Genomic DNA, 114,711 nt, shown 5'->3' with positions numbered 1-114,711 from the left:
CGGCGGCGTCCGGCTCACCGTCCGCGCCCAACTCCTGCTCTCCGGCGTGGAACTGCTGCTCCTCGTCGTCTTCCTGCTCGCCGCCTTCGCGCACCACGGGCACGCGACCGCCTTCGACTGGTCGTGGTTCGGCCTCGACCAGTTCCGCGGGCCGTCCGGCTTCGCGGCGGGCGCGCTGATCGCCGCCTTCTACTACTGGGGCTGGGACGTCACCAGCAACCTCAGCGAGGAGACCCGGAACAGCCGGCGCACCGCCGGGCTCACCGCCCTCGTCGGCGTCGGGGTCGTCTTCCTGCTCTTCGAGGCCTTCACCGTCGCCGTCAACGTGCTGCTGAGCGCCGACCGCATCGAGCGCGGCGGCGCCAACGTCCTCGCCGTCCTCGGGCAGGAGATCTGGCCCGGCGTCGGCGGCAAGCTGCTGATCCTCGCGGTGCTCCTGTCGACCGTCGCCACCCTGGAGACCACCCTCATCCAGGTCACCCGCTCGCTGTTCGCGATGGGCCGCGACCGCACCCTGCCCGCCGCCCTCGGCACCGTCCACCGCCGCTGGAACACCCCGTGGGTGGCGATCGCCGTCGTCGGCGCCGCCGCGCTCGTGATGTTCGCGGCCGCGGCCGCCGCCGGCTCGGTCGGCCAGGTCCTCGGCGACGCGGTGCGCGCGATCGGCCTGCTGATCGCCTTCTACTACGCGCTCGCCGGCATCGCCGCCGTCGTCGCGTACAAGGGTCTGCTGCTGCGCTCCGTGAAGGAGTTCCTGCTCGGCGGGGCGTGGCCGCTGCTCGGCTCGGCGTTCATGCTGTGGGCCTTCGTCGAGTCGCTCGGCGAACTCTCCACCACCTCGCTGACCATCGGCCTCGGCGGCCTCGCCCTCGGTGTCGTCCCGATGCTCGTGTACTGGCGGAAGGGCAGCGCCTACTACCGGCCGGCCCGCCTCGACGCGGCCCGCGTGCTCGCCGCGGCCGAACCCTTCGCCGCGCCGGACTCGCCGCGGGCGCGCCGGGAGGACAAGTCGCTGGCGACGGACTTCTGACCGCCTGTCGCCCATACGGGGTACCGGGCAGTGGCACCGAAACCGATGCCGCCCGAACGCCCTCTTCGGATACGCCGGAACCGAACCCGAACCCGTATCCGTACGCCCCCAGTTGTAGCCGTAGCCGAAGCCGAAGTCCTCGCGAGGGAGGTACCCGATGGCCGCACTGCGCCGCCGTTCGGACAGACAGGGCCGGTTCGTACCCGACTTCGACCCCGACTTCGGCGATCGGGCGCTCACCGAGGCCCGGCAGGACATGGTGATCGGCCGCTGGCAGGGCGTTCGGGATCTGCTGCGGGCCACCGGGGACGACTGGCCGCGCCGTACGCACCGGCTGCGGCTGCTCTCGCACGCCGCGGCCGGCAGCTCGACCGTCGAGGCCTGGCGGGGCGCCGAGCCCGGCAACCCGGACGCGGCGGTGCTGCGGGCGGCCACCGAGGTGGTACGGGTCTTCGACGCGGCCATCGCCGCCGGGCGGGGCAGCATCGTCGACCGGGGCCGGATCGACGCCTCCGTCGACGCCTGTCTGACGGCGGCGGACGCGGCCCCGGCCGATCCGATGCCGTGGGTGTCGCTGCTCTCGGTGGCCCGGCTCTACGAGGGCGGGGTGCCGCGGCGCCAACTGCGGCACTGGTTCGACGAGTTGCGGCGCCGCGACCCGTACAACGTCGAGGGCCACGCGCAGGTGATGCGCTACTGGTCGGCGCGCTGGCACGGGACGCACGGCGCGATGTACGACTTCGCACGGGACGCGGCGGGCGTCGCGCCGCCCGGTTCGCCGCTGCCGATCCTGGTGCAGATCGCGCGGGTCGAGGAGTACCGGTACGTGGTGGACGGGGCGCTCGGCCGGGGGCCGGTGCGCGGCTTCGACCAGCACTGGAAGCACGAGCTGGCGGTGACCGAGCTGCGCCGCACGTACGCCCGCTGGATCGGCGGGCGCGAGCTGGGCATGCCGGTGGCGCCGGAGGAGGTGGCCGACCTCAACTACCTGGCGCACGCGGCCTGTTACGCGGGCCAGGTGGACATGGCGCGGGCGCTGCTCACGCTGCTCGGGGCGCGGGCGGCGTGGGTGCCGTGGGTGTACACGGGGGAGCCGGAGGAGCAGTTCGTGCGGTTCCGGGAGGGCGTCGGGATCGGTCCCGGCGGCGGGAACGGCAGCGGCGGCGGCGCGGAGCAGGGGACGGGCTGACGCCCGCCCCCCTCACACCGGTCGGGTCTCGTCAGACGCCGATGTCGCGGCCGTCGGTGCGCCAGACGGCGACGACCGACGGACGGACGATCTTTCCGGGGCCGTCGGGCCAGACGGAGGCCGGCTTCTCGACGGACGCGCCGTCGAGCTCGCCCGGGTGCTGCACGGAGACCAGCACCCGGCGGTCCTGGACCAGCGGGCCACAGGTCTCGGCGCCGGTCGGCACGGTCAGGAACTGCTTGAGCTCACCGCGCCGCTCGCCCTGCGTGGCGACGCCGAACAGGCCGTCGTGGGAGCCGAGCTGGTTGCCGTCGGTGGAGATCCACAGGTTGCCGTGCGGGTCGAAGGCCACGTTGTCCGGGCAGGAGATGGGGCTGACCCTCTCCTTCGGGAAGCCGGAGAAGTAGGTGGCCGGGTCGTTCGGGTCGCCGGCGACCAGGAAGAGGCGCCAGGCGAAGCCGTCGGAGGCCGGGTCGTCCCAGTGCTCGGCGAGCTCCAGGATCTGGCCGTGCTTGTTGAGGTTGCGCGGGTTCGCCTCGTCGGCCGCCGCCTTGCCGGCCTTGCCGCGGTCGGAGTTGTTGGTGAGCGCGACGTACACGCGGCCGGTGCGCGGGGACGGCTCGACGTCCTCGGGGCGGTCCATCTTGGTGGCGCCGACCTTGTCACCGGCGAGGCGGGTGAAGACGTACACCTCCTCGGCGGTCATGCCGGGCACGTGCGACACGGCGCCGTCCGGGCCGGCCGTGGCCAGCGGGATCCACGTGCCGGAACCGTCGAACTCGCCGTCGGCGGGCAGCTTGCCGGTGCCGTCGATCTCGGCGGCCGGGGAGTCGCCGGTCAGCTTGGCGACGTAGAGGGTGCCCTCGTCGAGCAGGGTGAGGTTGTGCGCGTGGGCGGCGCGCGAGCCGCCCTTCTTCATCCGCTTCGAGGAGACGAACTTGTAGAAGTAGTCGAAGCGCTCGTCGTCGCCCATGTAGACCACCGGGCGCCCGTCGGCGGTCAGGCGCGGCTGGGCGGCCTCGTGCTTGAAGCGGCCGAGCGCGGTGCGCTTGCGGGGCGTGGACTCCGGGTCGTACGGGTCGAGCTCGACGACCCAGCCGAAGCGGTGTGCCTCGTTGGGCTCCTGCGCGAGGTCGAAGCGCCGGTCGAAGCGCTCCCACTTGCGCTCGGAGGCCCCGGTGCCGATGCCGTACCGCTTGTCGGTGGCGGAGGAGGCGTGGGCGAAGTACTGGTTGAAGTTCTCCTCGCCGTGGAGGGTGGTGCCCCACGGGGTGGTGCCGCCGGCGCAGTTGTTGAGCGTGCCGAGGACGGTGCGGCCGGCCGGGTCCGCCGAGGTCTTCACCAGGGCGCCGCCCGCCGCCGGGCCGGTGAGCTCGAACCGGCTGGTGGCGGTGAGCCGCCGGTTGAGGTGGTGGCGGGTGACCGGGGTCAGCCGGCCGGTGCGGTGCTCCTCCTGCACGACGACCACGGACAGGCCGTGTGCCGCCCAGGCGATCTCGACCTGCTCGCGGGTCGGGTTCGCGGGGTCGTAGCCGCGGAACATCAGGTTCTCGTCGGTGTACTCGTGGTTGGCCACGAGGACCTGACGGTGGTGCTCGCCGCGCAGCGGGAGCAGGGAGAGGAAGTCGTTGTTGTAGCCGAACTGGCCGGCCTGCGCCTTGGCCGTCTGCTTCTCGGAGTCGAAGGCCGGGGCGCCGCGGAGGATGGGCTCGCCCCAGCGGATGACCACGTTCTGGGAGTAGCCGGCGGGGACGGAGACCTGGTCGGCGGTGTTGGGCGCGACGGGCGCGAAGCGCAGGCCGCGGGCGCCGTCGGCCTTGGCGGCGCCGTGGCCCTTCGCCGGCTCGTGCGCCTCGGCGGCGGGCGCGTCGCCCAGCGCGACGGCGGAGCCGGCGGCGGTGGCGACGGTCACGACGGCCGCGGCGCGCATGAGCGAACGGCGCGAAAGCGCACCGGCTATGACATCACCGACGTACTCGTTGTCGCTGGTGTTGGGGACCTCCTGGAAACAGGCGTCACCACAGCGGTAGCGGCAGGTCAGGGCGGAACGGCCGCCTCCGTGGGCGTGGTTGCTCAGCAGCGGCAGCAGTTTGCGCACGTCGTCCTCCATGATTGAGCGCGGTCCGCCGTGACGTTAGGTGCGCCCGCCTGCACGATGACGGCGACAGAGTGAACGCGCGATGAATCTGCGGCAACCGCGGGCGCCCGGGTCGTAGGGACCGGGGAGGGCGGCCGCTAACCTTACGTGTCCGCCCTGGCCAGGAATCGCCGTTCCGCCGGGGACATAGGACGCATACCGCACCCAACTCATGTGAAGGGGTTCGCCCATGGGTATTCGGAGCTTGCTGCGCAAGGTGTTCGGCCGCGACCGCGCGAACGGCGCCGAATCCGAGGTCCCGGAAACGGCGGCCTCCGTCGTCCCCGCCCAGGCGACGTCCCCCGAGGCGGAGCCGGTGAAGGTCGACGCGGAGCCGGCGGCGGAGGCCGTGGCGGAGACCGTGGCGGAGGCGGCCCCGGTGCCGGCCCCGGTGGTGGCCGAGGCTCCGGCGGAGCCGGAGCTCGCCCCTGAGCCGGAGGCGAAGCCCGAGACGCCCGCGCAGCGGGCGGCGGCGGACCTGGTGGCGGCCGCCTTCGACAACCCGCAGATCCCGCAGGCGCGGCGAGCGGGGGACGAGGTCGCGGAGGCCGTCGCGGAGGCGGCCGAGCCGGAGGTCGTGGCGGAGGCGGAGCCTGAGGCGGCCGAGCAGGAGGCGGAGGCGGAGCCTGAGGTGGAGCCTGAGGCGGCTGAGCCCGTGGCGGAGGTCGCGCCCGAGTCCGAGCCCGTACAGGAGGAGCCCGAGGCGGAGGTCGCGCCCGAGCCCGCCCCCGTACAGGAAGAGCCCGAGGCGGAGGTCGCGCCCGAGCCCGCCCCCGTACAGGAGCAGGAGGAGGAGCCCGCCCCGGCCGAGGAGCCGGTCCCGGCTGTCGCCGGCAAGCCCGCGCTCTCCCTCGCCAAGGTGAAGGCCGCCGCGCCGCACCTCTCCGACGCGTACAAGGCGGCCGGCACCGTCCTGAAGAAGCAGGGGCTCACCGGGGCGCGGGCGGCGGTGTACCTGGTGGTGGACCGGTCGGGTTCGATGCGCCCGTACTTCAAGGACGGCTCGGTCCAGCGCCTCGCGGAGCAGACGGTGGCGCTCGCCGCGCACCTCTCCGAGGACGCGGCCGTGACGACCGTCTTCTTCTCGACGGACATCGACGGCACGGCCGAGCTGACCCCCGCCGAGCTCACCCCCACCCGCCTGGAGGAGATCAACGCGACCCTCGGCCGCCTCGGCCGGACGAACTACCACCGCGCCGTCGAGGAGGTCCTCGCCCTTCACGACAAGTCCGCGGACCCGACCCGCCCGGCCCTGGTGATCTTCCAGACGGACGGCGCGCCGGAGTCGAAGACGGCCGCGACCCAGGCCCTGACGGACGCGGCGGAGCGCCCGGACCGGGAGATCCACTGGCGCTTCACGGTGTGGGGCGAGGAGGACGGCAAGGCCTTCGACTACCTGCGCAAGCTGGCCACACCCCGTACGGGTGTCCACTTCGCGGGCGCGACGCCGGTCGAGACGGCGCACACGGCGTTCTACCGCGGCGTGCTGGCGGACTGGTCGCTCTGACCGAGCCGTGACCGAGCTCTGATCATGGACCGGCCCGGGGCCGGGGGGCGACCGCCCTCCGGCCCCGGGCCGGTCCCGGCTTTATCCGTGTGAGGGCAGGTCCTCCCGACCGTTAAAATTCGGACCATGGCGGCCACTGGATCCGAGAAGCAGGGCTCGAAGGCGTTCTACGTCACGACCCCCATCTACTACGTCAACGACGCTCCTCACCTGGGCCACGCCTATACGACCGTCGCAGGCGACGTGCTCACCCGCTGGCACCGCCAGCGCGGTGAGAAGGTGTGGTACCTCACCGGCACGGACGAGCACGGTCAGAAGATCATGCGCACCGCGGAGGCGAACGGCGTCAGCCCGCAGGAGTGGTGCGACAAGCTCGTCGAGGAGGCCTGGAAGCCCCTCTGGGAGCACCTGAACATCGCGAACGACGACTTCATCCGCACCACCCAGAAGCGTCACACCGACCGCGTCCAGGAGTTCGTGCAGGACCTGTACGACAAGCGCGAGATCTACAAGGGCGGCTACGAGGGCCCGTACTGCGTGGGCTGCGAGGAGTTCAAGCTCCCCGGCGACCTCATCGAGGCGGAGGACGGCACGAAGCTGTGCGCCGTCCACAAGAAGCCGGTGGAGATCCTCAAGGAGGAGAACTACTTCTTCAAGCTGAGCGAGTACGGTCCGAAGCTGCTCGAGTTCTACGAGGCGAACCCGGGCTTCGTGCAGCCGGAGTCGGCCCGCAACGAGGTGCTGAACTTCGTCAAGCAGGGCCTTGAGGACCTCTCCATCTCGCGCTCGACCTTCGACTGGGGCATCCCGGTGCCGTGGGACAAGGAGCACGTGATCTATGTCTGGATCGACGCGCTCCTGAACTACGCGACGGCGGTCGGCTACAACGAGAACCCGGAGAAGTTCGACGCGACCTTCCCGGCCGACGTCCACCTCATCGGCAAGGACATCCTCCGCTTCCACGCGATCATCTGGCCGGCCATGCTGATGGCGCAGGGCCTGCCGGTCCCGGGCCGGGTCGCGGCGAACGGCTGGCTGATGGTCGGCGGCGAGAAGATGTCGAAGTCGAACCTGACCGGCATCAAGCCGCAGGACCTGACCTCGCACTTCGGCGTGGACGCGTACCGCTGGTACTTCCTGCGGGCGATCGCGTTCGGGCAGGACGGCTCGTTCTCGTGGGAGGACTTCTCCGCCCGCTACACGTCCGAGCTCGCGAACGACTACGGCAACCTCGCCTCGCGCGTGGCGGCGATGGTCGGCAAGTACTTCGGCGGCGAGCTGCCGGCGGCGACGGCCGAGGGCGACGCGGAGAAGGCGCTGCACGAGGGCCTGGCGAAGGCGGTCGAGACGGCGGACCGGAAGATCGGCGAGGAACTGGACTTCCAGGCCGGCATCCTGGCGATCTTCGACTTCGTGAAGCAGGTCAACGGCTACATCACGGAGCAGGAGCCCTGGAAGGTCGCGAAGGACGAGTCGGAGGAGGGCCGGGCCCGCCTGGCGACCATCCTCTACACGGCCGCCGAGTCCCTGCGCGCGGTCGCGGTCCTGCTGAACCCGATCATGCCGGAGACCTCCCAGGCCCTCTGGGACTCCCTGGGCGCCGAGCCCTCCCTGGGCGCCCTGGGCACCCAGCCGGTCCAGTCCGCCGCCACCTGGGGCCAGCTCCCGGCCGGCGCGACGATCACGAAGGGCGCGGTGCTGTTCCCGCGCCTGGAGGACCCGAAGAAGGCCTGAGCCTTCCGTATGCGGTGAAGGCCGCCGTCCTGGGACACCGGGGCGGCGGCCTTCGCCGTATGGCCGAAAACCGCGCTGCGCCCCCTGGCCCCCGCCCTACGGTCTCGCCCCATGTCGACACCACCACCACCGCCCCACCCCGCGTACGGCCACCCCACGTACGGCCACCCGCCGCAGGGCCCGTACCAGCAGCCGGGCCCGTACCAGCAGCCGGGCCCGTACCAGCAGCCGGGCCCGTACCCCGGCTGGGGACCGCCGCCCCCGCCGCCCAAGCCGAAGAACCGGACCGGCATGATCCTCGGCATCGTCGCCGCGGGCATCGCCGGGGTGCTGCTCCTGTCCTGGATCGGCAACGGCGGCCTGCGCGGCGGCGCCGACTCCGCATTTCCGGCCGCGACACACCGGCTGGTCCTGCCGAAGACGCTGCTCGACGGCCGCTACACGCTGGGCAAGGACGAGTCCCAGCGCGCCGAAGCCGGCCTCGCGGGCACCGACGGGACCACGATCCGGAATCCGAAGGGCGTGGCGGGCCAGTACGCGGGCTCCGGCGAGGACGGCGCGGGGATCCTCGTCATCACGGGTCTCTACGGCCGGATCAAGGACCCCGACACCGCTCGCCGGAACATCCTCAAAGGCGCGGCGGAGGGCAAGGGCACCACGGTCCTGGTCCCGCCGAAGGACGTGACGCCACCCGGCTCGGACACCGAGATCACCTGCCAGGTCCTCGCCACGGAGCAGTCCGACGGCGGCGGCCGGCTCACCTACCCCGTGTGCGCCTGGGCGGACGCCAACACCAACGCGGCCGTCGCGGAGATGTCCGCCGGAACGGTGTCCGCCGCCCCGGAGTCCCTCGACCTCACGAAGGCCGCCCGCACGACCCTCACGATCCGCACCGAGACCCGCCGCCCCCTGAGCTGACGAACGAGCCGTCCTCTTTCGGCCATCAGCTGCGGTCCTGCGCCGTCACCCGTGGGGGTGACCGGGCCCCGAACCCACCCCGCCGGGTCAGTGGCATATGCCAGCCTTCGTGCACACGGCACCGCCTCGGGAGGAGTCCGTCATGGAGACAGCCGGACGTCGGGCGCGTGCCATGACTCAGGAGTTCTTCGAGGAGTTCGCCCGGACAGGCGACAGACTGAGTGATGCCCTACGTCTGGAGTTCATCGCCGGAAGGATCGAGGAGAAGGCCCGCCCTGACGGCAACCACGGGCGAATCATTCAGTGGCTGACGCGGCTGTGCATCGAGGCCCATCCGCAGCGATGGCTGTACGTCGACCAAGGCCTGCACGTCGAGACGTACCGCAAGGGCAACGCCCGCCCGGACGGTTGCCTCGCGCCCAGCGGGACATTCGTCGGCCAGGGCGAGTGGGCCTCCCCCGACGGCGTGCTCATGGCGGTCGAGGTGACCTCCCACGACTCCGACACCGACCGCCGCGACCGCGTCGAGAAGCCCCGCGCCTACGCGGAGAGCGGCATCCCGGTCTACCTCCTGATCGACCGCGCGGCCGGCGAAGTGCTTGTCCACTCCCAGCCGGGCGAGGGGCGCTACGACATGGTGGTCACGGTCACGCTCGGCAAGACCGTGACTCTGCCGGATCCGGTGGGCATGGAGCTGGACACCGAGCCCCTGACGGCCTGGGTCGACTGAACCGGCCACTTCCAGCCGCCATCGGCCGTATGTTCGTTGCTCGTGGAAATATCCGCATGACACCATGCGTGAGTGAGTGACAACGGGGACGACATAGCGAAGCCTCAACGGGTTTCGAAATTGGTCGAGTTGGCGGCTTCTTCCGTCCCGGCGACTCCGGAAATAGCCGTCCACATCGCTCCCACGGCAGCGCCGACCGACGAAGAGGCGTCGGCCAGGCGGGAGTTCGCGCGTTTGCTCGGCGAATTCCGACGTACCGCGGTGCTGGTGCCGTTCGACGAGTTCGGGAGTCCGTGGACGTCCGACTTCGGCGGGGTGCGGTGGATCTGTGCGTTCTCCGACGAGGAGGCGCTGGCCCGGTTCGCGGTGGCGCGGGGGGACGCAGGGCGGGAGTGGGCGTACCGGACGGTTCTGGGTGCGCGGCTGCTTGACGTGATGGTGCCGATGCTGCCCGGCCCGGGCGGAGTCGCGCTGGATGCCGGCAGTGCGGACGGGGTGGTGTTTCCGCCGGTGGCGGGGGTCGTCCCGGACGAGGTGGCGGTGGATCTCGGGGGAACAGGGACGGGGACGCAGTGAGTGGGAACGAGCCTGAGCTGGTGGCGCCGGCGGCGGCGCTGGCGGAGATCGCGAAGGGCATCAACCTGGCGCATTCCGAGCTGAAGGATCTCGGAATGATCGGCCAGGCGTCGGTGGGTCGGGGGTTCTCCGGGCTGGCGCTGTCCGGACTGGAGCTGGGGCACGGTGGGCTGGCGTCGGAGTTCGAGACGTTCTGCAACCGGTGGGAGTGGGGTGTGCGCGCGCTGACCCTGCGGGGGAACGGGTTCGCGCAGGGGGTCGGCCTGTCGGCGGGCTCGTTCGCGGAGCAGGAGCAGTACGTCAAGGACTCGTTCAAGATCGGTTTGAACTCCCTGAACGGAAACCCGCATCTGTCGGAGGACGAGGTCAAGCAGATGCGCTGGGAGACCATTCGCGACCAGCATGCGTGGGACAACGCGGACTGGAGCGAGGAGTCGTTCGCGGAGGCCGACAAGGAGATCAAGCAGACCTGGAAGAACACCGGTTACGACGTCCTGGACGCGCAGATGGACTCGATGGAGCGGTCAGGATTGATCGACCCAGAGGACCGGAAGGTTCTGGACGAGCAGTTCAAGGACGTCTACGACCCTGACCAGGCGACGATCGACCAGGCCGAGCAGCCGCGGTAGGGGGAGAGCAGCTGATGGTCAACTGGCGGGAGTGGGGCGACCGGATCGTCGACGGGGTCGACCGGCGCATCGACAGAGGCAAGGAACTCGTCGGCGAGGGCGTCGACTACGTGACCGACAAGACCGGTGAGGTCTTGGACAAGGCGGGCGCCCATGGCTGGGCGGACGCGGTCGAGGACTGGGGTGACGAGACCGCCTCCTCGCTGGGCGCCGAGGTCGGGGAGCAGCAGCTCGGGCAGACCGAGCAGGCGGACGAGCTGATCCACGGCAAGCCGGAGGCGATCGCCGCCACCGTGAAGAACCTGCGGGACTTCCAGAAGGCGTTCGACCTGGTCGGCGGCGGTATGCGGAAGCTGGACTCCAGCCATTGGAAGGGGGCGGCGGCCAACACCTTCCGGGAGAAGTTCCAGACCCTGCCGACGGACTGGCTGCACGCGGCGGACGCGATGGAGAACGCGGCCAAGGCGCTGGAGGCGTACTCCCACGCGGTCGTCAGCGCTCAGGGCAAGGCCCGTGAGGCGATCGCGCTCTACAAGGAGGGCGAGAAGGACACCAAGGCGGCGGACGACGCGCACAAGGAGAAGGTCGCCGCCTACGAGGCGGCCCGCACCGGAGACCACCCGCTGCCGGACCCCGGGGACTTCTCCGACCCCGGCGAGACCAAGCGGCAGCGCGCACGGGAGATCCTGCAGAACGCCCGGAACGCCCGCAACGAGGCGGGCGAGAGAACGAAGACAGCGGTCCGTGCCGCGCTCGCGCACGCGCCCAAGGAACCGACGGGCCTGGAGAAGGCCAAGCTTGAGCTGGTGGACTACAGCCTGGAAGAGGGCTTCGAGCTGGCCCACGTCGGAGGCGGTGTCGTCAAGGGCACAGCCGGGCTGATCAACTTCGTCCGCTCGCTCAACCCGCAGGACCCGTACAACCTGACCCACCCGGCGGAGTACCAGAAGGGCGTCAACATGACGCTCGCCGGCCTGGTCTCCACGGCGGCCAACCCGGACCGGGCGCTGAAGAACGCCTGGGAAGCGTTGAAGGACGACCCGGATGAGTTCTTCGGCCGACTCATACCGGAAGCGCTCGGCACGAAGGGCGCGGGCGGGCTGAAGACCCTCAACCGCCTCAAGCACCTCGACGACGTGCCGACGAAGAAGCCGGGCGGCGCCAAGGGCCCGGCCCGTGACGCCCAGGCGGAGGACCCGCACGGCGCCGGCCGGAAGCCGGACGAGATGTGCGAGTGCGGCGACCCCGTGGACATGGCCACGGGCCGGGTCACCCTGCCGCAGACGGACCTCGCCCTGGCGGGCGCCCTGCCGGTGGTTCTCACCCGACGCTACGAGTCCTCGTACCGCGCGGGCCGCTGGTTCGGACCGTCATGGGCGAGCACGATCGACCAGCGGCTGGAAATCGACGCGGAGGGGGTGCTGCTGCTCTGCGGGGACGGCAGCCTGCTCGCCTATCCGCATCCGGCACCCGGCGTCCCCGTGCTGCCGACCCACGGCACCCGCCGCTGGGCGCTGGACCGGGACCCCTCGGACGGCACGTACACGGTGACGGACCCGGAGACGGGTGTCGTACGCCACTTCGCCACGATTGGGGACGGAGACGAGGCCGTCCTCGTCCAGATCGACGACCGCAACGGCAACTGGATCACCTTCGGTCACGACGCGGAGGGCGCGCCTACAGAGGTCGTCCACCACGGCGGATACCGGCTCCGGCTGACCACGGACGGATCCCGGATCACCGCGCTGCACCTGGGCGACCAGGAGATCCGCCGCTACGGCTACACCGACGGCCACCTGACCTCCGTCGCCGACTCCGCAGGCCACCCGCTGTGCTTCGGCTACGACGACCGGGGCCGGATGACGTCCTGGACCGACAGCAACGGCCACCGTTACGAGTACGTCTACGACGACCGCGACCGCTGTGTGTCCCAGTCGGGCCGCGACGGCGTCATGGCCGGACGCTTCACCTGGGGCGACGGCGAGTCGACCTACACGGACGCCCTCGGCCGGACGACCCGCTTCGAGGTGAACGACCAGGCCCGGATCACCGCCCAGGCAGCGCCCGACGGTGGGGTCACCCGGTCCACGTACGACGGTCGGGGCCGTCTGCTGTCCCGTACGGATCCCCTGGGCCACACGACCCTCTTCTCCTACGACGGGGAGGGTCGGCTCACGACCGTCACCCGCCCGGACGGGCGGACGACGACGGCCGAGTACGACGCCCGTGGGCTGCCGGTCAAGGTGCGGCGCCCGAACGGCACGACGGTCCGGCAGACGTACGACGAGCGCGGCAATCGCACGTCGGTCACGAGCGCCTCCGGCGCGCGCACGGAGTTCGGGTACGACGACCGGGGACGGCTCACGACCGTCACGGACCCGCTCGGTGCAGTCGCCCGGGTCCGCACCGACGACGTGGGGCTTCCGGTCGCGGTCACCGACCCGCTCGGTGCGACGACCTCGTACGGCTACGACGTCTTCGGCCGTACGGTCCGGGTCACCGACCCGCTGGGCGCGGAGACCCGGCTGGAATGGACGCCCGAGGGCCGACTCAGCAGCCGGGTGAACCCGGACGGTGCCGTCGAGTCCTGGACCTACGACGGCGAGGGCAACTGTCTGACGCACACGGACGCCGTCGGCGGCACCACGGTCTTCACCTACGGAGACTTCGACGTCCTCGCGACCCGCACCACCCCGGACGGGACGCGCTACTCCTTCGCCCACGACGCGGCACTCCAGCTGACGGGTGTCACCAACCCGCAGGGCCTGACCTGGACATACGCCTACGACGCGGCGGGCCGAACGACGTCCGAGACGGACTTCGACGGCCGGACCCTGACGTACGCGTACGACGCGGCGGGACGCTTGGAATCCCGGACCAACGGCACCGGTGAAACGATCCGCTTCGAGCGGAACCCTCTCGGCCAGGTGCTCCGCAAGGACGCGGGCGGTGCCGTCACCACGTACGAGTACGACATCTTCGACGAGCTGGCGATGGCGGTGAGCCCGGACGCGACGCTGACGCGCCTGCGGGACCGGTACGGCCGCCTCATGTCGGAGACGATCAACGGACGGACGCTCGCGTTCTCCTACGACGAGGTGGGCCGGCGAACGGGCCGCACGACGCCGGGCGGGGCGGTGAGCGCGTGGTTCTACGACGCGGCGGGCCGCCGCACGGAGCTGACCACGTCGGGCCGGACGATGTCCTTCACGCACGACGCCTTGGGCCGCGAACTGACTCGCACGATCGGCGACTTCGCGTCCATGACCTCGGCCTTCGACGAGGCCGGCCGACTGACCGCGCACGAGGTGACGAGCCGGGGCCGGCGCCTCCAGCAACGCGCCTACCACTACCGCCCGGACGGAAACCTGGTCGGCATCGACGACCACCTCGCCGGCCCGCGCCGTTTCGACCTGGACGCGGCGGGCCGGGTGACGGCGGTCCGCGCCGACCAGTGGACGGAGCGGTACGCCTACGACGAGGCCGGCAACCAGACCGAGGCCGGCTGGCCGGGCAGTCCGGAGGCGACAGGCCCGCGCACCTACACCGGCACCCGCATCACCCGCGCGGGCGGCGTCCGCTACGAGCACGACGCGCAGGGCCGGACGATCCTGCGCCAGAAGACCCGCCTGTCGCGGAAGCCGGACACCTGGCGCTACACCTGGGACGCCGAGGACCGCCTGACCTCCGTCATCACCCCCGACGGCACGGAGTGGCGCTACGTCTACGACCCGCTCGGCCGCCGCATATCCAAACAATCCCCGCTGGAGACAGTCCACTTCACCTGGGATGGCACCACCCTCTGCGAGCAGTCCACCGAAGCCGTCACCCTGACCTGGGACCACGCCGGCCTGCGCCCCCTCGCCCAGACGGAACGCCGCCGCGACACCGACGAGACCCGCTTCTTCGCCATCGTCACCGACCTGATCGGCACCCCGACCGAGTTGGTCGACGAGTCCGGCGCCCTGGCCTGGCGCTCCCGCACCACCCTCTGGGGCACCACCTCCTGGACGAAGTCGGCCACGGCCTACACCCCACTCCGCTTCCCGGGCCAGTACTTCGACCCGGAGACAGGCCTCCACTACAACCACTTCCGCTACTACGACCCGGAACCCGGCCGCTACCTCACCCAGGACCCCCTGGGCCTGGCCCCCGCCCCGAACCCGGCGACCTACGTCCACAACCCGCACACGTGGAGCGACCCCCTCGGTCTGGCGCCCGATGGATGCCCGATCGGCGGCCCCGAGAAGCACCTCGCTCTGGATACGGCGCGTGGCGACGTCCATTTCCCCGATCACGAGTCAGCATGGCAGGAAATTCTGCGCAGATACGATATCGAGGACTCTTCGTACACGGTGAGGACTGAACAGTACGGAAAGAACCCCAACCTGAAGGGCCCGAAGGGCGAAGCCTGGGAGGTGGTGGAGGCCATCGACCGGAACGGCAATCCCGTGGAATTTCATCACCATGCCAATGGTCACTACTTCCAGAACAAGGAGAATCCGGATCTGGAAACCTGGTCGCTTCCCCATTACCACGGCCCCAAGGGGGAGCACGTATACTACGGTGACATGAACTCAGGATGGGGACTAAGAGGAGTTCCTCGCAATGCAGGATAAGGAATACACAGCAGCGGGCCTTCGGTACTGGGCACCCGAGGAGATCGGCTCTCGCATCTCGCCTCTCGAAGGCACCCTGCCGGACCTGAGCGCCATTTGGGTGTTTTGCCCCCCTGAGAAAGAAGGGGGTGCATGGTCCGAGCTCCTGCCAAGGCTTGGCCAAGAAGAGATGTTCCTCTGGACCGCGGCCATGCACACCCAGCACACGGACACCTTCGACTCGGGTAGTGGGCATCACGGGATCATCGCCCAGCGAACCCTGAAGCGCCTCGACGATCGCCGCTTCCCGATGTTCCCCCACATTGAATCCACATTCAGCAGGCGAGAAACTTCGCAGAACACCGCCAGAGACTTCATCAGTGGACTTTCTGCTCGCGGGTCCGGGTACGCCGTGGCCCTCGGCTTCAGTTCCGCACAGTCAACCGACTGGCTACAGGCAAGCGTGGCAATGGAGTCGCACTTCTCGCTTCATCGGGACTTCGACAACACGTTGGAATCCGAGTCCATTCGTCGCGGAATCGTGTCGCTCTACGTCCGGTCGTCCGTCGCCCTCGGATTCCTTCCGCTGATCCCCTTGAACAAGCATCCCGAAGCAGGGTTCACGATCTTCTGCCACCCCGACCAGTACGACGAGATCCTGACGAACCTGGCCGACGCGTGCGAGAAGCTGGAAGGAGATGCCGCAGTGGAACGAATCAGCCGGTTCATCGGCCTCGCAGGTGACCTGGCATACCTCTGAGAGAACACGGATATGCGCCAGGGCACAGTCGGCTGCCGTCAATTCCACGGGATCGTCAGCCACGGGCTGCCCAGGTCTGTCGTCAGGACGCGGTGGGTGCGGAGGATCGTCTCGTACCACTCGACGAACTCCTCATCGTCGAAGTGGAGGCAGCGGCCGAGGGAGTAGGGCGCGGAGAAGTCTGCCCACGAGCGGTAGTTGACGTGGACGAGCGGCCGGCGCGGGTGATGGCGGACTCGGCCTCGTCAAGGGTGCAGAGGCGGGCAGCCAGGCCCCAGCGGGCCATCGCCGATGCGCGGCCGTAGTCCCAGGCTTCGACGGTTTGGATGTACGCGCCGTCCGGCAGAAGGCCGTCGGCACGGAAATGAGCCTCGTAGCGGGTGATGCGGCCGATGAGGCGATGCACTCCCGCGACCTGTGATTCGAGCGTGGCAGACGACGTGACGCGACCCTGCGTCACGCCGTCGGGCGCCAGGCCGGGCTGGGCGGCCCCCAAGCGAACGGCGCGAGAGCGAGGCGGGCGGCCGTCGGTCCACTTGGAGTCGCGGACGTGCACCGTGCCGGAGGTGGTCGCGACCTCGACGCAGGAGTCGCACTGCAACACCTGCGACCGGGCCTTCCGGGGCCCCGCGCCCGGCCGCTGCGCGGCCTGCCACCACACCGGACCGGGAGCCGATCACTCACTCGAGTGAATATGCCAAATGCATGGGCAGCGAGGTGGGTTGTCCTCCCTACGCTCGTCGCGACCGAAGACCACCGGAATCCGGAAGAAGGACCTTCCCGTGCGCGACGACGACCTCGACGTCGACTCCGTCCTCACCCACCAGAACGTCGACCTGACCGGCGGCTTCGTCCTGCTCGACAACGAGCTCATCCACGACCGGACGCTGTCCTCGCTCGCTCTGGGCCTGGCGGCGCACATCCTGTCGCTGCCCGCCGGCACGCCCTACGACGCCGAAAGTCTTGCCGAGCGATTCCCCGAGGACGGTGGCGTCACCAACATCGCCGCCGCCCTGGGCGAGCTGGAGGCGCGCGGGGTCCTCCCGCTCTGAACACCCGGCCCCCGGCCGCCACCCCGCCACGACCCGCACCGCACCGCAAGGAACCCCATGGTCAGTTCGCCCCATGAGGCGATGCACCGCATCTTCCAGGAACATCCGGGACTCTTCTCCCGGGTCTCGGAGGTACTCGGCGTCGACTTCGCCCCGCCCGTCTCCGTCACCGTCCTGCCCAACGACCTCACCGAGACCCGCCCCCTCGAACGCCGCGTCGACACGCTGCTGCGACTCGAGACGGAGGACGGCGGATGCTTCCTCCTCGCTGTCGAGGCCCAGGGAAAGAAGGACCCGGACAAGCCCGCCAGTTGGGCGTACTACGCCTCGTACCTGCTCACGAAGTACCGGTTGCAGCCGATGCTGCTGGTCGTCTGCCAGGACCGTGCGACCGCCGAATGGGCTGCACGCCCGGTCCGCTTCGGCCCGCGCCAGTGGCCCCTGCTCACCCTGTGCCCGCTGGTCGCGGGGCCGCACAACATGCCGGTGATCACCAATCCCGCCGAAGTCCGGAAGGACCTCGCGCTCGCCGCCCTGTCCGCGATCACCCACGCCACAAGTCCGGACATCGGGGCCATACTCAAAGCAATGACTCACGTGCTGCCGGACACTCCGGCAGAACTCGCCGACCCGATCATCGAACTCATCTCGCAGGGCCTGGGCAAGCACCCGGTCGCAGCACTCTGGAGGAAACTGGTGGCCGTGGACCTCTCCTTCTACAAGTCGTACATCTCCGAAGAGATCCGGGACCAAGGCCGCGCCGAGGGTCGTGCCGAAGGCCGCGCCCAGGACATCCTCACCGTCCTCGCGGAACGGGGCATCGACGTCCCCGAGGAGGCCCGTGCGCGGATCACCGGCTGCCGCAACCCCGAGACCCTGAACCGCTGGCTCCGGCGCGCCGTCACCGCCCCCTCCGCCGGGGATATCTTCGCGGACGGCGACGAGGACGCGTAGTACCCGCGCATACGGAAGGGGGCCCGGAACCGTCCAAGACGGTTCCGGGCCCCCTTCACAGCCGCAGGCTCAAGCGCGTCAGCCGCGCGCCGCGTCCGGGTGGACCGCTTCCGTGATCGGGCGGACGCCCTCCGCCGGCTTCGGCTCGGCCGGCTTGCGGAGCTGGATGTTGAGCTCGCGGAGGCGGGACTCGTCGAGCTCCGTCGGGGCGCCCATCATCAGGTCCTGGGCGTTGCCGTTGAGCGGGAAGGCGATGGTCTCGCGGATGTTGGGCTCGTCGGCGAGGAGCATCACGATGCGGTCGACGCCCGGGGCGATGCCGCCGTGCGGCGGGGCGCCGAACTGGAAGGCGCGGAGCATGCCCGCGAACTCGGTCTCGACGACCTCGCGCGGGTAGCCCGCGATCTCGAAGGCCTTGAACATGATGGCGGGCTCGTGGTTCCGGATCGCGCCGGAGGAGAGCTCGATGCCGTTGCAGACGATGTCGTACTGCCAGCCGAGGACGTCCAGCGGGTCCTGGGTCTCCAGGGCCTCAAGGCCGCCCTGCGGCATCGAGAAGGGGTTGTGCGAGAAGTCGATCTTGCCGGTCTCCTCGTCCTTCTCGTACATCGGGAAGTCGACGATCCACGCGAAGCGGAAGACGTTCTCCTCGAACTGGCCGGCGCGCTTCGCGGCCTCGACCCGGACCGGGCCCATGATCTTGGAGACCTCGTCGAACTCGCCCGCGCCGAAGAACACGGCGTGGCCGGCGGCCAGGCCGAGGCGCTCGGTGAGGACCTTGACGTTCTCCTCGGTGAGGAACTTGGCGATGGGGCCGGTGAGGGCGCCCTCCTCGCCGACGCGCACCCAGGCCAGGCCCTTGGCGCCCAGCGAGACCGCGAAGTCGCCCAGGCCGTCGAAGAACTTGCGCGGCTGGTCACCGGTGTTCGGGACGGCGAGCGCGCGGACGTGCTTGCCGGCGAAGGCCTTGAACTCGGAGTTCTCGAAGACGTCGGTGATGTCGACGAGCTCCAGCGAGGTCCGCAGGTCCGGCTTGTCGTTGCCGTACTTGAGCATCGACTCGCGGAACGGGATCCGCGGGAACGGGGAGGTGACGTGCCGGCCGCCGCCGAACTCCTCGAAGAGCTCGGTCATCAGCTTCTCGATCGGCTGGAAGACGTCCTCCTGCTCGACGAAGCTCATCTCGACGTCGAGCTGGTAGAACTCGCCCGGCGAGCGGTCGGCGCGGGCGTCCTCGTCGCGGAAGCAGGGCGCGATCTGGAAGTAGCGGTCGAAGCCGGAGATCATCAGCAGCTGCTTGAACTGCTGCGGCGCCTGCGGCAGCGCGTAGAACTTGCCCGGGTTCAGACGGGACGGGACGACGAAGTCACGGGCGCCCTCGGGGGAGGTCGCGGTGAGGATCGGGGTCGCCATCTCGTTGAAGCCGAGCGCCACCATCTTGGAGCGGATCGCGGCGATGACGGCGGAGCGCAGCATGATGTTCTTGTGCATGCGCTCGCGGCGCAGGTCGAGGAAGCGGTACTCCAGGCGCCGCTCCTCGTTCACCCCGTCGTCGGTGTTGATGGTGAAGGGGATCTGCTGGGCCGCGCCGAGCACCTCGACCTCGGCGGCCTCGATCTCGATCTCACCGGTCGCGAGCTCCGGGTTGACGTTCTCGGCGCCGCGGGAGACGACCTTGCCGTCGACGCGGACGACGGTCTCCTTGGTCAGCTTGTCGAGGACCTCGGCCGCGGCGGTGCCGGGACGGGCGACCAGCTGGGTGATGCCGTAGTGGTCGCGCAGATCGATGAAGAGGATGCCGCCCAGGTCGCGCCGATTGTGCAGCCAGCCGCTCAGCCGGACGTCGGTGCCGACGTCAGAGGCGCGGAGCTCGCCGCAGGTGTGGGACCTGTACCGATGCATCGTCGTTCATCCAGTTCTTCGGGATCCGTGGGTCCGCTTGATATGTCAAGCCCACCCAGGGTACCGGGCCACCCAAGATCGCGATTCGAATACTCTCGGTGGCGACCTGCTGTCCGATCTTCATAAAGTGGGGCAATGCGCACCGAGGACGTCCTGGCCGCCATCGCGACCGGCCTGTGGAGCTGGGACAACGCCTCCGGGATCGTCTCGCTCGACGCCGAGGCGGCCCGGCTGCTCGGGCTGCCGACGGCCCCGGTCCGGCTCACCGAGGCCCAGGTGCGCGCCCGCTTCCACCCGGTCGACTGGAACGAGATCGACGGGGTGGTCAACCTCGCCGTCGCCGAGGGCACCCTGGCCGAGTCCCGGCTGCGGATCATGGACGAGCACGGTCGGGTGATCCGTACGGTACGGAGCAGGTCGAAGCCGCTCGTCGAGGGCAACGACTACCGCCTGGTCGGCACCCTCCAGGAGGTGGCCGACCCGCAGCCGGGCGCCTCCGGGCCGCACACCCCCATCACCGGCGACTGGCGGCGCTCCCGCGAGGCCTTCCTGCTCGACGCGGGCCGGGCGCTCGCGGAGGCCCGGTCCACGGCCGAGGTGCTGCGGGTGGCGGCCTCGCTCTCCATGCCGGGCTTCTCGCCGGACGGGCTCGCCGTCTTCGGGATGGCGGGCGAGTGGCTCACCGTCATCGGGCACCACGGGCACGGCGACGGCGACGAGGGCCCCTTCACCTCGATGACGCTCGACACCGACTATCCGGCGGCCGAGGTGGTACGGACGGGGCGGGCGATCTATCTGCCGACCCCGGCGGAGTACGCCCGCCGCTACCCCATGACCTGGCCGCTCGCCCAGCGCTTCGGGCGCCGCTCCTGGGCCTTCGTGCCGCTGGTCGTCGCCGGGCGCACCATGGGCGCGTGGATGGCGGCGTTCAAGCACCCGGTGGCCTTCACGCCCGACGAGCGCTCCGTGCTCACCACCGTCGCCCGGATGCTCGCGCAGGCGCTGGCCCGGGCCGGGGTCGCCGAGTCCGAGCGGGAGCTGTCCCTGGGCCTGCAGCGGGCGATGATGCCGGTCCTCGGCCCCGGCATCCCCGGCGTCCAGGTGGCCGCGCGGTACGTGCCCACCGGCGGCGGGCTCCAGGTCGGCGGCGACTGGTACGACATGATCCGGCTGCCCGGCGGCTCGGGCGCCGGCCGGATCGCGCTGGTCATCGGCGACGTGCAGGGCCACGACGTGCGGGCGGCCGGTCTCATGGGGCAGCTGCGGATCGCCCTGCGCGCGTACGCCTCCGAGGGGCACCGGCCCGACGCCGTGCTGTCCCGCGCCTCGCGCTTCCTCGCCGGGATCAACGACGGCGCGGACGACGAGCGGCCGAGCGGCGGGGCGCGCTTCGCGACCTGCCTCTACCTGGAGGTGGACCTGGAGACCGGCACCGTCGACATCGCGCGGGCCGGGCACCCGGACCCGGCGGTGCGGATGACCGACGGAACGGTTCTGCTCCGGCCCACCGCCGGCGGTCTGCCGCTCGGCATCGACCCGGACTCCGACTACCCCACCACCCGGCTCAGCCTGCAGCCCGGCGAGACCCTGATGATCTGCACCGACGGGCTCCTGGAGACCGGCGGCCACGACCTCGACACCGGCTGGGACCGCATCCGCCGGCTCCTGGAGGCGGACGACGGCGAGGACCTGGAGGCCCTCGCCGACCGGCTCGTCGAGGCCGTCCACGGGCCCGGCTCGCACCACACCACCGGCCCGCTCGCCGACCGCCGCGAGGACGACATCGCCGTCCTCCTCCTCTCCCGCCAGGCCGGCGGCCGGGGCGCGGCGCTGCGGGAGGCCCCGCGCCGCACGATGATGACCGTCGCCCAGGCCGAGCCGGAGCGCATCGCCGCCGCCCGCGAGCAGATGCGGCAGCTGCTGCACGACTGGAGCGACGAGGACCAGGTCGACTCGGCCGTCCTGATGGTCTCCGAGATGGTCACCAACGTCCTCGTGCACACCGACGGCGACGCGCTGCTCGTCGCCGAGGTGGCCTGCCGCGAGGGCGCCCGCCGGCTGCGCGTCGAGGTCGCCGACGCCAGCGACGAACTGCCGCACAAGCGCCACCCGGGCGAGATGGCGTCCAGCGGACGCGGCCTGCTCCTCATGGAGATGCTGGCCCACGCGTGGGGCGTGGACCCGCGCGGCGAGGGCAAGGCGATCTGGTTCGAGCTGGCCGAGCCGGCGTCGGGGGACGGCTGCTGCGTCTGAGCGGCGCGGGGCCGGTACCGCGCGCGGGGCGCGCGCCCCGGGCGGAGACTGGTGTCGTACGGCCGCCGCAATGCACCGACACGACATCGCAAGGCCGCCGTAAGCCCCCGGGGGGACCACGGAGCACCGTCATGGACACCCACAAGGTCGGCAGCGACACCACCGTCATCGCGGACAGCCTGGAGATCCCGGGGATCGGGCACATCCCCGTCAACGCGTATGTGCTCACGGCACGTGAGCCGGTCGTCGTCGACACGGGTCTGTCGGTCTCGGACCGGGACTTCGTGGCCGCGCTCCGCGAGGTGATCGACCCGCCCGACGTCCGCTGGATCTGGCTCACCCACCCCGACCGCGACCACACCGGCGGGATCTTCGACCTGCTGGTGGCGGCCCCCGAGGCCCGGGTGGTGACGACGTTCCTCGGCGCCGGGATCATGACCACCGAGCGGCCGCTGCCCATGGACCGCGTCTACTTCCTCAATCCGGGGCAGTCCCTGGACGTCGGCGACCGGATGCTGCGCGCCTTCCGTCCGCCGCTGTTCGACAGTCCGGCGACGGTCGGTTTCTACGACGACCGCACCCGCTTCTGCTTCACCTCCGACTGCTTCGGCGGCCCCGTGCCGACCGCCGAACTGGCCGAGAGCGGCCACGCCAACGACCTCAAGCCGGAGGAGCTGCGCGGCGCGCAGCTGATGTGGGCGACGCTGGACAGCCCCTGGGTGCATGTCGTCGACCCGGCCAAGTACCGGGCCACGATCCAGCCGCTGCGGTCGATGAACCCGGAGATCGTGCTGTGCACGCATCTGCCGCCGGCCGTCCGGATGACCTCGCGGATGATCGAGACGATCATGATGGCCCCGGACGCCGACCCGTTCGTCGGCCCGGACCAGGCGGCCCTGGAGGAGATGCTGAAGGCCTTCGAGCCCGGGAGCACCCCGGCCGCGGCCACCTGAGGCCACCCAGGAGGGCGGCCGCTCAAGACGGACCGGCCGGCGCCCCGTACCGGCTGCGCAGCTCCCCGACGATGCCGAAGAAGGCGGCGGTCAGCGGCACGGCGAGGAGCATGCCGAGGATGCCGGCGACCGAGGCCCCCGCGGTGATGGCCAGCATGACGACCGCCGGGTGCATCTGCACGGTGCGGGACTGGACGAGCGGCTGGAGCAGATAGCCCTCGATCATCTGGACGGCGAGGACGACGCCGAGCACCCAGAGCGCGATGACGAACCCCCGGTCGGCGAGGGCGACGAGGACGGCGATGGCGCCGGAGAGGAAGGCGCCGAGGTAGGGGATGTAGGCGGTGATGAAGACGAGCGCGGCGAGTCCGACCGCGCCCGGCACGCGCAGCACGAGCAGGCCGGTCCCGATCAGGACCGCGTCGACGAGCGCCACGAAGGTCGTCCCGCGCATGAAGCCCTCGACGGCCTCGAAGGCGCGCCGCCCCATCGCCTCCACGACGTCGCCGGTGGAGCGGGGGGCGACCGAGCGGAGCACGTCCACCGCCTGGTCGGAGTCGCGCAGGAAGAAGAAGATGAGGACGAGGGCGAGGGCGGCGGTGGCCATCATCTGGCCGACCACGCTGAGCCCGGAGATCACCCCGGAGGCCGCGGTCCCGCCGAACTTCGCGAGGAGCTGCTTGGCGTTCTCGGCGACGTCGTCGAGCGAGGTGCCGGCCGCGCCGAAGTGCTTGGCGATGTCCTGGGCGGCCTGCCGCAGCGAGTCGACGATCTGGGCGCCGGTGTCGACGAGGGCGGCGACGACGACGTACGTGGCTCCGCCCACCACCGCGAGCACGGCGAGCACGGTGAGCCCGGCGGCCAGCGACTTCTGCACCTTCATGCGCAGCAGCCGCCGGTGGAGCGGGCCGAGGAGCGCGGTGCCGAGCAGCGCGAGCAGGGCCGGGGTCACCGCCGTCTTGAAGACCACGCACAGCCAGACGAAGACGGCCGCGACCCCGGCGACGAGCAGCGCGACGCCGCACCAGGCGGCGGTGCGGCGGGCGCCTTCGGGCAGCAGCGGGCGTGCTTCGGCGGGCATGGACCCACCGGACCACGGCGCCCGGCGTGTCGTCGCGCGCTGCCGGGCCGTACGGGTGACGCCGCGTCAGGCCTGAACCGGACAGCGGTACGGGGACGAGAGCGCCGCCCTCGTCCCCGTACCCCTGACTCCGTGAAGGCGCCTACTCGCCCATCCCGTGCACCGCCGGGATCGTGCCGAGCCGGCCCGCCTGGAAGTCCTCGAAGGCCTGGCGGAGTTCGGCCTGGGTGTTCATGACGAACGGGCCGTAGTGCGCCATGGGCTCGCGGATCGGCTGCCCGCCCAGGAGCACGACCTCCAGGTCCGGGGTGTTCCCGTCCTGCTTCTCGTCCGCGCGCACGGTCAGGGCCCCGCCCTTGCCGAAGACGGCGGTCTGGCCCATGTGGACCGGGCGGTGCTCGGCGCCGACGGTGCCGCGGCCGGCCAGGACGTACGCGAGGCCGTTGAAGTCCTCGCGCCACGGCAGGTTGATCTCGGCGCCGGGGCGGATGGTCGCGTGGATCATCGTGATCGGGGTGTGGGTGATGCCCGGGCCCTGGTGCCCGTCCAGCTCGCCGGCGATGACGCGGAGCAGCGCGCCGCCGTCGGGCGTGGTGAGCAGCTGGACCTGGCCGCCGCGGATGTCCTGGTAGCGGGGGGCCATCATCTTGTCGCTCGCCGGCAGGTTCACCCACAGCTGGAGGCCGTGGAAGAGGCCGCCGCTGACGACGAGGTGCTCCGGCGGGGCCTCGATGTGGAGCAGGCCCGAGCCGGCGGTCATCCACTGGGTGTCGCCGTTGGTGATGGTGCCACCACCGCCCTGCGAGTCCTTGTGGTCGAAGATCCCGTCGATGATGTAGGTGACGGTCTCGAAGCCGCGGTGCGGGTGCCAGGGCGTGCCCTTGGGCTCGCCCGGCGCGTACTCCACCTCGCCCATCTGGTCCATCATGATGAACGGGTCGAGGTACTGGTAGTTGATGCCCGCGAAGGCGCGGCGCACGGGGAAGCCCTCGCCCTCGAAGCCCTGCGGGGCCGTGGTCACGGCGAGCACCGGGCGGGCGACGGCGTCGGCGGCTGCGCTGACGCGGGGCAGGGCGAGCGGGTTCTCGACAGTCACGGCGGGCATGGCGGGACCTCCTTGGACACGCACCTTCGTGGGCACGGGGCGCGTTGTACGACCACTTTAGTTGAATGCTGAACTTCCTGCCACCCGGAACGCGAAACGCCCGGGAGGAATTCCTCCCGGGCGCTCTTCCGTCCACCCACCTGCGAGCCTCGCTCAGCCGTACATCCGCCGCATCGCGTAGTCGACCATCTGCTCCACGGCCTTGGCGTCGAAGACCATCCGGTGGTCGCCCTCCATGTCGAGGACGAAGCCGTAGCCGGTCGGGAGCAGGTCGATCACCTCGGCGCCGGTGATCACGAAGTACTTGGACTCCTTGCCCGCGTACCGCCGCAGCTCCTTCAGCGTGGTGAACATCGGGATCACCGGCTGCTGGGTGTTGTGCAGCGCCAGGAAGCCGGGGTTGTCGCCGCGCGGGCAGTAGACCTTGGAGGTCGCGAAGATCTGCTGGAAGTCCTCGGCCGCCAGCTGCCCGGTCGTGAAGGCGCGCACCGCGTCCGCGAGCGAGGGCGGCGACGGCTCGGGGTAGAGCGGGGGCTGCTGGGCGTAACCGCCCTGCATGCCGCCCTGCATGCCGCCCTGCATGCCCTGCTGCATGCCGGGCTGGGCGTACTGCCCCTGCCCCTGCTGTGGCTGCGCGTACTGCTGCTGGGCACCCGGGTTCTGCTCGTAGCCGTACATGGTCAGAGGGTATCGAGCCCGCGGGGCGGGGTGCGGCCCGCGTCACAGATGTCCGGAAAGGGGTTGCCCTTATTACTGGTGGGTAGCATCATGGAGAAGAGCATGAGCTACTCGTGAGTAGTAGTGGTGCGTGTACGAGGTCCTTCCCTCCCCGAGCCTTTACGGAGCCGTCGCCATGGGGCACTACAAGTCGAATCTCCGCGACATCGAGTTCAACCTCTTCGAGGTGCTCGGCCGCGACAAGGTGTACGGCAGCGGTCCGTTCGAGGAGATGGACGTCGAGACCGCCAAGAGCATCCTGGACGAGATCCGCCGCCTCGCCGAGAACGAGCTGGCCGAGTCCTTCGCCGATGCCGACCGCAACCCGCCGGTCTTCGACCCGGAGACCAACACGGCCCCGGTCCCGGCCTCCTTCAAGAACTCGTACAACGCCTTCATGGAGTCCGAGTACTGGCGTCTGGGCATCCCGGAGGAGATCGGCGGCACCGTCTCCCCGCGCTCGCTCATCTGGGCCTACGCGGAGCTGCTGCTCGGCTCGAACCCGGCCATCTGGATGTACTCCTCCGGCCCGGCGTTCGCCGGCATCCTCTTCAACGAGGGCAACGAGGCGCAGAAGAAGGTCGCGAAGATCGCGGTCGACAAGCGCTGGGGCTCCACCATGGTGCTCACCGAGCCCGACGCGGGCTCGGACGTCGGCGCCGGCCGCACCAAGGCGATCCAGCAGGAGGACGGCTCCTGGCACATCGAGGGCGTGAAGCGCTTCATCACCTCCGGTGAGCACGACATGGAGGAGAACATCCTCCACTACGTCCTCGCCCGCCCCGAGGGTGCCGGCCCCGGCACCAAGGGCCTCTCCCTCTTCCTCGTCCCGAAGTACGAGTTCGACTGGGAGACCGGCGAGCTCGGCGCCCGCAACGGCGTCTACGCCACCAACGTCGAGCACAAGATGGGCCTCAAGGCCTCCAACACGTGCGAAATGACCTTCGGCGACAAGCACCCCGCCAAGGGCTGGCTGATCGGCGACAAGCACGACGGCATCCGCCAGATGTTCCTCATCATCGAGTTCGCCCGCATGATGGTCGGCACGAAGGCGATCTCCACCCTCTCCACGGGCTACCTCAACGCCCTGGAGTACGCCAAGGAGCGCGTCCAGGGCACCGACCTGGCCGACTTCATGGACAAGACCGCCCCCAAGGTCACCATCACCCACCACCCGGACGTCCGCCGCTCGCTGATGACGCAGAAGGCGTACGCCGAGGGCATGCGCTCCCTCGTCCTCTACACGGCCTCCGTGCAGGACGCGATCCAGGTCGCGGAAGCGGCCGGTGAGGACGCCAAGGCGCTGCACGGCCTGAACGACCTGCTGCTCCCGATCGTCAAGGGCTACGGCTCCGAGAAGGGCTACGAGCAGCTCGCGCAGTCGCTCCAGACCTTCGGCGGCTCCGGCTTCCTGCAGGAGTACCCGATCGAGCAGTACATCCGGGACTCCAAGATCGACACCCTCTACGAGGGCACCACCGCCATCCAGGGCCAGGACTTCTTCTTCCGGAAGATCGTCCGCGACCAGGGTGCCTCCCTGAACGCGCTGGCCGAGGAGATCAAGAAGTTCCTCGCGGTCGGCACCGGCGGCGAGGAGCTGGCCGGCGCCCGCGACGCGCTCGCCAAGGCGGCCGTCGACCTGGAGGGCATCGTCGGCGTCATGCTGACCGACCTCACCGCCACCGGCGAGGACGTCAAGAACATCTACAAGGTCGGGCTCAACACCACCCGCCTGCTGCTCGCCTCCGGCGACGTGGTCGTCGGCTACCTGCTCCTCAAGGGCGCGGCCGTGGCCGCCGAGAAGCTGGCCGCCGGCGCCTCCGGCAAGGACGTCGCGTTCTACCAGGGCAAGATCGCGGCCGCGAAGTTCTTCGCCGCCAACGTCCTGCCGGGCGTCTCCGCCGAGCGCGTGCTCGCCGAGGCCGTGGACCGCGGCCTGATGGACCTGGACGAGGCCGCGTTCTAAGTACCGCACAGGTACGCGACCTCGCTCCGTACAGGAACGGCTCGCTCCCGGGGAGGGGGGGCGGGCCGTTCCGCTTTTCGCCGGGTACGTGTTCCGGTTTTGCCGGGTGCGTATTCCGCCCCGTACGCCCTCCGGACAACGGTCCGGTACCCCGCGTCCGTATTCCGAGACCTGCGTAAGGTGAACGGCATGAGTAGCGCACCTTCCCGCTTCGACCGCGGCCACACCGATGACCTCATGACCTTCCTGGCGGCCTCGCCGTCGCCGTACCACGTGGTGGCCAACGCGGCCGGGCGACTGGAGAAGGCCGGCTTCCGCAAGGTCGAGGAGACCGACGCCTGGGACGGGACGTCCGGCGGGAAGTACGTGATCCGCGGCGGCGCGATCATCGCGTGGTACGTGCCGGAGGGCGCCGCCCCGCACACCCCCTTCCGGATCGTCGGCGCGCACACCGACTCGCCGAACCTGCGGGTCAAGCCGCAGCCGGACTTCGGCCGCGAGGGCTGGCGCCAGATCGCCGTCGAGATCTACGGCGGACCGCTGCTCAACAGCTGGCTCGACCGCGACCTGGGCCTGGCCGGCCGGCTCACCCTCCGGGACGGGGCCACGCACCTGGTGAACGTGGACCGGCCGCTGCTGCGCGTGCCGCAGCTCGCCATCCACCTGGACCGCCAGGTCAACGAGGGCATGAAGCTGGAGCGCCAGCGCCACATGCAGCCCATCTGGGGCCTGGGCGAGGTCCACGAGGGAGACCTGGTGTCGTTCGTCGCCGAGGAGGCGGGCGTCGACGCCGAGGACGTGGCCGGCTGGGACCTGATGGTGCACGCCCTGGAGGCCCCCGCCTACCTGGGCCGCGACCGCGAGCTGCTCGCCGGCCCGCGCATGGACAACCTCATCTCGGTGCACGCCTGCGTCGCCGCGCTCACCGCCGCCGTGGCGCGGGACGGCGCCGCCCTCCCGTACATCCCGGTCCTCGCCGCCTTCGACCACGAGGAGAACGGCTCGGAGGCCGACACCGGCGCCCACGGCCCGCTGCTCGGGAACGTCCTGGAGCGCTCGGTGTACGCGCGGGGCGGCGGTTACGAGGACAAGGCGCGGGCCCTCGCCGGCTCGGTCTGCCTCTCCTCCGACGTCGGCCACGCCGTGCACCCCAACTACAGCGAGCGCCACGACCCGACGCACCACCCGCGCCCCAACGGCGGCCCGATCCTCAAGGTGAACGTCAACCAGCGCTACGCGACCGACGGCAGCGGCCGGGCCGTGTTCGCCACCGCCTGCGAGAAGGCGGGCGTGCCCTGGCAGTCCTTCGTCTCCAACAACGACATGCCCTGCGGCACCACGATCGGCCCGATCACCGCCGCCCGCCACGGCATCGCGACCGTCGACATCGGCGTGGCCTGCCTGTCGATGCACAGCGCCCGCGAGCTGTGCGGCGCGGAGGACCCGCACCACCTGGCGAACGCGCTGGTGGCGTTCCTGGAGGGCTGACGCCCGGCGGACACAGACGGGTCCGGCCCCTGCCACACGGCAGGGGCCGGACCCGTTGTGCGATGCCTAGGCGTCCATGCCCGCGAGGATCAGCGGGAGCCGGGCCGCGGCACCTTCCGTGATCCGCACCGGGACGCCCCAGTCCTGCTGGTGGACGTGGCAGGCCGGATACTCGTTCTCGGGGTCGTCGTCGCAGGACGCGGCCATGGCGGAGACGTGGAGCACGCCCTCCGTCAGGTCCGGGTTGAGCTCCAGCTCGCGGAAGAGGTCCGTGCCGGTGCCCTCGCCGGCGAGCAGCAGCTCGGGCGGGGTCGAGGAGACCAGGAGCCGGGTCGAGGGCCCGTAGCGGGTGTCGAGCTTCTGGCCCTTCGGCGCCTGGAAGACCACGTCGAGGCGGAGCCGGCCCGGGGCGACGTCGGTGGCCTCGCGCCGGGTGCGGTGGGCGACCGACTCGACCTGCACGGCCTCCTCCGGCAGCCGGAGCCGGGTGAGCCGGTGCCGGGCGGACTCGACGACCACGACGTCCTCGCCGACGACGACCGCGTCGCTCGGCTCGCGCAGATCAGTGGCGAGGGTGGTGACCTCGCCGCTCGCCGGGTCGAAGCGGCGCAGGGCGTGGTTGTACGTGTCGGAGACTGCGACCGAGCCGTCGGGCAGCGCGGTCACGCCGAGCGGGTGCTGGAACAGCGCCTGGTCGGCGGCGCCGTCGCGGTGCCCGAAGTCGAAGAGCCCGGTGCCGACGGCCGTGTGGACGGTGTATCCGTCGCCGTCCGTGTCGATGTAGCGGAGCGCGCTGGTCTCGGAGTCGGCGATCCACAGCCGGTCGGCGGTGGCGGCGAGCCCGGAGGGCTGCGCGAACCAGGCCTCGGCGGCGGGCCCGTCGACCAGGCCCTCGTTCGTCGTGCCGGCCGCGACCTCGACGGTCCCGGACTCGGGGTCGTACGTCCAGATCTGGTGCACACCGGCCATCGCGATCCACACCTTGCCCTGCCACCAGGCGACGTCCCACGGCGAGGACAGGTCGACGTCGAGGGCGGGCCCGGAGGTGGGGGAGCCCTGCCACCACTGACGCCCGGTGCCGGCGATCCGCTCGATCGCCCCGCTCTCGGGGTCGAAGGTCTTGAGGGCGTGGTTCACCGTGTCGGCGACGACCACCTTCCCGTCGGGCAGCAGAGCGAGCCCCTGCGGCTCGCGGAACTCCCCCTCGCCACCGATCCGCCGTACGACTGTCTCGCCGTCCTCCGCGAGCTCGACGAGCTGGTGCCGGGTGGTGTCGGAGACGAGGAGGTTCCCGGACGGCAGCAGCACCGTCTTCCCGGGGAACCGCAGATCGGTCGCGACCGGCTCCGGCGGCACGTACGGCCCGTCCCCGCGCCGCAGCGTCCCCTTCGCCCCGTGCTCGGCCTCCAGCTCCTCCACGAGGGTCCGGATCGCGTTGGCGTGGCCCTCGCCCGCGTGCTGGGCGACGACATACCCCTCGGGGTCGATGACGACGAGCGTCGGCCACGCCCGCACCGCGTACTGCTTCCAGGTCGCAAGGTCCGGGTCGTCCAGAACCGGGTGATGCACCTCGTACCGCTCGACGGCGTCGACGACGGCCTGGTGCTCGGCCTCGTGCACGAACTTCGGCGAGTGCACCCCGACGATCACCAGGGTGTCGCGGTGCTTCTCCTCCAGCTCGCGCAGCTCGTCGAGGACGTGCAGGCAGTTGATGCAGCAGAAGGTCCAGAAATCGAGCAGAACGATCTTGCCCCTCAGGTCCATGAGGGTCAGATCGTCTCCGCCGGTGTTGAGCCAGCCGCCCTTGCCGATCAGCTCGGGGGCACGGACACGGGCGCGAGCGCGCGGAGAGTCGTTCATGGCTCAACTGTGCCGCACGGATCGCCGGACGGGTGAATGCGGGGTCCGGGTGGCGGGACGGGGGCGTGTCTTGGGGGGTGGGGGCGGGGGCGGGGCGGACAGCATGGGGCGGCGGAACGATCATCCGACTATTCGGCCGTTCGGTTCTTCGGCTCCTTGGAGAGGGAGGCGTCATGCGGGGTCGGCACGCGCCACCGGCGCTGTTAGTGCTCTCGCTCCTTCTGGCGATGTGCCCGCAGACCGCGAGCGCGGGCGGCGCCGGGGCGAACGCGCTCGGCATGAGCGTCACCGTGAACACCGCGCCCGGGGCGGGCGGCGCCACGGTGCGGACCGGCGGGTACGTGGTGAAGCGGTACCGGCTGGTCAACCGGGGCGAGGCCGAGCTGTACGGGGTCCGGGTCGGCGATCCGGGCGTGCCCGGGGGCCGGGCGGGCTGCCCCCGGCGCACCCTCGGCGCGCTCCGCTCGATGGTGTGCACCGCGCGCTTCCGCGCCCTGCCCGGCCGCCACACCGCGACCGCCCGGGCCATCGGCGACATCCCGTCCCTGGGGCAGCGGGCGACCGCCACCGCCCGTTCCGGTTACGAGGGCGTGGCCGGCGCGCTCGCCCTCACCGAGGCGGTACGGGTCGGGCCGGCCGGCACCGTGCGCACCGCCACCGTCCGCTACACGGTCACCAACCGGGGCAACCGCCCCGTCCACGCCCTCCGGCTCACCGACCCGGTCCTGGGCGCCGCGCCCGGCGGGCTCGTGTGCGCCCTGCCCCAGCTGGCCCCCGGCGTCTCCGCCGGCTGCGAGGCGACCGTACGGCGCGGGCCCGGCGCCCACCGCAGCGCGGGCCTCGCCGAGGGCACCGACCGGATCACCACCCTCGGCGAACACGGCGAACGCCTCCCGGCCCCGCCGCTCACGGCGCGCGCCTCGGCCACGTGGCGGGTGGCTGCCCCGCCTGCCGCACCGGCCCCAGCGGCCCCGCCCGCGCCCCCACCGGCTCCACAGACATCACCCGCACCACCGGCAGCAGGGCCCCCGGCCCCGCCACGCCGTACGACACCGCCCGCCGCAGCCGGTGCGCCCGGTGCCGCCGCCGCGGTGGCCGCAGCGATCGCTGAAGCAGTGGCTTCTGCGGCGGCCGAAGGGGCAGCGGCAGCGGGGGAAGCTGCGGTCGCCGAAGCAGCCGCCGCGGAAGCAGCGGCCGAGGCCGCCGCAGCACTGGCCGGCGCCGCGCTCGGCGGGGCCGCCGCCGGCGGAGGGCTGGCCCCGGGCGCCGCCCCGCCGCCCGGCGCGGCGGCCCGCCCGCCCGCGGCGGTCGCCGAGAACCCCACCCCCCGGCTCCCCGCCGTACGCCCCCCGCCCGCGCGGGTCGCCGTCCCCGACGACGAGGGCCTGCTGCCCCGCCTGCACCGCCGCTCCCGCGAACTCCCGCACCTCGGCGTCGTCCTGACCCTGCTGCTGATCCTGATCCCGGCCGCGATCGCGGCCGCCCTGCTCAGCAACCGCCACTCCTGAGAGACCTCATGGCCCTGCTGGAAACCCTCGCCGTCGTCTTCGCCGTCGCCCTGGTCGCGGCCGTCGCCGTGTACATCAAGACGAAGCTCTTCCCCCTGGGCGACGGGGAGGAGATCCGCGAGGACGTCGCCGAGTACATCTCGATGATGGTGTCGGTGTTCTACGCCCTGGTGCTCGGCCTGTGCCTGGTCTCCGTCTGGGACAACCGCGCCACCGCCGACGACCGGGTCCAGGCCGAGGCCAGCGCCCTGCACCAGACGTACCTCCTCGCCGACGCGCTGCCCGCCGAACAGCGCGGACCGCTGCGGGAGGCGGCCCGCTCGTACGCCGGTCACGTCGTCGACGTCGAGTGGCCGCTCATGGCCGAGCGCGAGCCCCTCGGCGACGACGGCTGGACGCTGCTCGACCGGCTGCGCACCGCCGGCGAGCTGCGCGGCCGCGGCACCACCGCCCAGCAGATCGCCGCGCAGGAGGTGCTCGCCCAGATCGGCTACGTGGACGACGCCCGCCGCGGGCGCGAGGCGGCGGCCGAGGAGCGCCTGTCCGTGGTGCTGTGGGCAGGCCTGGTCATCGGCGGGGTGCTGACCGTGGCCTTCATGTTCCTCTTCGGGCTCAACCGGAGCAGCACGCACGTGATCCTCGTGATGGGCCTGTCCGGGTTCATCGCCTTCACGGTGCTGCTCATCCATCAGCTGGACACCCCGTTCGGCGACCCGCTCGGCGTCGGACCCGACCCGTTCACCCGCTACTTCCGCCTGTGACGGGGAAGGGATCGCCCCATGAAATACCTGGTACGGGACAAGATCTTCGCCATCGGCGACGACTACTGGATCGAGGACGAGCGGGGCCGGCACGCCTTCCTCGTCGACGGCAAGGCGCTGCGGCTGCGCGACACCCTGGAGCTGAAGGACCCCGACGGGCGGGTCCTGATCACCCTGCGGCAGAAGATGTTCAGTCTGCGGGACACGATGACGATCGAGCGGGACGACCACCCGCTCGCCACCATCCGCCGCAAGCGCCTCTCCCTCCTCCGCAACCACTTCCGGGTCGCTCTCGTCGACGGCACCGAACTCGACGTCAGCGGCCGGATCCTGGACCGGGAGTTCACCGTCGAGTACGACGGCGAACTCCTCGCCCACATCTCCCGCCGGTGGTTCCACGTCCGCGACACCTACGCCGTGAACGTGGTCCGCGAGGACGCCGACCCGGCGCTGCTCGTCGCGGTCGCGGTGTGCGTGATCCGGATGGCGGAGCGGGAGCGGGAGGACTGAGACCCGAACCGCAGGGCGTCTAGAGCGCCTTGGCGCGGACCTGTTCCAGGGCCTGTTCCAGGTCCGCCCACAGGTCCTCGACGTGCTCGACGCCGACCGAGAGGCGCACCGTGCCCGGCCCGATGCCGGCCGCCGCGAGCGCCGGCTCGTCGAGCTGCCGGTGCGAGGTCGACGCCGGGTGCATCACCAGGGTCTTCACATCGCCGAGCGAGACGCTGAGCGAGGCGAGCCGGACCGCCTCGACGAAGGCCTTCCCGGCCTCGCGCCCGCCCGCGAGGTCGAGGGAGACCACCCCGCCGCCGCCCCGCGGCAGCAGCCGGGCCGCGATCGCGTGGTCCGGGTGTGAGGCGAGGGCCGGGTGCCGGACGGCCGCGACCGCCGGGTGGGCGGCGAGCCGGGCCGCCAGGTCGGCGGCGCTCGCGCTCTGCCGCTCGACGCGCAGCGGCAGGGTCTGCAGCCCGCGCAGGGTCAGCCAGGCGGCGAACGGGTCGGTGACCGCGCCCTGTTCGACCGCGTAGTGCCGCACCCGCCGGTGCAGCGCCGTGTCGCGGAAGACCGCGATGCCGCCGAGGACGTCGGCGTGCCCGGCGAGGTACTTGGTCGCCGAGTGCACGACGACGTCCGCGCCGTACGACGGGATCGGCCGGCACAGCAGCGGCGAGGCGAAGGTGTTGTCGACCACCGTCGGCACCCCGGCCTCCCGGGCCACCGCGATCAGCGCGGGCAGGTCCGAGACCCGGGTGGTGGGGTTGGCGATGGTCTCCAGGTAGAGCAGCGCGGTCCCGGGGCGCTGCGCGGTCCGGGGGCGCAGGGCGGCGCGCACCTCGTCGGCGTCGGTCCCGGAGACGTACGTGACCTCGACGCCCCAGCGCGCGGCGAGGTCGGTGAGCAGGGCGTACGTACCGCCGTACAGGCAGCGCTGGGCGACGACGTGCCCGCCGCTGGAGAGCAGGGCGAGCAGCACGCCGTTGATGGCACCCATCCCGGAGGCGTACGAGAGGGCGTCGGCGCCGCCCTCCAGGCGGGCGACGGCGGCCTCCAGGGCGCGGACGGTGGGGTTGCCCATGCGGCTGTAGAGGAACTCGTCGGGGGAGCCGAAGGCCTCGGCGAGCGCGTCGGCGCTGTCGAAGGCGAAGACGTGGTTCTGGTGGATGGGCACGCCGAGCGGCCGGCTGCCGCGGATCTCCGGCTGCGGCGCGTGCACGGCGAGGGTCTCGGGGTGGGCGGACTCGGTGTGGGCGGACTCGGTACGGGCGGGCTCGGGGCGGTGGTCGGCTGCGGTCAGGTGCGTGTCGGCGGTCATGACGGTCAGTCTGGGGACGGAGCGCTTGCGTCCACAGGACCAATCCCGGCAGATTGGTCCGCCGATGGATCCAATGACACCCACCCTGCCCGAACTGGTCGCCTGGCTCGGCCGCTGGTCGGCCGGCCGCGGCCCGCTCTATCTCCTCCTGGCCGCCCGGATACGGCAGTTGGTCGACGAGGGCCTGCTGCCGCCCGGCGCCCCGCTGCCGCCGGACCGACGGCTGGCGACCGCCCTTTCGGTGGGGCGGACGACGGTGGTCGCCGCGTACGAGACGCTGCGTCAGGAGGGGCGGCTGGTACGCCGGCAGGGCAGCGGTACGCGGGTGGCGCCGGCCGCGCTCGCCCCGCCGCCGCCCGGGCAGCGGGTCACGGAGACGTCCAACCCGATGTTCCTGCACCTGCTCGAACCCTCCGACGACGTGCTGCTGCTGAGCTGCGCCGCGCCGCCGGCCCCGCCGCCCGCGCTCGCGGAGGCGTACGCGCGCCTCGAACTCCCGGCGCACGACCTCGGCTACCACCCGGCCGGCCTGCCCGCGCTCCGGTCGGCGATCGCGCGCCGTTACGGGCGGCGGGGCGTGCCGACCGACCCGGCGCAGGTCCTGGTCACCACCGGCGCCCAGCAGGCGATCGGGCTGCTCACCCGGCTGCTCGTGGCGCCCGGCGACGGCGTTCTCGTGGAGGCGCCGAGCTATCCGGGGGCGCTCGACCTGTTCCGGGAGGCGGCGGCCGTGCCGCACCCGGTTCCGGTCGGCCCGGACGGCCTCGACGTGGCGGAAGCGGTCCGGGTGATGGAACGTCACCGCCCCGCCCTGGCCTATGTGATCCCCCGCTTCCACAACCCGACCGGCACCGTCCTGCCGCCGCTCCTCGGACGGCGCCTGGTCGCGGCGGCCGAGGAGCACGGCGTACCGCTGATCGACGACGAGGTGCTCGCCGAGCTGGACTTCGGCGCCGATCCCGGTTCCGGTTCCGGTCCCGGTTCCGGAGACGGGGGGCCGCCGCTTTCCTCGTACGGTACGGAGGTCATCGGCGTCGGCTCGCTCAGCAAGGCGGTCTGGGGCGGTCTGCGGATCGGCTGGGTGCGCGGCCCGGCGCCGCTGATCGCCCGGCTGGCCCGGCTGAAGGCGCTGCACGACCTCGGCAGTGACGTTCCGTCCCAGCTGGTCGCGACCCGGCTGCTCGACGGCTTCGCGCCCGTCCTGCGCTCGCGGGTGGCCGAACTGCGGGCCGGTCACGACCACCTCCGGGCCGAGCTTGCCCGCCGGCTCCCCGACTGGCACTGCCCGCCCGCGGCCGGCGGCCAGACCCTGTGGGTCCGCCTCCCGTACGGCGACGGCGTGTCCTTCGCCCAGATCGCGCTGCGCCACGGGGTGGCCGTGCTCCCCGGCTCGACCATGGACGCCCTCGGCGGCAGCACCCGCCGGCTGCGGCTGCACTTCCTGCTGCCGCCCGCCACCCTCACGGAGGCGGTGGACCGGCTGGCGTCGGCGTGGGCGGAGTACGCCCCGGGGGCGGCGGTCCGGGCCGAGGGCCGGCCCGCGGCCCTGAACGCCATCACCGTCTGAGGAATCGAAAGACTGGAAAGATTCGAAGGAATCGAAGGAATCGGAGGAGCCGCATCCGTGCACACGCCCATCACGCCGTTCGCCCTGCATCGCTGGCAGGAGGGGAAGCGGCCCGACGTCCGCTCCGGGTGGCGGGGCACCTCGCCGGAGTTCGGCGAGATCGTGCTGACCTGTCCGCTGCCCCGGGTCGTCCCGGAGTCGGCGGTCTCGGAGGCGCGCGGCGGGCTGCTGCCCGTCACCACCTTCGAGTCGCGCGGGAGCCACGTCGAGAACCTGCGGCTGCCCACCCTCAACCGGGCCACCCTGCGGGTCGGCGACCGACATGTCCACCTGGCCCGCAACCGGATCGGCGCCACCCTCGTCCAGCGCGCCCTCCAGCTGCGGCACGCGGGCGACACGTACCGGCTCGCCGCCCTCGACCGGCGCGGCTACACCCTCACCCGGACCGCCGACGCCGAGGACCCGGGCGTCACCGTGACCGTACGCGAGTCGGGGCGCGGGCGCGGCGCGCAGCTCGCGGTACGGGCCGAGGGCCGGGCGGAGGGCGCCGACCTGGCGCTTGCCCTGGTCTTCGCGGGGGTCGACCGGTCCGCCCTGACGCGGGTGGGCGCGGTGAAGGCGGGGGTGCGACGGGTGACCGAGCTGTGGGCGGAGGCCTCCTACTGACGCTCCCCGCCCCGACCCTGACGCCGCCTCAGCGGCCCAGAACCCGGTCCTTCAGAGCCGGGAACTGCTCCCGCGTCTGCGTCACCTTCGCCGGGTCGAGGTCGACGCGCAGGATCTCCTCTCCGGGTCCCGCCTCCGCCAGGACCTCGCCCCAGGGGTCGACGACGATCGAGTGCCCGGCCTGCTCGACGCCGGCGTGCGTGCCGGCGGTGCCGCAGGCGAGGACGTACGCCTGGTTCTCGACCGCGCGGGCCTGCGCGAGCAGCGTCCAGTGCGCGCGGCGCCGGGCCGGCCAGCCGGCCGGGATCACGAAGGCCTGCGCGCCCGCGTCGACGAGGCCGCGGAAGAGCTCGGGGAAGCGCAGGTCGTAGCAGGTGGCGACGCCGACGGTGAGCCGCGGCAGGTCGACGGTGACCAGGTCCTCGCCGGCCGCCATGAGGACCGCCTCGCCCTTGTCGAAGCCGAAGCGGTGGATCTTGCGGTAGCTGGCGGCGAGCTCGCCGTCGGGGGAGAAGACGAGCGAGGTGTTGTAAAGGGCAGGGGTCCCGAGGGTGCCCACGGCCTCGACGATCGAGCCGGCGTGCAGCCACACACCAGTGTCCCTCGCGGCCGCGGCCATCGCCTCGTACGTGGGGCCCTTCAGCGGCTCGGCCTCGGCGGCGAACGCCTCGTAGGCGAAGGCCCCCATCGGCCACAGCTCGGGGAGCACGACGAGATCGGCGACGCCGCGTTCGGCGCGCACGAGGGCGGCCACCCGCTCGCGGCGGTTGTCCACCGATTCGTCCGAATCTACTGCGATCTGGAGGAGCGAGGCGCGCACACTACCACCGTCCTGGCATTCGAGCCGTCAACACGGGCCTACGATCGTCACACGAAAGCACTGCCGGGGTGCCTTCGGGCAGCGTAACTTAGCGTCCGAGCCTCCCACGCAGTCATGTTTTCAGCCCGTCAGCCACCCGCCACCCGCCAGCCACCACCGCTCCAGCCCGCGTATCGAAGAACCGCCGAGGGGTCCCGTGACCGTCCATCCCAGCCTCCAGAACTACGCCGACGCCTGGACCCACTCCATCGAAGCGATAGCCGAGCTGGTGCAGCCGCTCGTCGAGGGCGAGTGGAACCGTGCCACGCCGTGCCCGGGCTGGTCGGTCCGCGACATCGTCTCCCATGTCATCGGCATGGAGACCGAGATGCTCGGCGACCCGCGCCCGATCCACAGCCTGCCCCGCGATCTCTACCACGTACGCAGTGACTTCGCCCGCTACATGGAGATGCAGGTCGATGTGCGACGGCACCACACCGCGCCGGAGATGACCTCGGAGCTGGAGTACGTGCTGATCCGCCGGGCGCGCCAGCTGCGCAACGAGACCCGGCAGCCCGACGCCATGATGCGGGCCCCGCTCGGCGCCGAGCAGACCCTGGAACTCGCCTACCGGATGCGCGCCTTCGACTGCTGGGTGCACGAACAGGACCTGCGCACCACGCTCGACGTCCCCGGCAACCTGGACTCCCCCGGCGCGTACGTCACCCGGGACGTGCTCCTGGAGGCGCTGCCCCACGTGGTCGCCAAGGAGGCGGGCGCGCCCGCGTCCTCGGCGGTGGTCCTGGACGTGACCGGGCCGGTGGAGTTCCTGCGCACGGTCCGGGTCGACGCCGAGGGCAACGGCTCGATCGACGGCGCGCCCTCCCTCGGCCCGGCGGTGACGCTGGCCACCGACTGGGAGACGTATGTGCGCCTGGCGTGCGGCCGGGTGCGTCCGGCGGAGGTCGCCGACCGGGTGAAGACGGAGGGCGACGAGGCGCTGGCGGAGGCGATCCTGGCGAACTTCGCGGTGACGCCGAACTGACCGTCAGCCGTCAGCCGTCAGTAGATACCTGCGGTTTCTATACGGGTACGTGTACGGCCTCGACGCGGCTGGCGACGAGGCGTTCGCGCTCCCGGCGTGCGCTGGCGGACTTGAGCCGGAGGATCTGGACGACGCCGAGGGCCTCCAGGACGAAGACCGAGGAGAACGCGATCCGGTAGTCGTCGCCGGTCGCGTCGAGCAGCACGCCCACGGCGAAGAGCGTGGTCATGGAGGCGACGAAGCCGCCCATGTTCACGATGCCGGAGGCGGTGCCCTGGCGCTCGGGCGGGTTGGCGGGGCGGGCGAAGTCGAAGCCGATCATCGAGGCGGGTCCGCAGGCGCCGAGGACCGCGCAGAGGGTGATCAGCAGCCACATCGGGGCGCGGTCGCCGGGGTACGCGAGGGTGGCGCCCCACAGCAGGGCGGTGGCGGCGACCGTGCCGAGGGCGAGCGGGGCGCGGGCGGCGTGGTGGCGGGCGATGATCTGCCCGTAGGCGAGGCCGACGGCCATGTTGGAGAGCACGACGAGGGTGAGCAGTTCGCCGGCGGTCCCCCGGCCGAGTCCCTGGTCCTCGACGAGGAACGGCAGGCCCCACAGGAGCAGGAAGACCATCGCGGGGAACTGGGTGGTGAAGTGCACCCACATGCCGAGCCGGGTGCCGGGCTCGCGCCAGGACTCGGCGATCTGGCGGCGTACGAACGCGGCGCCGGCGTGGGTGGCGGGCGCGGGCTCGTACCCCTCGGGGTGGTCCTTGAGGAACAGCAGGAGCAGGACGAGGACGACGACGCCGGCGAAGGAGCTGCCGACGAAGGTGGTGGTCCAGCCCAGGCCGTGCAGGGCGCGGGAGAGGAAGATCGTCGAGACGAGGTTGCCGGCCATGCCGAAGAGCGCGGCGACCTGGGCGACGAGCGGCCCGCGGCGGGCCGGGAACCAGCGGCTGCCGAGCCGCAGCACGCTGATGAAGGTCATCGCGTCGCCGCAGCCGAGCAGGGCGCGGGAGGCGAGCGCCATGGGGTACGAGGGGGAGAGCGCGAAGCCCAGCTGGCCGAGGGTGAACAGCAGGACGCCGATGGTCAGCACCTTCTTGGTGCCGAGCCGGTCGACCATGAGGCCGACGGGTATCTGCATGCCGGCGTAGACGAGCAGTTGGAGTATGGAGAAGGTCGACAGGGCGGAGGCGTTGACGTCGAAGCGGTCGGCGGCGTCGAGTCCGGCGACGCCGAGGGAGGTCCGGAAGATGACGGCGACGAAGTAGACGGCGACGCCGACGCCCCAGACGAGGGCGGCGCGGCGGCCGCCGGGCGGGTCGCCGGGCAGGGCGACGGCGGACCCGTGGCCGTCCCGTGCGCTCATCGGTCCTCACCCCGGACCAGGATCTTGACCCAGCTGAGGTGCTGGCGCACGCAGTGCGCGGCGCCCTCGGCGTCGCCGGCTCTGATCCGCTCCAGGATCTCCGCGTGCTCGGCGATGTTCTTGGCGATCCGGTCGGGCTGGGACTGCATCACGGCGACGCCCATCCGCAGCTGCCGGTCGCGCATCTGGTCGTAGAGGCGGGCCAGGATCTGGTTGCCGGCGTGCTTCACGATCTCGGCGTGGAAGCACCGGTCGGTGACGGCGACCTCGGCGAGGTCCCCGGCCCCGGCCCGCCGCTTCTGCTCCTCCAGGAGCTCTTCGAGCCGCGCCACGAGCCCGGCGGGCGCGGGCACGGCCCGCCGCACGGCGAACTCCTCCACAAGCAGCCGGGTCTCGACGACGTCCGCGATCTCCTGCGCGGAGACCGCGAGCACCAGCGCGCCCTTCTTCGGATAGAGCTTGAGCAGCCCCTCCATCTCCAGCTTCAGCAAAGCCTCCCGCACCGGCGTCCGCGACACCCCCACCGCCTGCGCCAGCTCCCCCTCGGTGAGCAGCGTCCCGCCCTCGTAACGCCGGTCGAGGACCGCCTGCTTGACGTGCATGTAGACGCGGTCTGCTGCCGGGGGTGCGGATGCCATGCGCACAGCTTAGATACAACAGGGGTGCAACAGACAGGCCCGTCCGCATGGCGGACGGGCCTGCGCGCCGGTCAAACAGGCGGCAGCAGATCGCTCTCGCTGAGGGTGTAGGTCAGCGGGGGCCAGACGAAGTCCGTCTCGTTGTTCTCACGGCGCCGCAGACGGTAGAACTCGTGCCGCTGCTCTTCGTCGGCGGGCATGAGGCGGGTGCCCTGCGGGAGGTACGCGTTTCCGTCGCGGTATCGGACGAGGGTCTTCGAGGTCCGGAACGTGACGCCCAACCACGGGTTGTCCGCCGCGTCCGCCGTCCCGGCGGGCGCGTCCCACACGATCTTGTGCCGGAGGCGCCGGTTCGAGTCGACGGAGAACGCGACGACACCGCCGTGGGCGAGAGGGATCTCGAACTTCTCGCCGCCGGACTCCTTCGACTCGAAGATCAGCTTCCGTGACGGGCTCGCTTCCGGATCCTCGTAGCAGGAGAAGACGGCGATGAACGACTCGTCGGCCAGGTCGAGGGCCTGGTCGGAGTGGCCGCCCATCGTCCGGTAGGCGTTCGTGTAGGTCTCGATGAGGGCGTTGTCGAAGCCGACCGGAAGCGCCGCACATTCCTGAACCTGGTGTGCCAGCCGGCGCGCCAGCCGTTCGTGCACCGCCCGGAAACGCTGCGCCGGGGTGCCGTATCGCGTGGTCGTCCGTACGAGAGGCACGCCGCCCGCCTCGTCGACCTTCGTCAGCACGGCGCCGCGCCGGCCTTTTCCCAGCTCTTCCCAGTGAACCGACGCCGACAACTCCGCGAAGACGTTCGCCTCGGCCGGCACAGCGCACGAGATGATCTCGTCCGAGATCCTAGGCTCGGGGGGCACGATAATCTCCCGCGTTCATGCTGAAGAGGAATTCGTCGCCGTAATCGATGAAAGACGAGCTCCTGTTCTCCTCTGCGTACAGCCTGCGCAGCTCGTCCATGCCGGCTTCCGTGGGCGGTTCCAGTCTCACCAGTTCCTCGGCCGCCTTGAGAAACGTCTGGCCGTCCCTGTGCACGGCTTCGGCGCTCGAACAGCGCACCACGTACCCCAGGCGGGTCGGAAGCAGCTCGGCGTCCAGGGCCGAGGGCCGGATCTCGTGCGTATACAGGCGGTTGGTGGACAGCGGCATGAAGAACACGGAGCCGGGATGGAGGGTGACCGTGAACTGCGGCGGGAACACCGCGGCGTCGCGCTCTTGGGCCGGCTCCTTGAGGCGGAACTGAAGCCTGGTGAGCCCGCTGACGCCCTTCACGCCGTAGTCGAAGCCGTCTTCGGCCAGCGGCTGCAGCCGGTCGAGCCCGTCGTAGAAGGTGCAGAAGGCCATGATGCCGTTGACCGGCATGTCCTTCGTCTTGTCGGCATGGGCCGAGATCTTGGCCTTGGACTGCTTCCGCTCCGCCGTGGCACGGGTGTTGTGGTAGATCTGCGCGAGGACGTGATTCAGCGGCGCCTGGCCCCGGAAGACGGCGGCGGCCTCGCGGTTCAGCGCGTCGACGATGCTCGTATCGGTCGGACGAAAGCCCTCGGTCGGACCCGAGAGATTCGTCGAGCACCGCAGCAGGCGGAAATGCAGCTCGTCACCGTCTCGCGTGACGGGCGTCAGATAGATTCCGCTGCGATGAGCCGTTCCAGGCTTGGTGGACTCGGTCAGGGACTGGAACGCGTGCTCCGCACGGATCCGTCCGAAGTGATCGTCGCCGAGCCCGAAGAAACGGCGGTAGTACACCCCGACACCGTGCACGCGAAGAGGAACCCGGCCGAGGTCCTCGACCACAACGACCCGGGCAGCCGCTTGCAGTTGGCGGTCACTGATCCCGGATATGTCGCCCCACAGATAGACGGTCTTCTGCGCGAGGTCGAGCGAACCTGCGGCGAGCTCCTCCGGCGCGACGACCGCCCCGAAGAAGTCCCTGACCAGGTCGCTGCCCCGCATCGCCGAAGGCGCGACCAAGAGGTTGCTCGCATCGTCGATTCGGGCTTCTGCCAGCTGAGTTGCCTTCATCAGAACTCGTCCCCGTTCGCCGCCCGGACCGTGGAGGCGATCGTATCCACGACGCGAACACCCGGTCGGGGACGGTGTCGTCCCCGACCGGGTGTTTCACGTGAAACAGCGCAACCAGGCGGCTACGCCCAGGTGATGAGCCGCTTCGGCTGCTCCAGGATCGCCGCGATGTCGGCCAGGAACTTCGAACCCAGCTCGCCGTCGATCAGGCGGTGGTCGAAGGACAGGGCCAGGGTGGTGACCTGGCGGGGCTTCACCTTGCCCTTGTGGACCCAGGGCTGGAAGCGGATCGCGCCGACCGCGAGGATCGCGGACTCGCCCGGGTTGATGATCGGGGTACCGGTGTCGACGCCGAAGACGCCGACGTTGGTGATGGTGAAGGTGCCGCCCTGCATCGCCGCCGGCGTGGTCTTGCCCTCGCGGGCGGTGGAGACCAGCTCGCTGAGCGAGCGCGACAGGTCCGGCAGGGTCTGGGCGTGCGCGTCCTTGATGTTCGGCACGATCAGACCGCGCGGGGTGGCCGCCGCGATGCCCAGGTTCACATAGTGCTTGAGCACGATCTCCTGGGCGGCCTCGTCCCAGGCCGCGTTGACGTCCGGGTTGCGCTTGATCGCGACCAGGACCGCCTTGGCGATGAGGAGGAGCGGGTTGACCCGCAGGCCCGCCATGTCCTTGTCGGACTTGAGCTCGTCGACCAGCTTCATCGTGCGCGTGATGTCGAAGGTGATGAACTCGGTGACGTGCGGCGCGGTGAAGGCCGAGCCGACCATCGCCGCCGCCGTGGCCTTCCGTACGCCCTTGATGGGGATACGGGTCTCCCGGGCGTCCGACGGAACGGCGAGCGCCGGGGCCTCGGCCTGAACAGGGGCCGGAGCCGGAACCGGAACCGCCGCCGGAGCCTCGACCGCCGGGGCCGGAGCCGCCGCGCGGTGCACGTCCTCGCGGGTGATGATGCCGTCCGGGCCGGTCGGGGTGACCGTGGCCAGGTCGACGCCCAGGTCCTTGGCGAGCTTGCGCACCGGCGGCTTGGCCAGCGGGCGGCCGGCGACGGCGGGGCCGTGGCCGTGGCCGTTCAGCTGCTCGGGGACCACCGGGGCCACGGCCTCGGGGGCCGCCGACTCGGCCGGGGCCGCCGACTTGCGGGCCCGGCGCTTGGTGGCGGACGCGGCCACGCCGTAACCGACGAGAACCGGCTGCCGGCCCTCCGGCTCGGGCTCCTCCGCCGCCGGGGCAGCCGCCGGGGCCGCCACGGGCTCGGCGGCCGGCGCCGCGGGCGCCTCGGGCGCGGCGCCGCCGCCCACGTTCACCGTGATGATGACCTCGCCGACGGCGACCGTGGTGCCCTCGGGGAAGCGCAGCTCGTGCACGGTGCCGTCGAACGGGATCGGCAGTTCGACGGCGGCCTTCGCGGTCTCGACCTCGATCACGACCTGGCCGTCGGTGACCGTGTCACCGGGCTGGACGTACCACTTGAGGATCTCGGCCTCGGTGAGGCCCTCGCCCACGTCGGGCATCTTGAATTCGCGGATCGTCATCGTGCTGATCTCCTCAGAACGCCAGCGAGCGGTCGACGGCGTCGAGCACGCGGTCCAGGCCCGGCAGGTACTCCTCCTCCAGGCGCGCCGGCGGATACGGCGCGTGGTAGCCGCCGACCCGCAGGACGGGGGCCTCCAGGTGGTAGAAGCAGCGCTCGGTGATCCGGGCGGCGATCTCCGCGCCGGAGCCGAAGAAGACCGGGGCCTCGTGGACGACGACCAGCCGGCGGGTCTTCTCGACCGAGGCCTGGATGGTGTCGAAGTCGAGCGGGGAGATCGAGCGCAGGTCCACGACCTCGATCGACTTGCCCTCCTCGGCGGCGGCCGCGGCCGCCTCCAGGCAGGTCTTCACCATCGGGCCGTACGCGACCAGCGTGAGGTCGGTGCCCTCGCGGGCCACCCGGGCCTTGTGCAGCTCGCCGGGGATGGCGTCGACGTCGACGTCGCCCTTGTCCCAGTAGCGGCGCTTGGGCTCGAAGAAGATGACCGGGTCGTCGCTCTGGATGGCCTGCTGGAGCATCCAGTAGGCGTCGGAGGAGTTCGCCGGGGTGACCACCTTGAGGCCCGCGACGTGCGCGAAGAGCGACTCGGGGGACTCGGAGTGGTGCTCGACGGCGCCGATGCCGCCGCCGTACGGGATGCGGATGACGACCGGCATCTTCACGGTGCCGAGCGAGCGGGCCCGCATCTTCGCCAGCTGCGTGACGATCTGGTCGTACGCGGGGAAGACGAAGCCGTCGAACTGGATCTCCACGACCGGGCGGTAGCCGCGCAGGGCCAGGCCGATCGCGGTGCCGACGATGCCGGACTCGGCGAGCGGGGTGTCGACGACCCGGTCCTCGCCGAAGTCCTTCTGCAGACCGTCGGTGATCCGGAAGACACCGCCGAGCTTGCCGACGTCCAGGCCCATGACGACGACCTTGGGGTCGGTCTCCAGGGCCTTGCGCAGCGACTCGTTGAGCGCCTTGGCCAGGGGAAGCTTCTGAACAGCCATGATTACTCGGCCTCTCCGCCCTCGAAGGACGCCTGGTAGGCGGCGAACTGGGCGCGCTCCTCGTCGACGAGCGCGTGCCCGTCCGCGTACACGTTGTCGAACATCGCCATGTGGTCCGGGACGGGCATGGCGCGGACGACCTCGCGGACGTGCTTGCCGAGCTCCTCGCTCTCCGTCTCCAGGGCCTCGAAGAAGGCGGCGTCGGCGTGACCCTCCTTCTCCAGGTACGCCTTGAGGCGCAGGATCGGGTCCTTGGCCTCCCAGGCCTCGCGCTCCGTGTCCCGGCGGTAGCGGGTCGGGTCGTCGGAGGTGGTGTGGGCGGCCATGCGGTAGGTGAACGCCTCGATGAGCGTCGGGCCCTCGCCGCGGCGGGCGCGCTCGAGCGCCGAGCGGGTCACGGCCAGACAGGCGAGGACGTCGTTGCCGTCGACGCGGACGCCGGGGAAGCCGAAGCCGCGGGCGCGCTGGTAGAGCGGGACGCGGGTCTGCTTCTCGGTGGGCTCGGAGATCGCCCACTGGTTGTTCTGGCAGAAGAACACGACCGGGGCGTTGTACACCGAGGAGAAGACGAACGACTCGTTGACGTCGCCCTGGCTGGAGGCGCCGTCGCCGAAGTAGGCGATCACGGCGGAGTCCGCGCCGTCCTTGGCGACGCCCATGGCGTAGCCGGTGGCGTGCAGGGTCTGCGAGCCGAGGACGATCGTGTACAGGTGGAAGTTGTTGCTGCTGGGGTCCCAGCCGCCGTTGTTCACACCGCGGAACATGCCGAGGAGGTTGGTGGGGTCGACCCCGCGGCACCAGGCGACGCCGTGCTCGCGATAGGTCGGGAAGACGTAGTCGTCGTCCCGCAGCGCGCGGCCGGAGCCGATCTGGGCGGCCTCCTGGCCGAGCAGCGAGGCCCACAGGCCCAGCTCGCCCTGCCGCTGCAGGGCGGTGGCCTCGGCGTCGAAGCGGCGGGTGAGCACCATGTCGCGGTAGAGGCCGCGCAGTTCCTCGGCGCTCAGGTCGATGTCGTACTCGGGGTGATGGACGCGCTCACCCTCGGGCGTCAGCAGCTGAATGAGCTCGGGCTCCGTCTGCTGCGGGGCCTGCGCCTTCTTCGCGGTCGCGCTGGTGGTGCGCTTGGTGCCGCTGCTGCGTCGCGTCGTCTTGCGCGCGGCAGTGCTCTCCACGGTCACGTGCGTGCTCCTCCGTCGGTCCGGCCCCCGGGGTTCGCTCGGTGGGCCAGTGCGGCTCCGCCCTATCCGTACCCTTCGCACGGGGTGGGTGCGACGCGGCCGGGGTCGGGCGTGACAGGTGCCCCGGCGTACGCCGTCACAGGCACCGTACCCACAGCGCAACAATTCCGCGAAACCCCACTTGACCTGCAATTTTGCTTGGATTTCCAAGTAAATCGAGAAAAGCGGGACTCGTCCCTGGTCAGCGCATGGACAAGCGCCCGACGGCGTCGTCGGAACACCCGGCACGTTATCCCGCGCACCCCGGGCGCCGGAAGACCCAATATGTGAGACTGACCGCGTGAGCGAAGAAGGAAAAATCCGGGTATTTCTGCTGGACGATCACGAAGTCGTGCGGCGCGGCGTCCACGAGCTGCTCTCCGTGGAGGACGACATCGAGGTGGTCGGCGAGGCCGGCACCGCCGCGGACGCCCTGGTCAGGATCCCCGCGACCCGCCCCGACGTGGCCGTGCTCGACGTCCGGCTCCCGGACGGCAGCGGGGTCGAGGTGTGCCGCGAGGTCCGCTCCCAGAACGATGCGATCAAGTGCCTGATGCTCACCTCGTACGCGGACGACGAAGCCCTCTTCGACGCGATCATGGCCGGGGCCTCGGGTTACGTCCTCAAGGCCATCCGCGGCAACGAGCTCCTGAACGCGGTCCGGGACGTCGCCGCGGGCAAGTCGCTGCTCGACCCGGTGGCCACGGCGCGGGTCCTGGAGCGGCTGCGGGACGGCAACAGCCCGAAGGGCGACGACCGGCTCGCGCACCTCACCGAGCAGGAGCGCAAGATCCTCGATCTGATCGGCGAGGGCCTGACCAACCGGGCCATCGGCGAGCGTCTCCACCTCGCCGAGAAGACGATCAAGAACTATGTCTCCAGTCTGCTGTCGAAGCTGGGCATGGAGCGGCGCTCGCAGGCCGCGGCGTACGTGGCGCGGATGCAGGCCGAGCGGCGCTGAGGCGGCGCCGGGCTCCCGGCGGGAGGGCGGGCCGGCCGGGTCACCCGAACGGGTGTGACCGGGCCGGTCGGCCCGCATTCGGGACCTACGTCCTCGCGAACCGGGGCAGGCGCCCCTTTTCCGGCACGGTGCCGGTGGCGGAGAGTGGAACCATGTCCACCGAGGAGACCCGCGAGCAGTCCCGCGAGGAGACCCGCGCCATCGAGCTGCTGAACCGTGTCGCGTACGGCCGGCTGGCCACCAGCATGCGGGCGATGCCCTTCGTCGCCCCGGCCCGCCACGTCGTGGCGGACGGCCGCGTCCTGATCCGGCTGCACCGGGGCCTCGGCTACCACCGGGCCTGCAACGGCAGCGTCGTCGCCTACGGCGCGGACAACCTCCACTCGGGCGCGGAGCGGCTGTGGTCGGTGCAGTTCACCGGCACAGCCGAGATCGTCGAGCCGACCGCCGAGGAGCGGGCGGCCTTCGGCGCGGAGCCCACCTCCGTGGACGGCGAGCCCTTCGAACCGGTCTACATGCGCGTCGAGCCCCAGTTCGTCACGGTGCACACCCTCGACTGCCCGGCCGCACAGAGCGCTCCCTCCATCGGGAGCTCCACCGGGAGCTCCACCGGGAGCTCCACCGGGCGACAGCTCCACCACGTAGCGTGATCTAACATCTGCGGAGTGCCGCGCTCATCTGTACCCCCGGCTTCGCGCCTCCCCGCTCCCCCCGTACGCGCCCTGCTGCGCCGCTACCCCGCGGCCGGCGAGCCGCTGTCCTGCCAGCCCGTGGCCCAGGGCCTGCTCAACCGCGGCTACCGGCTCGCCACCACCCGCGGCGCCTACTTCCTCAAGCAGCACGTGGACGCCCGGACCGCCGACCGGGACACCATCGTGCGCCAGCACCGGGCCACCCAGCGGCTGCACGCCCTCGGCCTGCCCGTCGCCCCGCCGCTGCCCGACGGCCGCGGCCGCACCGTCGCCGTCATCGGCGGCCGCTGCTACGCCCTCCACCCCTGGATCGACGGCCGGCACCGCGACGGCGCCCAGTTGTCGGCCGGCGGCTGCCGGCGGCTCGGCGGGCTCCTCGGCAGGGTGCACACCGGTCTCGACCGGGTCATGGAGTCCCCCACGGAGTCCCCGGGTCCCGACCGGGGCCACGGCCACGAGAGCGCCCGCCCCGAGGACACCTTCCGGCTCATCGACGAACTGCTCCGCCTGGTCCGCGCCCGCCGTCCGCGCGACGCCTTCGACGGACTCGCCGAGCACCGGCTGCTCGAACGCCGGGTGCTGCTCGCCGCGCACGCCCACCGGCGCCCGCCGGCCGCCGCCGCGACCGGCTGGGTGCACGGCGACTTCCACCCCTTCAACCTGCTCTACCGGGGCGCCGAACCGGCCGCGATCGTCGACTGGGACCGGCTCGGGGTGCGCCCCCGCGCCGAGGAGGCGGTCCGGGCCGCCGCGATCTTCTTCGTACGGCCGGCGGGCGAGCTGGCCCTGGACAAGGTGCGGGCGTACGCGCGGGCCTACCGCCGGGCGGCCGGCGCGGACGGCGCCGAGCTGGCCGCCGCGGTGGAGCGGGTGTGGTGGGAGCGGCTCAACGACTTCTGGACCCTGCGCTGGCGCTACCAGCTGCACGACCACAGGGCCGACCCGCTGTTTCCGGCGGTGTCGGCCCTGGCGGTGTGGTGGACCCGTGAGTACGAGGCGGTGCGCGACGCGTTCACGGGCTGACGCGTCGAGGGGCCGAGGGTCAGCGGCTGGTGCCCGCGGTGGTCCCGGTGGTGGTGCCGGTGGACGTGCCCGTGGTGGTGCCGGTCGAGGTCCCGGTGGACGTGCCCGTCGACGTGCCGGTCGTACCGCCGTCGGTCGTGCCCGACGTGGTCGTACCGCCGTCGCTGGTGCCCCCGTCGGTCGTACCGCCGTCGCTCGTGCCGCCGTCGGTGGTGCCGCCGTCGCTCGTGCCCGTACCGCCGTCCGTCGTGTCCGTCGGGTCGGTCGTCGGCTCCTGCGTCTTCGTGGGCTCCTGCGTCGGCTCGCGCGTCCACGTCTTCGTCGGCGGTGTCCACGGCTGGTCGTTGCCGCCGCTCGACGAGTCGTCAGGCGTCTCGCTCTCGTCGCTCGGCTCGTCCGACGGGGTCGGCGAATCGCCCTTCGGGGACGGCGAATTGGTGATCGTCGGCTGCTTCGTGTTGCCGCCGTCGCCCTTGTCGCCGGCCTTGTCCAGGGCGAAGGCGACGCCCGCGACGATCGCGATCAGCGCGAGCGCCACGAACAGCAGCGCCTTGCCGCGGCCGCTCTTGTGCCCGTTGCCGCCCTGCCCGGCGTAGCCGCCGTCCTGGCCGTAACCGCCGTAGCCGCCGTGCCCGCCGTCGTAACCCGCCGCGCCGTCCTCGGGGTTGCGCGGCGGCAGGATCGGGCCCTGCGCGGTCTCGTGGTGCATGGGGTGGCCGAGCACCGAGGTCGCGGCGACGCCGCCGACCGGCGTGTGCATGCCGTCGTGCGCCTCGACCGGGCCGGTGTTCCACATGCCGGTGTGGCCGCCCTGCTCCTGGAGCATCTGCAGCCCGTACTGGATCAGTCCGCGCATCTCCTCGGCGCTCTGGAACCGGTCGTCCGGGTCCTTCGCGAGCGAGCGCATCACCAGGCCGTCCAGCTCCGGCGGCGCGCCCTGCGCGACGTCGGACGGCGGGATCGGCGCGTCCTGCACGTGCTGGTAGACCACCGACAGCGGGGTCTCGCCGGTGAACGGAGGCCGAAGCGCCAGGAGTTCGTAGAGCAGACAGCCCGTCGCGTACAGGTCGGAGCGGTGGTCGACGGCCTTGCCGAGCGCCTGTTCGGGGGAGAGGTACTGCGGCGTGCCCATGACCATGCCGGTCTGCGTCATGGTCGACTGCGCGCCGTGCAGGGCGCGCGCGATGCCGAAGTCCATGACCTTGACCGCACCGGTGTGGGTGATGATCACGTTGGCCGGCTTGATGTCCCGGTGCACGATGCCGTGCTGGTGGGAGTAGGCCAGGGCCTCCAGAACGCCGGAGACGATGATGAGCGCCTGCTCGGGACCGGGCGCCTCGGCGCTGATCAGCAGGTCGCGGATGGTGCGGCCCTCGACCAGCTCCATCACGATGTACGGCACGGACTGACCGCCGACGAAGTCCTCGCCTGAGTCGTACACCGCCACGATCGCGTGGTGGTTGAGGCCGGCGACCGACTGCGCCTCGCGCGTGAAGCGGGCCTTGGAGACCGGGTCCTCGGCGAGATCGGGGCGCAGCAGCTTCACCGCGACGGTGCGGCCGAGCCGTACGTCCTCGGCGGCGAACACCTCGGCCATGCCACCGCGGCCCAGACGGTGGGTCAGCCGGTAGCGTCCGTCGCCGACCACGCCCCCGACGCCCCAGGACTCGGCGGACGCGTCCGGCACTCCGCCACCAGCTTCGGATTCGGGTGCCATCAGTCCTCGCCGTCGTCTGTTGTGCCGTGTCCAGTCGTCACGCTACAGGCTCCGTACGACATCACGGTCCGCGATGAATGGGCCATCCCACTCCCTGCACGTACACCTGTGCAAATCCATGGCGTTCCTGTCACGCTTCCGGGACATTCGCTGTGCGGAGGGTCACGGAACGGGCACCGAACCGGGGCGCGGCTTGACGTGTCACCGCCCTCGGGCAGACTTGGCCAGGAAATTCCGGATCAGCGCCGCCACGCGCGCGTAGGGGGAAGCACGAGATGAGCCAGGACGGCGCACAGGGCCGCTATGCGGGCGGTTCGGTCGCGGGCGGCCGGTACCAGCTGCGCGACCTGCTCGGCGAAGGCGGCATGGCGTCCGTCTACCTCGCGTACGACAGCGCGCTCGACCGTCAGGTCGCGATCAAGACGCTGCACACCGAGCTCGGCCGCGAACAGTCCTTCCGCGAACGCTTCCGCCGCGAGGCGCAGGCCGTCGCCAAGCTGTCGCACACCAACATCGTGTCGGTCTTCGACACCGGCGAGGACACCCTCGACGGCGCCGTCATGCCGTACATCGTCATGGAGTACGTGGAGGGCCAGCCGCTCGGCTCGGTGCTCGCCGCGGACGTGCAGCAGTACGGCGCGATGCCGGCCGACAAGGCGCTGAAGGTCACCGCGGACGTGCTCGCGGCCCTGGAGACCAGCCACGAGATGGGCCTGGTCCACCGGGACATCAAGCCTGGCAACGTGATGATGACCAAGCGCGGCGTGGTCAAGGTCATGGACTTCGGCATCGCCCGCGCCATGCAGTCCGGCGTCACCTCGATGACCCAGACCGGCATGGTCGTCGGCACCCCGCAGTACCTCTCCCCCGAGCAGGCCCTGGGCCGCGGCGTCGACGCCCGCTCCGACCTCTACTCGGTCGGCATCATGCTGTTCCAGCTGCTCACGGGCCGGCTGCCGTTCGACGCGGACTCGCCGCTGGCGATCGCGTACGCGCACGTGCAGGAGGAGCCGGTCGCGCCGTCCACGGTGAACCGCTCGGTGACGCCGGCGATGGACGCGCTGGTCGCCCGCGCCCTGAAGAAGAACCCGAACGAGCGCTTCCCGAGCGCCGCCGCGATGCGCGACGAGTGCCTGCGGGTGCTGTCGGCCGGGCAGACCGGCGCGCCGATGATCGTCGCGGGCGGCCCGGTGCAGAGCGGTTCGGGCGTCGGCTCGGCGGTCTTCCCGCCGGTCGGCCAGACCCCGCCGCCGTCCACGCACGGCATGCAGACCCCGTACCAGGCGCCGATGCCGCACACCCCGCAGCCCGGCCCGTACGGCGTCCCGACCCCGGCCCCCTCCTACGGGTATCCGCAGGCCCCGACCCCGGCACCGGCGCCCGTCTACCAGACCCCGGCGCCCGTCCCGACGCCCGCGCCCGGCCCGTACACGGTCCAGTCGCACACGGGCGCCACCGGCGGCGGGAACCGCAACAAGATCCTCATCGGCGCGGTGGCCCTGGTTCTCGTGGCCGGCACCGTCACCGGCATCTCGCTGATGAACCGCGACCCGGGCGGCACCGAGGGCGGCGGCGGTACGGACCCGAGCCAGAGCGCCAGCAACGCGCCCGGCCACAAGGGCCCGGACTACAGCAAGACCATCGACACCAAGAAGTGCACCGAGCCGCGCGAGGCGAGCAGCGACCCGAGCAAGTTCGAGGTGCCGGACTTCAGGTACATGAACATCCAGTCGGTGAAGGCCTGCATCCAGGCCGCCGGCTGGAAGATCAGGGCGGAGTCGTCGGTGGACGAGGCCACCTACGGCGAGGGCACGGTCATGACGCAGTACCCGCGCCAGGGCACGGACATCGGCAAGGACGACGCCTCGTTCACCCTCGAGGTCTCCACCGGCGACCAGCCGCAGTAGCGGTCCAGCAGCCGTCCGGTAGCCGTCCGACCTGGGGTCCCGCGACTGCGGGGCCCCGACCGGACGTGTCCGGGATGCCTGCTTTGCCCCGACATGTGACGCTGAGTTGAACAACTCGACTCGGCGGCTCGGTACGGGAGGGGGTCACCCGGTGACTCCAGGATCAGGTCCTCGTGCGCGGGCGTTCGCGCCCGTCCTCGCCTGCTGGCTGGCGGCGGGCGCGGTGGCGCCGGCGTACGGGGCCGAGGCGGGGGCGGGGGCCACGTCCACCCCCTCGCGCACGGCGACGGCCCCGAGCCCGTCCCCCGGCACGGCCACCCCGGCTCCCTCGCCGAGCGGCTCCGTACGGCCCTCCGCCTCGCCCTCCGCGACCCGCTCCCCCGGGCCCGGGCCCGCGCCGAGCGGCTCCGCCACACCCTCCGGGACCGCCGGGGCGCCCGGCCCCACCGCCTCCGCCTCCGCCTCCCCTTCCGCGTCCGCCTCCGCCGGGTCCGGCGGCGCGCCCTCCTCGCCCTCCGAGCCGGCCGAGCCCAGCGGCTCCGCCTCCCTCGCGGGGCGCGCGGCGGGGGAGGGCCGGGAGCACCCCGGGCGGCCCGCCGCCCCCGCGGAGGCCACGCCGACGGGCCCGGCCGACCCCGCTCGTACCAAAACGGCAACAGAAGAGGAGCCGGAATCGAGCGCCGACGGCACCGCCGGCGTCGTACCGGAGACGGACGCGCCGGCCGTGCCGACTCCACCCGAGCAGCTTCCGGCGGCCGGCGCGGGGATCGGCACGGAGACCGCCGCGCACCTCTCCGACCGGCGGATTCCCGTGCTCACCCTGGGCGTCGGGCTCGCCCTGGTCGGTCTCGGCATCGGGTTCCTCGGGATCCGGATGCGGCGCCGCTGAGCTCCCGGCGGCGCCGGCCCGGACCGCCGGGTCCCCCTTGAGTCGGACCTTCCGGATCCGTCTCACGGCGCTTGTCCCCGGCGACTTACTCGGTATACATACTCGGTATGTCGATCCGCCACGGGCTTCTCGCCCTCCTCGAACGCGGTCCGCGCTACGGCTCGCAGCTCCGCACCGAGTTCGAGTCCCGCACCGGTTCCACCTGGCCGCTCAACGTGGGCCAGGTCTACACGACCCTCAACCGTCTCGAACGGGACGGGATGGTCGTCCAGGACGGGGAGGACGAGGCCGGCCACGCGCTCTACGCGATCACCGACCACGGTCGCGGCGAGCTGCGCAGCTGGTTCGAGAACCCGGTGGACCGCACCAGTCCGGCCCGTGACGAGCTGGCCATCAAGCTCGCCATGGCCGTCGGGGCGTCCGGGGTCGACATCCGCGACGTCATCCAGTCGCAGCGCCGCCACACGGTGAAGGCCATGCAGGACTACACCCGGCTCAAGGCGCAGGCGATCACCGCCGTGGAGCGCAACGGGGCCCAGGAGCGCGACGACGTCGCCTGGCTCCTGGTCCTGGAGCAGCTGATCTTCCAGACCGAGGCCGAGGCGCGCTGGCTCGACCACTGCGAGGCGCGGCTGATCCGCCTCTCGGCGGCGGCCGCGGCCGCCGCGGCCAGGGGTGACGCGGCGGAGGCCCCGGGCCCGGCAGGGGGAGCGGCCGACGCCGCCGCCGGGCCCGCCACGGGGGCCGCCACCGCACGCACCGGCACCGCGCGGCGCCGCTGACCCGGCGCCGTACCCACCGAGCTTCAGTCCGCCCCAGCCAGTCCGACCCACCCAGTCCGACCGTCCCATCCAGATCGTCCGATTTCGATCGAGACCCAGACCGTACGTACGTCCGGCGCCGTCAGCGGCCGCTCCGCACACGGCTGTTCGCCGGCGTACGCCCGAGGGGGATTCCATGACCACCGCCCAGCAGCAGCCCGTGCTGCGCCTGCAGAACCTCACCCGAGTCCACGGCTCGGGCGCCACGGAGGTGCACGCCCTGCGCGGCGTCGACCTCGACGTCTACCCCGGCGAACTCGTCGCCGTCATGGGCCCGTCCGGCTCCGGCAAGTCGACGCTGCTGACCATCGCCGGCGGCCTCGACACCCCGAGCTCCGGCCAGGTCGTCGTCGAGGGCACCGACATCACCACCGTCGGCCGCAAGGAGCTCGCCGCGCTGCGCCGCCGCAGCATCGGTTACGTCTTCCAGGACTACAACCTCATCCCGGCCCTCACCGCCGCCGAGAACGTGGCCCTGCCCCGCGAGCTGGACGGGATCTCCGCCCGCAAGGCCCGCACCGAGGCCCTCGCCGCGCTCGCCGAGATGGACCTCGGCCATCTCGCCGACCGCTTCCCCGACGAGATGTCCGGCGGCCAGCAGCAGCGCGTGGCCATCGCCCGCGCCCTGGTCGGCGACCGCCGGCTCGTCCTCGCCGACGAGCCCACCGGCGCCCTCGACTCCGAGACCGGCGAATCGGTGCTCGCGCTGCTCCGCTCCCGCTGCGACGCGGGCGCCGCGGGCATCCTGGTCACCCACGAGCCGCGGTTCGCCGCCTGGGCCGACCGAGTGGTGTTCCTGCGGGACGGCTCCGTCGTCGACCAGACCGTACGCAGCGAGGCCGACTCGCTCCTGACCGGCCGGGCGGCGCAGCAGTGACGACCTGGTTCCACTCCTGGCGGGCCGCGGTCCGCATCGCCCGCCGTGACGCCTGGCGCTCCAAGGGCCGCAGCTTCCTCGTCCTCGCCATGATCGCCCTGCCGATCCTCGGGGTGAGCGCCTTCCAGCTGACCATGCGCAGCTCCGAACTCACCGCCGAGCAGCGCCTTGAGCGCTCCATAGGCGCCGCCGACGCGTGGCTGACGGACGCCCAGATGGCCGGGGTGCCGATCCTCCAGGACCCCAAGGGCGAGCAGAACACCCCCGTCGAGGACTTCTCCAAGACCAACAAGCCCTGGCCCAGCGGTCCGACCGATGTCGCCAAGGCCATTCCGGCCGGTTCGACGGTCCTCACCGACACCGACGGCACGGCCAAGCTGACCACCACGCACGGTCTGCTGCAGACCCAGATCCGTGAGCTGAAGGCCGCCGACCCGATGGCGCGCGGCATCATGACCCTCACCGAGGGCCGCTTCCCGGAGAAGAACGACGAACTGGCCGCGAGCACCGCGTTCCTGAAGAGCAGCGGCCTCACCGTCGGCTCGACCCTCACCGCCCGCGGTTTCGACCGCGAGTACCGGATCACCGGCGCCTACGAGCTGCCCAGCGACCTCAAGACCGAGCAGGTCAACGCCCTGCCGGGAGCGTTCCTCGCGCCGTACGCGGCCGCCGTCGAGAAGGCCGGCAACCCGAGGCCCGACGTCACCACCACCTATCTGGTGACGAAGTCCGGTGGTTTCACGTGGAACATGGTCCAGGAGATCAACAAGAAGGGCGTCATGGTCGTCTCGCGGGCGGTCGTCCTCGACCCGCCCGCCGACTCCGAGGTCCCGCTCTACCAGCGTGACGACTTCCACCGCTACGAGGACAGCACCGCCGGCACCGCCGCCGCACTGGCCGCCGTCGCCACCGTGGTCGGCCTCGCGATGCTGGAGATCTGCCTCCTGGCCGGCCCCGCCTTCGCCGTCGGTGCCCGCCGCTCCCGCCGCCAGCTCGGTCTGGTCGGCGCCAACGGCGGCAACCGCAGCCACATCCGGGCCATCGTGCTCAGCGGCGGCCTGGTCATCGGTGTCGCCGCAGCCCTCGTCGGCACGGTCCTCGCCCTGCTCCTCACCTTCGCGCTCCGGCCGCTCCTGGAGGAGTACATGGGGCAGCGGTTCGGCGGCTTCACCATCCGGCCACTCGAACTGCTCGGCATCGCCGCCCTCGCCGTCCTGACCGGTCTGCTCTCCGCGATCGTCCCGGCGGTCACCGCCTCCCGGCAGACCGTCCTCGCCTCCCTCACCGGCCGCCGCGGCGTCCGCCGCTCCAGCCGGGTGCTGCCCGTCCTCGGTCTGATCGCCGTCGCCCTCGGCGCCTCGATCGCCCTGTACGGATCGGTCGTCACCGACCAGGTCCTCATCGTCGCGGCCGGCTCGGCCCTCGCCGAGCTGGGCGTGGTCGCCCTGACCCCGGCCCTGGTCGGCCTGTTCGGGCGCGGCGGGCGCTGGCTGCCGCTGTCGCCGCGGCTCGCGCTGCGCGACGCGGTGCGCAACCGGGGCCGTACGGCTCCCGCCGTCGCCGCCGTCCTCGCGGCCGTCGCGGGCACCGTCGCCGTCTCCACGTACGCCGCGAGCCGCGACGCCCAGGGGCTGAACGAGTACCAGCCGAAGCTGCCGTTCGGGGCGGTCGCCGCGATCGTCACCGAGGAGGGCGGGCGGGACGCGCCGGCCGTCCGCGAGGCCGTGCAGCGCTTCTTCCCCGTCGACAGCCGGGTCGACGTGTCCCGGATCGCCGTCGGCAAGCCGGGCTGCGCCCCCTGGGGCGGCGGCGAGGGCTGCGGCCGCTTCGAGATCGTCATCCCCAAGGCCAACGAGTGCCCGCTCTGGGTGGAGACGCCGGACGGGTCCGACCCCTCCGAGCGCTTCACCCCCGCGCAGCGGACCAAGCTGCTCCAGGACGACTGGCGCTGCAAGGGCATGCAGGGCGACGGCGTGTACGTCGAGGGCAACATGCTCATCGCGGACGCCCCGATCCTGAAGGTCCTCGGCATCACCGACCCGGGCGCCGCCAAGGCCCTCGCCGACGGGAAGCTGGTCAGCTTCAGCGCCCCGCAGGTCGACAAGAAGAACGACACCGTCGGCATCCGGCTGATCACCGACCTGGAGGCCTACGACAAGGCGGGCCAGGAGCACAAGCCGCTGCCCGGCGAGATCCGGTCGCTGCCCGCCTACCAGGTGCCCGGCGAGCCGCTCTCGTACGGCGTGCAGAGCATCCTCACCCCCGCCGCCGCCAAGGCCGCCGGACTGACGACCGTCCCCATGGGCGCGTACTTCACCACCGACCGGCTGCCGAGCACCGAGCAGCGGCAGAAGCTCGACGGCGAGATCGCCAAGCTGGGCAGCGAGGTCGACCTCACCCTGGAGGAGGGCTACGTCAGCAAGAACAGCCTGGTGCTGCTCGCGCTGACCGTCTTCGCCGGCCTGGTCACCATCGGCGCGGCCGGCATCGCCACCGGTCTCGCCCAGGCCGACGCCGAGGCCGATCTGAAGACCCTGTCCGCGGTCGGCGCCCCGCCCCGGGTGCGCCGCACCCTCAGCGGCTTCCAGTGCGGAGTCGTCGCCGCGATGGGCGTCATCCTCGGCTCCGCCGCCGGTGTGCTGCCCGCCATCGGACTCCGGCTCACCGAGGAGCGCGAGGCGGTGCGCTTCTACGAGCAGAGCCTGGCCGAGGGCTGGGGCAGCTCCGACGGACCGCCGGTCATGCCGATCGTCGTGCCCTGGGAGACGCTCGCCGCGCTCCTGGTGGCCGTCCCGCTCGGCGCCGCGCTCCTCGCGGCCCTGGTGACCCGCTCCCGCGGGGCGCTGGCCCGCCGCGCCGCGCACTGAGGTTCGTTCGCGGGTTCCTTCGCGGGTTCCTTCGCGATGTTGTGCCCCCGGAGGAGGGTGGATCACCCTCCTCCGGGGGCACACCGTGTGGTGAAGCGTATGTGCGAGAGAATGGCGGCATGGAGATGCCGAGGAATGACAGGTCGCAGGAGAGCCCCCAGGTCCTCATCGTGGGCCAGGACGGGATGGCGCTCGGCGGCCCTCAGGGTGACGACGAATCCCGCGAGGTCCCGGTGACGGAAATGGTCGAGCAGCCTGCGAAGGTCATGCGGATCGGCAGCATGATCAAGCAGCTTCTGGAGGAGGTCAGGGCGGCACCTCTCGACGAGGCCAGTCGCGTACGGCTCAAGGAGATCCACGCCAGCTCGGTGAAGGAGCTGGAGGACGGGCTCGCTCCGGAGCTCGTGGAGGAACTGGAGCGGCTCTCCCTGCCGTTCACCGACGAGGCGATCCCCTCCGACTCGGAACTGCGCATCGCGCAGGCCCAGTTGGTCGGCTGGCTCGAAGGCCTCTTCCACGGCATCCAGACGGCGCTGTTCGCCCAGCAGATGGCGGCCCGCGCCCAGTTGGAGCAGATGCGCCGTGCGCTGCCGCCCGGCGCGCCGCACGACGATGACGACGACCACGGCCCGCAGCGCGGGCGCGCGGTCGGCTCGGGGCCGTACCTGTAGGTCTCCTACGTCATGCCCGAGGGGCCCGGTCCGGGCGGTGGAAGCCGCTCGTACCGGGCCCCTCGGGTGTGTATCAGACCTTGGCCAGGCGTGTGGGTGTCAGGCCTTGGTCAGGCCTTCGGGGCGAGCAGCAGCACCTTGCCGACATGGCCGCTCGCCTCGACGACCCGGTGGGCCTCGGCGGCGTCCGTCAGCGGCAGGGTGCGGTCCACGACCGGGGTGACGGTGCCCGCGGTGATCAGGGGCCAGACGTGCTCGCGGACGGCGGCGACCACGGCCGCCTTCTCCGCTGCCGGGCGGGCGCGCAGGGTGGTCGCGAGGACCGCGGCGCGCTTGGCCATCAGGGCGGCCAGGTTGAGCTCGCCCTTGACGCCGCCCTGCAGACCGATGACGACCAGGCGTCCGTTGACCGCGAGGGCCTTGATGTTCCGGTCCAGGTACTTGGCGCCGACGATGTCCAGGATGACGTCCGCCCCGGCCCCGTCGGTCGCCTTGTGCAGCTCCTCGACGAAGTCCTGCTCGCGGTAGTCGATGAGGATGTCGGCGCCCAACTCGGCGCAGCGGGCCAGTTTCTCGGGTCCGCCGGCGGTGACGGCGACCCGCGCGCCGACCGCCTTGGCCAGCTGGATCGCCATGGTGCCGATGCCGCTCGCGCCGCCGTGCACCAGAAGCGTCTCGCCGGGCCGCAGATGGGCCAGCATGAAGACGTTCGACCAGACCGTGCAGGCCACTTCGGGCAGCGCGGCGGCCGTCACCAGGTCCACGCCCTCCGGCCGGGGCAGCAACTGCCCGACGGGCACGGCCACCTTCTCGGCGTAACCGCCGCCGACGAGCAGCGCGCACACCTCGTCGCCGACGGCCCAGCCGGAGACGCCGGGGCCGAGTGCGGCGATCCGGCCCGCGCACTCGAGACCGGGGTACGGGGAGCTGCCGGGCGGCGGGTCGTAGAAGCCCTGGCGCTGAAGCAGATCGGCACGGTTGACGGCGCTCGCCACCACCTCGACGAGCACTTCGCCCTCGGCGGGGACGGGGTCGGGCACCTCGGCCCAGACCAGCGCCTCGGGCCCGCCGGGTTCCGGAATCGTGATCGCATGCATGCCGGCGAGGCTACTCCGGGACCCGGCGGCGAGGCGGGGCGAGTGGGGCGGGGCGGGTCGGGGCGAGCGGGGCCGTGGGGCCCGGGTCAGTCCTCGGCGGGCGTGGTGAGCGGGGTGACGGGCGTGGCCCGCACGATGGTGATCACCCGGTCGGTGAGCTGGAGCGGGCTGGCGGCGGGGTCGTCGTAACCGAGCAGCCGGTGGCCGCGCAGCACGCTCACCACCAGGTCCTCGGTCTCCCGGACGCTGCGGCCCGCCTCGGCCTTGGTCACCGGGCGTTCGACCAGGTCGAGCCCGGAGCCCTGCTGGATCAGGTCCTCCATCACCGTGCCCGCGCTGGGGCTGAGCACCGACAGACCGAGCAGCCGGCCGGCGGCGCTGGCGCTGGTGATCACGGCGTCCGCGCCGGACTGGCGCAGCAGCGGCGCGTTCTCCTCCTCGCGGACCGCGGCGACGATCTTCGCGCCCCGGTTGAGCTGGCGGGCCGTCAGGGTGACCAGGACGGCGGTGTCGTCGCGCTGGGTGGCGATGACGATCTGACGGGCCTTCTGCACCTCGGCGCGGAGCAGCACATCGCTGCGGGTGGCGTCGCCGAGGACGCCGACGAACCCGTCGGCGTTGGCCGCCTCGATCACCTTCGTCGAGGGGTCGACGATGACGATCTGGTCCTTGCGCAGTCCGGTCGCGCACAGCGTCTGGATCGCCGAGCGCCCCTTGGTGCCGAAACCGACGATGACGGTGTGCTCGCGCAAGGTGGCCCTCCAGCGGTTCAGCCGGAACTCCTCCCGGGTCCGCTCCGTGAGGACCTCGAGGGTGGTGCCGACCAGGATGATCAGAAACAGCACGCGCAGCGGCGTGACCAGCAGGATGTTCGCGAGCCGCGCCGAGTCGCTGTACGGGACGATGTCGCCGTAGCCCGTGGTGGAGAGGGTGACGGTCGCGTAGTAGGCGCAGTCGAGGAAGTCGAGCGTGCCATTGGCGTTGTCGTGGTAGCCGCCGCGGTCGACGTAGACGATGAGGACGGTGACGACCAGCACGCCGAGCGCCATGAGGAGGCGCTTGCCGACCTGGCGGAGCGGCTTCTGAACCACCCTCCGGGGCAACTGGACCCGGGGGCCCGATACGCGCTCGTCGGCCTGGCGCGCCATCGCGTCCCGGCTGGGAAGTTTCACGTGAAACATGCTCCTTCGTCCGCCGTCCCGAGGGGTCCGGCGGGCCAGGGCAGGTCGAGCACCTGCAGCGTCTGTCCGGCGTCGGCGCCCCCGGGCGGCACGACGGCCATGCCGTCGGCGGCGGCGATCCCCCGCAGCATCGCGGGCCCGTGGTAGCGCAGCGGCACGGCCTCGCCGCCGTCGCGGACCACCGGCACGAGCCGGGTGTCGTACGGGTGCCCCTGGATCTCCTCGCGTACCTCGACGCGGTACGGGGCGGGGGCCGGCCGCCCGGCGAGCGCGCGCAGCAGCGGCTCGGCCAGCGTCAGCAGCCCGGACACGGCGGCCAGCGGGTTGCCGGGCAGGCCCACCAGATGGCGTGCGCCGGGGAGCGCGGCGAGCAGCATGGGGTGGCCGGGGCGGACCTTCACGCCGTCGACCAGCAGGGTGGCACCGGCCTTGGCGAGCACCGGGTGCACATGGTCGACGGGCCCGGCGGCGGTCCCGCCGGTGGTGACCACGACGTCGGCGGCGGAGCCCGTGACGGCCGCGTACAGCGCCTCGGCGTCGTCGCCGATCCGCCGGGTGCCAAGCACCTCGGCACCGAGCCCGCCCAGCCAGGGCCCCAGCAGCGGGCCCAGCGCGTCCCGGATCAGGCCCTCGTGCGGCAGTCCGGCGGTGAGCAGCTCGTCACCGAGGACCAGCACCTCCACCCGGGGGCGCGGATGCACGATCAGCTCGTCATACCCCGCCGCGGCGGCGAGACCGAGCACGGCGGGCGTCACGGTGCCGCCCGCGGGCAGCAGCCGGTCACCGGTGCGGCACTCCTGACCGCGCGGCCGGATGTCCTGACCATGCGTCACCGTGCGCAGCGCGTGCAGCCGTCCATCGGTCCCGGCGCGTGCGTGCTCACTGCGCACCACCGCGGTCGCCCCGGCCGGCACCCGTGCCCCCGTGGCGATCCGCACGGCGTCCCCGTCCGCGAGCTCGGCCGCCCCGGCATGCCCGGCGAGCACCGCGCCCTCGGCATCGATCCACCACGGCCCGGGCCCCGCGACCGCCCAGCCGTCCATCGCGGAGGTATCGAACGAGGGCAGATCCGTCAGCGCCCTCAACGGCTCCGCCAACACCCGCCCAAGCGCCCGCTCCAGTGGCACCGACGCCGCCCGCCGCGCGGCCCGCGCGGCCTCGGCCCCGGCCCGCGCGGCGACGGCACGTGCCTCGGGCCAGGGGGTGGCTTGGTGGCGCTCGGGGTGGGGCGAGAGGGTGGCGGGGTCGCCCGGGGCGGCTGGGGTGTCGGTGGGCGCCGGGTCGGCTGGGCCGAGCGGCTCATCAGCCGTGCCAGGCGTGGGAGCGCCGGAGGGCGCCGGGGACACCAAGGCGGCGGAGTCGCCGGCCTCAGCAAGGCCAACAGCCTTGCCGGGCGCCTGCGGCGCCGGAGCCACGGAATCGGCAGGGCCGACGGCGTCGTCAGGCGCTCCGGGCGGCGGCGCCTGCGGCGCGGGGGGCACCGAATCGCCGGGCTCGGCGGGTTCGACGGCGGCGTTGCCGGGCGCGGCTGCGCCCGGAGGCGCCTTCGGCGCGGAGTCGGTTCGGCGGCGGCCGACGAGGGCGAGGGCGTCGTCCATGCCGTCGTCCATGCCGTCGTCGGGCACCTGCTCCTGCATCGTCATCCGGCCTCGTCCTGCTCGGCCGCCCAGCGCTGGGCGAGCGCGGCGGCCTTGGCCGCGGCCTCCGCGACGGCCTCCCGGCCGCCGCCGGCCCCGGCGGCGCTCGCCGCCGCGTACCCGACCAGGAAGGTGGTCAGCGGCGCGGCCGGGCGGGCGACGCCGTGCGCGGCGTCGCGGGCCAGGTCGAGCAGCAGGCCGGTGTCGACGTCCAGGTCGATGCCCAGTTCGTCCTTGACTGCGGTGATCCATTCATCCAGCACGGTCCCATGCTCCCTGATCCGCGCCCGGGCCGTGACGATGTCCTCCCAGGTGTCGCAGTCGAAGGAGGCCGCACCCCCGGCAGGCACCGAAACGGTTCGCAGTTCCCCGGTGACCCGCCGCAACGGCAGCCCGGCCGGGCCCCCGTGCGCGTCCGCGGCCCGCGTCAGGGCGCGGCGCAGCGCCCCGGCCCGGTACACCGCCACCAGCGGCTGCTCCCGCCCGTCGGCGTCGACGGTGACGGCGCCCTCGGCGTCGGGCGCGGCCGCCAGCGTGGTCACGAGCAACCGCGCGGCGGCGGCGTCGAAGAACGGCAGGTCGGCGGAGAGCACCAGGACGAGCGGGGCCGCGGGATCGGAGTCGGCGCCGGGCCCGGCCGGCTCGGCGAGGCGGCGCAGGCCGGCGTCGAGGGCGGCGACGGGGCCGCCGCCGGGCGGTTCCTCGCGGGCCCATTCGACGGGGCGGGCGGTGGCGCGCGGCGCCGCGACGACCACGGTGCGGCGGGCGTCGCGGCACCCCGCGAGGACCCGGTCGAGCAGGGGCCGGCCACCGACCCGTACTCCGGGCTTGTCGGCACCGCCGAGGCGCCTGGCGGCGCCGCCGGCGAGCACGAGGGCGTCGTACGCGGGCGTCATACCGGCAAGTATGGTCCGTGCCCGGGCCGGCGGGGTGACCGGCCCGGATCGTGGAACGCGTCCGGGACCCGGCGTGGGGTTGGGTCCCGGACGAAGCCGCCGGCACCGTCCGGGGCCCCGTGCCCCGGCCGGTGTCGCTCCCGGCGGAGTCCTGTCGGTCGAGCGGCGGTCAGAGGGTGCGGAGCAGCACCGCCGGGTTCTCGACGCAGTCGGCGACATAGCGCAGGAAGCCGCCGGCCGTACCGCCGTCGCACACCCGGTGGTCGAAGGTGAGCGACAGCTGCACCACCTGACGCACCGCCAGCTCGCCCTGGTGCACCCATGGCTTGGGCACGATCCGGCCGACGCCGAGCATGGCCGCCTCGGGGTGGTTGATGATCGGCGTGGAGCCGTCGACCCCGAACACCCCGTAGTTGTTCAGGGTGAAGGTGCCGCCGGTCAGATCGGCCGGGGTCAGCGTGCCCTGCCGGGCCGCCTCGGTGAGCCGGGCGAACTCGGCGGTCAGCGACTCGGCGGTGCGCCCGCCGGCGTCCTTGACCACGGGGACGACGAGACCGCGCGGCGTCTGGGCCGCGAAGCCGAGGTGCACGCCGGGCAGCCGGACGATCTCCCGCGCGGCCGTGTCGACCGTGGAGTTGAGCTCCGGGAACCGGCTCAGGGCGTGGGCGCAGATCCGGGCGAGCAGCGCGAGCACGGAGATCTTCGGCCCGCCCGCCGCGTTCATCGCCGCCCGCGCGGCCATGAGCTCGGTCGCGTCGGCGTCGACCCAGCAGGTCGCGTCGGGTATCTCGGTGCGGCTGCGCGACAGCTTGTCGGCGACGGCGCCGCGCACGCCCCGCAGCGGTATCCGCTCCCCGGCGAGCGCCGGAGCGGCGGCGGCCACGGGGGCCGGCGCGGGGGCGGCCGCCGGGGCGGCGGCGGTGCGGTCGCGGACGGCGAGGGCGCCTTCCACGTCGGCGCGCAGGATCAGCCCCTCGGGGCCCGAACCGCGCACCTCCCGCAGGTCGAGTCCGCCGTCGCGGGCCAGCTTGCGCACCAGCGGCGAGATGACCGGCACGGGCCCGGCGGGCACGGCCGCCGCCGCGGGCGGGCCGGCCACAGCGGCGGGGGCCGCGGCGGCGGGAGTCGCGTGGCGCACCCGGCGCCGCCGGGCGGCGGGCCCGGAGGTGCCGTAGCCGACGAGCACGTTGCCCGAGTACTCCGAGGAGACGGCAGACTCGGCGTCCGCCGAGTCCTTGGCGGCAGCGGCGGCCGGAGCGGTGTCCGCGCCGGACGCGCCGCCGACGGCGACGGTGATCAGCGGGGCGCCGACCGGAAGCTCGGTGCCCTCCTCGCCGAACCGGGCGGTGACCACGCCCCCGTACGGGCAGGGCACCTCGACCATCGCCTTGGCGGTCTCGACCTCGACGACCGGCTGGTCGATGGCGACGACGTCGCCGACGTTCACCAGCCAGCGCACGATCTCGGCCTCGGTGAGGCCCTCACCGAGGTCGGGCAGCTTGAATTCGAGCACCTGGGCCATCAGCGCCCCGCCTCCCACTGGAGCCGGGCGACCGCGTCGAGGACCCGGTCGACGCCCGGCAGGTGGTGCCGCTCCAGCATCGGCGGCGGGTAGGGGATGTCGAAGCCCGCGACCCGCAGCACCGGCGCCTCCAGGTGGTGGAAGCAGCGCTCGGTGACCCGGGCGGCGATCTCCGCGCCGGGGCCGGCGAAGCCGGTCGACTCGTGGACGACGACGGCGCGGCCGGTGCGCTTCACGGAGGCGGCCACGGTCTCGTCGTCGAAGGGGACGAGCGAGCGCAGGTCGACGACCTCCAGGTCCCAGCCCTCGGCCTGGGCGGCCTCGGCGGCCTCCAGGCAGACCGGCAGGGAGGGGCCGTAGGTGATCAGGGTGGCGCTGGTGCCGCGGCGGCGGACGACGGCCTTGCCGATCGGCTCGACCGCGGCCGGGGCCTCGGGCGACCAGTCGGCCTTCGACCAGTAGAGCCGCTTGGGCTCCAGGAAGACGACCGGGTCGTCGGAGGCGATGGCGGCCCGCAGCAGCCCGTAGGCGTCCTCGACGGTCGCCGGGGTGACGACGTGGAGGCCGGGCGTCGCCATGTAGTACGCCTCGGAGGAGTCGCTGTGGTGCTCGACGCCGCCGATCCCGCCGCCGTACGGCACGCGGACCACGATCGGCATCGGCATGGCGCCCCGGGTGCGGTTGCGCATCCGGGAGACATGGCTGATCAGCTGCTCGAACGCCGGGTAGGCGAAGGCGTCGAACTGCATCTCGACGACCGGGCGCAGCCCGTACATCGCCATGCCGACGGCCGTGCCGAGGATGCCCGCCTCGGCCAGCGGCGTGTCGGTGCAGCGGTCCTCGCCGAACTCCTTGGCGAGCCCGTCGGTGATCCGGAAGACGCCGCCGAGGGTGCCGACGTCCTCGCCCATGACGTGGACGGACGGGTCCTCGGCCATCGCGTCGCGCATGGCGCGCTGGAGCGCCTGCGCCATGGTGGCGGGCTTGGCCGCGGTCTTCGCGGCCGGCCGCGCTGTCGCGTGGGTGGTCATCCCGCCTCGCTCTCGGCGTCGAGCTCCGCCCGCAGCTGCGCCGCCTGCTCGCGCAGCTGCGCGGTCTTCTCGGCGTACACGTGGGCGAACAGGTCCATCGGGTCGAGCACCGGGTCGGCGTTCATGCGCTCGCGCAGGCGCGCGGCCATGGTCTCGGCCTCCTCGGCGGCGGCGCGGCGGCCGTCCTCGTCGAGGATGCCGCGCTCGGTGAGCTCCCGCTCCAGGATCAGGATCGGGTCGTGCGCCCGCCAGGCCTCGACCTCGGTGTCGCCGCGGTAGCGGGTGGCGTCGTCGGCGTTGGTGTGGGCGTCGATCCGGTAGGTGACGGCCTCGACCAGGGTGGGTCCGCCGCCGCGCCGGGCGCGGGCCACGGCCTCGCCGAGCACCTGGTGGACGGCTACCGCGTCGTTGCCGTCGACGAGCCGGCCGGGCATCCCGTATCCGACGGCCTTGTGGGCCAGGGACGGGGCGGCGGTCTGCTTGGCGAGCGGCACGGAGATCGCGAAGCCGTTGTTCTGCACGAGGAAGACCACGGGGGCCTGCCACACGGCGGCGAAGTTCAGCGCCTCGTGGAAATCGCCCTCGCTGGTGCCGCCGTCGCCGACCATGGCGAGCGCGACCACGTCGTCGCCCTTGAGCCGGGCGGCGTGGGCGAGGCCCACCGCGTGCGGGAGCTGGGTGGCGAGCGGGGTGCTGAGCGGCGCTATGCGGTGCTCGCGCGGGTCGTAGCCGGTGTGCCAGTCGCCGCGCAGCAGGGTGAGGGCCTGCACGGGGTCGAGGCCGCGGGCGACGGCGGCGAGGGTGTCGCGGTACGAGGGGAAGAGCCAGTCCCGCTCCTCCAGGACCAGCGCGGCCGCGACCTCGCTGGCCTCCTGGCCGGTGGTGGAGGGGTAGACGGCGAGCCGGCCCTGCTTGGTGAGCGCGGTCGCCTGCGCGTTGTACCGGCGGCCGCGGACGAGCTCCCGGTAGAGACGGCGCAGCAGCTCGGGGTCCGCGTCGGCCACCGCGTCCGTGCCGAGGACGCGCAGCGGCTCGGCGTCCGGCAGCAGCGGGGCGGGGTCGGTGCGCGGCCGCCAGGCCGGCGGGGGCGTGGGCCGGTAGGCGCGGGCGGCACCGGGGGGCTCTTGGACTGTCGAACTGCGCTGTTGCAACGAGTCCACCTCCTCGTGGGAGCGGGCATAAGACCCGAAGGCGGGTGGCGCGGAATGTGGCGCGCCTCACCTACCGATTGTTCGGTCGTGGAGGCATTTTGGCTACAGGCACCTCCAGCCTGTGGACAAACGGTTCTCCACAGCCTGGGATGGATACAGGTCGTCCACGGGAGAGAGGCGGGGGGACATGGCGGATGAACAAATGGCCGACGTCGACGAGCACACGGACGGCGAGCCCCTGAACACGCCCCCCGGCGCCGCCCCGGCGGCCGGGGCGGCGCCCGCGCCCATGGGGCCGTGGGGAGAGCGGGCGGGCCCGCCGCCGGGCCCGCAGCCCGGCCCTGCCATGGTCCCCCCGACGGCCCCGGCCCGCCCGCTGGACGCGGTCGACCGGGACATCCTGCGGCTGCTGCAGACCGACGGCCGGGCCTCGGTCCGCTCGGTGGCCGAGCGGGTGCACGTCTCCCGCGCCAACGCGTACGCGCGGATCAACCGGCTCATCGACGACGGCGTGATCCGCGGCTTCGGCGCCCGCGTCAACCACGAGCGGGCCGGCCACGGCGCCTCCGCCTACATCACCCTGAAGATCGTCCAGAACTCCTGGCGCACCGTGCGCGAACAGCTCCAGGCACTGCCGGGCGCCGCGCACATCGCCCTGGTCAGCGGCGACTTCGACGTCCTGCTGCTCGTCCACACCCCGGACAACCGGACCCTGCGCGAGCTGGTGCTCACCCGTCTCCAGTCGATCCCCGAGGTGCTCTCCACCCGCACCCTGCTGGTCTTCGAGGAGACCGACCTCGACCCGTACCCGGACCAGCGGGACTGACGGGTACATGCACGAGGGCCCGGCCGGGGTGATCCCGGCCGGGCCCTCGTCCATATGTCTCTCAGCGGGCGGTGCGCAGCCCGTCGAAGGCGAGGTGCACGACGGTGTCCACCAGCTGCGCGCGCTCGGGCGCGGCGTCGTGGTGCGGCCGGTACCACTCCACCAGCGAGTTGATCATGCCGAAGAGCAGCCGGGTCGCCAGCCGGATGTCCAGGTCGGGCCGCAGGTCGCCGTCGGCGGCCGCCGCCTTCAGGAGCTCGGCCACCCGGTGGTCGAACTCGCGGCGCCGCTCCATGGCCCACCGCTCGGTCGCGGTGTTGCCGCGCACCCGCAGCAGCAGCGTCACGTACGGCAGCTCGGCGATCAGCACCTCGACGGTGCGCCGGGTCACGTACTCGACCCGCTCGACGGCCCGGCCGCGGTTCGCCGCCGGCTCGTCGAGGATGCCGAAGAGCCCGTCGAGGGCGCGGCTGACGGCCCGCCGCAGCAGCTCCTCCTTGCCGGCCACGTGGTGGTAGATCGACGACTTGGAGATGCCCGCCGCCTTGGACAGGTGCTCCATCGACGTGCCGTCGTAACCGCGCTCGTTGAAGACCTGGACGGCGACCTGGAGCAGCGTCTCGGGGGTGTAGGTGTCGCGTCTCGCGGTGGTCATGCGGTCTCCTCCGCTTCCTCGGCGTACGCCCGGCGCACCAGGCCGAGGCTCGGCGCGTACCGGCCCGTCGGGTACCGCTCGTGCAGCGCATGGAGCAGGGCCGCCGCGCGCCGGTGGCCGAGGCGGCCGACCCACTCCAGCGGACCCGCCGGGTAGTTGACCCCGAGGCGCATCGCGGTGTCCACGTCCTCGGCGGTGGCGACGCCCCGCTCGACCGCGTCGGCCGCCAGGTCCGCGAGCATCGCGACCGTACGGGCCACGATCATCCCGGGCACGTCGCCGATCACGGACACCTGCTTGCCTAGCGCCTGGAAAAGGCCCACGGCCTCGGCGAGGCTCTCCGGGGCGATGCCCTCGCGGGCGGACAGGACGATCCTGCCGGCCTTCTCGTAGTCGAGCGCGAGATCGAAATAGATGACGTCCTCCTGGTGGTACTCGAAGGAGGTCTCGCCGTCCGCGAGGCTGAGCTTCCCGCCCGAGGGCAGCTCCACGTACCCGTCGCCCTTCTTGCGCCGGACGGCGACACCGGCCCGCTCGAAAAGGTCCACCAGGGACTGCGCGGGCCCGAGGTCGCCGCGCACGACGATGCGCGCGGGCGCCTCCGCCGGCGCCGCCGTGTGCGGCTCCGGCCGCTCGGCGCCCTCCGCGTAAGAGAACCAGCCGTGCCCGCTCTTGCGCCCGAGGCGGCCGGACTCGACGAGCCGCCGCTGCGCGAGCGACGGGGTGAACTTGGGGTCCTGGTAGAAGGACTCCCACACCGAGCGGGTCACGGCCTCGTTGACGTCCTGGCCGATGAGGTCGGTGAGCTCGAAGGGGCCCATCCGGAAGCCGCCGGACTCGCGCAGGGCCGCGTCGATCGTGGCGGGGTCGGCGGCGCCCTCCTCGTAGATCCGCAGCGCCTCCGCGTAGAAGGGGCGGGCGACCCGGTTGACGATGAAGCCGGGGGTGTCGGTGCAGCGCACCGGCGTCTTGCCCCAGCTCTTCGCCGTCTCGTACGCGCGCGTGACGGCGGCCGGGTCGGTGGCGAAGCCGCTGACGACCTCGACCAGCGGCAGCAGCGGGGCGGGGTTGAAGAAGTGCAGGCCGACGAAGCGGCCGGGGTGCGCGAGGCCGCCGGCGATGGCGGTCACCGACAGCGAGGAGGTGTTGGTGGCGAGCAGGGCGTCGGCCGCGACGACCTGCTCCAGGTCGGCGAAGAGCCGCTGCTTGACCGGCAGCTGCTCGACGATCGCCTCGACGACCAGGACGGCGTCGGCGAGCTCGTCGAGCGCACCGGCCGCGTGCAGCCGGGCGACGGCCGCGTCCCGCTCGTCCTTGCCGAGCCGGCCCTTCTCGACCAGCCGGTCCAGGCGTCCGGCGACGCCGGCCACGGCCTGTTCGGCCCGGCCGGGGGCGCTGTCGTAGAGCCGGACGGGATGGCCCGCGACCAGGGCGACCTGGGCGATCCCCTGGCCCATGGTGCCCGTGCCGACGACGGCGACGACCCCGCCGGGGCCGATGCCGCGGGCTCCGGCTCCGGCCTCGTCGGCCGACACCGCGTCGCTCCCCTGGACGGGCGTATTGGCGCTCATAGGAGTGATCCTCCCCGATGGGTTTTCCACAGGATCGCCGGACCCCCTTGTCCCGACCGATCGTTCGGTTACTCTAACTCCGTACGCGTCTCCCTGCCCAGCTCGACGAGGAGTTGGTCCACCCATGGCCACCGCTCAGCTGACCACCGACCGTCTGGCCGAGAAGCACCGGTCCACGCTCGATCAGGCCCTCGCCACCATCCGCACCCGCGCCTACTGGTCCCCGTACCCGGAGCACCCGAAGGCCTATGGGGAAAACGGCTCGCTGGACGCCGCCGCGGGCCTCGCGGCCCACCAGGAGCTGCTCGGCCAGCGCTTCGAGCTCGACCAGCCCGGCACCGACGGCTGGACCGGCGCCGAGACCTCGCCGTACGGTCCGGCGCTCGGCATCGAGTATCCGCACGCCGACATCGACGTGCTCCTTCCGGCGATGCGCGCCGGGATGGGCGCCTGGCGCGACGCCGGCGCCGAGACCCGCGCCCTGGTGTGCCTGGAGATCCTCGCCCGGATCTCCGCCCGCACCCACGAGTTCGCCCACGCGGTCATGCACACCAGCGGCCAGGCCTTCATGATGGCGTTCCAGGCCGGCGGCCCGCACGCGCAGGACCGCGGCCTGGAGGCCGTGGCGTACGCGTTCGAGGAGCAGACCCGCACCCCGGCAGGCCGCGCCGCCTGGTCCAAGCCGCAGGGCAAGCGGGACCCGCTGGAGCTCAGCAAGGAGTTCACCCCGGTCGGCCGCGGCATCGCCCTGGTCATCGGCTGCAACACCTTCCCGACGTGGAACGGGTATCCGGGCCTGTTCGCCTCCCTGGCCACCGGCAACCCGGTCCTGGTCAAGCCGCACCCGCGCGCGGTGCTGCCGCTGGCGCTGACCGTCAAGGTCGCCCGCGAGGTCCTCGCCGAGGCCGGTTTCGACCCGAACCTGGTGGCGCTGGCCGTCGAGGCCCCGGGCGAGGGCATCGCGAAGACCCTGGCCGTCCGCCCGGAGATCCGGATCATCGACTACACCGGCTCGACCGCCTTCGGCGACTGGCTGGAGACCAACGCCCGCCAGGCGCAGGTCTACACGGAGAAGGCCGGCGTCAACACCGTCGTCGTCGACTCCACCGACGACTACAAGGGGATGCTCTCCAACCTGGCCTTCTCGCTGTCCCTGTACAGCGGCCAGATGTGCACCACCCCGCAGAACCTGCTGATCCCCCGCGACGGCATCACCACCGACCAGGGCCCGAAGTCGTACGACGAGGTGGTCGCCGACCTCGCGGGCGCGGTCGGCGGTCTGCTCGGCGACGACGCCCGGGCGAACGCGCTGCTCGGCGCCCTGGTCAACCCGGACGTGAAGGCGCGCCTGGAGGCGGCAGCCGGTCTGGGCGAGGTGGCGCTGGCCTCCCGCGAGGTGGCGAACCCTGAGTTCCCGGACGCCGTGGTGCGCACCCCGGTGATCGTGAAGCTGGACGGCTCGAAGCCGGACGCGGAGGCGGCGTACTTCTCGGAGTGCTTCGGCCCGGTCTCGTTCGCGGTGTCGGTGGACTCGACGGCCGACGCGCTGGAGCTGCTGCGGCGTACGGTGCGCGAGAAGGGCGCGATGACGGTCGGCGCGTACACGACGTCGGCGGACACCGAGCGGGCCGTGGAGGAGGTCTGCCTGGAGGAGTCGGCGCAGCTGTCGCTGAACCTGACGGGCGGGGTCTATGTGAACCAGACGGCCGCGTTCTCCGACTTCCACGGCTCGGGCGGCAACCCGGCGGCGAACGCGGCGCTGTGCGACGGCGCCTTCGTCTCCAACCGCTTCCGGGTGGTGGAGGTCCGCCGCCAGGCCTGAGCCTGAGCCGGGCGCCCGACCTGCCCCGGCGCCCGGCCGTGCCGGTCCCTACTCGGGGGCCGGCACGTCGGCGTAGCGCTGGATCCAGGCGTGCATGGCGATGGCCGCGGCGGCCCCGGCGTTGATCGACCGGGTCGAGCCGAACTGGGCGATCGAGCAGACCATGGCGGCGTGGGCGCGGGCCTCCTCGGTGAGGCCCGGGCCCTCCTGCCCGAACAGCAGCACACAGCGGCGCGGCAGCACGGTCCGCTCCAGCGGCACCGCGCCTGGCAGGTTGTCGATGCCGATGATCGGCAGGTCCTCGGCCGCGGCCCAGGCGGTCAGCGACCGGGTGTCCGGGTGGTGCCGGACGTGCTGGTAGCGGTCGGTGACCATGGCGCCGCGCCGGTTCCAGCGGCGCCGCCCGACGATGTGGATCTCCTTGGCCAGGAAGGCGTTGGCGGTCCGCACCACCGATCCGATGTTGAAGTCGTGGCCCCAGTTCTCCACCGCCACGTGGAAGTCGTGGCGGCGGGTGTCGAGGTCCGCGACGATCGCCTCGCGCGTCCAGTAGCGGTAGGGGTCGACGACATTGCGCCGGTCGCCGCCGGCCAGCAGCTCGCGGTCGTAGCGCGGGTCGTCCGGCCACGGCCGCGGGTGCGGGCCGACGCCGATCTCGGTGCCGTACCCCTCGTCGTACTGGAGGGGCTCGGCGCCCGGGGCCGGCGCGGGCTGTTCTTCGGTGGTGCTCACCCGACGAGGGTACGGGTGCCGGCCTCGTCACCCGAACGGCTCTGTCCGGGCAGCGCGGCCCCGGCCCGCGGCCGGCCGGTCAGCCGGTCCCGGCCCCGGGCGGCGCGCGCGCCCAGCCACAGCAGGAACGCGGTGGGCAGGAACACGGAGTCCGCGGCGATCATCGCCAGCGAGAAGAACGGCAGCCCGAGGAGCAGGGCGATGCCTGCGTGCTCCAGCATCATCGCGACCAGGAGCACGTTCTTGACCTTGCGGTTGAAGAGCGTGAACGGGAACGCGACCTGCACGATCACGGTGCCGTAGGTGAGCAGCAGCACCATCACCCCGCTCGCGCCCAGGAGGTGGGAGAGGGCGGGCCAGGGGGAGAAGTAGTCGAGCTGGAGCGGGAAGTAGAGCGCGGTGCCGTCCTGCCAGCGCGAGCCCTGCACCTTGTACCAGCCGGCCGTGGCGTAGACGAGGCAGACCTCCGCCATCATCACGGCGAGGGTGGCGTTGTGCGCCAGGTTTGCGAGGACGTCGAGCAGGGTGCGCGGCTCTCCGGGGGCGAAGCGGCAGACCAGCCACCACAGGGCGTTGCCGAGCCACAGCACCCACAGCAGCACCAGGAGCCACCACTCGCCGGTGACGTCGGAGAACCAGGTGGCGGCGAGCAGGAAGCCGCCGAGGACCGTCCACAGCAGCGGTCCGACGGGCCCGTCGCCCGGGGCGCGGCCGCGGGCGGCGCGGCGGGCGTCCAGGGACCAGACCTGCGCGCAGCGGGTGAGGACGAGGTAGATCGCCATGAGGTGGACGACGTTGTCGCCGCCGTCGCCCATGAAGATGGACCGGTTCTGCAGGGACAGCACACCGGCCATGAAGACGACGGACACGGCCCGGGTGCGCCAGCCGAGGAGCAGCAGAACGGCGGAGAGCACGGCGAGCCCGTAGACGATCTCGAACCAGAGGCGCCCGTCGGACCACATGAGCACGGTGAAGGAGCGGTTGTCGGCGATCATCTGCCGGCCCATCTCCCACGACCAGGGGCCGTCGGGGCCGTACAGCTCCAGCCGGTGGGGCCATTCGCGGAGCAGGAAGAGCAGCCAGGTGAAGGAGAAGCCGATGCGGACGATCGCGCTCTGGTAGGGGCCGAGCGACCGGCTGGTGACCGTCTGCGCGGCGGCCGCGAGCCGCCGCTCGAAGGGGATCCGGCGCCGGGTGGCGGGGATGCCAGGGGCCTCCGGACTGGGGGTGCCGGGGGCCTCCGGGGTGGGGGTCCCGGAGGTGGGGCGGGAGGTCTCGGTCATCGGGTCGCCTCCGTCCCGGGGCGGTCGGCGGCGGTGACGGACCACCAGGGGTAGCTGCGGTCGACGGGCCGGGTGTCGATCTTCTCGGTGCTCCAGGCGGCGGCCGGGACCGGCCGGGTCACGGTGCGCAGCTGGATCCGGTCGACGGTGCCGCCGAGCGCCCGCTCGTCGAGGCGCTGCATGACGATGCGGCGGACGTACTGCTCGGAGAGCTCGCCGCGCATGCCGTTGGGGCGGTGGTCGTCGGTGTGCGAGTTGAGGTAGAAGTCCCAGGCCCGGCGCAGCTCGTTCTGCCGGGTGTGGCTGGGCAGCAGAGTGCCGCGGACCCCGTCGATGTCGTACGCGGTGAGGTCGGTCCAGCCGGTGGTGGTGCGCTTGCCGCCGGCGCCCACGACCTCGGCCCTGACCTGCACGGACATGTTCTGCTGGAGCGGGTTGGGGGCGAAGAGCTTCCAGTTCTGCTCGAACTCGGGGTAGACCCAGTCGTCGACCGCCTCGCCGTGCTGCTTGGTCAGCGTGTTCGACGGCGCGACGTGCAGGAACACCATCGCGAGGTGGACGCAGGCGAAGACGCCGACGACGGCGAGGGCGACGGCCGCGACCACCTGGTACGGCGTCGAGAGCCCCGCGATCCCGGGCTGCGGCGCCCCGGGCCCGGGGGTCCGGTCCGCCTCGGCCAACGGTTCGGCCAGACGTTCGGCCACCCGTTCGGGCGAGCCCTCCGGTCCGGGCCCGTTCCCGCCCCCGACGTCGTACGAGTCCATCGCGCCCCGCTCCCGCTCGGCCTCAGCAGTTATCCACAGGGTTGACACCATACGGGCCGCCGAACGACCATTGAAGTCATTCAACCGAACGATCGGTCGGTAGGGGTTTCGATGACCACAGGTACGGCAGAGACGACAGCGCCGGAAGGTGCGACGGCGAGCCAGGCCGCCCTCGAAGCGGTGTTCGACGCCGCCGTGGCCGCCGACGAGCGCATCGAGCCGCGCGACTGGATGCCCGACGCCTACCGGGCCGGCCTGGTGCGCCAGATCGCCCAGCACGCCCACTCCGAGATCATCGGCATGCAGCCCGAGGCCAACTGGATCACCCGCGCGCCCTCGCTGCGCCGCAAGGCGATCCTCATGGCCAAGGTCCAGGACGAGGCCGGCCACGGCCTGTACCTGTACAGCGCGGCCGAGACCCTCGGCACCAGCCGCGACGAGCTCCTCGACAAGCTCCACAGCGGCCGCCAGAAGTACTCGTCGATCTTCAACTACCCGACGCTGACCTGGGCCGACGTCGGCGCCATCGGCTGGCTCGTGGACGGCGCCGCCATCACCAACCAGGTCCCCCTGTGCCGCTGCTCCTACGGGCCGTACGCGCGGGCCATGGTCCGCGTGTGCAAGGAGGAGTCCTTCCACCAGCGCCAGGGGTACGAGGCGCTACTCGCCCTCTCCCGCGGCACCGAGGCCCAGCACGCCATGGCCCAGGACGCGGTGGACCGCTGGTGGTGGCCGTCGCTGATGATGTTCGGCCCGCCGGACGACGAGTCCACCCACTCCGCGCAGGCGATGGCCTGGAAGATCAAGCGCCACTCCAACGACGAGCTGCGCCAGCGCTTCGTAGACATCGCCGCCCCGCAGGCCGAGTCCCTCGGCCTCACCCTCCCCGACCCCGACCTGAAGTGGAACGAGGAGCGCGGGCACTACGACTTCGGCCCCATCGACTGGGACGAGTTCTGGAACGTCCTGAAGGGCAACGGCCCCTGCAACGAGCAGCGGCTGACCAAGCGCCGCCAGGCCCACGAGGACGGCGCCTGGGTCAGGGACGCCGCCGCGGCCTACGCCGCGAAGCACCGCCCGGCCACCGGCCGGGACGACACGCACCACACCGGCACCGACGCCGGACCGCACACGGACGGGGAGGCACGGGCATGACCACCGACGGATGGCCGCTGTGGGAGGTGTTCGTGCGCTCGCGCCGCGGACTGTCCCACACCCACGCCGGCAGCCTCCACGCACCCGACGCCGAGATGGCCCTGCGCAACGCGCGCGACCTCTACACCCGCCGCATGGAAGGCGTGTCGATCTGGGTCGTGCCCTCCGCCGCCGTCACCGCCTCCTCGCCCGACGAGAAGGACCCCTTCTTCGAACCGGCCGCGGACAAGCCCTACCGGCACCCCACCTTCTACGAGATCCCGGACGGGGTGAAGCACCTGTGACCGGCCCGACCACCCCCACCGCCGCCGCTGCCGTCCCCACCGGGTCGGTGCCCGCCGCCGCCCTCGCCCTCGGCGACGACGCCCTCGTCCTCGCCCAGCGCCTGGGGGAGTGGGCGGGCAGCGCCCCCGTCCTCGAAGAAGAGGTCGCCCTCGCCAACATCGCGCTCGACCTCCTCGGCCAGGCCCGCGTCCTGCTCTCCCTCGTCGGGGACGAGGACGAACTGGCCTACCTCCGCGAGGAACGCGCCTTCCGCAACTGCCAGCTCGTCGAACAGCCCAACGGCGACTTCGCCCACACCATCTCCCGCCAGCTGTACTTCTCCACCTACCAGCGCCTCCTGTACGGGCAGCTGGCCGCCGGCGACGGCCCCTTCGCCGGGCTCGCCGCCAAGGCCGTCAAGGAAGTCGCCTACCACCAGGACCACGCCGAGCACTGGACGCTCCGCCTCGGCGACGGCACCGAGGAGAGCCACCGGCGCATGCAGACCGCCTGCGACGCGCTGTGGCGCTACACCGGCGAACTGTTCCAGCCCCTCGACGGCCTCGGCACCGACACCGCCGCCATGGACAGCGCCTGGCTCGACTCCGTGACCGCCGTCCTCGGCAAGGCCGGCCTCACCGTCCCCGCCGGGCCGCGCACCGGCGCCTGGAGCGCCGGCGCCGGCCGCCAGGGCCTGCACACCGAGTCCTTCGGCCGCATGCTCGCCGAGATGCAGCACCTGCACCGCAGCCACCCGGGGGCGTCATGGTGACCACCGCACCGGGCACGGCCCCGACCGCACTCGAAGCGGAACTGGCCCGGATCGCCGGCGCCGTCCCCGACCCCGAGCTGCCCGTCCTCAGCCTCGCCGAACTCGGCATCCTGCGCGGCGTCCACGTCCACGGCCCCGGCCGCGTCGAGGTCGAACTCACCCCGACCTACACCGGCTGCCCCGCCATCGAGGCCATGTCCGCCGACATCGAACACGCCCTCCACGAACACGGCGTGCCCGACGTCAGCGTCGTCACCGTCCTCAGCCCCGCCTGGTCGACCGACGACATCACGGACGAAGGACGCCGCAAACTCGCCGAGTTCGGCATCGCCCCGCCCCGCCCCCAGGGCCCGGCCGGCGGACCGATACCACTCACCCTCGCGATCCGCTGCCCCCACTGCGGCTCCACCGACACCGAACTCCTCAGCCGCTTCTCCTCCACCGCGTGCAAGGCACTGCGCCGCTGCGCCGCCTGCCGCGAACCGTTCGACCACTTCAAGGAGTTGTAGATGGCCACCTCCGCCTCCACCGGCGCCGCCGGACGGGCCGGGTTCCATCCGCTCCGCGTGAGCGAGGTCGAGCGGCTCACCGACGACTCCGTCGCCGTCACCTTCGCCGTCCCGGCGGAGCTGCACGAGGCCTACCGCCACGCCCCCGGCCAGCACCTCGCGCTGCGCCGCACCGGCCCCGCCGGCGAGGAGATCCGCCGCACCTACTCGATCTGCGCCCCCGCCGCCGCCCAGGGGGAGACCCCCGTGCTGCGCGTCGGCATCCGCCTCGTCGACGGCGGCGAATTCTCCACCTACGCCCTCAAGGAACTCGCCGTCGGCGACATCGTCGAGGTCATGGAACCCATGGGCCGCTTCGTCCTCGAACCGCGCCCCGGACACTTCGCGGCCGTCGTCGGCGGCAGCGGCATCACCCCGGTCCTCTCCATGGCCGCGACCCTGCTCGCCCGCGAACCCGAGGCCCGGTTCTGCCTGGTCCGCAGCGACCGCACCGCGTCCACCACGATGTTCCTCGACGAGGTGGCCGACCTCAAGGACCGGTTCCCCGACCGGTTCCAGCTGATCACCGTGCTCTCCCGCGAGGAGCAGCAGGCCGGCCTCCCCTCCGGACGCCTCGACGAGGACCGGCTCACCGCCCTGCTGCCCGCGCTCCTGCCGGTCACCGCCATCGACGGCTGGTTCCTGTGCGGCCCCTTCGGCCTGGTGCAGAACGCCGAGCGCGCCCTGCACGGCCTCGGCGTCAGCCGCACCCGCATCCACCAGGAGATCTTCCACGTCGACGACGGCTCCGCCCCCGCCCCGGCGCCCGCGGCCGACGCCCCCGCCCACGCCACGCTGACCGCCACCCTCCACGGCCGCTCCGGCAACTGGCCCGTCCAGCAGGGCGAGACGCTGCTCGACACGGTGCTGCGCGCCCGGGCGGACGCCCCGTACGCCTGCAAGGGCGGCGTCTGCGGCACCTGCCGCGCCTTCCTCGTCACCGGCGAGGTGCGGATGGACCGCAACTTCGCCCTCGAACCCGAGGAGACCGACGCCGGCTACGTCCTGGCCTGCCAGTCCCACCCGGCCACCCCCGAGGTCGAGCTCGACTTCGACCGCTGAACCACGTGGGTGTGTGCCCCGGTCACGACCGGGGCACACACCCGGCCATTCCCTTCCGGTAGAACCTGTTCTATCTTGACGGTCCGTCAGATACGCCCCGGGCCAAGGCCGGAAGGGACAGGACCGTGGACTTCACCTTCACCGAAGAACAACAGGCCGCCGCCGAAACGGCCAAGGCCGTCTTCGCCGACGTCCCACCCGACAGCGTCCCCAGCCCCGCCCTCACCCCCGGCGCCGTCGCCGACGACTTCGACCGCCCCCTCTGGGCCCGGCTCGCCGACACCGACCTCCTCGGCCTCGTCCTCGACCCCGCCCACGGCGGCTCCGGACTCGACCCCATCGCCCTCTGCCTGGTCCTCCGCGAATCAGCCCGCGCCCTCGCCCGCGTCCCCCTCCTGGAGACCAGCGCCGTCGCCCGCACCCTCCAGCACCACGCCCCCGAAGCCACCAGGGCCGCCCTGCTCCCCCGCGTCACCCGCGGCGAACTCGTCCTCACCGCCGCCGCCCACGGACGCACCGGCCACGACCCGGCCCCGCTCGCCGTCACCGCCCGCCGCGACCACACCGGCTGGACCCTCGACGGCCACACCGACAACGTCCCCTGGGCCCACCACGCCGACCACATCGCCGTACCCGCCCACACCCCCGACGGACACACCGTCCTCGCCCTGCTGCCCCGCAGCCGGCCCGGCCTCACCCTCACCGACCAGTACGGCACCCACGGCGAACGCCTCGCCGCACTCCACCTCGACGACGTCCACCTCGACCCCGCCGACGTCATCGACACCGAAGGCGCCTGGGAAGAGCTCCACGGACTCCTCACCACCGGAACCTGCGCCCTCGCCCTCGGCCTCGGCGAACAAGTCCTCGCCATGACCAGCCAATACACCGGCAAGCGCGAACAGTTCGGCCACCCCGTGGCCACCTTCCAGGCCGTCGCCGTCCAGGCCGCCGACCGCTACATCGACCTGCGCGCCATGGAAGCCACCCTCTGGCAGGCCGCCTGGCGCCTCACCATCGATGCCACGGACACCACGGGCACCACCGGCTCGCTCCCGGCCGCCGGAGACATCGCCGTCGCCAAGATCTGGGCATCGGAAGGCGTCCGCCGCGTCGTCCAGACCGCCCAGCACCTCCACGGCGGCTTCGGCGCCGACACCGACTACCCCCTGCACCGCTACCACGCCTGGGCCAAACACCTCGAACTCGCCCTCGGCCCCGCCGCACAGCACGAAGAGGAACTCGGCGACCTGCTCGCCGCCCATCTCCTCGGCTGACCGGCAGAACCGGCGAGAGAACTACAGGACGTAGGCGGGGCTTCCGTCGTCCGTCACCATCGGACGCCCCGCGCCCTCCCACGCCAGCATGCCGCCGTCGACATTCACCGCGTCGATGCCCTGACCCACCAGATACTGCGTGACCTGCGCCGACCGGCCACCCACCCGGCACATCACAAACGCCTGCCGCCCGTCCTCCACGGCCTCCGTCACCTCACCGAACCGCGCCACGAACGCACTCATCGGCACGTGCAGCGCACCCTCGACATGACCGGCCGCCCACTCGTCGTCCTCACGGACATCGAGCACCAGAGCACCGGCCGGCACGGAAGCCGCGTCGACCGACGGCAGCGGGGCGAAATTCATGGACCTGGCCTTCTCTCTGCGACACCGCGCCCCCACGGGCGCACACGAACGAAACTACTGCACCAGCGCCGCGAGCTCCGCCTCACGCTCGGCGACCTGCGCCAACAGCTGCTCCGCGATCTCCTCCAGGAGACGGTCCGGATCATCCGGCGCCAACCGCAGCATCGCCCCGATCGCGCTCTCCTCCAACTCCCGCGCCACCAGCGACAGCATCTCCTTGCGCTGCGCCAGCCACTCGAGCCGCGCGTACAGCTCCTCGCTCTCGCTCAGCCGCACCACCGGCACCGGACCGGCCGCCCACTCCGCCGACAGCTCCCGCAGCAGCGCCTCGTCACCACGGGCATAGGCCGCGTTCACGCGGGTGATGAACTCCTCGCGGCGCTTCCGCTCGTCCTCGTCCCGCGCCAGATCCGGATGCGCCTGCCGCGCCAGATCCCGGTACAGCTTGCGCACCTCGTCCGACGGCCGCACCCGCTTCGGCGGCTGCACCGGCCGGTCCGTCAGCATCGCCGCCGCCTCCGGCGACAGCCCGTCGGAGTCCACCCAGTCGTGGAAGAGCTCGTCCACCCCGGGCATCGGCATGACCGCGGCCCGCGCCTCCTGCGCCCGCCGCAGATCCTCCGGATCCCCACTGCGCGCCGCCCGCGCCTCCGCGACCCGCGCGTCCAGCTCGTCAAGGCGTGCGTACATCGGACCGAGCCGCTGGTGATGCAGCCGCGAGAAGTTCTCCACCTCGACCCGGAACGTCTCCACGGCGATCTCGAACTCGATCAACGCCTGCTCGGCCACCCGCACCGCACGATCCAACCGCGCCTCGGGCCGCTCGTCGGCGCCACCGGCACTCGCATCAGCGCCGGTACCGGTGTCGGCTCCGGCGCCGGACTCGGCAGCGGAGCCGGACTCGGCAGCGGCAGCCTGCCCGGCCTCGGACCCGGCCCCGGCTTCGCTCTCGGCACCGGCCGCGGCCCGCCCGTCCGCCGACTGCTCCTCGACGGGACGCCCGTCCTCGCCCGGCTCCTCGGACCCGCCGGCCCTGCCCTGGTCCACGCTCACGTCCACGCCCGTCCACGTCCTCGTTCCGGCTCGTCCCATCCAGCCTACGGTCCTCCTCCTCGGGGGCCCCTCCCCCCTCCCTCCCCCCTCCCTCCCCCCTCGTTGTTCGTTTGTGGCCTCGCTCATGGGCAGCCCCCGGCCCGCGCGGCCCGCGGCTCATGTCGGCGCAGGCCGTGGCGCGGGCGGCGGCCGGTGGTCCCTCGGCTCAGACGCCGGCTTCCGCGGCCATGCGGCCGGTGCGGATGGCCGTGACGAGGTCGGCGTGGTCCGCGGTGGTGCGGTCGGCGTAGGCGACGGCGAAGGCGGCTATGGCCTCGTCGAGCTCCTCGTTCTTGCCGCAGTAGCCGGCTATCAGGCGCGGGTCGGCGCTGTGGGCGTGGGCGCGGGCGAGCAGGGCGCCGGTCATGCGGCCGTAGTCGTCGAACTGGTCGGCGGTGAGCGCGGCGGGGTCGACGCTGCCCTTGCGGTTGCGGAACTGGCGCACCTGGAAGGGTCGCCCGTCGACGGTGGTCCAGCCGAGCAGGATGTCGCTGACGACCTGCATCCGCTTCTGTCCGAGCACCACGCGCCGTCCTTCGTGTCCGGTGTCGGGGATGGTGAAGCCGACGGCCGGGAGGTGCGGGAGCAGGGCGGAGGGGCGGGCTTCCTTGACCTGGAGGACGAGGGGCTCGCCGCGGTGGTCGAGCAGCAGCACCACATAGGAGCGGGTGCCGACGCTGCCGGTGCCGACGACGCGGAAGGCGACGTCGTGTATCGCGTAGCGGGCGAGGAGCGGGAGCCGGTCCTCGGAGACGGTGGCCAGGTAGGGGCCGAGGGAGGCGGCGACGGCCGCGGCTTCGCGGTCGCCGACGCGGCGGAGCACCGGTGGGGCGTCGACGAAGCGCCGGCCGCCGCCTTCGATCTCGGGCACGGCTTCGGTGGAGCGGGCGGCGAAGCGGGCGCTGGTGTTGTTGCGGGCCTTCGCCGAGACGCGTTCGAGGGTGCCTATGAGGTCGCGGGCGTCGGTGTGGGAGACGAGTTCCTCGTCGGCGATGGCGTTCCAGGCGTCGAGGGCGGAGAGCCGGGCGAGGAGGCGCATGGTGCGGCGGTAGGCACCGACGGTGTCGAAGGCGGCGGCGCGGCAGGTGCCCTCGTCGGCGCCGGCTTCGCGGCCGGCGAGGACGAGGGAGGTGGCGAGCCGCTTGAGGTCCCATTCCCAGGGTCCGACGACGGTTTCGTCGAAGTCGTTGAGGTCGATGACGAGGCGGCCGCGGGCGTCTCCGTAGAGGCCGAAGTTGGCGGCGTGGGCGTCGCCGCAGAGCTGGGCGGCGATGCCGGTGACGGGGGAGCCGGTGAGGTCGTGGGCCATGAGGCCGGCGGAGCCGCGGAGGAAGGCGAAGGGGCTGGCGGACATGCGGCCGACGCGGATGGGGGCGAGTTCGGGGACGCGGCCCTGGTTGGACTCCTCGACGGCGCGGACGGCGTCGGGGCGGCCGGGCGCGGGGGTGAGGGTGGCGTGGGCGGAGCGGGGGACGCCGTCGCGGAGGGCCTTGCCGCGCTGGCGGGCGGTGGCGGCGGCTCCGGCCGTGGTGTGCGGGGCGAAGCCGGGCACGCGGGGGAGGCGGGTGGGCGGCTGGGTGTCCGCGGTGTGTTCGCGCGGTACCGGTACCGCTGCCATCGTGTCGTCCATCGGGACGTCCTCCCCCGTCGTGCGTGTGTCGCAGGTGTCACGCGTGTCGCGTGTGCTGTGCGGCGCCCTCGCCGTGTCGTGTCGTCGAGATCGGTTCGGGCGACTGGGCAAGACCGTACAGCCGGGGCTGTGAGGCCGTCTCCCCCTGTGGACAACCGCCTGTGGACAACTCCGGTGGCGCCGGATCAGACGCCGACGGCCTCTTCCATCTCCTCCTCCAACTCCTCCTTCGCTTCTGCCTTCATCTGCGCCGGGACAGCCGCGGCGGCCGGTGCGACGACGGCGCGGCGGCGGTTCTCAGTGCGGCCGGCGAGGGCGACGAGGGCGGCGCCGGCGAGGAACCAGACGGCGAGGACGAGGACGTTGCGGCCGAGGGCGTGGCCGTCGAAGTAGACGTGGCCGCGGACGCCTTCGACGAATCCGGCGCCGTTCCAGAAGGCGTGCAGGGAGCCGAAGAAGCCGGGCTGGAGTTCGGGCCGGTAGATGCCGCCGGAGCTGGTGAAGTTGAGCATCACGAAGAGGACCATCACGCCGAGGGTGGTCCAGCGCTTGAGGAAGGTGTGGAGTCCGACGCCGGTCAGCAGGATGCCCGCGCTGTACAGCCAGGACAGGGCCCAGACGCCGCCGAGGCCGTGGTCGACGAGGTGGAAGAGGGGTCCGGCGAAGACGGCGCCGACGAGGCTGACGACGAGGGACATGCCGGCGGCGAGCAGGGCCCGGATGCGCATGGGGAGGACGGCTCCGGCGCCGCCGATGACGGCGACGGAGGCGTAGGAGCCGATGCTGAGGGCGACGAGGAGGAAGAAGACGCCCTGGCCGGTGGGGTCGCCGGAGGCGACGGGGGCGACGTCGGTGACCTTGAGGGGCCGGTCGTGGGTGGCGGCGACCTTGGTGAACACCTTCTCGACGGCCATGGCGCTGGTGTCGGAGGCGGCGGAGGCGACGAGGAGTTCGGGGGCGTGGCCGGGGGTGCCGGGGAGGTAGGCGCCGAAGCTGGACTGGTCGCGGAGGGCGGCGGTGGCGGCGGCGCGGTCGGGGACGGTGCGGACGTCGAGGGCGCCGGCGCCCTTGTCGTGGAGGGTCTGGGCGAGGACCTGGGTCTGGGGGCCGGTGCCGACGATGTCGACGCGGAGGTCGTGGGGTTCGGGGGCGTGGAAGGCGCCGAGGTAGGCGAGTCCCATGCCGACGCACATCAGCAGGGGGGTGAGGAGATGCCCGAGGACGTGGCGCAGTGCTCCCTTGGTGGTCTGTCCGGTGGACACCTGGATCCTCCATGGATGACGGTTGGCTTTTACAACCAACGAACCGTTGTACTATACAACCGAAGGGGAAGGCCCGACCAGCGGGCCGCCCGCGGCACAGGGAGCGCACCATGAGCGACGGCGCGCGGGAGACGTCCCTCGACACCATCCAGCGGGAGCTGACGGCCTTCGCCCGCCGGGCCCGGGCGGCGGCGGCGCGGCTCCATCCGGAGCTGCCGCTGGTCTCGTACACGCTGCTGGCCCACATCGACGACCAGCAGGGCTGCCGGGCGACGGACCTCGCGGCGCACTATCTGCTGGACAAGTCGACGGTGAGCCGGCAGATCGCGGCCCTGGAGAAGCTCGGTCTGGTCGAGCGGCGGCCGGACCCGGACGACCACCGGGTGCAGGTGCTGCACCCGACCGACGCCGGCACCCGGCTCCTGGCCTCGACGCAGGCCAGCCGGCTCGCCGCGTACGAGGAGCGCCTCAAGGACTGGTCGGCCGAGGACCTGGCCGCCTTCGCGGGCTATCTGCTCCGCTACAACGCGGCGGGCGACGCGGGCCGCCCGGCCGCTCCCGCCCCCGCGGCCCGTCCCTGACGCCCGCTACAGGCCGGCGTCGCGGGCCAGCAGCGCCGCCTGCACCCGGTTCTCGCAGTCCAGCTTGGCGAGGATGCGGCTCACGTACGTCTTCACGGTGGCCTCGCTCATGTGCAGCCGGCGGCCCGCGTCGGCGTTGGACAGGCCCTCTCCGAGCAGGGCGAGCACCTCGCGCTCGCGCTCGCTGAGGGCGGCGATCCGGTTCCGTGCCTCTTCGGCGCGGGCCGTCTCCCGGCCGGAGGCCAGCCGCTCGACGACATGCCGGGTGGCGGCCGGCGAGAGATAGGCGTCGCCCGCGGCGGCCGCCCGTACCGCCCGGATGAGTTCGGCCGGTGCGGTGTCCTTGAGCAGGAAGCCCGCACCGCCGTGCTCCAGGGCGCGCAGCACGTTCTCCCGCTCGCCGAAGGTGGTCAGGACGACGACTTTCGTCGCGGGTGCGGCGCGGCGCAGCTCCGGCAGGGCGGACAGACCGTCGAGGACGGGCATCTGGATGTCGAGCAGGACGACGTCCGCGGCGTGCGAGCGGGCGAGGTCGACGGCCTCACGGCCGTTGGTCGCCTCGGCGATCACCTCGATCTCCGGGTCGGAGGTGAGGATCATCCGGATCCCGGCCCTGATCAGCGGTTCGTCGTCGGCGATGACGACCCTGATCCGCCGGCCGGCGCCGAAGCCCGCGCCCACCCCCGCGCTGAACCCCGCCCCCGCCCCCGTCCCCGTCCCTGCCCCTGTTCCTGCCCCGCCCACTCCGACTCCCCAACGGCCCCCGCGCGCGTGCCTAGCGCACGACCTCGTACGACTTCTTCTCGACCAGCTTGCCGTCCTTGAAACAGAACCGGAACACCGGCTCCTTCTCCAGATCGTCGGTGACCTCCGAGCTCATCAGCACGAGGCAGCTCGAACCGTCGGGCTCCTGAGGTCCCTTGTCGTGCAGACCGCTGGTGGCGATCGTGTCACCCGAAGGGAGCTTGTCTCGCACCGCCTTCTCGCTGTCGCCGACCTTCACCGCGTCGTACTGCCCGGGGTCGATCATCCCCTCCGACATGGAGCCCATCAGGAAGTAGATGCCGAAGCCCGCGGCCACGAGCAGCAGCACCAGGGCCGCGACGGCTATCCCGCAGCCGATCGCTATCCCGCTGCCCGTGCTCCTGCCCCTGCCCGCCTGCATCGCCATCGCCAGCTCCCGTTCGGCCACCGTCCAGCCGGACGGTCCGACTGCGACGGGACCACGGTGGCCGGTCGAGGCCCGCTTCGACTGCTGCCGGAAGTCGTCGGCCGCATCGACGAAAGGCGCGGTGTGAGGGGCGGCGTGCGGAGCGCCGTACGGGGCGGCATACGGGACGAGGTGGTGGGCAACCGGCCCGTCGGCCGCGGCGGGCGGCGCGAAGGGGTCGGCGAACGGCGTGGCCTCCACCGCCCCGTACGGCAGGACCCCGGCGACCCGGAAGCCGCCGCCGTCCGCCGGACCGGCGTGGACGATGCCGCCGACGAGCCGGGCCCGCTCGTGCAGCCCGGTGAGCCCCTGGCCGCCGCTGACCACGTCCGAAGGCGCCCCGTCCGTCCGCTCGTTGAGGACCTCGACGACGAACGCGTCCGGTTCGTAGCGCACTTCGACGCTGATCCTGGAACCCGGGGCGTGCTTGTAGGCGTTCGTCAGGCCTTCCTGGACGATCCGGTACGCGGCGTGGTCGACGGCCGGCGCGAGCGTCCGGGCCTCGCCGTGCCGGGTCAGGCCGATCGCCGTCCCGGCGGCGCGGGCGGCGGTGACGAGCCCCTCGATGCCGGCGGTCCCCCTGGCCGCCCGCCCCGTCTCGTCGCCGGGCCGCACCACCTGGGCAGCCGGATCGCCGGTGGCGGGCGCCTCCACTCCGTCGCGGAGGATGCCGACGACCTCGCGCAGCTCGTGCATGGCGTCCATGGAGGCACCGCGCAGCACCCCGACGACCTCCCGCTGCCGGTCGGTCAGGTGCGGGTCGACCTCAAGGGCTCCGGTGTGCACGGAGATCAGCGCCAGCTGGTGGCCGAGGCTGTCGTGCATGTCCTGCGCGATCCGCTGCCGCTCCCGCATCCTGGCCTGCCCGACGAGCATCGCCCGCTCCCGTAGCAGCTGCACGTTCCGCTCCTGCAGCGCGTGCAGCAGGGTCCGCCGCTGGGTCCAGTACCGATGGGCGAGGCCCGGCGCCAGCGTCGTACCGAGGAAGTACAGCGTGGAGATGAACGCGAGCATCAGCATCCGGTGCAGATCCCACGCGTCGAGCAGCGTCCCCACGACGTTCAGCGCGTACGCGGCGGTGAACGCGGCGAGCGCCCGTCCGGCGCCCGCGATGTAGCGGCCGGCGGACCAGCCGACGAGTATCAGCAGGGCCAGGAACCCCGGCACGAGCGGCGTGCACAGCGAGGTGCCGACCAGGACGGCCGCGGGCAGCCGGCGGCGCAGCAGCGACAGCGCGGCCGAGGCCGCGGCGACCCCGGCCAGGCGCCATGTGCCGCCGCCCGTGAGGTCCTCGGTGCCCGCGGCCAGCAGCGCCATGACGACGGCGAGCACCAGCTCGCCCGCGGTCCTGCGCCGCGACCACTGCCCCGGCACCGCGAACCACCGCCACCCGGCGCCGAGCCACGCCCCGAACCACCCCACGACGGTCCGGATCTTCATAGGAACGTCCACGCCCGCACGATAGGCGCGCCCCCGCCTCGCCCACCGTCCTCTTTCGTCGCTCCTCCGACCGACGAACGTCGCACCCCCGCGCCCCCGTACCCGCCCCGCGCCACCCTCCGTGGGCTACCTCACACCCGCCCCGCCCCCCGTCCCGCAAACCCCACCCGGGAAACGCAAATCGGTCGGCATCGTGATCACGATGCCGACCGATTCGACTGGTGCGCGAGGGGGGAGTTGAACCCCCACGCCCTTGCGGGCACTGGAACCTGAATCCAGCGCGTCTGCCTATTCCGCCACCCGCGCATTGGGTGGTCTCCCGGCTCCCTCACCTTTTCGGTTCGTTCGCCTGGCGACATCTGAAGATTAGCACGTCGCAGGCCGTGGATTCACATCCGTTCTCCCGGCCCCGGTTTCGACCTCTCCTCGGCGGACGAGGAGAGAGACGGGAACAGAGGAGAGACGAGAACAGAGAGGACGGAAGGACGGATGTGATGCACGGGGCCCTCCTGCTCCGCGGCCGGGTGCGGGACACTGTCCACAGGCCGCCTCTACGATCCGTGGGGGAAGACGCGCGGAAGGTCTGTGAGAGGTGACACTCGTCCACAGGGCAGAGAAGGGGAACCAGCCGATTTCCCGACGCGTGGATACGATCAGTAAGCAGTACGAGGACGACAACGAAGGAGGAGGTGCCCCATGGGAGTCCTGAAGCGGTTCGAGCAGCGACTCGAAGGTCTCGTCAACGGCACCTTCGCCAAGGTCTTCAAGTCCGAGGTCCAGCCCGTCGAGATCGCCGGCGCGCTCCAGCGCGAGTGCGACAACAACGCGACGATCTGGAACCGCGAGCGGACCGTCGTCCCCAACGACTTCATCGTGGAGCTGAGCGCGCCGGACTACGAGCGCCTCAGCCCCTACTCGGGCCAGCTCGGCGACGAGCTCGCCGGCCTGGTCAGGGACTACGCCAAGCAGCAGCGGTACACCTTCATGGGGCCGATCAAGGTCCACCTGGAGAAGGCCGAGGACCTCGACACCGGTCTGTACCGGGTGCGCAGCCGCACCCTCGCGTCGAGTTCGTCACAGTCCGCGGCACCGTCACAGCCGCCCGCCCCCGGCGGATACGGGTACCCCCCGGCCGGCCCGCAGGGCGGCCAGCAGCCGCCCCGCGGTGGCTACGGATACCCTCCCGCCGGCGCCCCGCCGATGCCCGCGGCCCCGCCGCCGGGCGCCCCGGCGATGCCCGGGCACCGTCCGACGGCGCCCGCCGCTGGCCGTCCCGCCGGCCCCGCGCCGGTGCCGGGCGGAGGCGGCGGCCAGACGCGCCGCTGGATCGAGATCAACGGCACGCGTCACCAGATTTCCCGCCCGACCCTGGTTCTCGGCCGCAGCACCGAAGCGGACGTGAGGATCGACGATCCCGGCGTCTCGCGCCGGCACTGCGAGATCCGGACCGGAACGCCCTCGACGATCACGGATCTCGGGTCCACCAACGGCATCGTGGTGGACGGGCAGCACACCACCCGCGCTACGCTCCGCGACGGCTCGCGGATCGTCGTGGGCAGCACCACCATCGTTTACCGGCAAGCCGAAGGGTGAAGCGGGGGCAATGTCAGAGCTGACCCTGACGGTCATGCGGTTGGGTTTCCTGGCCGTTCTGTGGCTGTTCGTCATCGTGGCCGTGCAGGTCATCCGCAGTGACCTGTTCGGCACGCGGGTCACCCAGCGCGGCTCGCGCCGCCAGGACGCGCGGCCGCAGCAGCAGGCCGGGCGGCAGGCCGCCGCGCCGCCGCAGCAGCGGGGCGGGCAGCAGGCCGCGCCCGCCGGCCGGCAGCGCCGCGGCGCGCCGACCAAGCTCGTCGTCTCCGAGGGCACCCTCACCGGCACGACGGTCGCCCTGCAGGGGCAGACCATCACGCTGGGCCGGGCCCACGACTCGACGATCGTGCTGGACGACGACTACGCCTCCAGCCGGCACGCGCGGATCTACCCGGACCGGGACGGTCAGTGGATCGTCGAGGACCTCGGGTCCACCAACGGCACGTATCTCGACCGGACCCGCCTCACCACCGCCACGCCGATTCCGCTGGGCGCGCCGATCCGCATCGGCAAGACCGTCATCGAGCTTCGGAAGTAGTGCTACATCATGAATGAGCGCGCGCGGAGCGAGCACGGGCTCCCGACCGGAGGGTGGGCAGTGTGGCTCGAGACCGGCGGCACCCCGACACGGCGCCGACAGGGCAGGTGGGCATGAGCTTGTCACTGCGTTTCGCCGCGGGCTCGCACAAGGGCATGATCCGCGAGGGCAACGAGGACTCGGGCTACGCCGGTCCGCGGCTGCTCGCGATCGCCGACGGCATGGGCGGCCAGGCCGCCGGTGAGGTCGCCTCGTCCGAGGTGATCTCCACCCTGGTGACGCTCGACGACGACGTCCCCGGCTCCGACATCCTCACCTCGCTGGGCACGGCGGTGCAGCGCGCCAACGACCAGCTCCGGATGATGGTCGAGGAGGACCCGCAGCTGGAGGGCATGGGCACCACGCTCACCGCCCTGCTGTGGACCGGCCAGCGCCTCGGCCTGGTGCACGTCGGCGACTCCCGCGCGTATCTGCTGCGCGACGGCGTCCTGACGCAGATCACGCAGGACCACACCTGGGTGCAGCGGCTCGTCGACGAGGGCCGGATCACCGAGGAGGAGGCGACCACCCATCCGCAGCGTTCGCTGCTGATGCGTGCCCTTGGCAGCGGCGACCACGTCGAGCCCGACCTGTCGATCCGCGAGGTCCGGGCCGGCGACCGCTATCTGGTCTGCTCCGACGGACTGTCCGGCGTGGTGTCGCACCAGACGCTCGAGGAGACCCTCGCCAGCTACCAGGGCCCGCAGGAGACCGTGCAGGAGCTGATCCAGCTCGCGCTGCGCGGCGGCGGCCCCGACAACATCACGGTGATCATCGCCGACGTCCTGGACGTCGACGGCGGCGACACCCTCGCCGGTCACCTCAGCGACACCCCGGTGATCGTCGGCGCGGTCGCCGAGAACCAGGCCCAGCTGCACGACGGCGGTGCCATGCACACGCCGGCCGGCCGTGCCGCCGGTCTCGGCCGGCCCGCACCGCACCAGCAGCCGCCGATGGGGGCTCACCCGGCGCAGCCAGGGGGAGGTTTCGGCCCGCCCGGCAGCGGCGACGACCACGGCTACGGCGGGATGCCGCCGCAGGGCTCCTTCGGCTCGTACGCCGAGGACGACTTCGTGAAGCCGCGCACCGGCCGCAAGTGGCTGAAGCGGTCCTTCTTCCTGATCCTCGCGCTGGCCGTGGTCGGCGGCGGTCTGTACGGCGGATGGCGCTGGACGCAGACCCAGTACTACGTGGGCTCGAACGAGGAGCACGTGGCGCTGTACCGGGGCATCAGCCAGGACCTGGCCTGGGTGAAGCTGTCGGAGGTCGAGAAGGACCACCCCGAGATCGAACTCAAGTACCTGCCGGCGTACCAGCGCAAGCAGGTCGAGGACACGATCGCGGGCGGCAGCCTCGGCAAGGCGCAGACGAAGATCTCCGAGCTGGCGCTGCAGGCCTCGGCCTGCAAGAAGACCGAGGAGCGCCAGAAGGCCGCCGCGGACGCCGCGGACAAGGCGAGCGCCAAGCCGCCGACGACCGAGGGCACCGCCGCGCCGAACACCAAGCCGACCGCGCCCGCGCCGTCCCCCGGACCGACCCTGTCCGCTGAGGAGCAGAAGCTGGCCTCGAACTGCGGCAAGCAGTAAGCAGACCCGTAGGGGGCCTTTCACCACCATGAGCGTTGTCACCAACACGACCACCATCGGCGCGATCGAGGCGCCGAGCCGCCGCAACACCGAGCTGGTGCTGCTCGCGATCGCCGTCGCCATCCCGGTGTTCGCGTACCTGAACGTCGGTCTGGCGATCGACGGGAAGGTGCCGGCGGGCATGCTCGGGTACGGGGCGGGGCTCACCCTCCTCGCGGGCGTCGCGCACCTCGTGGTGCGCAAGTGGGCGCCGTACGCGGACCCGCTGCTGCTGCCGCTGGCGACGCTGCTCAACGGCATGGGTCTGGTGCTGATCTGGCGCCTTGACCAGTCGCCGCGGCTGATCGCCCGGTCGATGGCGCAGTTCGACAGCTTCAGCCCGGACGCGCCGAAGCAGATGATGTACTCGGCGATCGGCATCGCGATGTTCGTGGGCGTGCTGCTGATCCTGAAGGACCACCGGGTCCTGCAGCGCTACACGTACATCTCGATGGCCGCCGCGCTCGTCCTGCTGCTGCTTCCGCTCGTGCCCGGTCTGGGTTCCGACGTGTTCGGCGCCAAGATCTGGATCAACGTCGGTGGTTTCTCCATCCAGCCCGGTGAGTTCGCCAAGCTGGTCCTGGCCGTGTTCTTCTCCGGCTATCTGATGGTGAAGCGGGACGCGCTGGCGCTGGCCAGCCGCCGTTTCATGGGGCTGTACCTGCCGCGTGGCCGTGACCTGGGCCCGATCCTGACGATCTGGGCGATCAGCCTGCTCATCCTGGTCTTCGAGAACGACCTCGGAACCTCGCTGCTGTTCTTCGGCATGTTCGTGATCATGCTGTACGTGGCGACGGAGCGGACCAGCTGGGTCGTCATGGGTCTGCTGATGTCGACCGCGGGCGCCGTGGTGGTCGGCTCGACCGCCTCCCACGTGAAGTCCCGTGTGGCCGCCTGGATCGACCCCTTCGAGTGTCTGAAGACGGCCCCCGAGGGCTCCAACATGGCCGCGGCCTGTGACCAGATGACGCAGGTGCTGATGTCCTTCGGCTCCGGCGGCATCCTCGGCACCGGCATGGGCCAGGGCAACTCGGACCTGATCGGCTTCGCCGCCAACTCCGACTTCATCTTCGCCACCGTCGGCGAGGAGCTCGGCCTGGCCGGCGTCATGGTCTTCCTGCTGTTCTACGGGCTGATCGTCGAGCGCGGTGTGCGCACCGCCCTCGCGGCCCGCGACCCGTTCGGCAAGCTCCTCGCGATGGGTCTGTCCGGCGCCTTCGCGCTGCAGGTCTTCGTCGTCGCCGGCGGTGTGATGGGCCTCATCCCGCTGACCGGTATGACGATGCCGTTCCTCGCCTACGGTGGTTCGTCCGTGATCGCCAACTGGGCGCTGATCGGCGTGCTGATCCGGATCAGCGACACCGCGCGCCGCCCCGCGCCCTCCCCCGCCCCGAACCCCGACGCCGAGATGACGCAGGTGGTCCGTCCGTGAACAAGCCGCTGCGCCGGGTCGCGATCTTCTGCGGTCTGCTGATCCTCGCCCTGCTGGTGCGCGACAACTGGCTCCAGTACGTGCGCGCCGACGAGCTCAACGCCCACCCGAAGAACCGGCGGGTGACGATCGAGCGCTACGCCAGCGAGCGCGGCAACATCATCGTCGACGGCAAGCCGATCACCGGCTCCGTCGATTCGGGCGACGAGTTCTACGCGTACAAGCGGACCTATGTCGACGGCCCCATGTGGGCGCCGGTGACGGGGTACGCCTCGCAGGCCTTCGACGCCAGCCAGATCGAGAAGATCGAGGACGGCATCCTCACCGGCAACGACGACCGGCTGTTCTTCGACCGCACGCTGTCGATGTTCACGGGCGAGAAGAAGAAGGGCGGCGACGTCGTCACCACCCTGAACGGGGCCGCGCAGAAGGCCGCGTTCAAGGGCCTCGGCTCCAAGACGGGCGCGGTCGTGGCGATCGAGCCGTCGACCGGCAAGATCCTGGCGCTCGCGTCCACCCCGTCGTACGACCCGGCGTCCTTCGCCGGCTACCACAACAAGGACTCCGAGGCGTGGAACGCCCTGGAGAAGGACAAGAACAAGCCGAAGCTGAACCGCGCGCTGCGCGAGATCTACCCGCCCGGCTCCGTGTTCAAGGTGGTCACCGCCGCCGCGGCGCTGGAGAGCGGCAAGGTCACCGACATCAACGCGCCCACCGACACCCCCGAGGGCTGGAAGATCCCCCTCTCCACCAAGGAGATGGTGAACCACGCCAGCGGCTGCGCGAACGCGAGCCTGAACAAGGCGCTCGAGGTCTCCTGCAACTCGGTGTTCGCGAAGCTCGGTGACGACGTCGGCCAGGACAAGATGGTCGAGACGGCCGAGAAGTTCGGTTTCAACGCCGAGCAGTTCGTCCCGGTCCGCGCCGTCTCCTCGGTCTTCGACAAGAACGCCGACCGCGGTGGAAACGCCCTGTCGTCGATCGGTCAGTTCAACACCGCGACCACCCCGCTGCAGATGGCGATGGTCACGGCCGCGATCGCCAACGACGGCAAGCTCATGAAGCCGTACATGATCGACGAGCTGCGCGCGCCGAACCTGGACGTCCTGGAGAAGACCGAGCCGTCGGAGCTCAGCCGCCCGGTCTCCCCGGAGACCGCCCAGAAGCTCCAGCAGATGATGGAGAACGTCGTCTCCAACGGCACCGGCGGCAACGCCGACGTGGACATGGACGGCGTGAAGGTCGGCGGCAAGACCGGTACCGCCCAGCACGGCGAGAAGAACGCCAAGCGGCCCTACGCGTGGTTCATCTCCTACGCGAAGACGGCGGACGGCTCGCCGGTCGCGGTCGCCGTGGTCGTCGAGGACTCGGCGGGCACGAACCGCGAGGACATCACGGGCGGCGGCCTGGCGGCCCCGATCGCCAAGGCCGTCATGAAGGCCGTGCTGAAGGGCAGGAGCTGAAAGGCAGAAGCTGGAGGGCGGCCGGAGCCGGAGGGCCGGAGCTGATCTTCCGGACGTACGGGGCCGGGCCGGTCGCCGCGCTCGGTGACCGGCGCCACGCCCGGGCCCCGGCCGTGTACCGGTCGGGTATCAGGTGGCGGTCGGCGGACGAAGCGGTTCCCCGCGGCCGGTAGCGTATGCGCGAACAGCACACACCGCCGGACCACACACGGGTGCGGTCGGGACAGACGGAGAGGGCTGGAGAAGCTATGGAAGAGCCGCGTCGCCTCGGCGGCCGGTACGAGCTGGGCTCGGTGCTCGGCCGTGGTGGCATGGCCGAGGTGTACCTCGCGCACGACACCCGGCTCGGCCGCACCGTGGCCGTGAAGACGCTGCGGGCCGATCTGGCCCGTGATCCGTCCTTCCAGGCCCGGTTCCGCCGCGAAGCCCAGTCTGCCGCCTCGCTGAACCATCCGGCGATCGTCGCGGTCTACGACACCGGCGAGGACTACGTCGACGGCGTGTCCATCCCGTACATCGTGATGGAGTACGTCGACGGGTCGACCCTGCGTGAGCTGCTGCACTCCGGGCGCAAGCTGCTGCCCGAGCGCACGCTGGAGATGACCGTCGGCATCCTGCAGGCGCTGGAGTACTCGCACCGCGCCGGCATCGTGCACCGTGACATCAAGCCGGCGAACGTCATGCTGACCCGCACCGGCCAGGTCAAGGTCATGGACTTCGGCATCGCGCGCGCCATGGGCGACGCGGGCATGACCATGACGCAGACCGCCGCGGTGATCGGTACGGCGCAGTACCTCTCCCCGGAGCAGGCCAAGGGCGAGCAGGTCGACGCCCGCTCCGACCTGTACTCCACCGGATGTCTGCTCTACGAGCTGCTGACCGTGCGGCCGCCGTTCATCGGCGACTCGCCGGTCGCCGTCGCGTACCAGCACGTGCGCGAGGAGCCGCAGCCGCCGAGCGTCTACGACCCCGAGATCACGCCCGAGATGGACGCCATCGTCCTGAAGGCGCTGGTCAAGGACCCCGACTACCGCTACCAGTCCGCCGACGAGATGCGCGCGGACATCGAGGCGTGCCTCGACGGCCAGCCGGTCGCCGCGACCGCCGCGATGGGCGCCGCCGCGTACGGCGGGGGCTACGGCGGCGGATACGCCCCGGACGACCAGCCGACGACGGCGCTGCGCCAGGCCGACCCGGGCGGGCAGACCACGATGCTGCCGCCGATGAACCCGGACGACGGCGGCTACGGCTACGACGACCGCCAGGGCGGGCGCCGCCAGAACCGCCAGAAGAAGTCGAACACCTCGACCATCCTGCTGGTCCTCGCCGGCGTCCTGGTCCTGGTCGGCGCGATCCTCATCGGCAACTCGCTGATGAAGGGCAACGACAAGCCGCAGCAGGTGCCGGTCCCGTCCTTCGTCGGGAAGTCCCTGAAGGAGGCCGAGGGCCTCGCGACGAACTCGCAGGTGAAGGTCGCCCAGGCCGGGACCGAGCGCTGCGACCAGCCGAAGGGCCTGATCTGCTCGCAGGACCCGGCGGCCGACGGCCAGGCGAAGATCGACACCGGCGCGACCATCAACGTGATCGTCTCCGAGGGCGCGCCGCAGGTCGAGGTCCCGGACGTCGTCGAGCAGTCCCAGGCGCGCGCCGAGGAGACCCTGCGCGCCAAGGGCTTCAAGGTCGTCGTCGAGCAGAAGGAGTCCGACGAGGATCCGGGCAAGGTCCTGAGCCAGGACCCGACGGGCAACTCGAAGGCGGAGAAGAACTCCACGGTCACCATCACCGTCTCCAAGAAGCAGCAGTCGCAGCTGCCGGACGTCACCAACCGCAGCTACGACCAGGCCGTGCAGCAGCTCGCCCAGCTGGGCTTCACCAATGTCGCCCGCCAGGACGTGGACTCCGACCAGCCGAAGGACACGGTCGTCGGCCAGAACCCGAACGGCGGCTCCAACCAGCCGAAGGACGTCCAGATCACGCTGAAGGTCTCCAAGGGCCCGCAGCAGCCGGCGCAGGTCCAGATCCCGACCGACGTCGGCGGCAAGAAGTTCAGCGACGTGAAGGCGCAGCTGGAGGCCCTCGGCCTGGCCGTGGTCCAGCAGGGTTCGGACAAGGGCAACGCGACCGTCATGGGCACCAACCCGCCGGCCGGCTCGATGGTGAACGCGGGTGACACCGTGACCGTGTTCACGGTGGGCGGCAACAACGACGACGGGAACGGCGGCTTCTTCGGCTAGCCGGCAGCCCGTATCGCAGGACAATCGCAGGACATACGAAAGTGGACCCGCCCTTCTGGGCGGGTCCACTTTCGTTGTGCGGAGCGCAGGGTGCTCAGCGCAGTTCGGCGGGCGGCGTGCGCTGGGCGTCGACCTTCTCCGTGCGGGTCAGCTCGCCCCACACGATGTAGCGGAAGTCCGACGTGTACATCGGGGTGCAGGTGGTGAGGGTGATGTAGCGGCCCGGCTTCGCCTTGCCGGACTCCTTGGGGACCGGCATGAGGACGTCCACGTTGTACTTCGTGGTCTCCGGGAGGGTCTTGTAGACCTTGTAGACGTACCAGGTGTCCTTGGACTCGAAGACGATCGCGTCGCCCGTCTTGAGCTTGTGGATGTTGTGGAACTTGGCGCCGTGGCCGTCGCGGTGCGCGGCGAGCGTGAAGTTGCCCTGCTTGTCCTGCGGCAGCGCGGACTTGACCGGCTCGGTGTAGTAGCCGGCGACGCCGCCGTTGAGGATGTCGCTGTCGGTGCCCTTCTTCACCAGGACCTCGCCGTCGCCCATGGCCGGCACGTGCAGGAAGCCGATGCCGTCCTTGGTGTCGAGGGCGCCGGGGCCGGGGTCGGCGGCCCAGTGGTCGCGGACCTGGTCGCCCTCCTTGCCGGCGGCCCGGTCGGCGAGCACGTTGGTCCACCACAGCGAGTAGACGACGAAGAGACCGAGGACGAGGCCCGCGGTGATGAGGAGTTCGCCGAAGACGCTGATGATCCCGGCGATCCGGTTGCGCGCTCGTGCCACAGGGCCGTCCCGTTCCGAAGTGGTGGTGTCGATGGTGGGGTTCAGCCTACGAGCGCGTCCGGCTTTCCCTTGTCGCGCGGGCGTTCCTCGACGAGCTTGCCCCACACGATCATGCGGTACGTGCTGGTGAACTCGGGCGTGCAGGTGGTGAGCGTGATGTAGCGGCCGGGTCCCTTGAAGCCGGAGCCCCGCGGCACCGGGTCGATGACCGAGACGTTGGACGGCGAGGTCTGCGGGAGGATGCTCGCCATCTCGTACGTGTAGTAGGCGTCGCGGGTCTCCACGACGATCGGGTCGCCGGGCTCCAGCTGGTTGATGTAGCGGAACGGCTCGCCGTGGGTGTTGCGGTGGCCGGCGACGGCGAAGTTGCCCTGCTTGTCGGCGGGCATCGCGGTCTTCAGCTTGCCCTCGCCGTAGTGGCCGACCATGCCCTTGTCGAGGACCTTGGTCTTGCTGATGCCCTCGGCGACGGGGACGACGACGTCGAGCTTCGGGATGTACATGATGGCGAAGCCCTTGCCGGGCTCGAAGGCGCCCGGGTCCTTGTCGCCCTGGTTGAACGAGTTCTCGATGTCCTGCTTGGCCTGGTCGGTCTCCTGGCCGGCGCGGACGTTGGTCCACCACAGCTGGTAGGTGACGAAGAGCAGCATCACCACGCCGAAGGTGATGAAGAGTTCGCCGACCGCGCGGCTGAGGACGACGCCGAGGCTCTCCTTGGCGGCGCGGGCGGCCCTGCGGGCCTCGACCCGGGACAGCGGGCGGGCCTGCTCGTCCGTGGCGGCCGGCTCCGGCCCGGCCGCGGCGACGGCGACGCCACCGCGTCCGCCCTTGCGCCGGGCGGCCTTGCGGCGCTCGGCGCGCCCCGGCCCGGGGGCGGCGGGCCCGGGGCCCTGAGAGGGCTCCTCGACGGTGCGCAGCGCCATCGTCCCGGAGTCGTCCGGACGGCCGGTCAGGTCGTCGTCCGGTACGTCGACGGTGACCGGGTCCCCGGCGAGCGGCGCGGCGTACCCGGCGGGCTCGTACGCGGGCGTGGCGGCGTACGCCCCCTGGTCCGCGTAATACGTCTCCTGCGGCGCCTGCGGCTGCTGAGGCGCCTGAGGCTCCTGAAGCGCCTCCTCGGCCCCGTAGGCGGCCCCGTGGTCCCCGTAGGCCTCCGGGCCCGGTATCGGCTCGTAGGGCCGCTCATAGGGCTGCTCGTAGGCCTCGTAGGTCTCGTAGCCGGACGTCTCCGTCCCGTACCCCTGCTGCGGGACCGGACCGGAGCCGGGTATCGACCCGTCGGGGGGCAGCTGCCCCGGTGCCTGCCCCGGCCCGTGCTCGGGCCCGTGCTCCGGTTCCTCCGGCAGGTTCGCCGCCCGGAACCACGGCGACCCGGCCGTCACGCGACGGCCTTGCCCACCACCGGCGCGAGTCCTTCCGACCGCGCGACCGCGCCCGTGTCGCCGCACTGCTCCAGCCAGTTGGCGAGCATCAGGTGCCCGTGCTCTGTGAGCACCGACTCGGGGTGGAACTGCACGCCCTCGACGGGCAGTTCACGGTGACGCAGCCCCATGATGATGCCGTCCTCGGTCTGCGCGGTGACCTCCAGCTCGGCCGGCAGGGCGGCGGGCTCGGCGGCCAGCGAGTGGTAGCGCGTCGCGGTGAACGGCGAGGGCAGTCCGGCGAAGACGCCCTTGCCCCCGTGGACGACCGGCGAGGTCTTGCCGTGCAGCAGCTCGGGTGCCCGGTCGACCACTCCGCCGTACGCCACGGCCATGGACTGCATGCCGAGGCAGACGCCGAAGACGGGCACCCCGGTGGCGGCGCAGTGGCGCACCATGTCGATGCACACCCCGGCCTGTTCGGGCGCGCCCGGCCCGGGCGAGAGGAGGACTCCGTCGAAGCCGTCCTGGGCGTGGGCGAGCTCCACCTCGTCGTTGCGGAGCACTTCGCACTCGGCGCCGAGCTGGTACAGGTACTGCACGAGGTTGAAGACGAAGCTGTCGTAGTTGTCGACGACGAGAATTCGCGCGCTCACTGGCCGTCCACCGTCACATCGTTGAACGGAAGCAGCGGCTCCGCCCAGGGGAACACGTACTGGAAGAGGGCGTAGACGACCGCGAGCACCAGCACGACCGAGATCAGCGCCTTCACCCAGGCGTTGCCCGGCAGATGCCGCCAGATCCATCCGTACATGACGTCCGCCGCCCCTTTCCGTTCGTTACGGGGACCAGAGTACGGGTCGGAGGGGCGCTCGCGGGTCAGCTGCCCAAAGCCTGTGGACGACCGGCCGCCACCGGCTGGGTGGCGTCCAGGTGGGCCCAGGCGATCAGCCGGTGGCTGCTGCCCCACTCGGGATCGCAGGTGGTGAGGGTGAGGTAGCGGCCGGGCCCGGAGAACCCCGACTTCCTGGGGACGGGGTCGATGACGCCGGTGTCGGTGGGCACGGTCCGGTAGGGCTCGCGGTCGATCCGGTACGTGAACCAGGTCGTCCCGTCGGTGAGGACCACGGCGTCGCCCTTGCGCAGCCGGGGGAAGTCCTTGAACGGATCTCCGTACGTGCGGCGGTGGCCGGCCACGGAGAAGTTGCCGGTCTCGCCGAGCCGGGCGGTGCCGGCGTAGTGGCCGAGGCCCTTCTTGAGGGTGCCGACGGCGGTGCCCTCCAGAACCGGCCACTCCCAGTCCCGGCCGAGCCGGGGCACGTACATGACGGCGAACCCCTTGCCGGCGGTGTACGGGGCGGGGGCGGGCGGGGTGGCGGGAGTGCCGGGCCCGCCGGGCGTGGCGACCGGTTCGACCGGGCGGTCGACCCACTCCTGCTGGAGGGTGTCGAGCTGGCCCGCGGTGGCGCTGTCGGCCTGGACGCCGGTCCAGTACAGGAGGTAGGCGACGAAGAGCACGATCAGGGCGCCGGCGGTGATGCACAGTTCGCTGAGGGTCCGTACGACCAGGCGCAGTGCCACCGGCCCTCCCCGAGCAGTCGGCCTCAGCTCACGGGCTTCAGCTCACAGGCTTCAGCTCACCGGCTTCGCGTAGTGGAGGTCCACTGTGCCCGAGTAGCCGGGCAGAGTCACCGCCTTGTGCTCGTCGACTTTCCAGCCGAGGCCGTAGGCCTTCACGTAGAGCTGGTAGTTCTGCAGGGCCGGGGAGTCGGCGAGGGACTTGTTCAGCTTGTCGCGGTCACCGACAGCGGTGATCTTGTAGGGCGGCGAGTAGACGCGGCCCTGGAGGATCAGAGTGTTGCCGACACAGCGCACGGCGCTGGTGGAGATCAGTCGCTGGTCCATGACCTTGATGCCCTTGGCGCCGCCCTGCCACAGGGCGTTGACGACCGCCTGCAGGTCCTGCTGGTGGATGACCAGGTCGTTGGCCTGCGGCTCGGGGTAGCCGGGGGCGGCCTGGGCGTTCGGCGGGGCGTCGTTGAGGGTGACGGTGAGGCCGGGGCCGGAGGTCTCGGTGGTGCCGGCGGTGGTCTCCAGGGCCTTGAGCTTCGCGTCCTGGGCCTTGGTGGAGCCGTCGTCGCGGGCGGCGAGGGCGTCGACCTTCTGGCGCAGCGCGGCGGCGGACTCGTCGAGGCCGGCGTTCTTGTGGCTGCGCTCCTCGATCAGGTCGGAGAGCCTGAGGAGGGAGGCGTCGGTGCGCAGATTGGTGCCCTTGGCGGTGTTGAAGCTGGTGACGAAGATCAGTCCGGCGAGGGCGAAGACGGCAGCGGTGAGCACCCGGACCGGCCGCCACCTGAGGCTTCGGCCCGGTCCCGTGGGAGTGTCGGCGGAATTGCTCAACGTACCCTGATCCCCTTCGGTGCCGCGGAACCACTACGCTAACGGACGCCCGGCGGCGGCTGCGGTGCGCTGTGACACATCCGTGGTCACGGTCCGCTCCGTCCGGTCCCGGCACCCCGCCCCGCCACTGATCACTGCGCGGTCACGCAGCGCATCGACAGGAGAGTCCCTCGTGCCGAAGTCACGGATCCGCAAGAAGGCCGACTACACGCCGCCGCCCGCGTCGAAGCAGGCCGCGTCGATCAAGCTGACCAACCGCAGCTGGGTCGCGCCGGTGATGCTCGCGCTGTTCGCGATCGGTCTGGTGTGGATCGTGGTCTTCTACGTCACCGACGGCCGGCTGCCGCTGGAGTCCATCAGCAACTGGAACATCGTCGTCGGCTTCGGTTTCATCGCCGCCGGCTTCGGTGTGTCCACGCAGTGGAAGTAGTCGCTCGGTAGCCCACAGGCGGTGGCGTCAAGCTCTGCCCTGAGTTATCCACAGTGTTGTGCACAGCACTGGATAACTTACGAAGATCTGTGGATAACCCTCACGGTGTTGACGCCGGTACGACCGCGAGAACGCCTGTGCGGAAACGCACCGCCCCCTGTCTCTGTCCTGTAAGCCCAGGTCAGAGCCAGGGGGCGCGGTCGTACCCGGGTGCCTGCGGCCACACCGCCACCCACTGTGGATAACTCTGGGGAAAGCTTCCCGAAGAGCTCGTCCACAGCCCTCCCCGCTCAGGTGAGCGCGGCGGTGCGGGCCAGCACGATGCCCAGGTCGATCAGCAGCAGCAGTCCGCAGGCCCCGTACTGCACGAGCTCCCGCCGGACCTTCGGCGCGTGCACGAAGGCGTACGTGAGCAGCGCGCCCGCGACCAGACCGCCGACGTGCGCCTCCCAGGAGACCCCGGGGCGGGCGAAGGTGAAGACCAGCGAGATCGCCACGAAGATCAGCACCGGCCGCATGTCGTAGCGGTGCCGCCGGGCCAGCACCACCCAGGCGCCGATCAGTCCGAAGACGATGCCGGACGCGCCGAGCGCGCCCTGGTTCTCCGGGGCGAGGAGATAGACCAGGGCCGAGCCGGAGAGCCCGGACAGCAGGCACAGCGCGATGTAGCGGATCCGGCCCAGCTCGGGTTCGACGATCCCGCCGATCACCCACAGGCCGAGCATGTTGAAGACGAAGTGCGCGGCCTCCTGGTGCAGGAACGCCGAGGTGATCAGCCGGTACCACTCGCCGTCCGCGACGCCGACGACCTCGTCGAGCGCCGGGTTGTAGGCGTGCCCGATCATGTCGAGCTGATCGACCAGGTGGGTGCCGGCCGCCTGGACCGCGATGAAGAGGGCCAGGTTGATCGCGATCAGGATCTTGGTGACCAGCCGGCCGTCCGCCACCACCCGGCCGCCCGCGACCGTCCGCGGCGTGTTGGCGTGCGGCGCGTGACCGGTGCCGGAGCCGTTGCGCACGCAGTCGGGGCACTGGAAGCCGACGGACGCGGACACCATGCACTCCGGGCAGATCGGCTTCTCGCAGCGCGTGCAGCGGATGCCGGTCTCGACGTCCGGATGGCGGTAGCAGTGCATGAAGGTCCTCCGAGGACGGGTCGGCGGGGCAAGCACATCGCCCCGCCCTCCATACGGACGGGCGGGGCGCAAAGGTTCCTGACCGGGCGCCGGGTTCCGGGTACCCGGAACCCGGAACCGGTTCAGCGGTTCAGCGGTTCTCGATGACGACCGTCTCGATCACGACGTCCTGGACCGGGCGCTCGGTGCGCGGGTTGGTGTCCACGGCGGCGATCGCGTCCACGACCGCCTTGCTGTCCTTGCCGACGACCTCGCCGAAGATCGTGTGCTTGCGGTTGAGCCAGGTCGTCGCGCCGACCGTGATGAAGAACTGCGAGCCGTTGGTGCCGGGGCCGGCGTTGGCCATCGCGAGCAGATACGGCTTGTCGAAGAACAGCTCCGGGTGGAACTCGTCGGCGAACTCGTAGCCGGGGCCGCCCGTGCCGTTGCCCAGCGGGTCGCCGCCCTGGATCATGAAGCCCTTGATCACCCGGTGGAAGACCGTGCCGTCATAGAGCGGATCCGTGGAGACCGCACCGGTCGCCGGGTGCGTCCACTCGCGCTCGCCGCGCGCCAGCTCGACGAAGTTCCGGACCGTCTTCGGGGCGTGGAACGGCAGCAGCCGAATCTCGATGTCGCCCAGATCGGTCTTCAGGGTCGCGTACAGCTGCTCGGCCACGTTCTGCCTTCCTCCACACCACACCACACACGTTCGTGCGCATCCTCGCATGGCCGCATGCCCCGGATGCCCGCCCCGCATGCCGGAGCGCGGTACGGCAGGCATGATTCCAAAAAGGATGGAAAGGTGAAAAACCGACATCGCCACCGAGGAGGAGGAATCCCGTGACCCGCATGGACAGCGTGCGCGCCGCGACAGGTTCGGCGAAGGAGAGCGTCGTGCACGCCGCGGAAGTGGTGGCGCCGTACGCCGAGACAGCCAGGGACCAGGCCGTTCAGTACGCACACGAGGCGCGCGTCAGGCTCGCCCCGAAAGTCTCCAAGGCCGCGTCGCAGGCCCGTGTTCAGGCGCGTACGCAGTACGACGCGCTGGTCGCACCGCACGTGCCGCCGCGGGTCGACGAGGCCGCGCAGCGCTGTGCGGCCGTGACCCGCAAGGCCGCCCGTCAGGCGGCCGACTACACCGTTCCGCGTGTCGAGCACGCGGTTGCCGCGACCGGTCCGGTCCTGGAGGAGGCCGGGTCGCGCTCGACCGCCGCCTGGGCCGCGCTGCGCGGTCAGGTGACGCCGAGGGACGTCGAGAAGATCATGAAGAAGCACGAGCGTCGCGCGAAGTGCGGACGTCTCGCCAAGGGCCTCGTGGTCCTCGGGCTTCTGGTCGGCGGCGCGATCGCCGCCTGGAAGTGGTGGGACAAGCAGGCCAACCCCGACTGGCTGGTCGAACCTCCCGCTCCCACCGAGGTGGACGAGGAGACCGGGCTGTCGTCCGTCGACGACGGCGGTGCGTCACTCGATCCCGGGGTGGCGGCCAAGGAGGCCGAGGAGGAGGCCGCGAAGCGCGACGAGGAACGTCGCTGATCGCCGGCCGGTACGGGCTGCGTTCTGCGGATCGCGGTACGGACTGCGGCCGTTCGGACTGCGGTCGTTCGGACTGCGGCACGAACGACGTACGGGCGGTCGTACGAGCGAGCGGGGCGCGGCGGAGGTTCCCGCCGCGCCCTACGCGGTCCGGCCGGTCAGCGCCAGGCCGGCCAGCTCGGCCGAGCCGGAGCCGTACGCCGAGCCGGAACCGGAACCGTACTCCGAGCCGTACGCCGCACCGTGGCCGTCGGCCGCGTCGCCGTCGACCGGCAGGTGACGGACGGCCGGGGAGGAACCGTGTGCCTCGGCGCCGATGCGCTGCTTGATGGTGGGCGGCAGGGCGCGGCCCTGCGCGAGGTGCCAGTGGGGTGCCGTTCGCTGGGCGGGCAGCGGCACGGCCGCGCGCTCCGCGCGGGCCTCGGCGCCGCCGGCCGGGGCCGGCTCGTCGCCCTGGGCGAGGACCGGCTGGGCGGTGGCGGCGGTGGCGGGCGTCGCCAGGCCGAGGGAGGCGAGCAGGGCGACGAGGACGGAGACGAAGGCGGTCCAGAACTGCTTGACCTTGGCGGTGGCCATGACCCCTCACTTTCGTGGTGTCGAGTCCCGAGGGCCCGAGGGTTCCGCGCGGTTCGCGTGCCTCGCGGGGTTCTGGGCCGTTCTCGGATGGTTCATTTCGGATTGCGCGCTTTTCGTACATTGCTCATGATGGGGACGCGACTCCGGGATGTCCGGAGGCACGCAGCCGCCGCGCAGTTCTTCCGATGAACACCACTCGTACGGGTCAGTGGGCGGCGCTCCGGGAGCGCTCCGCCCAGCGCACCGCGGGGCCCGTGGCCAGGCCCGCGACCAGGAAGACCGCGCCCAGGAGCAGCCAGCCGGCCACGCCCCAGCCGATCAGCAGCGTGGTGACGAGCAGCGGCCCGAGGGTCCGCGCGACCGGCACGCCCGTGCCGTAGAAGCCCTGGTACTGGCCGATCCGGTCGGCCGGGGCGAGCGCGAAACCGATCTGCCACGAGCCGGCGGAGTGCCGCATCTCGGCGACGACCTGGAGCACCGCGCCGAGCACCAGGACGGCGACCGTGGGCCAGGCGCCGAATCCGACGGCGGTCACCGCGAACACCGCACAGGAGCCGAGCATCACGGCGCTGGACCATCCCACCGCGCGGGTGGCCTCCGGCAGCCCGGTCACCGAGCGCGCGGCCCGCACCTGAAACAGCATCACCGCACCGGTGTTGAGGACGAAGAGGGCCGAGACCGTCCAGCCCGGGGCCGTGGTGCGCTCCACGATCCACAGCGGAAGGGCCAGGCTGAGCAGCGGCATGCGGAGCAGCAGGATGGCGTTGAGCAGGGCGAGCAGCGCGTACGGGCGGTCCCGCAGCACCACGAGCCGGGGCTCGCCGGCAGCGCCGGCCGGGCTGGCGGGCACCGCCGGGAGGCTGCGGAGCACCAGGGCGCAGAAGAGGAAGCCGAGCGCGTCGAGGGCGAAGACGGCGAGGTAGGCGGTGCGGGTGCCGTCGGCGATGGCGAGTCCGCCGAGCGCGGCGCCGACGGCGAGCCCGGCGTTGAGCGTGGCCTGCAGCCGGGCCAGCATGCCGACCCGGGCCGCCGGCCCGACGAGCCCGGCGAGCAGCGCCTGCCGGGCGGCGGCGAGACCGCTCTGGGCCGTGGCGTACAGGGTCGCGGCGAGCAGGAAGGGCACGAAGTCGCGGATGAGCAGGAAGGAGGCGACCGCCGCCGAGGTGGCCAGCGCGAGCAGTACGGCGCTGCCGCGTGCGCCGCGCCGGTCGGCGAGGTGCCCGAGCGGCACCCCGGCCAGCGAGCCGATGCCCCAGGCGAGGGCGAGCCCGGCGCCGATCTGCGCCGCGGACAGCCCGACGATCCGGGAGAAGTACAGCGCCGAGGTCACATAAAAGGCCCCGTCCCCCACGGAGTTGCCGAACTGCGCGACCAACAGCCCCCGCCGCGCCCGCCCCTCAGGACGGGCCGTGCTCTCCCCGCCCTCGGTGTTCTCCGTGCGCTCCGTCGTCGTCATACCCCTGAATCTAGGGCTCGGTGGCCCAGAGATCCCGGTCCATTGAGTGGCAGTACGACTGGGCCACTTTCCCCGTCAGGAAGCCTTCTTCCCCACAAGCACGAACTCGTTGTAGGGGAAGGCCTTGCCGATCGACCGGGCGAACGGGAAGGAGTAGCTGCGCTCGACGACCAGACCCGCCTTCTCGGCGTGCGCGCGCAGCCCGTCGAAGTCGACGAAGCGCACATGCGTCGCGTCCGTCTTGTAGCCCGCCTCCTGCGGACAGATCAGCACCACCGAGCCGCCGGGCTTCACCAGCGGCAGGTACTGCTCCAGGACCGAGTTCCCCAGCGTCTCGTCCATGTGCTCCAGGACATGCGCGCACAGCAGACTGTCGAACGAACCCGGGCCGCAGTCCGGGGCCGCGGCCAGCTCGTCCGGCGTGTACGCGTTCAGCCCCCGCTCACGACACGTGGCGACCGAGGTCGCGTTGTGGTCGACACCCACACTGTCCGGCCCGCAGTTCAGCAGGTTCCGCCCGATGCCGCAGCCGACGTCCAGGACCCGCCCCAGACCCAGCCGCTTCAGATTCCACCGGTACGGCGCCTGAGTGGGCAGCAGACGTTTGATCCCCGAGCTCTCCAGCCGCGCGAGCCGCTGGGTGTAGTCGGAGGATTCCGTGCCGGACATCGACGACCGCCTTCTGTTGTGATCAGGCTCACAGCCTAAATCAGGGGCGGAGGCCCGCCAAGGGCGGGCTTCGCCTCTGTCAGTGGCCCGCGCGCACTTCCTCGTTCGGCGGGGCCGTGACGACGTCGGCCGGGCGCTCGAACCGGCTCGGGCCGCCCTTCCCCGCGTCGCCGCCCTTCCCCGCGCCGCCGGCGGCGCCTCGCCTGCCGAGGCGCAGGTCCTTCGCCCGCATGGCCGGACGTTCGACGAGGTGCCAGGACGCCGCGGCGAGCAGCACGGTCAGGACGAAGGTCAGCGCCAGGTACGCGGCCAGGCCCCAACGGGCCAGGCCGAGCAGGGCCAGCGTCTGCTGCACCAGGAAGCCGTAGATGTAGATGCCGTACGAGTAGTCGTTCTTGGCGCCGATGCGACGGCAGGGTGCCGGCAGCCGGATGGCGAGCCAGACCAGCAGGTAGGCGAAGGCCGGGATGCCGACGGTGAACAGGTAGCCGAAGTGCAGGCTTCCCAGCAGGACGACGAGGGCCGCGATCCCGAGCGGGTCGCTGACCGGCACCCGCTCCTTGTAGAGCTCGATCACCGCGCCCAGGGCGAAGGCGAATCCGAGGTACACGAGGAACGAGGCGTTGATCTGGCCGAACGGCGGAAGCTGGAAGATCGGCAGGCCGTGAGCGCTGTACGGGCCCGCCCAGAACGCGTCCGTGCTCGCCTCACGTATGACGAGCCAGCCGAGGACCGCGGTGATCAGGACGACGGCGCGGCGCGCTCGCGCCAGCACGCCGGTCACCGCCAGCGCCGCCACGGCGAGGTAGCAGAGGAACTCGTAGCGGAGGCTCCACAACGCGCCGTTGAACGCTCCGTTGTGGACGAGCCCCGTCGATCGCGCGTCCGCCATGACACCCGATATGTCGTACTGCTGGGTCGCGACCGCCCAGTTCCCCGTCAGGTAGTCGACGGGGCCGGCGGGCCCGCCGAAGCCCTCCATCGTGGAGTGGAGGCGCCAGTAGAGCAGCGGAGCGGCCACGAACGCGGCGACGAGCAGGCACACCCAGAACCCGGGCAGGATCCGCAGGACCCGGTGCCACAGGAATCGACCGAGCGTCAGACGGACACCGCTGCGGGTGACGAGGATTCCGGACAGGACGAAGAAGCCGTAGACCGAGAGCTTGCCCAGGTCGGTCTGGCCGCCGCTGAAGGCGTGCAGGTACTCCCTGCCCCCGTATCCGAGGATGCGGGCGTGCGACACGACCACCGCCGAGGCCAGGATCAGCCTCAGGAGACCGAGGCTGTTGTTCCGGCCGGTGAGCAGCTCGGCGACGGTGCCATGTGACCATCGCAGCGCGAAACCGCGATGCATGAAGAGTTCCCTAACCTGTGAAATAGCGACGTATTGTCGATCGCCTGTCCGGTCGGTGTCCAGTCACGGCAGGCGCGACGGGCCCGCCGCAGGCGCGCGGAGGTACGCCAGAAAGCCCCTCCGGGCCCGCGTTTTCGCAGGTCGGAGGGGCTTTCTTCCGGTGGAGCCTAGGGGAGTCGAACCCCTGACATCTGCCATGCAAAGACAGCGCTCTACCAACTGAGCTAAGGCCCCGGAACGAGACCAGAGTACCGGGTGACCCCCCGTATCCCGCAAAAGGATTGGGACTCCCCGTGGGCGACCACGCTCCGTAAGATGCTGACCGGGGTTCGCAGTGGCGAACCCAAGGGATGGGGAGAAGTAGTAATGGATACAGCGCAGCAGGAAGCCACGGCCAGAGCCAGGGAGCTTCAGCGCAGTTGGTACGGGGAGCCGTTGGGGGCGCTCTTCCGTCGACTGATCGACGACCTCGGGCTGAACCAGGCCAGGCTCGCCGCCGTGCTCGGGCTCTCGGCGCCCATGCTGTCCCAGCTGATGAGCGGCCAGCGGGCCAAGATCGGCAATCCCGCGGTCGTCCAGCGTGTCCAGGCCCTGCAGGATCTGGCCGGCCAGGTAGCCGACGGCAGCGTCAGCGCCGCCGAGGCCACCGACCGGATGGACGAGATCAAGAAGTCCCAGGGCGGCTCCGTGCTCACCGCCGGCAGCCAGACCACCTCCAGCAGCGGCGCGCCCACCGTGCGCCGCGTGGTGCGCGAGATCCAGTCCCTGCTGCGCTCCGTGGCCGCGGCCGGCGACATCATCGAGGCGGCCGACTCGCTCGCGCCGGTCCACCCCGAGCTGGCAGAGTTCCTCCGGGTGTACGGCGCGGGGCGCACCTCCGACGCGGTCGCCCACTACGAGTCGCACCAGAACTAACGCCGACGGTACGGGGAGCGGGCGCAGCGCGATGGGTGAGGTCTTCGCGGGTCGGTACGAGCTGATCGATCCGATCGGCCGCGGCGGGATCGGCGCGGTCTGGCGTGCCTGGGACCACCGGCGCCGCCGTTACGTGGCGGCCAAGGTGCTCCAGCAGAGCGACGCCCACGCGCTGCTCCGCTTCGTGCGCGAGCAGGCGCTGCGCATCGACCACCCGCATGTCCTCGCCCCGGCCAGCTGGGCCGCAGACGACGACAAGGTCCTCTTCACGATGGACCTGGTGGCGGGCGGCTCGCTGGCGCACGTGATCGGGGACTACGGCGCGCTGCCGCCCCGGTTCGTGTGCGTCCTGCTCGACCAGCTGCTGTCCGGTCTGGCCGCGGTGCACGCAGAGGGGGTCGTGCACCGCGACATCAAGCCGGCGAACATCCTCATGGAGGTCACCGGCACCGGACGGCCGCACCTGCGGCTCTCCGACTTCGGCATCTCGATGCGCAAGGGCGAGCCCCGCCTCACCGAGACCAACTACGTGGTGGGGACGCCCGGTTACTTCGCGCCCGAGCAACTGATGGGCGCCGAACCCGACTTCACGGCCGATCTGTTCGCGGCCGGTCTGGTCGCGCTCTATCTGCTCCAGGGCCGCAAGCCCGACTCGCAGGCCCTCGTGGAGCACTTCCGGGCGCACGGCACGCCGGGCGCCCCGCAGGGCATCCCGGAGCCGCTCTGGCAGGTCCTCGCCGGGCTGCTGCAACCCGACCCGCAGGCGCGGTTCAAGACGGCCACGGGGGCGCGCAAGGCGCTCACGGCGGCCGTCGAGCTGCTGCCGGAGCCCATGGCCGGTGAGGAGCCGGTCGAGGTCTTCGACCAGATCGGCCCGCTGCCGGCCGGCTTCGGCCCGGACGGCCCGCAGCCCGCGGCCCCGGCCCCGGCCGCGCCCGCGCCCGTACCCGTACAGCAGCCCTCACCGCACCAGGACGCCGTACCGCCCCTGCCGGGGCCGTCCGAGACCGGCAGCTTCCATCTGCCGCCGCCACCGCAGCACGCACCCGTGCAGGCGCCCGCGCCGCAGACGCCGACCCAGCGGGTGGTCGCGGCCCCCGCCGCCCCGGCCGCCTTCGCCCAGACGCCCACGGCGGCCGTGCCGTACGGGCAGCAGCAGCCGCACAACCAGCCCGCCGTGGTCCCCGTACGCCGGCCGGGGCCGCCCGCCAAGGTGGCGGTGCCGGTCCTGATCACCGCCCTGGTGTGCTTCGCCGTGGGGATCTGGGCCCTGCTCCAGGCCTAGGCCGTATTTCAGCGCGCCCTACGGGCCAGGAGCCACCAGGCGCCCAGGCCGAGCAGCAGCACGCTGCCCGCGCCGATGCCGGCCGCGCCGACGATCTTCAGGGTGCCGCTGCGTTCGGCCTCGCCGGCGCTCTGGCCGCTGGCGGCCGCGTCGCGGTCGTCCGCGGTCACCGAGAAGACGCCGGCGGGCCCGGCGTACGGCGGTGCGGGCTTGGCCTGGCCCGTGATGTTCACGCGCAGGGTCAGCGGCAGCGGCTTGTCCCCGTAGTCCTTGGCCAGTTCCGGGCTGAGGGTCGCCGACAGGTAGTACCAGCCGGCGAAGCGCATGGCGCTGGTGGAGTCGTTGGACGCGAAGCGGTTCTCATAGGCCACCGGGCGCTCCGGGTCGAGCGCCATGGTCGCCGGGTCGCCGGAGTACGTCATGGAGTCCTGGTCGACGTGGCCGCGCGCCGGGTTCTCCAGGGAGAGCACCAGCGCGTTGGAGACGTAGGCGTCGCCGGCCGGGCTGCTGCCCAGTTCGGCGCTGGCGAAGAGCTGCTGGCCCCAGTCGACCGGCACCCGGTAGTAGACCGTCCGGCCCGGCGCGAGGTCGGTGCGCCACTCGCCCTGCGTCAGCGAGGTGGCGTCGGTGAAGCCGGCGCCGCCGTCGCGCCGCTGCGGGCCGCCGGTGGGCGGCTGGGGCGTGCCGGAGGCCCAGTTCGAGGGCAGCGCGGTCGGGCCGGGTGCCTTGGAGAGGCCCGGCTCGGTCAGATAGCGGATCTCCAGGTCCCAGTCGCCGCCGTCCGAGCCGTCCTTGGAGTCGCGCTCGACGAGGACGTAGTACGCGCCGGCCTGCGTGCAGCTCGTCGACTCCGGCTCGATGGTGCGGTGGGCGTACGCGGCGATCGGCCGGGTGAAGTCGCCGGAGAAGGAGGCGGTCTGGTAGCCGCACTGGCTGTTGGAGCCGTCCTGCATGCTCACCTTGATGCCGTCGCCGTAGGTGGCCTTGCCGCCCTTCTTGGGGACGGCGACGACGGAGACGTACGCGTTCTGCTTCGTGTCGAGGTCGACGCGGTAGTAGAGCTTGCCGTCCTTCTTGATGGTGTCGCGGTAGGTCTGGCCGGCCTTCAGCCGCGCGGCGTCCAGGTTGGAGACGGCGCCCTTCACCTGCTGCGCGGCTCCGTCGAAGGCGTACGCGCCGTCGCCGCCGGCCGCCGCCCACGCCCCGCCCGGCAGGGCGAGGCCCGCGCACAGTGCCGTGGCCAGCGCCCCGGCCGCCCGCCCGTACCCCGCGGCCGTGCCCCGGCCGCGCCCGGTACCCCGTTGCCTCTTCACGCGCTTCCCCTCGTCGTGTCCGTGCCGGCCCATCCTGCCCGCCCGTACGGCCCACACCCTACAAATTCGCGAGAGCAAGCTTTCCGTTCGCAAGAGAAAACCAGAGGAGACAGAGCGAGGCCCCGGCCGCTTCGCGCGACCGGGGCCTCACCCTTGGACGATCTGTTCGTCTCACACACCCGAACCTGCGGGCACGGAGTCGGTCGCCTCCGTCCACAGATCCTGCTCGGCGCGATCCGCCTGGATCTGGCGGTACACGAGGAGCCCGCCGATGGCGGCCAGTGCGACCAGGAGAAGCTTCTTCACCGCGCGACCTCGTCTTTCGTTGACGTAGGAGACTTCTGACGCCCACTCTACACACCGGTCGATATCGATCGGTGACCTAGCCGGACACGCGTCCGACAAAAGCAATCGGCCCGGACGGGTGAACCGTCCGGGCCGATCTTCTGTGTGGGGCTAACAGGATTTGAACCTGTGGCCTCATCCTTATCAGGGATGCGCTCTAACCAACTGAGCTATAGCCCCGCCGCGCTTTGCGGTGTGTGTCCCGCGCGCTGACTCCTGAAGATTAGCGCACGTGGGGGCCAGTCCCAAAATCGGTTCTGATCAGGCCCCCGCACAGCACCTCGCGCAGGTCACTCGTCCTCGGCGAGCGTGAGCTCGACGCCGCCCACGAAACCGGCCGAGAGGTTGTAGATGAAGGCGCCCAGGGTGGCGAGTGCCGTCATCAGGACGACGTCGATCACCGCGATCACCGAGGTGAACATCAGGACGCGCGGCAGCGACAGGAAGGACTGCAGGTCGAAGCCGTTCGACTCGTTGGAGCCGGTCGCCTCGCTGATGGTGCCGCCGACGGTCGAGAAGACGCCCATGGCGTCCATGACCATCCACAGCACCGCCGCGGCCACCACCGTGCAGATGCCGAGCGCGATGGAGAGCAGGAAGCTCACCTTCATCACCGACCACGGGTCCGCCTTGGCGACCCGCAGCCGCGCCTTGCGGGTGCGCGGCGTGGTGCGCGCCCCCGTCCGGGCCTTGCGCTGGGCGGCCGCGTTCTGGCCCCCCAGGGTGCCGCCGGCGCCACCGCCCTGCGGCTGCTGGCCGGTGCCATAGGCCTGCGGCGGGTGGTACGGGCCGCTCTGCTGCGCCCCCGCCCGCTCGCCGGGCAGTGGCCCGTTGTACGTCTCGTACGAGGGCCGCTGCCCCCGAGTGTCCGTCACCGTACCCCCTTGGGAGTCCGTGGCGGGGCCACGGGCACCGCTCGATCCTGCGGACCGGCCGTCGGCCGAACCGGCGCCCGTGGCTCCACTCACGCTCTACTCCTCGTGCTCCCCGGTCGCGGGCTCCGTGCCCTCGACCGCCTCGGCTGTCTCGACCGCCCCGGCCGTCTCGACAGCCCCAGCCTCGGTCGTCTCGACAGCCTCGTCGGCATCCTCGTCCTCGCCGCCCTCGGCATTGCGGGCGATTCCGACGACGGCATCGCGCTTGCCCAGGTTGATCAGCTGGACGCCCATGGTGTCACGGCCGGTCTCCCTGACTTCGTTGACTCGCGTACGAATCACACCGCCGGACAACGTGATGGCGAGGATCTCGTCCGTCTCCTCGACCACCAGCGCGCCCACGAGCGAGCCACGGTCCTCCACGATCTTGGCGGCCTTGATGCCGAGGCCGCCACGACCCTGGACGCGGTACTCGTCGACGGCGGTGCGCTTCGCGTAGCCACCGTCGGTCGCGGTGAAGACGAAAGTACCCGGCCGGACGACATTCATCGAGAGAAGCTCGTCGTCCTCGCGGAAACTCATCCCCTTGACGCCGGACGTGGCGCGTCCCATCGGGCGCAGCGCGTCGTCCGTGGCGGTGAAGCGGATCGACTGCGCCTTCTTGGAGACGAGCAGCAGGTCGTCCTCGGCGGACACCAGCTCGGCGCCGATCAGCTCGTCGTCGCTGCCGTCCTCCCGCTCGCGCAGGTTGATCGCGATGACGCCGCCGGAGCGCGGGGAGTCGTAGTCCTTGAGGGCGGTCTTCTTCACCAGGCCGGCCTTGGTGGCGAGCACCAGGTACGGCGCGGCCTCGTAGTCGCGGATCGCGAGGATCTGGGCGATCTGCTCGTCCGGCTGGAAGGCCAGCAGGTTGGCCACGTGCTGGCCGCGGGCGTCCCGGCCGGCGTCCGGCAGCTCGTACGCCTTGACCCGGTAGACCCGGCCCTTGTTGGTGAAGAACAGCAGCCAGTGGTGCGTGGTGGAGACGAAGAAGTGGTCGACGATGTCGTCCTGCTTCAGCTTCGTGCCG

The 114,711-nt window shown here is 71.9% G+C and carries 101 protein-coding genes, 3 tRNA genes and 1 pseudogene (2 of these 105 only partly in view); 50 read left to right on the top strand and 55 right to left on the bottom strand.

Translation table 11 applies throughout. The annotated features are described in order from the left end of the window. Both KV205_RS01850 and KV205_RS01845 read left to right on the top strand, forming a co-directional pair. On the top strand, positions 1–1,030 hold the 3' portion of the coding sequence (locus KV205_RS01850) for an APC family permease (protein WP_265861573.1). The gene continues 476 nt to the left of window position 1, outside the view; only the last 1,030 of its 1,506 coding nucleotides appear in the window; its start codon lies off the left edge, out of view; its stop codon occupies positions 1,028–1,030. Between the two features lie 157 nt (positions 1,031–1,187). Next, complete coding sequence (locus KV205_RS01845) at positions 1,188–2,219, top strand: hypothetical protein (RefSeq protein ID WP_265861572.1); 1,032 nt, start codon at positions 1,188–1,190, stop codon at positions 2,217–2,219. Between the two features lie 31 nt (positions 2,220–2,250). Here KV205_RS01845 and KV205_RS01840 read toward each other — a convergent pair whose 3' ends face one another. Continuing rightward, positions 2,251–4,317 (bottom strand): PhoX family phosphatase, encoded by a 2,067-nt coding sequence (locus KV205_RS01840; protein WP_265861899.1) that lies wholly within the window; start codon positions 4,315–4,317, stop codon positions 2,251–2,253. 229 nt (positions 4,318–4,546) lie between these two features. Between KV205_RS01840 and KV205_RS01835 the strand changes: the two genes are divergently transcribed. The 8 genes from KV205_RS01835 to KV205_RS01800 all read left to right on the top strand — a co-directional run bounded on the left by KV205_RS01835 (position 4,547) and on the right by KV205_RS01800 (position 15,808). Beyond that, positions 4,547–5,863 (top strand): VWA domain-containing protein, encoded by a 1,317-nt coding sequence (locus tag KV205_RS01835; protein ID WP_265861571.1) that lies wholly within the window; start codon positions 4,547–4,549, stop codon positions 5,861–5,863. Between the two features lie 126 nt (positions 5,864–5,989). After that, positions 5,990–7,597, top strand: coding sequence for a methionine--tRNA ligase (metG, locus tag KV205_RS01830; RefSeq protein ID WP_265861569.1), 1,608 nt, complete (start codon positions 5,990–5,992; stop codon positions 7,595–7,597). 111 nt (positions 7,598–7,708) lie between these two features. Beyond that, the gene (locus KV205_RS01825; RefSeq protein WP_265861568.1) at positions 7,709–8,515 is read left to right on the top strand and encodes a hypothetical protein; all 807 of its coding nucleotides are present in this window, start codon (positions 7,709–7,711) and stop codon (positions 8,513–8,515) included. A 172-nt stretch (positions 8,516–8,687) separates the two neighbouring features. Beyond that, entirely contained in the window at positions 8,688–9,245 is a 558-nt protein-coding gene (locus tag KV205_RS01820; RefSeq protein ID WP_265861567.1) for a Uma2 family endonuclease, read from the top strand. A gap of 72 nt (positions 9,246–9,317) precedes the next feature. Beyond that, positions 9,318–9,821 (top strand): SseB family protein, encoded by a 504-nt coding sequence (locus KV205_RS01815; RefSeq protein ID WP_265861565.1) that lies wholly within the window; start codon positions 9,318–9,320, stop codon positions 9,819–9,821. After that, positions 9,818–10,450, top strand: a complete 633-nt coding sequence (locus KV205_RS01810) for a hypothetical protein (protein WP_265861563.1) — start codon at positions 9,818–9,820, stop codon at positions 10,448–10,450. Before KV205_RS01815 ends, KV205_RS01810 begins: the two co-directional genes overlap by 4 nt. Positions 10,451–10,464: 14 nt before the next feature. Further along, on the top strand, positions 10,465–15,069 hold the full coding sequence (locus tag KV205_RS01805; protein ID WP_265861562.1) for a putative T7SS-secreted protein: 4,605 nt from the start codon (positions 10,465–10,467) through the stop codon (positions 15,067–15,069). Then, positions 15,059–15,808 (top strand): hypothetical protein, encoded by a 750-nt coding sequence (locus tag KV205_RS01800; protein WP_265861561.1) that lies wholly within the window; start codon positions 15,059–15,061, stop codon positions 15,806–15,808. The genes KV205_RS01805 and KV205_RS01800 overlap by 11 nt, the downstream gene beginning before the upstream one ends. A gap of 38 nt (positions 15,809–15,846) precedes the next feature. Here KV205_RS01800 and KV205_RS01795 read toward each other — a convergent pair. Continuing rightward, a pseudogene (locus KV205_RS01795) lies at positions 15,847–16,268 on the bottom strand (DUF1266 domain-containing protein). Between the two features lie 322 nt (positions 16,269–16,590). Here KV205_RS01795 and KV205_RS36265 point away from each other — a divergent pair. Together KV205_RS36265 and KV205_RS01785 are read left to right on the top strand one after the other, a co-directional pair. Further along, positions 16,591–16,860 (top strand): hypothetical protein, encoded by a 270-nt coding sequence (locus tag KV205_RS36265; protein WP_306806231.1) that lies wholly within the window; start codon positions 16,591–16,593, stop codon positions 16,858–16,860. 57 nt (positions 16,861–16,917) lie between these two features. Continuing rightward, positions 16,918–17,814, top strand: a complete 897-nt coding sequence (locus KV205_RS01785; RefSeq protein WP_265861560.1) for a hypothetical protein — start codon at positions 16,918–16,920, stop codon at positions 17,812–17,814. 78 nt (positions 17,815–17,892) lie between these two features. On the opposite strand, the gene aspS is transcribed toward KV205_RS01785, so the two are convergent. Then, a complete protein-coding gene (aspS, locus tag KV205_RS01780; RefSeq protein ID WP_265861558.1) occupies positions 17,893–19,716 on the bottom strand; it encodes an aspartate--tRNA ligase in 1,824 nt (607 codons plus the stop codon). Positions 19,717–19,851: 135 nt separating this feature from the next. Here aspS and KV205_RS01775 point away from each other — a divergent pair, with 135 nt between their 5' ends. After that, positions 19,852–21,969, top strand: coding sequence for a SpoIIE family protein phosphatase (locus tag KV205_RS01775; protein WP_265861557.1), 2,118 nt, complete (start codon positions 19,852–19,854; stop codon positions 21,967–21,969). A 131-nt stretch (positions 21,970–22,100) separates the two neighbouring features. Continuing rightward, the gene (locus KV205_RS01770) at positions 22,101–22,922 is read left to right on the top strand and encodes an MBL fold metallo-hydrolase (protein WP_265861556.1); all 822 of its coding nucleotides are present in this window, start codon (positions 22,101–22,103) and stop codon (positions 22,920–22,922) included. 22 nt (positions 22,923–22,944) lie between these two features. On the opposite strand, the gene KV205_RS01765 is transcribed toward KV205_RS01770, so the two are convergent. From KV205_RS01765 to KV205_RS01755, 3 genes are all read right to left on the bottom strand, one after another. After that, positions 22,945–24,003 carry an AI-2E family transporter gene (locus KV205_RS01765; RefSeq protein ID WP_265861554.1) on the bottom strand — a complete coding sequence of 353 codons (1,059 nt, stop codon included), beginning with the start codon at positions 24,001–24,003 and terminating at the stop codon, positions 22,945–22,947. Between the two features lie 142 nt (positions 24,004–24,145). Then, on the bottom strand, positions 24,146–25,108 hold the full coding sequence (locus tag KV205_RS01760; RefSeq protein ID WP_265861552.1) for a pirin family protein: 963 nt from the start codon (positions 25,106–25,108) through the stop codon (positions 24,146–24,148). Positions 25,109–25,261: 153 nt separating this feature from the next. Continuing rightward, positions 25,262–25,786, bottom strand: a complete 525-nt coding sequence (locus KV205_RS01755) for an SseB family protein (protein WP_265861551.1) — start codon at positions 25,784–25,786, stop codon at positions 25,262–25,264. Positions 25,787–25,961: 175 nt separating this feature from the next. On the opposite strand from KV205_RS01755, the gene KV205_RS01750 reads away from it, so the two are divergent. Together KV205_RS01750 and KV205_RS01745 are read left to right on the top strand one after the other, a co-directional pair. Further along, on the top strand, positions 25,962–27,791 hold the full coding sequence (locus KV205_RS01750; RefSeq protein WP_265861550.1) for an acyl-CoA dehydrogenase: 1,830 nt from the start codon (positions 25,962–25,964) through the stop codon (positions 27,789–27,791). 189 nt (positions 27,792–27,980) lie between these two features. Continuing rightward, entirely contained in the window at positions 27,981–29,279 is a 1,299-nt protein-coding gene (locus KV205_RS01745; protein ID WP_265861548.1) for a M18 family aminopeptidase, read from the top strand. Between the two features lie 66 nt (positions 29,280–29,345). Here KV205_RS01745 and KV205_RS01740 read toward each other — a convergent pair whose 3' ends face one another. Beyond that, the gene (locus KV205_RS01740; protein ID WP_265861547.1) at positions 29,346–31,139 is read right to left on the bottom strand and encodes an NHL domain-containing thioredoxin family protein; all 1,794 of its coding nucleotides are present in this window, start codon (positions 31,137–31,139) and stop codon (positions 29,346–29,348) included. Positions 31,140–31,366: 227 nt separating this feature from the next. Between KV205_RS01740 and KV205_RS01735 the strand changes: the two genes are divergently transcribed. The 3 genes from KV205_RS01735 to KV205_RS01725 are packed head-to-tail and all read left to right on the top strand — an operon-like array spanning position 31,367 to position 33,918. Then, the gene (locus tag KV205_RS01735; protein WP_265861545.1) at positions 31,367–32,647 is read left to right on the top strand and encodes a hypothetical protein; all 1,281 of its coding nucleotides are present in this window, start codon (positions 31,367–31,369) and stop codon (positions 32,645–32,647) included. 8 nt (positions 32,648–32,655) lie between these two features. Then, positions 32,656–33,408 (top strand): DUF4239 domain-containing protein, encoded by a 753-nt coding sequence (locus KV205_RS01730; protein ID WP_265861544.1) that lies wholly within the window; start codon positions 32,656–32,658, stop codon positions 33,406–33,408. An 18-nt stretch (positions 33,409–33,426) separates the two neighbouring features. Then, complete coding sequence (locus KV205_RS01725; protein ID WP_265861543.1) at positions 33,427–33,918, top strand: LURP-one-related/scramblase family protein; 492 nt, start codon at positions 33,427–33,429, stop codon at positions 33,916–33,918. A 19-nt stretch (positions 33,919–33,937) separates the two neighbouring features. Here KV205_RS01725 and KV205_RS01720 read toward each other — a convergent pair whose 3' ends face one another. Further along, a complete protein-coding gene (locus KV205_RS01720) occupies positions 33,938–35,221 on the bottom strand; it encodes a PLP-dependent aspartate aminotransferase family protein (protein WP_265861541.1) in 1,284 nt (427 codons plus the stop codon). Positions 35,222–35,294: 73 nt separating this feature from the next. On the opposite strand from KV205_RS01720, the gene KV205_RS01715 reads away from it, so the two are divergent. After that, complete coding sequence (locus KV205_RS01715) at positions 35,295–36,788, top strand: PLP-dependent aminotransferase family protein (RefSeq protein ID WP_265861540.1); 1,494 nt, start codon at positions 35,295–35,297, stop codon at positions 36,786–36,788. A 57-nt stretch (positions 36,789–36,845) separates the two neighbouring features. Next, positions 36,846–37,454, top strand: coding sequence for a hypothetical protein (locus tag KV205_RS01710; protein ID WP_265861539.1), 609 nt, complete (start codon positions 36,846–36,848; stop codon positions 37,452–37,454). A gap of 28 nt (positions 37,455–37,482) precedes the next feature. Here the strand turns inward: KV205_RS01710 and KV205_RS01705 are convergent, their stop codons facing one another. Next, a complete protein-coding gene (locus tag KV205_RS01705) occupies positions 37,483–38,274 on the bottom strand; it encodes a carbon-nitrogen family hydrolase (RefSeq protein WP_265861537.1) in 792 nt (263 codons plus the stop codon). Positions 38,275–38,470: 196 nt separating this feature from the next. Here KV205_RS01705 and KV205_RS01700 point away from each other — a divergent pair, with 196 nt between their 5' ends. Next, the gene (locus tag KV205_RS01700) at positions 38,471–39,298 is read left to right on the top strand and encodes a maleylpyruvate isomerase family mycothiol-dependent enzyme (protein ID WP_265861536.1); all 828 of its coding nucleotides are present in this window, start codon (positions 38,471–38,473) and stop codon (positions 39,296–39,298) included. A gap of 37 nt (positions 39,299–39,335) precedes the next feature. On the opposite strand, the gene KV205_RS01695 is transcribed toward KV205_RS01700, so the two are convergent. From KV205_RS01695 to pdhA (KV205_RS01665), 7 genes are all read right to left on the bottom strand, one after another. Next, the gene (locus tag KV205_RS01695; protein WP_265861535.1) at positions 39,336–40,652 is read right to left on the bottom strand and encodes a nitrate/nitrite transporter; all 1,317 of its coding nucleotides are present in this window, start codon (positions 40,650–40,652) and stop codon (positions 39,336–39,338) included. Beyond that, positions 40,649–41,290 carry a GntR family transcriptional regulator gene (locus KV205_RS01690; protein ID WP_265861534.1) on the bottom strand — a complete coding sequence of 214 codons (642 nt, stop codon included), beginning with the start codon at positions 41,288–41,290 and terminating at the stop codon, positions 40,649–40,651. Before KV205_RS01690 ends, KV205_RS01695 begins: the two co-directional genes overlap by 4 nt. Positions 41,291–41,361: 71 nt before the next feature. After that, positions 41,362–42,153 carry an alpha-ketoglutarate-dependent dioxygenase AlkB gene (locus tag KV205_RS01685; RefSeq protein ID WP_265861531.1) on the bottom strand — a complete coding sequence of 264 codons (792 nt, stop codon included), beginning with the start codon at positions 42,151–42,153 and terminating at the stop codon, positions 41,362–41,364. Then, positions 42,137–43,315: a hypothetical protein gene (locus tag KV205_RS01680; RefSeq protein WP_265861530.1), complete on the bottom strand. Its 1,179-nt coding sequence runs from the start codon at positions 43,313–43,315 to the stop codon at positions 42,137–42,139. The genes KV205_RS01685 and KV205_RS01680 overlap by 17 nt, the downstream gene beginning before the upstream one ends. A gap of 122 nt (positions 43,316–43,437) precedes the next feature. Further along, positions 43,438–44,850, bottom strand: a complete 1,413-nt coding sequence (locus KV205_RS01675; RefSeq protein ID WP_265861527.1) for a dihydrolipoamide acetyltransferase family protein — start codon at positions 44,848–44,850, stop codon at positions 43,438–43,440. Between the two features lie 13 nt (positions 44,851–44,863). Then, on the bottom strand, positions 44,864–45,844 hold the full coding sequence (locus KV205_RS01670) for an alpha-ketoacid dehydrogenase subunit beta (protein ID WP_265861526.1): 981 nt from the start codon (positions 45,842–45,844) through the stop codon (positions 44,864–44,866). A gap of 2 nt (positions 45,845–45,846) precedes the next feature. Beyond that, the gene (gene pdhA / locus KV205_RS01665; protein ID WP_265861523.1) at positions 45,847–47,022 is read right to left on the bottom strand and encodes a pyruvate dehydrogenase (acetyl-transferring) E1 component subunit alpha; all 1,176 of its coding nucleotides are present in this window, start codon (positions 47,020–47,022) and stop codon (positions 45,847–45,849) included. A gap of 340 nt (positions 47,023–47,362) precedes the next feature. Between pdhA (KV205_RS01665) and KV205_RS01660 the strand changes: the two genes are divergently transcribed. The 3 genes from KV205_RS01660 to KV205_RS01650 all read left to right on the top strand — a co-directional run bounded on the left by KV205_RS01660 (position 47,363) and on the right by KV205_RS01650 (position 49,737). Next, positions 47,363–48,022: a response regulator transcription factor gene (locus KV205_RS01660; RefSeq protein WP_265861520.1), complete on the top strand. Its 660-nt coding sequence runs from the start codon at positions 47,363–47,365 to the stop codon at positions 48,020–48,022. Positions 48,023–48,174: 152 nt separating this feature from the next. Next, positions 48,175–48,672, top strand: coding sequence for a pyridoxamine 5'-phosphate oxidase family protein (locus tag KV205_RS01655; RefSeq protein WP_265861517.1), 498 nt, complete (start codon positions 48,175–48,177; stop codon positions 48,670–48,672). Between the two features lie 15 nt (positions 48,673–48,687). Next, a complete protein-coding gene (locus tag KV205_RS01650; RefSeq protein WP_308404039.1) occupies positions 48,688–49,737 on the top strand; it encodes a phosphotransferase in 1,050 nt (349 codons plus the stop codon). A 19-nt stretch (positions 49,738–49,756) separates the two neighbouring features. Here KV205_RS01650 and KV205_RS01645 read toward each other — a convergent pair whose 3' ends face one another. After that, positions 49,757–51,454, bottom strand: coding sequence for a protein kinase (locus tag KV205_RS01645; RefSeq protein ID WP_265861516.1), 1,698 nt, complete (start codon positions 51,452–51,454; stop codon positions 49,757–49,759). 275 nt (positions 51,455–51,729) lie between these two features. On the opposite strand from KV205_RS01645, the gene KV205_RS01640 reads away from it, so the two are divergent. Then, on the top strand, positions 51,730–53,361 hold the full coding sequence (locus tag KV205_RS01640) for a protein kinase (RefSeq protein WP_265861515.1): 1,632 nt from the start codon (positions 51,730–51,732) through the stop codon (positions 53,359–53,361). A gap of 144 nt (positions 53,362–53,505) precedes the next feature. Here KV205_RS01640 and KV205_RS01635 read toward each other — a convergent pair whose 3' ends face one another. Continuing rightward, on the bottom strand, positions 53,506–53,976 hold the full coding sequence (locus KV205_RS01635) for a hypothetical protein (RefSeq protein WP_265861513.1): 471 nt from the start codon (positions 53,974–53,976) through the stop codon (positions 53,506–53,508). 109 nt (positions 53,977–54,085) lie between these two features. On the opposite strand from KV205_RS01635, the gene KV205_RS01630 reads away from it, so the two are divergent. The 5 genes from KV205_RS01630 (at position 54,086) to KV205_RS01610 (ending at position 59,486) form a co-directional block, all read left to right on the top strand. Next, positions 54,086–54,250: a hypothetical protein gene (locus KV205_RS01630; protein ID WP_265861511.1), complete on the top strand. Its 165-nt coding sequence runs from the start codon at positions 54,086–54,088 to the stop codon at positions 54,248–54,250. A 107-nt stretch (positions 54,251–54,357) separates the two neighbouring features. Beyond that, complete coding sequence (locus KV205_RS01625) at positions 54,358–55,032, top strand: PadR family transcriptional regulator (RefSeq protein ID WP_265861510.1); 675 nt, start codon at positions 54,358–54,360, stop codon at positions 55,030–55,032. A 175-nt stretch (positions 55,033–55,207) separates the two neighbouring features. Then, positions 55,208–55,948 (top strand): ABC transporter ATP-binding protein, encoded by a 741-nt coding sequence (locus tag KV205_RS01620; RefSeq protein WP_265861509.1) that lies wholly within the window; start codon positions 55,208–55,210, stop codon positions 55,946–55,948. After that, positions 55,945–58,815, top strand: coding sequence for an FtsX-like permease family protein (locus KV205_RS01615; protein ID WP_265861508.1), 2,871 nt, complete (start codon positions 55,945–55,947; stop codon positions 58,813–58,815). Before KV205_RS01620 ends, KV205_RS01615 begins: the two co-directional genes overlap by 4 nt. Positions 58,816–58,934: 119 nt before the next feature. Beyond that, entirely contained in the window at positions 58,935–59,486 is a 552-nt protein-coding gene (locus tag KV205_RS01610) for a bacterial proteasome activator family protein (RefSeq protein WP_274709940.1), read from the top strand. Positions 59,487–59,596: 110 nt separating this feature from the next. Here the strand turns inward: KV205_RS01610 and KV205_RS01605 are convergent, their stop codons facing one another. The 7 genes from KV205_RS01605 to pdhA (KV205_RS01575) form a co-directional block, all read right to left on the bottom strand. Continuing rightward, a complete protein-coding gene (locus KV205_RS01605) occupies positions 59,597–60,583 on the bottom strand; it encodes an NAD(P)H-quinone oxidoreductase (RefSeq protein WP_265861507.1) in 987 nt (328 codons plus the stop codon). An 86-nt stretch (positions 60,584–60,669) separates the two neighbouring features. Beyond that, positions 60,670–61,764 (bottom strand): TrkA family potassium uptake protein, encoded by a 1,095-nt coding sequence (locus KV205_RS01600; RefSeq protein WP_265861506.1) that lies wholly within the window; start codon positions 61,762–61,764, stop codon positions 60,670–60,672. Beyond that, on the bottom strand, positions 61,752–63,407 hold the full coding sequence (locus KV205_RS01595) for a molybdopterin molybdotransferase MoeA (protein ID WP_265861505.1): 1,656 nt from the start codon (positions 63,405–63,407) through the stop codon (positions 61,752–61,754). Before KV205_RS01595 ends, KV205_RS01600 begins: the two co-directional genes overlap by 13 nt. Then, the gene (locus KV205_RS01590; RefSeq protein ID WP_265861504.1) at positions 63,404–64,297 is read right to left on the bottom strand and encodes a DUF6457 domain-containing protein; all 894 of its coding nucleotides are present in this window, start codon (positions 64,295–64,297) and stop codon (positions 63,404–63,406) included. Before KV205_RS01590 ends, KV205_RS01595 begins: the two co-directional genes overlap by 4 nt. A 169-nt stretch (positions 64,298–64,466) precedes the next feature. Beyond that, on the bottom strand, positions 64,467–65,819 hold the full coding sequence (locus KV205_RS01585) for a dihydrolipoamide acetyltransferase family protein (RefSeq protein WP_265861503.1): 1,353 nt from the start codon (positions 65,817–65,819) through the stop codon (positions 64,467–64,469). After that, positions 65,819–66,850: an alpha-ketoacid dehydrogenase subunit beta gene (locus KV205_RS01580; RefSeq protein ID WP_265861501.1), complete on the bottom strand. Its 1,032-nt coding sequence runs from the start codon at positions 66,848–66,850 to the stop codon at positions 65,819–65,821. Before KV205_RS01580 ends, KV205_RS01585 begins: the two co-directional genes overlap by 1 nt. After that, positions 66,847–68,010: a pyruvate dehydrogenase (acetyl-transferring) E1 component subunit alpha gene (gene pdhA, locus KV205_RS01575; protein ID WP_265861500.1), complete on the bottom strand. Its 1,164-nt coding sequence runs from the start codon at positions 68,008–68,010 to the stop codon at positions 66,847–66,849. Before pdhA (KV205_RS01575) ends, KV205_RS01580 begins: the two co-directional genes overlap by 4 nt. Before the next feature lie 178 nt (positions 68,011–68,188). Here pdhA (KV205_RS01575) and KV205_RS01570 point away from each other — a divergent pair, with 178 nt between their 5' ends. Further along, the gene (locus KV205_RS01570) at positions 68,189–68,827 is read left to right on the top strand and encodes an Lrp/AsnC family transcriptional regulator (RefSeq protein ID WP_374214595.1); all 639 of its coding nucleotides are present in this window, start codon (positions 68,189–68,191) and stop codon (positions 68,825–68,827) included. 61 nt (positions 68,828–68,888) lie between these two features. Here the strand turns inward: KV205_RS01570 and KV205_RS01565 are convergent, their stop codons facing one another. Beyond that, complete coding sequence (locus KV205_RS01565; protein ID WP_265861498.1) at positions 68,889–69,482, bottom strand: TetR/AcrR family transcriptional regulator; 594 nt, start codon at positions 69,480–69,482, stop codon at positions 68,889–68,891. Beyond that, positions 69,479–70,939, bottom strand: a complete 1,461-nt coding sequence (locus KV205_RS01560; RefSeq protein ID WP_374214607.1) for a 3-hydroxyacyl-CoA dehydrogenase — start codon at positions 70,937–70,939, stop codon at positions 69,479–69,481. Before KV205_RS01560 ends, KV205_RS01565 begins: the two co-directional genes overlap by 4 nt. Before the next feature lie 238 nt (positions 70,940–71,177). Here KV205_RS01560 and paaN point away from each other — a divergent pair, with 238 nt between their 5' ends. After that, positions 71,178–72,875 (top strand): phenylacetic acid degradation protein PaaN, encoded by a 1,698-nt coding sequence (paaN, locus tag KV205_RS01555; RefSeq protein ID WP_265861494.1) that lies wholly within the window; start codon positions 71,178–71,180, stop codon positions 72,873–72,875. Positions 72,876–72,923: 48 nt separating this feature from the next. Here paaN and KV205_RS01550 read toward each other — a convergent pair whose 3' ends face one another. The 3 genes from KV205_RS01550 to KV205_RS01540 are packed head-to-tail and all read right to left on the bottom strand — an operon-like array spanning position 72,924 to position 75,654. Further along, positions 72,924–73,607 carry a TrmH family RNA methyltransferase gene (locus tag KV205_RS01550; protein ID WP_265861493.1) on the bottom strand — a complete coding sequence of 228 codons (684 nt, stop codon included), beginning with the start codon at positions 73,605–73,607 and terminating at the stop codon, positions 72,924–72,926. Further along, a complete protein-coding gene (locus KV205_RS01545) occupies positions 73,604–74,890 on the bottom strand; it encodes an HTTM domain-containing protein (RefSeq protein ID WP_265861491.1) in 1,287 nt (428 codons plus the stop codon). The genes KV205_RS01550 and KV205_RS01545 overlap by 4 nt, the downstream gene beginning before the upstream one ends. Then, on the bottom strand, positions 74,887–75,654 hold the full coding sequence (locus KV205_RS01540) for a DUF5819 family protein (RefSeq protein ID WP_265861490.1): 768 nt from the start codon (positions 75,652–75,654) through the stop codon (positions 74,887–74,889). Before KV205_RS01540 ends, KV205_RS01545 begins: the two co-directional genes overlap by 4 nt. Before the next feature lie 111 nt (positions 75,655–75,765). Between KV205_RS01540 and paaA the strand changes: the two genes are divergently transcribed. The 6 genes from paaA (at position 75,766) to KV205_RS01510 (ending at position 80,732) form a co-directional block, all read left to right on the top strand. Then, positions 75,766–76,809, top strand: coding sequence for a 1,2-phenylacetyl-CoA epoxidase subunit PaaA (gene paaA / locus KV205_RS01535; protein ID WP_265861488.1), 1,044 nt, complete (start codon positions 75,766–75,768; stop codon positions 76,807–76,809). Further along, a complete protein-coding gene (gene paaB, locus KV205_RS01530; protein WP_265861486.1) occupies positions 76,806–77,093 on the top strand; it encodes a 1,2-phenylacetyl-CoA epoxidase subunit PaaB in 288 nt (95 codons plus the stop codon). Before paaA ends, paaB begins: the two co-directional genes overlap by 4 nt. Then, positions 77,090–77,845, top strand: a complete 756-nt coding sequence (gene paaC, locus KV205_RS01525; RefSeq protein ID WP_265861484.1) for a 1,2-phenylacetyl-CoA epoxidase subunit PaaC — start codon at positions 77,090–77,092, stop codon at positions 77,843–77,845. The genes paaB and paaC overlap by 4 nt, the downstream gene beginning before the upstream one ends. Next, positions 77,839–78,354: a 1,2-phenylacetyl-CoA epoxidase subunit PaaD gene (gene paaD / locus KV205_RS01520; protein ID WP_265861483.1), complete on the top strand. Its 516-nt coding sequence runs from the start codon at positions 77,839–77,841 to the stop codon at positions 78,352–78,354. Before paaC ends, paaD begins: the two co-directional genes overlap by 7 nt. Further along, positions 78,355–79,455 (top strand): 2Fe-2S iron-sulfur cluster-binding protein, encoded by a 1,101-nt coding sequence (locus KV205_RS01515; RefSeq protein WP_265861482.1) that lies wholly within the window; start codon positions 78,355–78,357, stop codon positions 79,453–79,455. It begins immediately after the preceding gene. A gap of 125 nt (positions 79,456–79,580) precedes the next feature. After that, positions 79,581–80,732 carry an acyl-CoA dehydrogenase family protein gene (locus KV205_RS01510; protein WP_265861481.1) on the top strand — a complete coding sequence of 384 codons (1,152 nt, stop codon included), beginning with the start codon at positions 79,581–79,583 and terminating at the stop codon, positions 80,730–80,732. Positions 80,733–80,753: 21 nt separating this feature from the next. Here KV205_RS01510 and KV205_RS01505 read toward each other — a convergent pair whose 3' ends face one another. The 4 genes from KV205_RS01505 to KV205_RS01490 form a co-directional block, all read right to left on the bottom strand. After that, positions 80,754–81,098, bottom strand: coding sequence for a rhodanese-like domain-containing protein (locus tag KV205_RS01505; RefSeq protein WP_265861479.1), 345 nt, complete (start codon positions 81,096–81,098; stop codon positions 80,754–80,756). A gap of 54 nt (positions 81,099–81,152) precedes the next feature. Beyond that, positions 81,153–82,151 (bottom strand): J domain-containing protein, encoded by a 999-nt coding sequence (locus KV205_RS01500; RefSeq protein ID WP_265861892.1) that lies wholly within the window; start codon positions 82,149–82,151, stop codon positions 81,153–81,155. 205 nt (positions 82,152–82,356) lie between these two features. Continuing rightward, a complete protein-coding gene (locus tag KV205_RS01495) occupies positions 82,357–83,808 on the bottom strand; it encodes a DUF2252 domain-containing protein (RefSeq protein WP_265861477.1) in 1,452 nt (483 codons plus the stop codon). Positions 83,809–84,005: 197 nt separating this feature from the next. Next, positions 84,006–85,013, bottom strand: coding sequence for a hypothetical protein (locus KV205_RS01490; RefSeq protein WP_265861890.1), 1,008 nt, complete (start codon positions 85,011–85,013; stop codon positions 84,006–84,008). A 179-nt stretch (positions 85,014–85,192) separates the two neighbouring features. On the opposite strand from KV205_RS01490, the gene KV205_RS01485 reads away from it, so the two are divergent. Beyond that, positions 85,193–85,663 carry a MarR family transcriptional regulator gene (locus KV205_RS01485; protein ID WP_265861475.1) on the top strand — a complete coding sequence of 157 codons (471 nt, stop codon included), beginning with the start codon at positions 85,193–85,195 and terminating at the stop codon, positions 85,661–85,663. 6 nt (positions 85,664–85,669) lie between these two features. On the opposite strand, the gene KV205_RS01480 is transcribed toward KV205_RS01485, so the two are convergent. From KV205_RS01480 to KV205_RS01470, 3 genes are all read right to left on the bottom strand, one after another. Beyond that, the gene (locus KV205_RS01480; protein WP_265861473.1) at positions 85,670–86,344 is read right to left on the bottom strand and encodes a response regulator transcription factor; all 675 of its coding nucleotides are present in this window, start codon (positions 86,342–86,344) and stop codon (positions 85,670–85,672) included. 94 nt (positions 86,345–86,438) lie between these two features. Further along, positions 86,439–88,313 carry a sensor histidine kinase gene (locus KV205_RS01475; RefSeq protein WP_265861888.1) on the bottom strand — a complete coding sequence of 625 codons (1,875 nt, stop codon included), beginning with the start codon at positions 88,311–88,313 and terminating at the stop codon, positions 86,439–86,441. 219 nt (positions 88,314–88,532) lie between these two features. Then, positions 88,533–88,619 (bottom strand) — tRNA-Leu (locus KV205_RS01470). Between the two features lie 390 nt (positions 88,620–89,009). Here KV205_RS01470 and KV205_RS01465 point away from each other — a divergent pair. From KV205_RS01465 to pknB, 6 genes are all read left to right on the top strand, one after another. After that, positions 89,010–89,906 (top strand): DUF3662 and FHA domain-containing protein, encoded by an 897-nt coding sequence (locus KV205_RS01465; protein ID WP_265861471.1) that lies wholly within the window; start codon positions 89,010–89,012, stop codon positions 89,904–89,906. Between the two features lie 10 nt (positions 89,907–89,916). Beyond that, entirely contained in the window at positions 89,917–90,444 is a 528-nt protein-coding gene (locus tag KV205_RS01460) for an FHA domain-containing protein (RefSeq protein WP_265861470.1), read from the top strand. 113 nt (positions 90,445–90,557) lie between these two features. Beyond that, the gene (locus KV205_RS01455) at positions 90,558–92,069 is read left to right on the top strand and encodes a Stp1/IreP family PP2C-type Ser/Thr phosphatase (protein WP_265861468.1); all 1,512 of its coding nucleotides are present in this window, start codon (positions 90,558–90,560) and stop codon (positions 92,067–92,069) included. A 28-nt stretch (positions 92,070–92,097) separates the two neighbouring features. Next, positions 92,098–93,540 (top strand): FtsW/RodA/SpoVE family cell cycle protein, encoded by a 1,443-nt coding sequence (locus KV205_RS01450; protein ID WP_265861467.1) that lies wholly within the window; start codon positions 92,098–92,100, stop codon positions 93,538–93,540. Continuing rightward, positions 93,537–95,003 (top strand): penicillin-binding protein 2, encoded by a 1,467-nt coding sequence (locus KV205_RS01445; protein WP_265861465.1) that lies wholly within the window; start codon positions 93,537–93,539, stop codon positions 95,001–95,003. Before KV205_RS01450 ends, KV205_RS01445 begins: the two co-directional genes overlap by 4 nt. A gap of 248 nt (positions 95,004–95,251) precedes the next feature. Then, positions 95,252–97,237 carry a Stk1 family PASTA domain-containing Ser/Thr kinase gene (pknB, locus tag KV205_RS01440; RefSeq protein ID WP_265861464.1) on the top strand — a complete coding sequence of 662 codons (1,986 nt, stop codon included), beginning with the start codon at positions 95,252–95,254 and terminating at the stop codon, positions 97,235–97,237. A gap of 94 nt (positions 97,238–97,331) precedes the next feature. Here pknB and KV205_RS01435 read toward each other — a convergent pair whose 3' ends face one another. From KV205_RS01435 to KV205_RS01410, 6 genes are all read right to left on the bottom strand, one after another. Beyond that, positions 97,332–98,012: a class E sortase gene (locus tag KV205_RS01435; protein ID WP_265861463.1), complete on the bottom strand. Its 681-nt coding sequence runs from the start codon at positions 98,010–98,012 to the stop codon at positions 97,332–97,334. Positions 98,013–98,053: 41 nt separating this feature from the next. Further along, complete coding sequence (locus tag KV205_RS01430) at positions 98,054–99,394, bottom strand: class E sortase (protein WP_265861461.1); 1,341 nt, start codon at positions 99,392–99,394, stop codon at positions 98,054–98,056. Further along, entirely contained in the window at positions 99,391–100,029 is a 639-nt protein-coding gene (locus tag KV205_RS01425; protein WP_265861460.1) for an aminodeoxychorismate/anthranilate synthase component II, read from the bottom strand. Before KV205_RS01425 ends, KV205_RS01430 begins: the two co-directional genes overlap by 4 nt. Further along, positions 100,026–100,187 (bottom strand): hypothetical protein, encoded by a 162-nt coding sequence (locus KV205_RS01420; RefSeq protein ID WP_169092881.1) that lies wholly within the window; start codon positions 100,185–100,187, stop codon positions 100,026–100,028. The genes KV205_RS01425 and KV205_RS01420 overlap by 4 nt, the downstream gene beginning before the upstream one ends. A 65-nt stretch (positions 100,188–100,252) precedes the next feature. Then, positions 100,253–100,954, bottom strand: a complete 702-nt coding sequence (locus tag KV205_RS01415) for a class E sortase (RefSeq protein ID WP_265861457.1) — start codon at positions 100,952–100,954, stop codon at positions 100,253–100,255. A gap of 51 nt (positions 100,955–101,005) precedes the next feature. Then, positions 101,006–101,773 (bottom strand): DUF881 domain-containing protein, encoded by a 768-nt coding sequence (locus KV205_RS01410; RefSeq protein ID WP_265861456.1) that lies wholly within the window; start codon positions 101,771–101,773, stop codon positions 101,006–101,008. Positions 101,774–101,945: 172 nt separating this feature from the next. On the opposite strand from KV205_RS01410, the gene crgA reads away from it, so the two are divergent. Continuing rightward, positions 101,946–102,203, top strand: coding sequence for a cell division protein CrgA (crgA, locus tag KV205_RS01405; RefSeq protein ID WP_265861455.1), 258 nt, complete (start codon positions 101,946–101,948; stop codon positions 102,201–102,203). 290 nt (positions 102,204–102,493) lie between these two features. On the opposite strand, the gene KV205_RS01400 is transcribed toward crgA, so the two are convergent. Both KV205_RS01400 and KV205_RS01395 read right to left on the bottom strand, forming a co-directional pair. Next, the gene (locus tag KV205_RS01400) at positions 102,494–103,339 is read right to left on the bottom strand and encodes a rhomboid family intramembrane serine protease (RefSeq protein ID WP_265861454.1); all 846 of its coding nucleotides are present in this window, start codon (positions 103,337–103,339) and stop codon (positions 102,494–102,496) included. A 130-nt stretch (positions 103,340–103,469) separates the two neighbouring features. After that, positions 103,470–103,997: a peptidylprolyl isomerase gene (locus KV205_RS01395; protein ID WP_265861453.1), complete on the bottom strand. Its 528-nt coding sequence runs from the start codon at positions 103,995–103,997 to the stop codon at positions 103,470–103,472. Between the two features lie 164 nt (positions 103,998–104,161). On the opposite strand from KV205_RS01395, the gene KV205_RS01390 reads away from it, so the two are divergent. Beyond that, positions 104,162–104,854, top strand: coding sequence for a DUF5324 family protein (locus KV205_RS01390; RefSeq protein ID WP_265861452.1), 693 nt, complete (start codon positions 104,162–104,164; stop codon positions 104,852–104,854). Between the two features lie 141 nt (positions 104,855–104,995). Here KV205_RS01390 and KV205_RS01385 read toward each other — a convergent pair whose 3' ends face one another. The 5 genes from KV205_RS01385 to KV205_RS01365 all read right to left on the bottom strand — a co-directional run bounded on the left by KV205_RS01385 (position 104,996) and on the right by KV205_RS01365 (position 109,143). Beyond that, the gene (locus KV205_RS01385) at positions 104,996–105,430 is read right to left on the bottom strand and encodes a DUF6344 domain-containing protein (protein WP_265861450.1); all 435 of its coding nucleotides are present in this window, start codon (positions 105,428–105,430) and stop codon (positions 104,996–104,998) included. A gap of 205 nt (positions 105,431–105,635) precedes the next feature. Beyond that, positions 105,636–106,886 carry an MFS transporter gene (locus tag KV205_RS01380; protein ID WP_265861448.1) on the bottom strand — a complete coding sequence of 417 codons (1,251 nt, stop codon included), beginning with the start codon at positions 106,884–106,886 and terminating at the stop codon, positions 105,636–105,638. Between the two features lie 75 nt (positions 106,887–106,961). Beyond that, complete coding sequence (locus tag KV205_RS01375; protein WP_265861447.1) at positions 106,962–107,555, bottom strand: bifunctional 2-polyprenyl-6-hydroxyphenol methylase/3-demethylubiquinol 3-O-methyltransferase UbiG; 594 nt, start codon at positions 107,553–107,555, stop codon at positions 106,962–106,964. Between the two features lie 79 nt (positions 107,556–107,634). Next, positions 107,635–108,909 (bottom strand): acyltransferase, encoded by a 1,275-nt coding sequence (locus tag KV205_RS01370; RefSeq protein ID WP_265861445.1) that lies wholly within the window; start codon positions 108,907–108,909, stop codon positions 107,635–107,637. 161 nt (positions 108,910–109,070) lie between these two features. Next, positions 109,071–109,143 (bottom strand) — tRNA-Ala (locus KV205_RS01365). 132 nt (positions 109,144–109,275) lie between these two features. Here KV205_RS01365 and KV205_RS01360 point away from each other — a divergent pair. Further along, on the top strand, positions 109,276–109,824 hold the full coding sequence (locus KV205_RS01360; RefSeq protein ID WP_265861444.1) for a DNA-binding protein: 549 nt from the start codon (positions 109,276–109,278) through the stop codon (positions 109,822–109,824). Between the two features lie 31 nt (positions 109,825–109,855). Further along, entirely contained in the window at positions 109,856–111,109 is a 1,254-nt protein-coding gene (locus KV205_RS01355; protein ID WP_265861442.1) for a serine/threonine-protein kinase, read from the top strand. 8 nt (positions 111,110–111,117) lie between these two features. Here KV205_RS01355 and KV205_RS01350 read toward each other — a convergent pair whose 3' ends face one another. From KV205_RS01350 to gyrA, 5 genes are all read right to left on the bottom strand, one after another. Continuing rightward, positions 111,118–112,422, bottom strand: a complete 1,305-nt coding sequence (locus KV205_RS01350; protein ID WP_265861441.1) for a hypothetical protein — start codon at positions 112,420–112,422, stop codon at positions 111,118–111,120. A gap of 171 nt (positions 112,423–112,593) precedes the next feature. Then, positions 112,594–112,728 carry a DLW-39 family protein gene (locus KV205_RS01345; RefSeq protein WP_003958712.1) on the bottom strand — a complete coding sequence of 45 codons (135 nt, stop codon included), beginning with the start codon at positions 112,726–112,728 and terminating at the stop codon, positions 112,594–112,596. Positions 112,729–112,873: 145 nt separating this feature from the next. After that, positions 112,874–112,947, bottom strand: a tRNA-Ile gene (locus tag KV205_RS01340). 110 nt (positions 112,948–113,057) lie between these two features. Beyond that, a complete protein-coding gene (locus KV205_RS01335) occupies positions 113,058–113,642 on the bottom strand; it encodes a DUF3566 domain-containing protein (protein ID WP_265861422.1) in 585 nt (194 codons plus the stop codon). Between the two features lie 96 nt (positions 113,643–113,738). After that, positions 113,739–114,711, bottom strand: partial view of a DNA gyrase subunit A gene (gene gyrA, locus KV205_RS01330; protein WP_265861421.1) — the end only. 1,670 nt of this gene lie beyond the right edge of the window; 973 of the gene's 2,643 nt are visible here — the last part of the coding sequence; its start codon lies beyond the right edge, outside the window; its stop codon occupies positions 113,739–113,741.

The sequence above is a fragment of the Streptomyces sp. SKN60 genome (assembly GCF_026236535.1).
GTDB lineage: Bacteria > Actinomycetota > Actinomycetes > Streptomycetales > Streptomycetaceae > Streptomyces.
This window is presented reverse-complemented; position numbering and strand designations above follow the sequence as displayed.

Excerpts from the sequence above, each read along its gene's own strand:
- KV205_RS01845 (WP_265861572.1), top strand. The coding sequence starts at position 1,188 with ATGGCCGCACTGCGCCGCCGTTCGGACAGACAGGGCCGGTTCGTACCC.
- KV205_RS01835 (WP_265861571.1), top strand. The coding sequence starts at position 4,547 with ATGGGTATTCGGAGCTTGCTGCGCAAGGTGTTCGGCCGCGACCGCGCG.
- metG (WP_265861569.1), top strand. The coding sequence starts at position 5,990 with ATGGCGGCCACTGGATCCGAGAAGCAGGGCTCGAAGGCGTTCTACGTC.
- KV205_RS01825 (WP_265861568.1), top strand. The coding sequence starts at position 7,709 with ATGTCGACACCACCACCACCGCCCCACCCCGCGTACGGCCACCCCACG.
- KV205_RS01820 (WP_265861567.1), top strand. The coding sequence starts at position 8,688 with ATGACTCAGGAGTTCTTCGAGGAGTTCGCCCGGACAGGCGACAGACTG.
- KV205_RS01805 (WP_265861562.1), top strand. The coding sequence starts at position 10,465 with ATGGTCAACTGGCGGGAGTGGGGCGACCGGATCGTCGACGGGGTCGAC.
- KV205_RS01800 (WP_265861561.1), top strand. The coding sequence starts at position 15,059 with ATGCAGGATAAGGAATACACAGCAGCGGGCCTTCGGTACTGGGCACCC.
- KV205_RS01785 (WP_265861560.1), top strand. The coding sequence starts at position 16,918 with ATGGTCAGTTCGCCCCATGAGGCGATGCACCGCATCTTCCAGGAACAT.
- aspS (WP_265861558.1), bottom strand. The coding sequence starts at position 19,716 with ATGCATCGGTACAGGTCCCACACCTGCGGCGAGCTCCGCGCCTCTGAC.
- KV205_RS01775 (WP_265861557.1), top strand. The coding sequence starts at position 19,852 with ATGCGCACCGAGGACGTCCTGGCCGCCATCGCGACCGGCCTGTGGAGC.
- KV205_RS01770 (WP_265861556.1), top strand. The coding sequence starts at position 22,101 with ATGGACACCCACAAGGTCGGCAGCGACACCACCGTCATCGCGGACAGC.
- KV205_RS01765 (WP_265861554.1), bottom strand. The coding sequence starts at position 24,003 with ATGCCCGCCGAAGCACGCCCGCTGCTGCCCGAAGGCGCCCGCCGCACC.
- KV205_RS01760 (WP_265861552.1), bottom strand. The coding sequence starts at position 25,108 with ATGCCCGCCGTGACTGTCGAGAACCCGCTCGCCCTGCCCCGCGTCAGC.
- KV205_RS01755 (WP_265861551.1), bottom strand. The coding sequence starts at position 25,786 with ATGTACGGCTACGAGCAGAACCCGGGTGCCCAGCAGCAGTACGCGCAG.
- KV205_RS01750 (WP_265861550.1), top strand. The coding sequence starts at position 25,962 with ATGGGGCACTACAAGTCGAATCTCCGCGACATCGAGTTCAACCTCTTC.
- KV205_RS01745 (WP_265861548.1), top strand. The coding sequence starts at position 27,981 with ATGAGTAGCGCACCTTCCCGCTTCGACCGCGGCCACACCGATGACCTC.
- KV205_RS01740 (WP_265861547.1), bottom strand. The coding sequence starts at position 31,139 with ATGAACGACTCTCCGCGCGCTCGCGCCCGTGTCCGTGCCCCCGAGCTG.
- KV205_RS01735 (WP_265861545.1), top strand. The coding sequence starts at position 31,367 with ATGTGCCCGCAGACCGCGAGCGCGGGCGGCGCCGGGGCGAACGCGCTC.
- KV205_RS01730 (WP_265861544.1), top strand. The coding sequence starts at position 32,656 with ATGGCCCTGCTGGAAACCCTCGCCGTCGTCTTCGCCGTCGCCCTGGTC.
- KV205_RS01725 (WP_265861543.1), top strand. The coding sequence starts at position 33,427 with ATGAAATACCTGGTACGGGACAAGATCTTCGCCATCGGCGACGACTAC.
- KV205_RS01720 (WP_265861541.1), bottom strand. The coding sequence starts at position 35,221 with ATGACCGCCGACACGCACCTGACCGCAGCCGACCACCGCCCCGAGCCC.
- KV205_RS01715 (WP_265861540.1), top strand. The coding sequence starts at position 35,295 with ATGACACCCACCCTGCCCGAACTGGTCGCCTGGCTCGGCCGCTGGTCG.
- KV205_RS01695 (WP_265861535.1), bottom strand. The coding sequence starts at position 40,652 with ATGAGCGCACGGGACGGCCACGGGTCCGCCGTCGCCCTGCCCGGCGAC.
- KV205_RS01690 (WP_265861534.1), bottom strand. The coding sequence starts at position 41,290 with ATGGCATCCGCACCCCCGGCAGCAGACCGCGTCTACATGCACGTCAAG.
- KV205_RS01680 (WP_265861530.1), bottom strand. The coding sequence starts at position 43,315 with ATGAAGGCAACTCAGCTGGCAGAAGCCCGAATCGACGATGCGAGCAAC.
- KV205_RS01675 (WP_265861527.1), bottom strand. The coding sequence starts at position 44,850 with ATGACGATCCGCGAATTCAAGATGCCCGACGTGGGCGAGGGCCTCACC.
- KV205_RS01670 (WP_265861526.1), bottom strand. The coding sequence starts at position 45,844 with ATGGCTGTTCAGAAGCTTCCCCTGGCCAAGGCGCTCAACGAGTCGCTG.
- KV205_RS01655 (WP_265861517.1), top strand. The coding sequence starts at position 48,175 with ATGTCCACCGAGGAGACCCGCGAGCAGTCCCGCGAGGAGACCCGCGCC.
- KV205_RS01645 (WP_265861516.1), bottom strand. The coding sequence starts at position 51,454 with ATGGCACCCGAATCCGAAGCTGGTGGCGGAGTGCCGGACGCGTCCGCC.
- KV205_RS01640 (WP_265861515.1), top strand. The coding sequence starts at position 51,730 with ATGAGCCAGGACGGCGCACAGGGCCGCTATGCGGGCGGTTCGGTCGCG.
- KV205_RS01625 (WP_265861510.1), top strand. The coding sequence starts at position 54,358 with ATGTCGATCCGCCACGGGCTTCTCGCCCTCCTCGAACGCGGTCCGCGC.
- KV205_RS01620 (WP_265861509.1), top strand. The coding sequence starts at position 55,208 with ATGACCACCGCCCAGCAGCAGCCCGTGCTGCGCCTGCAGAACCTCACC.
- KV205_RS01610 (WP_274709940.1), top strand. The coding sequence starts at position 58,935 with ATGGAGATGCCGAGGAATGACAGGTCGCAGGAGAGCCCCCAGGTCCTC.
- KV205_RS01605 (WP_265861507.1), bottom strand. The coding sequence starts at position 60,583 with ATGCATGCGATCACGATTCCGGAACCCGGCGGGCCCGAGGCGCTGGTC.
- KV205_RS01600 (WP_265861506.1), bottom strand. The coding sequence starts at position 61,764 with ATGTTTCACGTGAAACTTCCCAGCCGGGACGCGATGGCGCGCCAGGCC.
- KV205_RS01595 (WP_265861505.1), bottom strand. The coding sequence starts at position 63,407 with ATGACGATGCAGGAGCAGGTGCCCGACGACGGCATGGACGACGGCATG.
- KV205_RS01590 (WP_265861504.1), bottom strand. The coding sequence starts at position 64,297 with ATGACGCCCGCGTACGACGCCCTCGTGCTCGCCGGCGGCGCCGCCAGG.
- KV205_RS01585 (WP_265861503.1), bottom strand. The coding sequence starts at position 65,819 with ATGGCCCAGGTGCTCGAATTCAAGCTGCCCGACCTCGGTGAGGGCCTC.
- KV205_RS01580 (WP_265861501.1), bottom strand. The coding sequence starts at position 66,850 with ATGACCACCCACGCGACAGCGCGGCCGGCCGCGAAGACCGCGGCCAAG.
- KV205_RS01570 (WP_374214595.1), top strand. The coding sequence starts at position 68,189 with ATGGCGGATGAACAAATGGCCGACGTCGACGAGCACACGGACGGCGAG.
- KV205_RS01565 (WP_265861498.1), bottom strand. The coding sequence starts at position 69,482 with ATGACCACCGCGAGACGCGACACCTACACCCCCGAGACGCTGCTCCAG.
- KV205_RS01560 (WP_374214607.1), bottom strand. The coding sequence starts at position 70,939 with ATGGGCCAGGGGATCGCCCAGGTCGCCCTGGTCGCGGGCCATCCCGTC.
- paaN (WP_265861494.1), top strand. The coding sequence starts at position 71,178 with ATGGCCACCGCTCAGCTGACCACCGACCGTCTGGCCGAGAAGCACCGG.
- KV205_RS01545 (WP_265861491.1), bottom strand. The coding sequence starts at position 74,890 with ATGACCGAGACCTCCCGCCCCACCTCCGGGACCCCCACCCCGGAGGCC.
- KV205_RS01540 (WP_265861490.1), bottom strand. The coding sequence starts at position 75,654 with ATGGACTCGTACGACGTCGGGGGCGGGAACGGGCCCGGACCGGAGGGC.
- paaA (WP_265861488.1), top strand. The coding sequence starts at position 75,766 with ATGACCACAGGTACGGCAGAGACGACAGCGCCGGAAGGTGCGACGGCG.
- paaB (WP_265861486.1), top strand. The coding sequence starts at position 76,806 with ATGACCACCGACGGATGGCCGCTGTGGGAGGTGTTCGTGCGCTCGCGC.
- paaD (WP_265861483.1), top strand. The coding sequence starts at position 77,839 with ATGGTGACCACCGCACCGGGCACGGCCCCGACCGCACTCGAAGCGGAA.
- KV205_RS01515 (WP_265861482.1), top strand. The coding sequence starts at position 78,355 with ATGGCCACCTCCGCCTCCACCGGCGCCGCCGGACGGGCCGGGTTCCAT.
- KV205_RS01505 (WP_265861479.1), bottom strand. The coding sequence starts at position 81,098 with ATGAATTTCGCCCCGCTGCCGTCGGTCGACGCGGCTTCCGTGCCGGCC.
- KV205_RS01495 (WP_265861477.1), bottom strand. The coding sequence starts at position 83,808 with ATGGCAGCGGTACCGGTACCGCGCGAACACACCGCGGACACCCAGCCG.
- KV205_RS01490 (WP_265861890.1), bottom strand. The coding sequence starts at position 85,013 with ATGTGCGTCGGCATGGGACTCGCCTACCTCGGCGCCTTCCACGCCCCC.
- KV205_RS01485 (WP_265861475.1), top strand. The coding sequence starts at position 85,193 with ATGAGCGACGGCGCGCGGGAGACGTCCCTCGACACCATCCAGCGGGAG.
- KV205_RS01475 (WP_265861888.1), bottom strand. The coding sequence starts at position 88,313 with ATGAAGATCCGGACCGTCGTGGGGTGGTTCGGGGCGTGGCTCGGCGCC.
- KV205_RS01465 (WP_265861471.1), top strand. The coding sequence starts at position 89,010 with ATGGGAGTCCTGAAGCGGTTCGAGCAGCGACTCGAAGGTCTCGTCAAC.
- KV205_RS01460 (WP_265861470.1), top strand. The coding sequence starts at position 89,917 with ATGTCAGAGCTGACCCTGACGGTCATGCGGTTGGGTTTCCTGGCCGTT.
- KV205_RS01455 (WP_265861468.1), top strand. The coding sequence starts at position 90,558 with ATGAGCTTGTCACTGCGTTTCGCCGCGGGCTCGCACAAGGGCATGATC.
- KV205_RS01450 (WP_265861467.1), top strand. The coding sequence starts at position 92,098 with ATGAGCGTTGTCACCAACACGACCACCATCGGCGCGATCGAGGCGCCG.
- pknB (WP_265861464.1), top strand. The coding sequence starts at position 95,252 with ATGGAAGAGCCGCGTCGCCTCGGCGGCCGGTACGAGCTGGGCTCGGTG.
- KV205_RS01420 (WP_169092881.1), bottom strand. The coding sequence starts at position 100,187 with ATGTACGGATGGATCTGGCGGCATCTGCCGGGCAACGCCTGGGTGAAG.
- KV205_RS01400 (WP_265861454.1), bottom strand. The coding sequence starts at position 103,339 with ATGCACTGCTACCGCCATCCGGACGTCGAGACCGGCATCCGCTGCACG.
- KV205_RS01385 (WP_265861450.1), bottom strand. The coding sequence starts at position 105,430 with ATGGCCACCGCCAAGGTCAAGCAGTTCTGGACCGCCTTCGTCTCCGTC.
- KV205_RS01380 (WP_265861448.1), bottom strand. The coding sequence starts at position 106,886 with ATGACGACGACGGAGCGCACGGAGAACACCGAGGGCGGGGAGAGCACG.
- KV205_RS01375 (WP_265861447.1), bottom strand. The coding sequence starts at position 107,555 with ATGTCCGGCACGGAATCCTCCGACTACACCCAGCGGCTCGCGCGGCTG.
- KV205_RS01370 (WP_265861445.1), bottom strand. The coding sequence starts at position 108,909 with ATGCATCGCGGTTTCGCGCTGCGATGGTCACATGGCACCGTCGCCGAG.
- KV205_RS01360 (WP_265861444.1), top strand. The coding sequence starts at position 109,276 with ATGGATACAGCGCAGCAGGAAGCCACGGCCAGAGCCAGGGAGCTTCAG.
- KV205_RS01355 (WP_265861442.1), top strand. The coding sequence starts at position 109,856 with ATGGGTGAGGTCTTCGCGGGTCGGTACGAGCTGATCGATCCGATCGGC.